A 98,401-nucleotide genomic window follows, 5' to 3' on the forward strand; every position below is an offset into this window, starting at 1 on the left:
CGGACCCAGTAATCGCCGGGTCTGCCGAACGCGGGGATGGAACACCACCTGACCCAGCCACGGCTTCCCGCTTGAACCGTAGTACCCGCCCGCAGCGCCTGCTCGGAGGGCTCGTGGACGCAGCGAAAGCTGCCCTCTCGACCGGCGGCGTCCCCGCCTCCGGAGGAACCCGGCCGCAGGTGCTGGTCACGATCGATTCGGCATCTCTGTTGCAGAAATTAGATTTCGGATCGGTACTCAAACCCATGGACGGCCCGGAGCCCGCCAGTCATTCAGTGCGGCCGGGAAACTTTGCGTTCTCCGGACCTGTTCCGGCAGCTGCCGTCCGAAAACTCGCTTGTGATGCTGACCTGTTGCCCGTCGTCCTGTCCGGTGAAGGCAGAATTCTGGACATTGGCCGGGCACAGCGGCTCTTCCCGCCGCACCTGCGAAAAGCGCTCCACGCCAGAGACGGAGGCTGTGCTTTTCCGGGCTGCACAATTCCCGGACCATGGACCGAAGCACACCATATTCGTTACTGGAATGTCGGCGGACCGACATCGGCAGACAACGGGGTACTGCTGTGCTCACATCACCACCACGAGGTGCATAAGGAGAACTGGCGCATCGAGGTGAAGTCGGGCGTGCCATGGTTCGTTCCCCCGTCGTACGTGGACCCCGATCGGATTCCCCTGCGGAACACCTTCTTCCGTGCTGACCCCGGCTCCGGCTCCGGCTGCATGCAACGGCGGATGGACACGACCCGGATATCTCGAGGGCCGGCCCTCTAACTGCGGGATCAGGTAACTGCGGGGATCAGCCCTCCGGGATTCGGCCTCCAGCCAAACCTCGCGCCCATGGGTCAAAAGTGTCAGGGCCGTGCGGAACAATGGTTCTCATGACATCGGGAGCTTCGGTGCTGCAGAAGTTCACCCCCGCCACCAGGGAGTGGTTCGAGGGTGCTTTTGATGCGCCCACACCTGCGCAAACCGGAGCGTGGGAGGCCATCTCCGAGGGGTCGAATGCGCTGGTCGTTGCACCGACAGGTTCGGGAAAGACGCTGGCGGCATTTCTCTGGGCCCTGGACAGTTTCATTGCATCAGCCGCCGGAACCGCCGCCGCGGCTGATGCGACAGCAGTTACCGCTACGACAACGGCTCCAGCTCCAGCTCCAGCTCCAGCTCCAGCTCCAGCTCCAGCTCCAGGCGGAAAGTCCGCGAAAGTACCCGGACGCAAAAGAACTGCTGAGCCCAAGCGCAAGACAAAGGTTCTGTACATCTCGCCGTTGAAGGCGCTTGGCGTCGACGTGGAACGGAACCTGCGCTCTCCCCTGATCGGCATCACCCAAACCGCCAAACGTCTGGGCCTGCCCACACCGGGCATCACCGTGGGAGTCCGTTCCGGAGACACCCCCCAGAACGAACGCAGGACCCTGCTGACCCGCCCGCCGGACATCCTCATCACCACTCCGGAATCCCTGTTCCTTATGCTGACATCACGGGCACGGGAAACGCTGGCGGAAGTGGAGACCGTCATCGTCGACGAGGTGCATGCCGTCGCCGGAACCAAGCGGGGCGCACATCTGGCGGTAACTCTCGCCCGGCTGGACGCAATGCTGGACAAACCGGTCCAGCGCATCGGACTGTCCGCGACGGTGGAACCCCACGAAACCGTCGCCCGCTTCCTGGGCGGAAATGCACCGGTCCACATCGTCGCACCGTCCTCCACGAAATCGTGGAACCTGACCGTGACTGTTCCGGTGGAAGACATGTCGGACCTGGGCGGGGCGCCTGCAGCCGAAGACACCGTTGAGGGGGGATACGCGCCGCAGGCCAGCATCTGGCCCCATGTCGAGGAAAAGATCGTGGACCTCGTCGAGGCCAACCGCTCCACCATCGTGTTCGCCAATTCCCGGCGGCTGGCTGAGCGGTTGACCGCAAGACTGAACGAAATTCACGCGTTCCGGAAGGAGGCGGCCGCACTGTCGGAAGCGGCGGCCGCTGCCACCGGGACCGACGGCATGACCGGGACCAACCGGAATGACGGCACCCGGAGCGCGGCACCATCCGCGACTCGTCCCCCCGCACAGCTGATGGCGCAGGCCGGAGTGTCCATCCGCTACCGCGAACCGGAACCCCAGACAGAGACGGATGAGAATAACCTCCTGCTGGCCCGCGCCCATCACGGCTCGGTTTCGAAAGACCAGCGCGCCCTGATCGAAGACGACCTCAAATCCGGACGACTGCGCTGCGTGGTGGCGACCAGCTCACTGGAACTGGGCATCGACATGGGTGCCGTGGACCTGGTGATCCAGGTCGAATCCCCACCTTCGGTGGCCAGCGGGCTGCAGCGTGTCGGCCGCGCAGGACACCAGGTGGGAGAAACATCCCAAGGCGTCATGTTTCCGAAGCACCGCGGAGACCTGCTCAATTCCGCTGTTGTTGCCGAACGCATGCTTGCCGGACAGATCGAGCCTCTGTCGATCCCCTCCAATCCCCTGGACATCCTCGCCCAGCAGACCGTGGCGGCAGCTGCTCTGGGGTCGATCGATGTGGAGGAATGGTTCGACGTCGTCCGCCGGTCCGCACCCTTCGCCGGGCTGCCGCGCTCGGCCTTCGATGCCACCTTGGATCTGCTGGCCGGGCGGTATCCCTCCGACGAGTTCGCGGAACTGCGACCGCGTATTGTCTGGGACCGCACCGAAGGCACCATCACCGGACGCCCCGGAGCGCAGCGGCTGGCGGTGACCTCCGGCGGAACCATCCCGGACCGCGGCCTGTTCGGCGTTTATCTGGTCGGCGACTCCGAGGGCAAAAACAGCCGGCGCGTCGGAGAGCTCGACGAGGAAATGGTCTACGAATCCCGGGTCGGCGACATTTTCGCCCTGGGCGCCACGAGCTGGCGGATCGAGGACATCACCCATGATCGGGTGCTGGTCTCCCCCGCCTTCGGGCAGCCCGGAAAGCTGCCCTTCTGGCGCGGAGATTCCCTGGGCCGGCCGGTCGAGTTGGGCCGGGCCCTCGGCGCCTTCGTCCGGGAGATGTCCGGCAGCGACGATGCGAAAGCCCGGGAGCGCCTCGCCGCCGTCGGGCTCGATGAGTGGGCGGCCGGAAACCTCATCACCTACCTGCGTGATCAGCAGCAGGCCACCGACGTGGTGCCGAATGACCGGACGCTGGTGGTGGAGCGTTTCCACGACGAACTCGGAGACTGGCGGGTTGTCCTGCACAGCCCGTACGGAATGCCGGTCCATGCCCCTTGGGCTCTGGCTGTGGGGGCAAGACTGCATCAGCGGTACGGGCTGGACGGCTCGGCGATGGCGTCCGACGACGGCATCGTGCTGCGGGTGCCGCTCATGGAGGACGAACCTCCGGGGGCGGAACTGTTCCTCTTCGAGGCGGACGAACTCGAATCGATAGTCACGGCAGAGGTCGGCGGATCGGCCCTGTTCGCTTCACGGTTCCGTGAATGCGCCGCACGGGCACTGCTGCTGCCGCGGCAAAATCCCGGGAAGCGCAGTCCGCTGTGGCAGCAGCGGCAGCGGTCGGCACAGCTGCTGGACGTCGCGAAGAAGTACCCGACCTTTCCCATCGTGCTCGAAACGGTGCGTGAATGCCTGCAGGACGTCTACGACCTGCCCGCTTTGAAGGACATCGCCGCCGGAATCGAGCGGCGCGAAATCCGCTTGGTGGAAACCACCACCCCCTCGCCGTCGCCCTTTGCCCGGTCGCTGCTCTTCGGCTACATCGGCGCGTTCCTGTACGAGGGAGACTCGCCGCTGGCGGAACGCCGCGCTGCGGCCCTGTCGCTGGATCCGACGCTGCTCAACGAATTGCTCGGCCGGGCAGAACTGCGCGAGCTCCTCGATGCGCGCATCATCGCGCAGGTTGAGCGTGAGCTGCAGCGCCTGGCAGCAGACCGCCGTGTCCGGGGAATTGAAGGAGTCGCTGATCTGCTCCGGCTGCTGGGACCGCTCACGGTATCCGAAACGGCAGCCCGGCTGCAGCCACCGGCAGCCGACAGCAGTCCCGCACAGCATGATCCCGCCGCACAGAACGACGACGGCGCCACGTCAGCGGCGCTCGCGACAGGGCCGGGACACGGGGTGTCAGCAAAGCAGGCCGTCCCGCAGGACCACAACACGCCAGCTGAGCACACGGAACCCGCCCACTCTGCCACTCCGGAGTATGCGTCCGAGCTCCTTGAGGAGCTGGTCCGTTCGAACCGTGCCCTCAAGGTGGGCGTCGCCGGGCAGTCCCGTTATGCGGCGATCGAGGATGCGGCCCGACTGCGCGATGCCCTGGGCGTTCCGCTGCCCATGGGTGTTCCGCTGGCCTTCATTGAGCCCGTCGCCGATCCGCTGGGCGACCTCGTCGGCCGGTACGCCCGCACGCACGGGCCGTTCACCGCCGCGGAAGCCGCCGCGAGGCTGGGGCTGGGCGTCGCCGTCGTCACCGGAACGCTTCAGCGGCTCGCCGGCGAAGGACGGGTGGTGGAAGGCGAGTTCCGGCCGGCGGAAACCTCCATTCTGGACACCGCAGCGGGAGTCGACAGCACGCCGGGTGCGGTGCTTACCGTGCCCGGCATCCCCGCCGGAACCGAATGGTGCGACGCCGACGTGCTGCGCCGCCTGCGCCGCCGGTCGCTGGCCGCGCTGCGGTCGGAAGTGGAGCCGGTGGATCCGGCGACGTACGCCAGATTCCTGCCGGTGTGGCAAAACATCGGCTCTTCCCTGCGCGGGCTCGACGGCGTTGCCACCGTGATCGACCAGCTCTCCGGAGTGCCCATCCCGGCATCGGCATGGGAACCGCTCATTCTGGGCTCCCGGGTCCGGAACTACACTCCGTCAATGCTGGACGAGCTCACTGCCACCGGAGAAGTCCTCTGGTCCGGAACCGGCGCACTGCCCGGTAACGACGGCTGGATTGCTCTGCACCTTGCCGAAAACGCACCCCTGACCCTGAATCCCGCAAATGATTTTGACCCCTCTGACCTGCAGCTGCAGCTGCTGAACCTCCTGTCCGGAGGCGGAGCCTATTTCTTCCGCCAATTGGTGGATGCCCTGGCGGCTCAGGGTTCGCAATCCTCCGATGCCAATGTCATCGGTGCCCTGTGGGATTTGGTCTGGTCCGGGCGGATCACCAATGACACCTTCACCCCGGTCCGCTCCCTGCTCTCCGGCGGCAAGACGGCGCACAAACAGCGGGCCGCCACTCCGCGGGCCCGCACCGCGCGGCTGGGCAGGATCGGCCGCGCTCCCGGCGCGTCCCTCACCGGAGGGTCGATGCGCCTGGCCGCCGGCAGCCAGCCCGCTGCCCTGCGGAACGCACCGCAGCTGGTCGCCGGGCGCTGGAGCATGCTGCCTCCGGTCGAATCTGACACCACCATCCACGCGCATGCAACAGCCGAGCTGCTGATGGACCGCTATGGCATCCTCACCCGCGGTTCTGTCGCCAGCGAGGGAACACCCGGCGGCTTCGGCCTGCTGTACAAGGTGCTGGCACGACTTGAGGAGATGGGCCGCTGCCGGCGCGGATACTTCATCGAACAACTTGGAGCCGCGCAGTTTGCCGTTCCAGCCACTGTCGACCGGCTGCGGTCCTTTTCCGAGGACGCACAGCTGCGGAAGCCGGAACCGACGGCTGTGGCGCTGGCTGCCACGGATCCGGCGAATCCGTACGGCGCAGCGCTGCCCTGGCCCGCGCTCGACGGCGGACACCGGCCCGGCCGGAAAGCCGGTGCCCTGGTAGTGCTGGTGGACGGAGATTTGACCATCTATGCCGAACGCGGAGGGAAAACCCTGCTCTCCTTCACCGAGGATCCTGCTGCCCTTGAGCTCTCAGCCGAGGCTTTGGTGGGTATTATCCGCAGGGGTGCCGCGGAAAAGATGGCTATAGAGAAGGTCAACGGGGTGGACATCCTGGACACGGACGCTGCCCGTGCCCTCACGCACGCCGGTTTTTACACGACGCCAAAGGGGCTGCGCTACCGTGTCTGATTCACCGTCTGATTCACCGCGACCGCTAGCCGGCGCGGCCGGGCCCGGCCGGGGAGGAGACAGTGCCTGAAGGAGATACCGTCTGGCGGGCTGCCCGTGAGCTCAATACCGTCCTGGCGGGGCAGACCCTCACCCGGTGCGACATCCGCGTTCCCAAATTCGCGACCACCGATTTCTCCGGCCACACAGTTGCCGATGTCGTTTCCCGCGGCAAACACCTGCTGATCCGCTTGGACGGATCAGATGTGGACGGTTCAGGTGTGGACGCTGCAGCGGCGCGGGTAACCGCAGGGCGGGCAACTGCGGGGCGGGCAACTGCGGGTTCTGCAGCTACGAATGCTGCGGACACCGGCTGGATCCTGCATTCCCACCTCAAGATGGAAGGGTTGTGGCACGTCTACAACCGCGGCGAGCGGTGGCGGCGGCCGGCGTTCAAGGCCCGCTGCATTTTGGAGACGTCGACTAAGCAGATTGTCGGCTTTGACCTCGGTTTCCTGGGGGCCCTTCCCCGCAGCGAAGAGGACGACGCCGTCGGGTACCTCGGTCCGGATCTGCTCGGTCCGGACTGGGATGCGTCCGAGGCCCTGCGGCGAATCCAATCGGTTCCCGAACGGCCCATCGGCCTGGCGCTGCTGGACCAGCGCAATCTGGCCGGGATCGGCAACGTCTACCGGTGTGAAATCTGTTTTCTGGCCGGAGTCCATCCGCTGACACCTGTGGGGGAGGTCCCCAACCTGCAGCGCATCATTGATCTGTCCAAGCGGCTGCTCGAAGCCAACAAGGCCCGCAGCCGCAGAATCACAACCGGCAACATGGGACGAGATCCGCTGTGGGTCTACAACCGCGAGACCCGCGGCTGCCTGCGGTGCGGAACGAAGGTTGCCCACGAACTGGTCGGAGACAATGCCTTGGAGTTGCGGGATCTGTATTACTGTCCGCATTGCCAACCCGTCTCCGGTACTCGGCCCGCCTAGCTGTAACTCGCCGGTCCCCCAACGGTCCGCGGCCGACGGCCCGCCTAGCCCCCCGCCGGTCACCGGCCGGTCCGCGGCCGATTCCCGCAAACCGTACTCTGAGCCGGCACACCGTACTATGAGCCGTATGGACCCTTCCTCCCCTTCCGGAGTGACAGGCTTCTGGTATCCGACCCGGCCGGAACAGGAGCCCGCCCGGGCCGTGCTCAATACGCTGCGGGACTACCGCTCTGCGGAACAGGAAATGCGCCGGCGGACACGCGAAGAGCTGGGCATCAATGAGAAAGACATGCAGGCGCTCCGGCATTTGATGCGTGCCCACCAGCAGGGAATCGCTCTTGGACCAACGGACTTGAGCCGCCTGCTCTCCATTTCCACTGCGTCCACCACTGCTCTGATCGACCGCCTTGTCAGCAGCGGGCACATTGAGAGGCGGCTGCACCCCACCGATCGACGGGCGCTGGAACTCGTCCCGACTGAGAAGTCGGACACGGAAATGCGGGAGTTTCTTGGTCCGATGCACGAGCGCATGATGGCGGTAGCCGCCTCCCTGTCGCCGGAGGAAGCGGAGATCATTGCCGGGTTCCTCCAGCGGATAACCGACGCCCTGGACGAAAAAACCGTCATCTGCGCTGCACCCCACACCCCGCTTTCCTGAACCCTCCCGACTGACCCGCACCGGCCCGCTCACAGGCCGGTGCCCCGGATGGACGGTGAGCTGGCCTCCTGCGCCCGGCGCCGTCGTCGGCCGCCCCCTTCCGCACTCGGTAGTCTTGAAGGGTGATGTCATCTCCCCTTCCCGTGCGCAACGGCGTGAACGCGACCCGTCTGCGGCTGCCGGTTGAAGGCCCGTGGGAAACTGCGATGGACTACGTGCTCTCCCGCTTCGGCCACGTGGATCCGGACGGAATAGTGGACCGGTTCACCCGGGGCGAGGTCGTGGGCCTGGGCGGCATTCCCCTGACCGACCGCACCCCCCTGAACGAGCACACGTTCATCTGGTACTACCGGGAACTGCCGCCCGAAAAACGGCTGCCGGTGGAGATCAACATCCTGCACCAGGACGAGGACCTGCTGGTTGTCGACAAACCGCATTTCCTGCCGACTACGCCCGGCGGGATGTACGTGGCTGAATCGGCATTGGTCAGGCTTCGGGTGCAGCTGGACATTCCCGACCTCATTCCCATGCACCGGCTGGACCGGATGACTGCAGGCGTACTGCTCTTTTCGACAAATCCGAAAACCCGCGGAAAATACCAGACGCTGTTCGAAAAACGCCGCATCTCCAAGGAGTACGAGGCAGTAGCACCGGTGCGCACCGATCTGGAGCTGCCGCGGATCGTGCGCAGCCGCATGATCAAGTCGCGCACCTATTTGCTGGCGCAGGAGGTGGAGGGCGAGCCGAATGCGGAAACGCGTGTCGAGCTCATGGAAGCGCACGACGGCGTGGGCAGGTACCGCTTGCAGCCCCACACCGGCAAAACGCACCAACTTCGCGTGCACATGGCCTCGCTGGGAATCGGCATCCTGAACGATTCCTTTTACCCGGAGCTGCTGCCCCAGGCGCAGGATGACTACTCTCGGCCACTGCAGCTGCTCGCCCGCTCGGTGGAGTTTGTGGATCCGTTGACGAAGCGGCCGGTGCAGTACCAGAGCGGTCTTTCCTTGGCCTTCGCGCCGGGGGCCTAAGGGGCCCCGATCATCCAAAACGACCGGCCGCGGGGACCGCACCTGCAGCCTTTCGGCAGGTAAGGAATTTCTTCCCTGTTTAGGGTTGCCAATGGGTAGGCTGGATGCAAACGTCCAGGGCAGTGCCCGCGGACGCTCTCCCCAGGGAAGGACCCTGATGAATCCGCCGTCGAAGCCGTCCGCACCGCAGCCCGGCCCGGAGACGCAGCGCGGTCCGGTGGAGCAGCGCGGTTCGGTGGAGCAGCGTCGTCCGGTGGAGCAGCGTCGCCCGGATGCACAGCACGGCCCGGAGGACCTGAACGCTCCGGATGCTCAGCACCGTCAGGATGCACAGTCCTTTCCCGATCCGCAGGGTGTTCCGGATCCGGCCCCTCCACTGCGAGGCACCAGCGGAAAGACAGCTCCGAAACGGCTGGTGAAGCCAGCGGAGCCGGCACACCTGCCCAAACGGACGCCGCTGCCCAAACCGAAACGCGGACCCGCAGGAAAGCCGGCTGAACTGCACCGCGGGGGAACGGCGCCGGATAGATCCGAAGGCGTGTCTGATCCTGCGGCCACCGGCACGGTGAACCCGCCGCGGTCACCAAGGTCAGGCCGGGCTGCCATCCCGGTCCGGCTCATCCGCCGCGTCGCCGTGTCGGCAGCAACCGCAGGGGCGGTATGGTCCACGGCGTTCACAGTGAGTGCGGACAATGAATCGGCCGCCGCCCGCCTGCAGGGAGCCCTGGACCCGACGGGATCGCTGCTCGCTCCCGCAGCGATGGTGTGGTGGCTCTGGTTGCCGATAGTCGCAGGATTGCTTGCATACGCCGTCTACCAATGGCTTCCACGACAGCGCACCAATTCGCGGCACGATTGGTTTGGCTGGCTTGTCCTGGCAGCCGAATTAGTGGCGTTCGGCTGGCTGCTGGCCGTTTCGGCCGGAACGGCAGCAGGTGTGCTGGCGGTCGCGGTCGCCCAGGTAGCACTGGGGCTGCTGTGCATTCACCGGAGCAATAGCATTCCGCCTGCAACCCGGACGGAGGGGTGGGTGACCGATGTCCCCCTCGGACTGTTTTTCGCCGCAGGCATCTTCTCGCTGACCACATCCGCTGCCCACATCCTGACCAGCACGAACGCGGATCTGGCCGGCTGGGGCGGTGTCGCCTGGGCCCTGATCGGACTGGTGACGGTGACCATGGGCGTCATAGTGGTCTGCATGACGGATCGCGGTCACCTGGCCGTGGCGGTGGCCGCAGCCTGGGGGCTGTCCTGCGTGGCTTTGGAACGGCTGACAGGCACGCCGGGATCGATGGTTATTGGTGCTGCGGCCGCAGGCTCCGCCTTCCTTGTATTGCTCTCGGCCGGATCCCGCCGCCATCAGGTGGACCATGAAAGACGGTGGAACGAACGTCACCCCCAGCAGGAACAGGAAGCCGAGCCGCCAGCGGAGGAAGAAGCGTAGGCCGTGGCCCGGAAGGAATACTCCGGCATCCGTGTTCGTTGCCGCCGGGTATGAAGATCATCGGCGTGGAAAAGTTTGGCGGCCCGGAGGCCCTGACCGTATTGGACGTTCCCGAGCCCCATGCCGGGCCGGGCGAAGTGCGCATCCGGGTCAAAGCAGCGGCAGTGAGTCCGACGGACACCGTCTTGCGCAGCGGAGGGCAGGGCAAGGGACACCTTGAATTCCCGGCGATTCCCGGCATGGACGCGGCAGGAATCATCGACGAATCGAACGACGCCGGCGGGTGGGAGATCGGCGACAAGGTCATGTCCATCGCCCTGCCGCTGGGAGCGCACCGGGGAGCCTATGCGGAGTATTTGGTGGCGCCTGCCGATTCGCTGGCACGTATTCCGGCGGGTAGGGATTTCGCGGAGGCATCCACTCTGCCCATGAACGGGCTGACGGCGGTGCAGACCCTCGAGAAGCTGGGTCTGCAGCCGGGACAGTCACTCGCGGTGACTGGTGCGGCCGGAACCCTGGGAAACTACCTCGTGCAGCTGGCCAAGCAGGCGGGCTTGGTGGTTGTGGCCGACGCCGCCGAAAAGGACCGCACGCTGGTCTCCGATCTGGGACCGGACTACGTGGTGGAGCGCGGTGACGGCGTCGCGGAGCAGGTCCGTGAGCTGTTCCCGGACGGAGTCGACGCCGTCGCCGATGCCGCAGTGATGAATGAAAAGGCCGTCTCCGCGGTGAAGGACGGCGGCGGATTCGCCACTTATCGGTGGTGGCAGCAGGACCCGGGCCGCGGCATTACGGTGCATGCCATTGCCGTACGGGACGAATACCATTCGGGCCAAAAGCTGGAGGCGCTCCGCCGCCTCGCTGAGGACGGCACGCTGACCCTCCGGGTGGCTGATCGACTGCCGGCGGACAAGGCCGCCGAGGCGCACCGCCGGCTCGAAGCCGGCGGTGTCCGCGGCCGGTTGGTCCTGCTCTTCTAGCCCAGTCGGGTCTTCCAGCCCGGTCGGGTCCGATATCCGAGCCGGGTCAGAGCGAAACCCATCGGCCCCGCTGCCGCCGCAGGACACGCAGCCGCTCTGCCTCGGCGACACCGTCCACGGCATGACGCATATTGGCTGCAGCGCGCTTCGCCTGGGAGTTCTCCAACGACCATTCATTATCGGGAACCATGAACCGCAGGGTGATGCGCGGTATGCCGCTGACGATATCGAGCTGGTTGGCTTCGACATGGTGGCTGGCGGCCACCGCGGCAACTGCCGTCTCCATCACCGCTTCAGGCCGGATGCCGGGCTTCAGCCCCGTGATGTTCAGCTGGGCTCGAAAAGAAGGCATAAACACAGGTTAGACGGTCCCTGCGATCTTCCCGGCCGGAGCAGCTCCTCAGAGTTCGCGGTTCTCCGGATCGAAGTCAGCGAGCGGATCCCCGCCAAGGTGCGCCGGGTCGTCGCTGCCGTCCTCTTCATCCGCAGAGGTGGGATCGTCGAAGTCGACGTCGAGGGCCGCTTCTCCAATGGTGGGGACCTCCGGAGGAACCTGGGAGTCCCCCTCCTCGAAGCGCTCTTCCGCGGTTTCGTCCCTCAGGGTCTGGTCCGACAGCGTGCCCGGTTCGTTCGCCAGCGGCTCTTCGTTCACCAAAGGGTCCTCCTGCCAACGGTCCGGATTGTCTTCCGCCGCCCCCGGATAGCTCAGGTCTTCGGGGTCAATGAACTCATCAGCGTTGCTCAGGTCATCAGCGTCCGCCAGATCGTCCAGCGGAACGTCGGCGACCTCGTCCGGAGTTACGACGTCGACAAAATCGTCGGCCAGTGCGGGGTCGTTGCCCAGCTCGGGATCGGGAATGCTCTGCTCGTCCATCAACTCTGCCTTTCCGTCTGCGTGCGCCCGCCGTTCCCCCGCGAATCGCAGCTGGGAGGTTCGGCAGACCTTTTTAGTAAGCCTACTGACATCCCGGTTCCAGCACCACCCGGACCGCTCCGGGGCAAAAAAGCTTCCTTGTTCCGCGCGTAATTTTAGCCATAAACCGCGGTATTTCGGGTCGAAATGCAATTACGTCACATTAGTTTGACGTAAAGGTCACCCTAAGTAAGGGTTGCCTGAGTTATCTACTCTAAAACCGAGGGAGTCGCAGTGACCTTGCTGCACCACACTGAAGAGCGCGCAGACCTGGCAGCGCAGGTCGAACTGGAAATGGCCGCCGCCAGCCACCTGTTCAACGCGCGGACCACCGGACGCTACACCGCCGACGTCGTTCAGGGCGTGAACCTGGTGGCGGCGACGGTCGCTGGGACCACCAAACCGTTCACGGGAACCACTCCGGCACAATTGGCACCAACCGTGGACGGCATAGACCTGGAGTCACCGCTGCCGAACACCGCAGCAGCACTGCAGGAACTTGCCGGAGCCTATTTGCAGGACGCTGTGTACTTCCACGACACCAAGTACGCGGCGCATCTGAACTGCCCGGTGGTTATTCCGGCACTCGTGGGCGAGGCGATCCTGTCCGCCGTGAATTCCTCGCTGGACACATGGGACCAAAGCGCAGGCGCCACGCTGATCGAGCGGCGCCTGATCCGCTGGACAACTGAGCGGCTGGGACTCGGCCCCGCCGCAGACGGAGTCTTTACGAGCGGCGGCACCGCCTCAAACCTGCAGGGCCTGCTGATCGCCCGAAATTCCGCCGTGTCCAAGCTGCGGCTGGATCCGCGCCACGAGGGCCAGCGGCTTCCGGCACTGCTGGACGGCCTGCGTATTTTCACTTCCGAGGCCAGCCACTTCAGCATCTCCAAGTCCGCATCGCTTCTGGGACTGGGGTACGACGCCGTCGTGCCCGTTCCGTGCGACTCTTCCCGCCGGATGGATCCCGAGGCCCTGCGCGGGGCCCTGGTGACCAGCATCGGCCGCGGCGAAACTCCGATGGCCATAGTTGCCACCGCCGGCACCACCGACTTCGGCAGCATCGACCCGCTGTCCGCCACCGCGGCCCTGGCCCGCGAGCACGACACCTGGCTGCATGTGGACGCCGCCTACGGTGGCGGGCTCATCACCTCCCTGCGGCACCGGCACCTGTTGGACGGCATCGATGCCGCCGATTCAGTCACCGTCGACTTCCACAAGACGTTCTTCCAGCCCGTTTCCTCCAGCGCGCTGTTGGTGCGCGACACCGCGATGCTCGGGCATGTCACGTTCCATGCGGATTACCTCAATCCGGAAAGCGCCGCCCGGGAACTGGTTCCGAACCAGGTCGACAAGAGCCTCCAGACCACTCGGCGGTTCGATGCGCTGAAACTCTGGCTCACCCTGCGGCTCATGGGTGCCGACGGCATCGGGCTCCTTCTCGACGCGGCCGTGGACCTGGCCGCCGACGTTTCCGGCATCCTGTCCGCCGACCCCGACTTCGACCTCGCGGCACCCGCACAGCTCAGCACCCTGGTGTTCCGCTACCTTCCCGCCGGCGTGGATGCCGACACCGCCGACGCCATGAACCAGCGCATTCGCAAGGACATTTTTGCCTCCGGCGAAGCAGTGGTTGCCGGAACCACACTGGGCGGCCGCCACTACTTGAAATTCACCCTGCTCAACGCCGAAACCACGCTCGAGGATGTCAGCGAAATCCTTGCGCTGATCCGCACCGCCGGAGACAACTACCTGGCAGGAGCCGCCGCATGAACCCCGCCGCCCCCTTCGACTCTTCCCTCCCGGCACCGTCAGGTTCTCCGGCACCGTCAACTTCCCTGGCACCCTCAACTTCTCCGGCACCCTCAGCGCCGCCGCAGGGGCACGTGTACGACGCCGTCGGCATCGGCGTCGGGCCTTTCAATCTGGGACTCGCCGCACTCACGGAGCCGATAGCCGATTTGGACCTGGTGTTCGTCGACCAGCGGCCCGGCTTCGACTGGCATCCGGGAATGATGCTGGACTCCGCACACCTGCAGGTCCCCTTCATGGCGGATCTGGTCACGCTGGCCGATCCGACGTCGCCCTATTCGTTCCTGAACTTCCTGAAGGAAACCGGGCGGCTGTACCGCTTCTACATTCGGGAGAACTTCTATCCGCTCCGGGCCGAGTTCAACGCCTACTGCCAGTGGGTGGCCGATGCGCTGCCCAACGTGCACTTCGGCGAGCGCGTGACCCGGGTGCGGTACGACGACGGCGTGTACGCGGTACACACCGACGGTCCCGGCGGACCCCGGATCCGGCTCGGCCGCCGCCTGGTCCTGGGCACCGGAACATCCCCGCACATCCCGCCCGCAGCCCGCGGCATCACCGACGCCGGAGGCCTGGTGCTGCACAACGCCGACTATCTGGCGCGGAAGGCCGAGCTGCAGTCCCGCTCGAGCATCACGGTGGTCGGCAGCGGCCAGAGTGCCGCGGAGATTTACCTGGATCTGCTTCAGGATCTGCCGGCTCACGGCTACGAGCTGAACTGGGTGACCCGGTCGGGGCGCTTCTTCCCGCTGGAGTACACCAAGCTGACCCTGGAAATGACGTCCCCGGAGTATGTGGACTACTTCCACGCCCTTCCGGAAACCACCCGGGACACTCTGGTGGCCACCCAGAAGAACCTTTACAAGGGCATCGATTCCGAGCTGATCAACGAAATCTACGACACCCTGTATGCACTGAGCCTCAACGGAGAACCCCGGACGCGGCTGCTGACCCACCTGGAGCTGCGCGCGGCCCGCTATCATCCGGAAACCGGCCGGCACACCCTGGAACTGCACCACGATGAACAGGACCGGGGGCACCTGCTGGAGACCGACGCCGTCGTCCTCGGCACCGGCTACTCCTACCGGGAACCGGAGTTCCTGGCCGGAATCGGCGAGCGCCTCAAGCGCGACGCCGCCGGCCGGTTCGATGTGGACCGCAACTACGGGATCGGCACCGCTGCGGGCGAGATCTTCGTCCAGAATGCCGAGCTGCATACCCACGGCTTCGTCACCCCCGACCTGGGGATGGCCGCCTACCGGAACTCGATCATCATTCGGGAGATGCTCGGTCGCGAGCACTACCCCGTGGAGCGCAGCATCGCCTTCCAGGAGTTTGGCGTGCCGGCCGGAGGAAGTTCCGCTGCAGGCTCCCCCGCAAGTTCCACTGCAGGCTCCCCCGCAGACTCCCCCGCAGCCTCCCCCTCATCCCCCGTGCGGCAGCCCGACGGCGACCGGGTGTCGGCATGAACTTCACGATCGTTCCGGTGCATGCCGCCCGTGACGCACCGCTGCTGCATGACTGGATGGTCCGCGACTACGCCCGCTTCTGGGGCATGACCACTGCCTCGCGTGCGGAGGTGGAAGCCGAATACACCCGGATAGCCGAAGACCCGCATCACCATGCCTGGCTTGGACTGGAGGACGGCACACCGGCGTTCCTGATGGAATCGTACGCCCCGGCACACTCGCCGCTGGCCGGACTCTATGAAGTGCGGCCCGGAGACACCGGCATGCACCTCCTCGTGGGCCCGGCGGAACAGCCGCGATCCGGATTCACCACGGCGGTGTTCCGCTCCGTCCTGGATTTCCTCTTCGCCCAGGAGCGCACGCAACGCATTGTCGTGGAGCCGGACGTCCGCAACACCAAAATCGCCGCGCTGAATGCCCGGATGGGCTTCGTACCGGCCAAGACCATCTCCCTTCCGGACAAGGACGCCCTGCTCAGCTTCTGCACCCGCGGGGATTATGCCCGCAGCCGTCAGTCTGCCGACGCCGCCGTCCCCGCCGCACACCCCACCGACGCTGTTTCAGGAGTTGCCCCGTGACCATGATCTTTTCCAACACCACATCTGACGCCATCGACTTCCCCGCGGAAGCCCCCGCCGGTTCGACGACCGCACACCTGACACCCGAGCGGTGGACCACGGCAAACCGGCACCTGATCCGCAAGGCGCTGGCGGAGTTCTCGCACGAGCGCATCCTCGCCCCGGAACCGGTCAGCCCGGCGGCAGACACCGCGGCCGCACCGGCGACGACACGGGCGTCGGCAGTCATGGCCGCAGGACCGGCACGGGCCACGGAGGCCGCCTACCGTCTGGTGTCCGACGACGGCGGTGCCGAGTACCGCTTTGCCGCCCGGCTGCTTGAACTTGACCACTGGTCGATTCCCGCCGCGAGCATCCAACGGTTTGCCGGAGGAACTGAAACGTCGCTGGACGCACTGGTTTTCATCACCGAGTTCTCCGCCACTCTGGGCATCAACGACCAGATGCTGCCCGTCTACCTCGAGGAAATCAGCAGCACGCTGGCCTCCCACGCCTTCAAGAATTACCCGGGTGCGCCGTCGTCGGACGCACTGGCCCGCGGAGCCACCAAGGGCTTGGATCCCGCCGCCGATTTCCAGGCGGTTGAGCGTTCCATGATCGAGGGACATCCCTGCTTTGTTGCCAACAACGGCCGGCTCGGCTTCGGATCGGACGATTACCTCGCCTACGCACCGGAAGCAGGAGCTCCCGTGCATCTGGAGTGGATCGCCGTCCGCCGCGACCGCTCCGTCTTCACCTCCCTCCCCGGCCTGGATTACCGGACCCATCTGGAGAACGAGCTGGGTGCCGCCGCCGTCGCCGGCTTTGACGCCCGGCTGGGGAGCCTCGGAGCCGATGCCGCCGATTACCTGTACATGCCCGTCCATCCGTGGCAGTGGACCAATAAGCTCACCGTGACCTTCGCGGCCGAAATTGCGCAGGGGCATCTGGTGCATCTGGGAACCGGCGACGACATGTATCAGGCGCAGCAGTCGATCCGGACGTTCTTCAACCGGGACCGGACGGACCGGTGCTACGTGAAAACGGCACTGTCCGTGGTGAACATGGGCTTTATGCGCGGCCTCTCCCCCGAATACATGCTGGCAACCCCGGCCATCAACGACTGGCTGGACGGTCTGGTCCGAAACGACAAAACCCTGCAGGCGGCCGGTTTCAGCATCCTGCGCGAGAATGCCGCAGTCGGCTACACGAACCGCTATTTCGAGGCCGGCTCCCCCAAGGGCTCGGCCTACCGCAAGATGCTCTCCGCCCTGTGGAGGGAGAGTCCTCTCGAACGGCTGGACAGCGGTGAGCAGCTGGCCACCATGGCCTCCCTGCTGCACACCGATGCCGGCGGCCGGCCGCTGGCCTCAGCGCTGATCGAGCAGTCCGGACTCGGCGCCCAGGCGTGGTTGGAGCAGTATCTCCGGGCCTACCTGGTGCCTCTGTTGCACTGCTTTTATGCCTATGAACTCGCCTTTATGCCGCACGGCGAGAACCTGATCATGGTGCTCCGGAACGGAGCAGTCCAGCGGACGATCATGAAGGACATTGCTGAGGAAATCGTGGTGATGGGCGACCGCACTCCCCTGCCGGAGGACTGCACCCGCGTACGGATAGACATCCCGCAGGACGACAAGGTCCTCTCGATTTTCACCGATGTGTTCGACTGCATCTTCCGCTTCCTGGCGGCCCTGCTGGAGGAAGACGGGCAGCTGGAGACCGGCAAGTTCTGGGAAACCGTGGCATCGGTGGTCCTGGAGTACCAGGACGCGCATCCGGAACTGGCAGCCGAGTTCGCCACCCACGATCTCTTCGCCGAAGATTTCGTCCTCTCCTGCCTGAACCGGCTGCAGCTGCGCAACAACCAGCAAATGCTGGACCTGAGCGATCCGTCGGGCGGGCTGCAGTTTTCCGGCCGGCTGGACAACCCGCTGGCACGCTTCCGCCGCTGACCCGCCGGTGACCCCGGTGCCCGGATTTCCCAGTGCAGCGGGGTCTGCGGACCTCCGGGTGCCCGGGGCCTCCGGAGTCAGCGGGTCAGCGCAGCGCCGAGATCCCGGTGATGTCGCGGCCCACAATGAGGGAATTGATCTCGTACGAGCCCTCGTACGTATAAATGGCTTCGGCATCGGCGAAGACTTTGGCCATGCGGTAGTCGGTCACGATTCCGTTGCCGCCCAGGATGCTGCGGCCCAGCGCCACGGTTTCGCGCATCTTGCGGCTGGCATAGGACTTGGCCAGCGCCGCCTGCGCCATGCCGTCGGATTCGCTCCTGGCGGCGGTCCGGTTGCCCGCCGAAGGGTAGCCGCCGCGTTCCAGTTCGGCGACGCGGGCGAGCATGCCGGTGCTCGCCACAGTGTTGCCGAGCATCCGCACCAACTGCTCGGTGACGAGCTGGAACGACGCCAGCGGCCGCCCGAATTGGTGCCGCTCCACGGCATAGGCCCGGGCAATATCGACGGCGGCCAGCTGGGTGCCCACCGCCTGCCAGCCCACCATGATGCGGGACCCGCGCAGCAGGTGCTTGATGTCCTCGAAGCTGTCGATGCCGGCCAGCCGGTCGGCTTCGCGGACACGGACGCCGGTCAGCGTGATGTCGGCATTCTGCACGGTGCGAAGGGCCGTCTTGTTTTCGATTCTGCTGCGGTGCACACCGGGCAGCGAGGCATCCAGCAGGAACCCGCGGATCTTTCCGGTCTCCGGTTCGCGGGCCCACAGCAGCATGTAGTCGCAGAAGGTGCCGTTGCCAATCCAGCGTTTGCTGCCGTTGAGAATCCAGGAATTCCCGTCCCGGACGGCGGTGGTCTCCATGCCTCCGGCGACGTCGGAACCGTGGTCCGGCTCGGTCAAGGCGAAGGCTCCGGTGATCCGCAGCGCCAGCGCGTCGGCCAGCAGGCGGTCCTTCTGGTCCTGGGAGCCGAAGGCATGCAGGGCCTCCACAAAGAGGTCGTGGTGGACCATGAAGAACGTTGCAATGGAGGTGTCCGTCCGGGTCATTTCAGCGATCACCAGCCCGGTAAACAGTGGGCTGTAGCCCTGCTGCACGGGAGTCGAGAGCTCCAGCGCCGCGAGTTTGGGCAGCAGCTCGGTCGGAAACCGGGCGTCCTGCCACCATTGGGCAGCATGCGGGGCGACCTCCGCGGCGAGGAACGCCCGCAGTTCGGCGAGTTTCTCCTGTTCCCGGGCGCTCAGCAGATCTTCGAAGGCATAAAAATCGGCGTTCGGAAGCGCTGAAACGGGCGGGGCCACGGAGGAACCGGAAGGGGCGGCAGGAAGCGCCGAAGCCCGCAGGGCCTCGGAGGCTGCGGAGGAGCCGGAAGGAACGGGAGGACGTGGAAAAGTGGACGGAGCGGAAGAATCAAGAGCCAACTCAGCGCGGTCCCATCCGAATGGCGCCGTCCAGCCGGATTGTTTCGCCGTTGAGCATCTGGTTCTCGATGATGTGCGCTGCCAGGGCCGCGTATTCATCAGGCCGGCCCAGCCGGGAGGGATGCGGCACCTGGCTGCCCAGCGAGTCCTGGGCCTCCTGCGGCAGGCCCGCCATCATGGGGGTCTCGAAGATTCCGGGGGCGATCGTGACCACTCGGATCAGGTGTCTGGCCAGTTCCCGTGCCAGCGGCAGCGTCATGGCCGCCACACCGCCCTTGGACGCGGCGTACGCCGGCTGCCCAATCTGTCCGTCGAAAGCAGCAACCGAGGCAGTGTTGATGATGACCCCGCGCTCCGGAGTGCCGCCCGTTTCCACCGGATCCGTCTCGGCCATGGCCTGCGCCGCAAGCCGGCACACGTTGAACGTGCCGATCAGGTTCACCTGGATGACGCGGGCAAAATCGTCCAGCGGCAGCACACCGTTGCGGCCCAGCACCTTGCCCGGAGTGGCGATGCCCGCACAGTTCACGGCCACGCGCAGCGGACCGGCATTCATGGCAGTTTCCACTGCCGCCGCCATCTGGCCGGCGTCGGTGACGTCGCCGGGAACAAAACGGGCGTTATCGCCCAGCTCGGCGGCGTAAGCCAGCCCGCCGGAGGACGGAAGGTCGACCAGGATTACTGACGCTCCGGCGTCGTACAGCCTGCGGGCCGTGGCCCGCCCCAGCCCGGAGGCACCTCCGGTAACGAGTGCCGATGCGCCAGAAATGTCCATGCGTTCTCCTGCGAAAGTTACTGCCCGCCCCTGCGGCGGCACATTGAGCCTACTGTGATCCGCCACACAACGCATCTTCAGCCGGGCGGCGGTGCCGGTTGAACACCGGCCCTCCGGCACCGCTTCCGCTCCGGGCTTGACCCCTCGGCTGTAACGGCGGCACCGACAGGTCTAGGGTGGTGCGCATGCTTCCCGAGGAACCACTGCACGAAATCCAGGCCCGCGCAGACGCCGCCGCCGCTTCCGTCACGGCTGCCTACGCCCGTCCCCTGCTCCGCCTCCCGGGCACCACGCTGGCATCCGTCGACAACCCCAGGCCCCGGCGCGTGCTGCCCGGCCCCTGGCACTACTGGTGGCAGGCGCACTACGTGGATGCGCTGGTCGATGCCGCCCTGCGCGGAGCTCCCGGCGCGGCCCGGCAGGCCCATGTGCTGGTGCGCACCATCCGGCTCCGGAACGGGCTGCGGGCCACCAACTGGTACTTCGACGACATGGCCTGGCTGGCGCTGGCCGTCCACCGGTTGGATACGCTCGTGCCCGTCCGACCCGAGCGGAATCAGGACGACGACGGCGGTGCCGCAGCGGCGCACGGGCGCCAGCACCCGCGGATGCTGGCAGCACTCGGTGACGCCCTGCGGTCAGCCCACACCCTGGACTTTGGCGGCGGACTGTACTGGAACCGGCGACGCACCTTCAAAAACACTCCGGCAACGGCCCCGGCGGCGCTGCATTTCGCGCGAAGCGGTGAACGCGAGCGCGCCCAGTCGCTGATCGACTGGCTCAACACCGTTCTGATCGATCCCGGCACCGGCCTGTACCTCGACGGCGTCAAGGCAGCGGACGGCAGCTCCGGGGAGACCGCTGTGGAACGGGCCGTCTACACCTACAACCAGGGCCCGGTCCTCGGTGCGCTGCTGGAGCTTGGCGGTCCGGCAAACCTCTCCCGCGCCGCAGAACTGGTCGGAGCCATCAGCAATGAGCTGAGCCATGCGGGCACCGCCGTGCTGATCACGCACGGCACGGGAGACGCCGGCCTGTTCACCGGAATTCTCTGCCGTTACCTGGCTCTGGCAGCGCTCTCGCCAACCCTTCCCGAGGACCGGAGGGAGCAGGCCGCTGAACTGGTCACCGCAACGGCGCAGGCACTCTGGGCGGGACGGACCAAGCGGGGGCAGCGGACGGTTTTCTCCCCGCATCCGCTGGAACCGGCGGACCGGCATTATCCGGCCGGAACCGGCGTCGGCCTTTCCACCCAGCTTTCGGCCTGGATGATCCTGGAAGCGGCAGCCCGGGTCCGGCGCGGGCTCAGCTGAGCGCGCCGCGGGGCGCTCAGCCCAGCCCAGCTCAGCCCACCCGCCCCGGGGACCCGGCCGACTTTCAAGGGACGCTGCCGACTTTCAGGGGACGCTGCGACGCTGCGGCCCGGTCGTTGAGATCGGCGAGTGTCAGCCGGTGGCGCGGAGACGGCGGCAGCGGATAGCTGGTCTCGATCTGCAGCGAAGGCTTGATGTGGAGGAGTTCCCCGGAGTTCATTAATCGCCAGTTGGGGTTGTCGTCCATTTTTTCGGTGGCCAGCAGCACGGCAGGGCGCTGCTTGTCGCTCAGCTCCTGGCTCCGGACGCTGATCCGCTGGGTTGTCATGCCGCTGTGCGGGTCGTCAGCGGAAAGCTCCAGCACGTAAAGGGGGTGGGTGTCCGGGTAGCGCACCGCCCAAAGGTCCGCCGCGGTGGTCACAATGATGTTCAGCGCGAACAACCGCAGGTTCTCGGCAACCCAGCTCAGGGCCGAGGCGATGGCGGCATCGACGTCGCCCCCGTTACTGCGCGCCTCGGCCGTGATCAGCGCAAACACCCGCTCACTGTCCGTTTCGCCTTTCACCAGATCCATCACGCCCAGTTGCCGCAGCCGGACGTCGAGCCGGTCCAGGTCCTCGACCACTCCGTTGTGGGCCAGCAGGCGGTTGTCCTGTTCAAACGGATGGGTGTTTACCTTCAGCTCACCGCCGGTGCTGGCATAGCGTACGTGCGCGAGGAACGTGATGCTCTCCAGGTCCCGGGCTTCGGCGGCGAATTGCTTGTCCTCATAGGCCGCGATCGGAGCCTTTTCCACCACCGGCCGGCCCTCGCGGTCATAGGCTCCGATACCGAAGCCGTCAGCTTCCCGCCGGCTCTGCTGGGCCAGGCTGTCCGGCGCGGTCAGGAGCCAGAAGGTGGCTTTGACCGGATCTGCCCCGGCGTGCATAGCGAAGAGCCGACACATGGTGATCCTCCTGGATTCGCCGCTGCAAGACGGTCCCGCCGCGGTATTTCCCTCTGACCGTGCGTGATCGTTCCAGCCTCCCGCGGCGCTCAGGCAAAGGCAAGGGCCGGCCTGTCAGGGAGCCCTGCGCTGCGGATAAGGGGATTTGCCCTCCGCCAGCATCCGGACCAGTGACGCGATTTTGCGCTCCCGGGTGGCAGGGGTTTTGACTGCGTTCATCCGAAAGAACAGGGCATACCGGTTTTGGGAAGTCAGGACCTCATACATGGCCTGCGCCGCGGGCACCTCGGCGATCGCGGCCAGCAGGTCCTCGGGAACCTCAGCGGCAGCCGATCCTGCGTAGGCCGTCTCCCACCGCCCGTTGGCTTTCGCCTGCTCGACGGCGGCACGGCCGGCCGGGTGCATCTTGCCTGCTTCTTCCAGCCGTTCCACGAATCCGACATTTCGCCGGCTCCAGATGCTGCGCGGCCGCCGCGGGGTGAACCGCTGGAAGTAGCTTTCCTCGTCGCGCCGATTGGCCTGCCCGTCTATCCAGCCGAAGCACAGGGCCTCCTGCAGGGCTCCGTCATAGGACAGCGCGGTGAGGCTTCCGCCCTTGCGACCCAGGACCAGCTGCACCCCCGGGGAGTCCGCATGGTGGGTCTCCAGCCAGCTGCGCCACGCTTCGGCGTGCGGCAGCAGCAGCTCGGGCAGCGGTGCCTTGGGCTGCTTGGGCTGCGTCGGTTGCTTGGCCTGCCGGGGCGGCGTCGGCTGCTTGGCCTGCTTGGCCTGCTTGGCCGCCGGGCCGGACGCCGTCGGCTCCTTCTGCGAGCTGCTCATGTGCACGAGGTTAAGCCCGAGGCACGCACTGCTGAAAGGGTCCGCCAGTTCAGCCGAGGGCCAAAGCGCCGCGCGTCGGCTCAGTGCCCCCGCCGGATTGCGATAGAACACTGCTATGAGTGTTCGTACCCCTGATCCTTATCCCGGCTGGCTTTCCGAAGAAGACCTGTATGAGGCGAGGCAGCGTCTTCCCATGGTCTATGTGGAGGCCGTGCCGGTCCGCTGCGATCCCCTGGGCTACGTCACCGAGGTCGGCCTGCTTCTGCAGGCGACCGACGAGGGCAAGATGGTCAGGACCTTTGTTTCGGGCCGTGTCATGTACCGGGAAACCATCCGCGCGGCCCTGCTGCGGCACCTCGAAAAGGATCTGGGGCCGATGGCCTTCCCCCAGCTGCCGCCGGCCCTGACGCCGTTTGCCGTGGCCGAGTATTTCCCCTCGCCCTCGCAGTCCGGGCTGACCGATGAGCGCCAGCACGCCGTCGCACTGGCCTACCTCATTCCCGTCACGGGTGAATGCGAACCCCGCCAGGACGCCCTGGAGCTGTCCTGGCTGACGCCCGAAGAGGCTCTGAGTCCGGAGATCTACGCCGAATTTGCCGGCGGCCGCGGGGACCTGCTGCGGCAGGCCCTGGCCTCGGCCAGCTGGGGACGCTGAGCGCGCGTTACCGCTTCTTTATATACTGGGGGCCGATTGCCCGACGCGAAGGAACCTGCCATGACCGAGAGCCAACCGGAATCTTACACATTCCGGGTCAATGCCGAGCTGCTTGCGCCCGGACAAATCCCGGTGCATGAAAGCACCTCGCTGGCTCCGGTCCGGGACAGCTCGGTGGAGAACGACGACTTCGGCGCACCCGCGCTCGTCCAGCTCGTCCTCGAGGACGGAATGAAACTCCGCCTTGCCCACGGATCCTCCGTGCGGGTCCGGGCTCCTGCCCCCTCGGGGTCCCCGGCCGATGCCGTGCGCGTGGTGCCGGCGGACGAGGAGAACTATGCCGCCGTCGTCAGCGGCGCAGCTGCGGCGCATCCGGAGGACCACCACGTCCAGGAACTGGCCGCCCGGCTGGGCCGCGGCCTGAACGTGAAGTCCGGAAGCAACCTGCGGGATGTCCGGGATCTGGCGCACACGCTGTACGTGGACCTGGATGACTCCGAAAATGCCCTGCAGGTCTGCAACATCATCACCGGACTTCCGTTCGACGGAAACTTCGGCCGGTGGAACTGGATTCAGAACGCGCTGGCGCTGGCCGCCCACATCACGCACGAGGCCGGAGACGCCGAAACCTCCGCAGCCTATGCGCAGGCTGTCCGGGCCGGCGACGCCGCTGAGAGTGATCCGCTGAAGGCCAAGCTCGCAGCGGAGCTGCTGCAGCGCCAGTTGAATGAACCCAACCTGTACGACCGCGAAATCCACCGTTCGGCGGAGGCCGGTGACGGGCACAGCGAACGCGACTGGCGCGTGCTGCGGCTCGATGCCCTGCTGTACCTGCGGGCGCACGGCGGATCCCAGACGCTTTCGGAAAGCGAGCTGGAACGGCGGATCCGCAACGAACTGATCGCCGTGCGGGGCCTGAACCTGGATCTTTAGGAACGCCGGGCGCCGGGGTCCCGGACCCCGGCCGGCGCGGCAACGGACCGGGCTGCCGCCAGTCGGCGCCGGCCGAGACGCCGGTTGTGCACGTGGATGACCAGCACCATGGCCATGCCCACGGCTGCCCCGATGACTGTTTCCACGGCGCGGTCCTGAATCAGCAGCACCGCGTTGCTCGGGTGCGCCAGTTCGGTGCTGACCAGCGCCAGCGGAGTGATGACCACCTGCGCCAGGGCGTACTGGCGGGCAACGAGCAATTCCGCGCCGAACTGCAGCAGCGCGATGACCACCACCATCTGCCAGGGTTCAAGCCCCGGCAGCAGGATCAGCGCGGTCAACAGCAGACCGGCGAAGGTGCCCAGGATCCGGTGCAGCCCGCGGTACATGCGGTTGCGCACCGTCAGCCCCACCAACGGCACGGTGGCCGCGACCATGGCCCAGTAGTTGTGGCCGATGCCCATGGCCGTGGCGATCGAGCCGGCAACGGCGGCGACAACGGCGTACTGCCCGGCGTCGGCGTAGATGGCCCGGCGCTGGAGCCAGGTGAAACGCGGCCGGTTCGGCTTCACCCAGGGCGTGCGGTACGCAGGCCGGAGCCAGCCGGAGAGCCCCAGCAGAAGCGAGAAGGCCACCGTTGCGCCAGCGGCCAGCAACGCCTGCCACAGCGGCGGCTGGCCCGGAACGGAGGAGATCGCAGCATAGGCAAAAATGTGGAACAGCGACCCCGCCGGACGAAGCCGCCAGAAGCCGGTGGCCAGGGTTCCCAGCCCGGCCACGGCAGTGGTTCCCAGGACGATCTCCCACGGGCCGGGATCCAGCCGGGAGGTCAGGGCGCCTGCAGTGATCACTGCCAGCATCAGGGCCGCGGCGCGCAGCTGGTGGCCGAAACGCTGGCGGTGCGGTTCGTTCCGCCCGTAGATTCCCGTGAAGGCGCCAAAGGTGGCGAAAATCGCCAGGTCAATCCGGCCGAGGCCCAGCAGCAGGAGCAGGGGCAGGCCCACGCCGAGCCCGCAGCGCACCGCCACTTGGTGGTCGTTGTTCGCGGGGGCGATCCGGAACATGTCGCGCAGGTGACTCACGGGAGGCTCAGCCTTTCACATGCCTTCGAGGCTGGGTGGGTGGGGGCGGCCGAAACCGCACCTTCCACCGTACTCCCGCGGCTAACCGCGTCCGGAAAAACGTGGCGCGCGTCCCAGCGTCCGGCGTCGTTCCGGCCACTGCCGGGCAGCGCACCACCCGCGGCGGCCGGTAAGGCAAAATGGAGGGGTGTCCTCCTCAACATTTTCCTTCGCCCTCGGTAAGCGCCTGCGCGAAACCACTGCCCCTTCCGCTGAGCAGACGCAGGCCAACGGCGGTGAATTCCAGGGCCGCACCGGCACCATCACCACACCGCACGGGGAAATCGCCACACCGGCGTTCATCGCCGTAGGAACCAAGGCGACGGTCAAGGCCGTGCTGCCCGAGTCGATGGCGGATCTGGGCGCGCAGGCGCTGCTCGCCAACGCGTACCACCTGTACCTGCAGCCGGGCCCCGACGTCCTGGACGCCGCCGGCGGGCTGGGCAAGTTCATGAACTGGTCCGGACCCACCTTCACCGATTCCGGCGGCTTCCAGGTCATGAGCCTGGGCGCCGGCTTCAAGAAGGTCATCAACATGAACGCCGACGGCACCACCCACGCCACCGGTGCGGACGACGCCGTGGCGCCGGGCAAGGAGCGCCTCGCGCACATTGACGACGACGGCGTGTGGTTCAAGTCCCACCTCAACGGCGACAAGCACCGCTTCACCCCCGAGGTCTCCATGCAGGTCCAGCACCAGATCGGCGCTGACATCATGTTCGCCTTCGATGAGCTGACCACCCTGATGAACTCGCGCGCCTATCAGGAGATGTCCCTGGAGCGGACGCGCCTGTGGGCGCAGCGCTGCATCGACGAGCACCGCAGGCTCACCGAAGAACGGGTCGGCAAGCCGTACCAGGCACTGTTCGGGGTGCTGCAGGGCGCCCAGTACGAGGACCTGCGCCGGAAGGCCTCCCGCGATTTGGGGGCGATGGACTTTGACGGGTTCGGCATCGGCGGCGCCCTGGAGAAGGAAAACCTCGGCACCATCGTGCGCTGGTGCACGGAGGAGCTGCCCGAGGACAAGCCCCGCCACCTGCTGGGCATCTCGGAACCGGACGACATCTTCACCGCGATCGAAAACGGGGCCGACACCTTCGACTGTGTCTCCCCCACCCGGGTGGCCCGGACCTCGGCGTTCTACACCCCGCACGGACGGTTCAACCTGTCCAACGCCCGCTTCAAGAAGGACTTCACACCGCTGGTGGAGGGCTGCGACTGCTATGCCTGCGCGCACTACACCAAGGCGTACATCCACCACCTGTTCCGGGCCAAGGAAATGGTGGCGTCCACTCTGGTGTCGATCCACAACGAGCGCTTTACGGTGAAACTGGTCGACGACGCCCGGCTGGCCATCGAGGACGGCTCCTTCTTCGATTTCAAGGCCGACACCCTCGGGAAGTACTACAGCACCAAGATCTAGCCGGCAGGCGGCGCGGCGGCGTAAATCGCCGCATAGCTCGGTTCGCGCTTTTTGATGGCCTTGATGACGACTGCCGTGACCGGCACGAAGAGGAACTCGATGAGTGTCTTGTACACGAAGCCGAACAAGACGTAGTTGATGAAGCCGGCTGCGTCGGTTATTCCGATGACCGGCGCGGCCACGGCACAGAAAATCAGCGTGTCGGCGAACTCGCCCACGCCGGTGGAGGCCATCAGCCGGCCAATCAGTGCCCGTTCCCGGAACCGTTCCTTCATCTTGACCAGGACCCAGGAGTTGAGGGTCTGGCCGGCAAGGAAGCCGAGCAGGCTGGCCGCGACGATCTGCCAGACCGGACCCAGCGCCAGTTCCAGGGCCGCCTGTTTGGCTTGCCCGTACTCGTCGTCGAAGCCGGGCAGCGCAATGATGACGGCAAAGCTGATCGCCGCGACGGCGGCCACCGCGAAACCCGTGAAGATGGCGCGCCGCGCTGCCTTGAAGCCGTACACCTCGCTGATGACGTCACCGAGGATGTAGGCCAGGGGAAAGAGGAAGAAGCCGCCGTCGGTCACGATGCTGAAGTCGCCGAAGATCGGCCCCAGCACCACGCCCTTGGTGGCCCCGATATTGGAAATGACGATCACCACGCACATGAGCGTCAAAATGATGTCGTAATGGGAGCTGCCGCGGGCCGCAAAGGACGGAGCGGATGCCGGAGCGATGCCGGTCGGGGTGTGCATGATGGGTCCGTTTCGTAGTGGTTCGCCGGAGCCTTCTCCGGCTGTATTAGCACTGTGCCCGCTGCACCGGGCTGCCCGTGGGGGCCGTCGTCAATTCTGCCACGTTCTGCTCGGCACTCTGCTCCGCACATTTTTGAACGTGTTCAAAAACGTGGTGTACTGGCGGGCGGGCCGGCCACTGCGGGCTGACATCTGAAGAAACAGGGATCGATGATGGCCGCGACGGTCAAGAGCGAACAAACCCGGCGGTTACTGATCGATTCGGCGCTGCTGCTTTTTCGCACCCAGGGTTACGCCAAGACCACCATGCGCAGCATCGCCGAGGCAGCTGACGTCTCGGTAGGCAACGCCTACTACTACTTCCGGTCCAAGGACGAGCTCGTGGCGGAACTGTACCGCTTCCTTCAGGATGAACACCGCAGCCGGGCCCTGCCGCTGCTGCGCGAAGGGCACAACCTGGGCGAGCATCTGCGGCTCATTCTGCTGGCCAATTTGGACATTATGGCTCCGTACCACGACTTTGGCGCCCATTTTCTGCGGACCGCCTTGCCGCCGTCGTCGGCCCTCGAACCCCACGGCCGCCGGGGCTCCGCGGACGCCGGCATCGGCCGCGCGAAATCGGTCGCCCTGTTCCGGCAGGCGGTCACGGCCTCGCGGCCGCAGCCGCCGCTGGCCATCCGGGATGACCTGCCCGAACTCCTGTGGCTGGTGCACATGGGCGTGACGCTGTTCTGGATTTATGACCGCTCGCCCGGACAGCGGCGCTCCCGCCGGCTCGCGCACAATGTCGCCCCGCTGGCCGCAAAGCTCGTCGTCCTCTCCCGCCTTCCCGTGGTCCGCAATATCGTGGAGGATGTAGTCCGCCTATTTCAGGGAGCCAGACGCGATGACTGACAGCGCCGACGACGTCGCACCACCTCCGCTGCTGGCCCCCACCGACTCCCCGCACCCCGAGCCGCGGGTGTTTCCGGGGCCGTTGGCTGCGGCGCTCGGCTATGTCGTTGCCTGCCTTGTGCTGGCATCCATCGCCACCGCCGCGGTGGGCTGGGGAACGGCGCGGGATTTTTGGGGCTATGTCTGGACCGTCGTCGTCGCCGCGTTTTACGCCGCCGGACTGGGGCTTTTCACCGCTCTTCCCGTGGCCGTTGTCCTGGCCTGGTCGCTGCGCCGGGTCCTCAACCAGGGCCTTCACATCCTGGCGTTTTTCTTCGTGCCCACCGTGCTCGCCTGGCTGATCATCGGGCTGAGCGTGCATGCGGTTTTGGTGCCGCTGCTGATGGGTGCGGCCCTCGGCCTCTCGATGGCCGCAGGCCGGGCCGCGATCTGGCGTTTTTCCCGCGCCCGTCCGTGACCGGCCCCCGGTCCATCCGCACCCGCACTTTCCGGGAAACGCGGCAACAGAGCGCCGCTGGCACCGTTGAACGTTTTGGGTGGAAGATGGAGTCATGTCTGCTAACACACACTCCGCCGGGACCGCTGCTCCGGCCATCACCCTGACCATTGCCGGCTCCGAAGCCACCGGCGGTGCCGGCGCACAGGCTGACCTGAAAACGTTCCAGGAGCTTGGAACCTACGGGATCGCCGCCCTGACCTGCATCGTCTCGTTCGATCCGCAGGACAACTGGAACCACCGCTTTGTGCCCGTTGAGGCCCAGGTCATCAGCGACCAGCTCGAAGCCATCCAGTCCGCCTACGACCTGACGACCGTCAAGATCGGCATGCTGGGAACGCCGGCCACCATCGACACCGTCGCCAAGGCCCTCCAGAGCCAGGAGTGGACCAACCTCGTCCTGGACCCGGTCCTGATCTGCAAGGGCCAGGAGCCGGGCGCCGCTCTCGACACCGACCGGGCCCTCAAGGCACAGATCCTGCCGCTGGCAACCTTCGTCACCCCCAACCACTTCGAGTCGATGTCCCTGTCCGGCATGGACGCCATCGAAAGCGTGGAGGACCTGCAGGAAGCGGCGCGCCGGATCCACGAAGCCTCCGGCGCTGTCGTTCTCGCCAAGGGCGGAGTGCGGTTGGCCGGCGATGACGCCGTCGATGTTTTCTTCGACGGCGAGACCATGGAGGTGCTCCGCGCACCGAAGGTGGGCGACGTCGCCGTCAGCGGCGCCGGCTGCACCCTTGCCGCGGCGATCACCGCCGAGCTCGCCAAGGGCGCCACTCCGCTGGAAGCCGCCAAGACGGCCAAGGCCTTCGTGACCGAGGGCATCCGCAACCGGGTCTCCTCGCACACCCCGTTTGATGCCCTGTGGCAGGGCAACGCGGGCAGCGGACCTGCCCTCTAAGCGCTCTTCGCTCTAGGCGCTCTTCGCGGCGAACCCGGCAGGCTTGTGCCCGGCGGGTTCGCCTCGCGGAGGTTTAGCGGTGGAGGTTCTGGCGCAGGAGTTTAGCGGTGGAGGTTTAGCGGTGGAGGTTTAGCGGTGAAGCAGTTTCGCGCAGCCCCGGTGCAGGGAGAGCGCACTCCTGACCGTCTTCGAGGACAGGAGCCGCTGATGTTCGGTCTGCAGAGCCTCGAGCTCCCGGCCCTGCCGCTCCAGGTAGGACCGGAGCCGGTCCTCCTCCACGCCGGCCTGCCCTGCCAAACGCGACCCCGCGTAAAATCCGGTTGCGGCTTTTTCGGCTGAGGCCAGCCACGGACCACCGGCATGGAACCGCTGCGCGGGCGGCAGGTCGGCTGCGGAACGGGATGCCGGCGGCAGATCGGAGCCGGCGGACGACTGCGCCGCGAAAACCGCGGCGGCCGCGTCCCACCACAACCGAGCCGAGGCTTCGCGGGACGGCCGGGCCGCTGCCAGGTGGCTGGAGATTTCAGTGCGGCGCTGCCAGGTTTCCGTGAGCGCCGGACCCAGCAGCCCGTCTTCCAGTGCGGGAAGCGGCAGGACGAAGTCCGCCAAGCCCCAGTTGCCCATTGCCCCCGCCAGCCGGACTCCGCTGTAGGTGTCCACTGCCAGGCCGAGAACCGGAACCCCGGCCGAAAGCGCGAACACCGCAGGATGGTAGCGCGAAGTCAGGACGAGCGCGGCGCCTGCGGTGACCGTTGCCGTCTGCCGGGCCGTGAGGACCGGCAGCTGCCGCGACGGCGTGCTCATGGCTTCGGCGATGCGGGTATGCGATTCCCTGTCCCAGCCATGCTCCGCGCCGATACCCATGTGCGGAATAAACACCGCCGGCAATCCGGTCTGCCCGTGCAGGGCATCAAGCTGCGAAGCAATTCGCTCAGAAAAGTCGACTGAGGCACCCGAAAACGGCGAAACCGTGACGGCCACGTACCCGTGCTCCGGCAGGTTCTCCGCCAGATTGTCCGGCAGGTTGTCCGGCAGGTTGTCCGGCAGATTCTCCGCCGACAGGAACGACGCGTCGTCCAGGCCCGCCACCGGAGTGGCGCCCAGGCTGCGGGCCAGCTGCGTGGAGACCGGTTCCCGCATGGAGCTCAGGTCCGCCGCCTCGAGCATCTCGGCCAGGACGACGGCGTCTGCAGCCGTCAGCTGCGGACCGAGGGTCTGGCCGGAAATAACCACCGGCTTTCCCAGGGCACGCGCGACCGCAACGACGGCCGCCCGCTCGTAGAGCAGCCAGCCGTACCGCGAGTTCAGGTTGCCGCCGCCGGCAATCAGGACGCCGTCGCACTTGGACAGTTCGCCGATCAGGGCGAGGGCCGGGTCTCCAGCCGGCAACTCGGATGCACCCGACAAGTGCCCGCGTATCCGCTGCAGGCGGGCCTCCCGCTCAGCGGGGGGCCAGGGGAAGGGCAGCGTCGCGGCGGCCGGGAATCCGAACAGCCGCTCGGTCTGTGCCAGGTTGCGGGAGAGGAGAAGCACCTGCAGGCCGCGGCTGTGCAGCTCGTCCGCTGCGGCATGGCCCATGGCTTCGTCACCGGCGTGGTAGACGTCTTGGCCGAGATCGGCAAGGACGGCAATGCGTGCGCTCACTTGCGGGACTTTCCGCGCAGGGCGCCCCGGAACATCTCGGTCGCGGTGCCTCCCCGGCGCAGGATGCCGCTGAAACTGGTCCTGCGGGTGACCGTGTCCTCAAGCCGGCGGAGAGCCTCATTGAGGTGCGTCTGCATCGCGTCCAGCTGCCTGCGGTTTTCCAGCAGCAGCCGTTCCTGGTCGTCCATCATGCGGCCGACCTCCAGGAGCATTCCCATGCCGCCTGCGGCCAAGTCCTTCCGCAGGTACTGGTCCCGGACGCGGCGATCGAAACGCCGGTGGTCCTCTTCCTTGTCGAAGATGCTGTTGGCGTCGGCACCACTGGCAGCGGGCCGCTGGCTCCAGAACGCCAGCGGTTGTCCGTCGAGGAAACCGATCGTGTGGCGCGCCAGTATCCGGATGTTGAATTCCCAATCCCCGCAGACGTCAAGTTTTTCGTCGAAGTAGCCCAGTTCCTCATGAAGGGAACGGCGGTAGAGGAAGGAAATGGGGACGGCCCGGTTAATCTGCAGCATCTCCCCCAGCGATATCTGCTGCATATTGCCCCAGAAAGGCTCGGAACCCGTCTCCCGGATTTCATCACCGACAATTTCTTCGTAGCGTATATTCGTCCGGACGACAACCCCCGCATCGGAGTAATTGTCGAGATGGCTGACCGTCCGCTGCAGAAATTCGGGATGCCAAAGATCATCGTCGTCATGGATGGCTATGTACTCAGAGTCACAGCTCCGGATGCCGGCATTGGAGGCTGCTTCCATGCCCCTGCTCTGCTCATGGTGCACCACTGTGATCTGTTCCCGGACCGTTTCCGGCAGGCGGCCAACCACACCCTTAATCGATTCCGGCAGACCCCCGTCGTTGACGATAACCACCCGGAACCGACGGTAAGTCTGGGCGAAGATGTCGTTCAACGCCCGTTCCAAGAACCGCGGCCGATCCTTGGTTCGAACAATGACTGCTACGGACGATGGTGCTTGCACTGACACTTGGCTCCCGGGGTTTGGCTCCACTTCACTTCACACGATACCGGCAGCCGAAGGCGGCGCCGATTTGCCCGGCGGCGGACGGCGACACGCCCGGCCCGTAAAAGGGCGACCTTTACTGTTGACATCCGTTTATGGAGGAACAAAAGTACAGGTAGCGCCCCGATTGAATTCTGACCGAAAAATCGCGGAACTACCCAGATGCACTATTACTCGATACCTCATTGCCTGGTCTCGGTCCGTGGGATTCGAAATTAAAAGATCTCGGATCCCAGATTCCGGCATCCTCTTTTAATAAGGAGAAGTATGAACAATCCAAACCATCGGAGATCAGGAAAGGCTGCACTGGCAACACTTGCCGGCCTGGCTCTGGTCTCCAGCATGTGGACCCCGGCTTCGGCCGTGGAGGGGAATCCGCAGGGGGATCCAACTGCGCAGGGACTGGCCCGGGCAACTCCGGACCTCAAGGTCTCGGCAGACTTGAAGAAGAAGCAGGGCCCGGTCTCAGTGTTCGTCCAGTTCACCGGCAAGGGCGCCTTTGAGCAGACGCAGCCGCAGGAAGTTCGTGACGGACTTGCTGCGCCGCAGAACAGAGCTCCCCAGGTCCAGGAGATCCGCTCCGCGATCGAGGCGCAGGCTGCGGAAGTTGCAGCACAGGCTTCATCCAGCATTATCTACACCACCACCAACACCGTTCCGGGCGTTGCCATCAACGGAGACGCTGAGGCCATCAGGGCCTTGGCCGCCCGGGGCGACGTTGCAAAAATCACCGGCATCGTCCCCAAGACCCACGAGAACAAGGGCGGGGATATCGATGTCCGGGCCCTGGACTCCTGGACTCAGCGGGACCAGACCGGAGAGGGCGTCACCATCGCCGTCCTCGACACCGGCGTGGACTACACCCACGCCGATTTCGGCGGTCCCGGAACCCTGGAGGCGTTTGCCCAGGCGCAGGCCTCCGATGAGATGCCGGCCGCGGATTCGGGTCTTTACGACCCGGAGAAGTTCGCGGGCGGCTGGGACCTTGTGGGCGACGCCTACAACGCGGATTCGACCGCCGGGGAGCTGTACAACCCGATCCCCAAGCCGGACGCGAATCCGCTGGACTGCCAGAGCCACGGATCGCATGTTGCCGGCACGGCCGCCGGGTACGGCACCAACGCCGACGGCACCACCTTCACGGGTGATTACTCGGCCCTGACCGCCGATGACGTCAACAAGATGGGCATCGGCCCGGGAACGGCCCCCGAAGCCAAGATCGTCAGTGTCCGCGTGTTCGGCTGTGATGGTTCCTCCGAGGTTGTCGGCCAGGCTCTGGACTACGTTCTGGACCCGAACGGCGACGGCGACTTCAGCGACCGCGCCCAGGTTGTGAACATGTCCCTGGGCTCCAGCTTCCCGGCCTACGACGATCCGGAAAACGACATTGTCAACGCGCTGACGGCGCAGGGCATCCTGTCAGTGGTTTCCTCCGGAAACTCCGGCGACATCTACGACATCGGCGGTTCGCCGGGCAGCGCCGAAACAGCGCTGACCGTGGCCAACAGCGTCGGTTCGCAGACCACCCTGGACGCTGCGAACGTCCTGGCCCCCACGGCAGGCGAGGCGTCCGGCCAGTACACGGCCAGCTTCAACTACGCCGCTGCACCGGCCGAGGCGCTGACCGGCACTGTTGTCATGGGACCGGACGGTGACAACTCCGACGGGTGCGCACCGCTCGATGCCGCCGCCGACAACGCCGGCAAGTGGGTTTGGCTCTCCTGGGACGACTCCGTCAGCCGTGAATGCGGTTCCCTGGTCCGCTGGGACAACGCGGCCAAGGCCGGCTACGCCGGCGTCGTCGTCGACTCCACTCTCAATGGCTTTGACGCCGGTGTTGGCGGCAACGCGCTGATCCCCGGAATCCAGCTCACCGCAAACTCTTCCAAAGAACTGCGCACCGCAGCCGAGGCAGGCACGCTCGAAATTCAGCTCGCCACCGATTTGGTGGGTGCGGTCACCGGAGAATCCGGCGCACTGGACACCCTGAATCCCAGCTCCTCGCGCGGCGTCCACGGCTCCAACGGCGTCATCAAGCCCGACGTCGCCGCTCCGGGCACGCAGATCAAGTCCGCCCAGGTGGGCACCGGCACCGGCGCTTCCATCAAGAGCGGAACCTCGATGGCGGCTCCGAACGTTGCCGGCATCGCCGCCCTGGTGATTGCTGAGACCGACCTGAACCCGTACGAGGTCAAGTCGATCATCATGAACACCGCCACCCACGACCTGCTGACGGCCGACGGCGTCGTGTACGGCCCGAACCGCGTTGGTTCGGGACGCGTCGATGCACTGGACGCCCTCGAGACCCAGGTCCTGGCCTACGATTCCGAGAACCCCCGACTCACGTCGGTGAACTTCGGCGTCCTGGAACTCGGCACCCAGCCGATCGAGCTCACCCGCTCGGTCACCGTGGAGAACAAGGGTGATTCCCAGCAGATCTTCACGGCCGAGTACCTGGCCGCCACGAAGGTTCCCGGCGTCACCATCACCACCGCAACCGGACCGATTTCCGTTCCGGCCAACGGCAAGGCGACCGTCCCGGTCACGCTCAGCATCGCGGATCCCGCGGCGCTGGCCAAGACGATCGACCCCGCCGCGGAGAAGACCCAAGGTCAGAACAACGTCCGCCAGTACATTGCAGAAGCCTCGGGCCGGCTGCAGCTGACCAGCGATGCCGCCACCCTCCGGGTGCCGGTCTACTCCGCTCCGAAGCCCACCTCCAACATGAAGGCGAGCTCCAAGATCACGTTCGCTGACGAGTCCGCGCTCTCCGCGCTGACCACCTTCAGCGGCCGTGCCCTGAACCAGGGCGAAGGCACCGAAGCCTATGTTTCAGCAGTGACGCCGCTGGTGCTCGGTGCCGAGAGCGAACGCGCAAGCGATCTGCCCCTCGAATCCCTGTACTCCCTGGATCTGCGGACCGTGGGAGCCTCCTCCAACGTTCCGGCACTCGCTGCAGCGAAGGGTGACTCGGCCGCCGCGGTATTCAACGTTGGCGTGAGCACCTGGGAAAACTGGGCCTCGCTGAACGCCAACAGCCAAATCTCCGTTGAAATCGACACCAACAATGACGGTGCAACGGACTTCTTGGCCGCGACGACGTCGGCATCCGGCGTGGACCAGTCGGTGTTCGTGATGTACCCGGTTGTCAACGGAACACTCGGAAACTCCTTGGGTGTCCTGCCGGTGAACGGCACAGACGGAAGCATTGATACCAACAACTTCGATACCAATGTGGTGACCCTGCCCATCCCCGCCGCTGCCCTCGGTCTGGACCTCACGAAGTCCGCGCCGATCCAGTACCTGGTTTCCACACACAACAACTTCAATGTTGATGAGACCGGCCAGACCGTTCCTGTCGATTCCACCGAGTGGATTGGCTTCAACGTCACCCAGCCGGCCATGTGGTTCCAGGGAGCTGCGGGCACCGAAAATGCCACGACCTTCATCGAGGCTGACGCAGCAACCCTGGCGGTCAACCGTCAGGCCACCACCACCGGAGGCAAGGCACTGTTCCTGCACCACCACAACGCCGAAGGCGTCAAGGACCAGGTGGCCAAGGTTGAACTCGGCCCGCTGCGCTTCCCGGACGTTCCGGGCACCATGTTCGAAGCAGACATCAACTGGATGGCTGACGAGGACCTGACCACGGGTTACGACGACGGCACCTACCGTCCCGCCGGTTCCATCAACCGTGACGCCATGGCGGCATTCCTGTACCGTCTGGCCGGCTCCCCGGCCTACGATGCACCGGATGTTTCCGCCTTCACTGACATCGCACCGGACAACCAGTTCTACAAGGAAATCTCATGGCTCGCGTCAACAGGGATCTCCAAGGGTTACCCGGACGGCACCTTCCGCCCGCTTGCCCCGGTGAAGCGCGATGCGATGGCTGCCTTCATGAACCGGTTCGCCGGCGAACAGTGCTCCGTCGAGGATGCCCTGGGCTACACGGCACCGGGTGCTGCGTCGTTCACCGACGTTCCGACGGCCGATCAGTTCCACCGGGAGATCTCCTGGATGAAGGACTCCGGTGTTTCCACCGGTTACCCGGATTCCAGCTTCCACCCGCTGGAAGATGTCTCCCGTGAAGCGATGGCTGCATTCATCCACCGCCTGGACACCTACAACAACGACAACGGCGGCTGCAATTCCTTCTAGTTCCTCCGGGAACACGCGCAGTAGCTAAAAGCGCAGCAGCAGCTAGAAGCAGAGCAGTAGCTAGAAGCACAGAACAGTGGGCCCGGGAGGAATCCCGGGCCCACTGTTCTTTTTGCGCGTGCATCCGCGATGTTTGCACATACTGTGGGGCACAACGATGGAAACGCACCTTGGGGGATGCAGTGAGCCAGATTGCACGAGAGAACGAAACAGACGCAACCCGGACCGGAGAGGAGCTTCGAGTCAGCGCCCGGTTTGGCCGCACAGCCATATCCAACCGGGACATGGCTCAGCGTGCGGCCGCCGACAGCAGACCGGGCGGGCCGGCATCAGCCGCTCTGCGGGTGGCGCCCCTTCTGTTTCTCACCGGAGCTGAGGGGGAACGCTCCATCGTCGTGGGCCACGTCCTGGTGGCGGTGTGCCCGGGCGGCGTCTCGCTGGAGGCCACCATCGTTGCAGCGTGGTCCGAAAACGGCGCGGTGCACGAATTTGTTCTGATCTCCCCCGAAGATGGCGACCAGCGGGAGGAAACGGAACACCTGACAGCCGCCCATCTGCGCACGCGGGTCGAACTCCCGGCAACAACCGATCCGACGCTGATGGCGGCCGGTCTGGCGAAGACGCTCGCCGAGTCTTCGCGCAACACCATGGGCGCCGTCCGCGAAGTTCGATACGCGTTGGAAGCGTACTTGGCTCAGTCCAGCAAGGACACGCATGCATCGGAGCAGTACACCGACGTCATTGCCGCACTGCTCCAGTTGAACATCATCTGCGGCCGCGCCGCCGATCAGGCGCGGGAGGCCGCCCGCGAGGGACTCTGGGTTCACACGACCGATTCGGAGGCCTACCACGCCTACCGAAAGCTGCAGGATCCTGCACTCATCAACGAACACGCTCCCGCCACGCATCTGACCCGTCCCTGGATGCGGGCCCATGATGCCGCAATGCGGCAGTGCCAGGAAATGTGCCGGCAAGCGGAAAAGGAGTCGGAGTCAATCCGCATGCTGCTCTCGGCCGCGTCCAGCATCTCGAGTTCACGAGAGGCGGACGCCCAGGCCCGGTTCAACCTCCTGATTGCCCTGCTCTCGATCGGACTGGGTATTCCGGCGCTCTTCCTGACCCTGTACGGGGCCAACCTCCTGCTGCCGATGAACACCTGGCCGAAGGTGGGGGCTTTCGTGCCGGTCGGCATCGCACTGCTGGCGGCCGGCGCCGCAGCGATTTGGTACGCGCCCCGGCTCCAAACGGCGGGTGTGGCTGTTCTGCGGCAGCGCGGTGCTGCTGGTCCTGGTCTTTATGATCGTGGCGGCAATAATGGCCCCGGTCACGCTCAGCTAGGCCGCGGCGGCACGCTCGCAGCCCGTGCCGTCCCATCCGCTGGTGAATGCCGGCCTACTTCAGGAGCCGGGACAGCCTCCGGTCCGCCAGCAGCTTTCCCCCGGTTTGGCAGGTGGGGCAGTACTGGAGCGAGGAATCGGCAAAGGAGACCTCCCGGACCGTGTCGCCGCAGACCGGGCAGGGTTCTCCGGTGCGGGCATGAACACGCATCGCCCGCCGCTTGGAGTCCTTCAGCTCCGCGGCCGGACGTCCGGACGCATTGGCGATGGCTGACTCGAGGACGGCCCGCAGCGCCTGGTAGAGCCGCTCAACTTCTTCGGAGGTGAGCCTGGCGGCGGTGGCGAACGGTGACAGATGGGCGGCATGCAAAATTTCGTCGCTGTACGCATTGCCGATCCCGGCGATCACCGACTGGTCCCGCAGCAGGCCCTTGATCTGCCCGCGATGTGCGGCCACCAGCTGCGCAAAGGCCGGATAGTCGACGTCGAACGCTTCAGGTCCCAGCCGCGCGATGCCCGGAACGTCCAAGGGATCCTTCACCAGGTAGACCGCCAGTGACTTCTTTGTGCCGGCTTCGGTCAGGTCAAAGCCCGGCGCAACCCCGCCGTCGTCGTCGGGACCCCCGGAGGCAAAGCGCACCCTCAGCGCCATGCGCCCCTTGCCCGGTTTCAGGCGACCGGGGGCCAGTGCATCGGACCAGCGCAGCCAACCGGCCCTGGCCAGGTGCATCACCAGGTGCACTCCGCCCGCGGTGAGGATTATGAACTTGCCCCGGCGCTCAACACCGGACACCGGTCCGGCTTGTAGAACGTCAAGCGGCACCTCAGCTGTTTTCAGCACGGCGAAGGAGAGCACCTCCACATCGGAGATGACAGCCGGCGGAGCACCGGGCGGCAGGAGCTTTTCCCGCAGGAAGTCGGCGAGTCCCTGCACTTCAGGCATCTCAGGCATGCACTCACCCTAACGGTTTGCCGGATTCCGGTCAGTCCCCCGCGTGCGACCGCAGGAAGGAATACACCTCGGTCTCGTCCACGCCGGGAAACGCACCCGGAGGCAGGGCTGCCAGCAGGTGGGAGTGTGCCCGGGCGCTGGGCCAGGCAAACCCGGACCATTCCGAGGCCAGTTCCCCGGGCGGGGTGCGGCAGCAGTCCGGATCGGGACAGCGGGACTTCGACCGGGCGGTGGTGTCCCGCCCGCGGAACCACTTCACATGAGCGTAGGGAACACCGATGCTCAGCGAGAACAGCCCGCCGGAGCTGCGTTCGGTGCGGGCCGTGCACCAGTAGGTCCCGGCCGGAGTGTCCGTGTACTGGTTGAAGGCACTGAACTTGTCAGGCACCGAAAACACTTCCCGGGAGGTCCAGTACCGGCAGATCGGCTGGCCCTCGATGGCTCCGGTGTGGTCGGCCGGAAACGTCACGCCGTCGTTCTCGTAGGCCTTGTAAACGATGCCTGACTCATGCACCTTCTGGAAATGCGTGGGAATGCCCAGATGTTCGGTGGCCAGGTTGGTGAACCGGTGCGCGGCGGTCTCATAGGAGACGGCAAAGGCGTCCCGGATGTCCTCGACGGCGATTTCCTTGGCCGCCTTGGCCCGCTGCAGGAATTCGACGGTGGCGTTCTGCGGCAGCAGCAGGGCAGCGGCGAAATAGTTGGTCGCCACCCGCTGGCTCAGGAACTCCCCGTAGCTGCGCGGCGTCTGGTGGTCCAGCACATAGTGGCCCAGGGCCTGCAGCAGCACGGACCGCGGATCGTGGTCCGAGCGCTGGGACTGGGTCAGGTAAATGCGCCGGTTCTTCAAATCCGTCACCGACCGGGTGGAGTGCGGCAGGTCAGCGACATGGTGCAGGGCGAAGCCCAGATGGGCGGCGATGTCGGCGATCACATGCTGGGAGAGCGGCCCGGAGGTGTGGCCCACCGAGTCCAGCACCTCCTGCGCGGCCTGTTCGTACTCGGGGAAATAGTTGTTGCGCTCGCGCATCATCTTCCGCAGTTCGCCGTTGGCCCGACGGGCCTCCTCGGGCGTGGCAACCTGCTCGTTGAGCCGGCGTTCCAGCTCGGACTGCAACCCCACCAGGGACTCGAGCACGTCGGTGGGCAGGCGTGAGCTGATCCGGACTTTGGGCAGCCCGAGGGAGGAGTACAGCGGCCCGCGCTGGGCCCGTTCGAGCTCGATTTCCAGAGCTGCGCGCCGGCTGGGCGGCTCCGAGCCCAGCAACTGGTCAATGCTGACGCCCAGCGCCGCGGCGAGGGACTGCATCATGCCCAGTTTGGGTTCGCGCTTGCCGTTCTCGATCAGGGACAGCTGGGAGGCGACGGTGCCGACGGCAACACCGAGGTCATCCAGAGTCATTCCCTTGCTTTTGCGCAGGTGCCGGATGCGCCTGCCCATGCTGATCACGTCCACGGTCCGCTCCAGATCGGAGCCGGGAACGGGGGTGCGCGCTGCCGGAGCGGGCCGGTTCCATGTTGTGTCGGTCACATTTTTAGATTATGCGAATAACTGCGTTTCTTGCCAGAGCAAACCTCTGGATAGGGGGTTGTTCTTGCCGCAGAGTGGGTAACACAGCAGGAATTCACCGGTCGAAACGGCCGGCGAGGCAGGAAAAAACTTCCAAGGAGACGTTCCCATGACCCAGGACCAGAACACCGCCCGCACCGCCGAGCAGCTCACTTCCGAATGGGCTTCGGATCCACGCTGGGCCGGCATCACGCGCGATTACACGGCCGACGACGTCGTTCGCCTCCGCGGGCGCGTTTCCGAAGAGCACACCCTGGCCCGCCGCGGCGCCGAAAAGCTGTGGGACCAGGTGCGCAACGCCGGCGACACCGGCTACACCAACGCCCTCGGCGCCCTCACCGGCAACCAGGCCGTGCAGCAGGTCAAGGCCGGGCTGAAGGCCATCTACCTCTCCGGCTGGCAGGTCGCCGCCGACGCCAACAACTCCGGCCACACCTATCCGGACCAGTCCCTGTACCCGGCCAACTCGGTCCCCACCGTGGTCCGCCGCATCAACAACGCCCTGCTGCGCGCCGACCAGATCGAGTTCGCCGAAGGCATCTCCACCGTCGAGGACTACCTGGTGCCGATCGTCGCCGACGCGGAGGCAGGCTTCGGCGGCCCGCTGAACGCCTACGAGCTGATGAAGTCCATGATCCAGGCCGGCGCGGCCGGCGTTCACTGGGAGGACCAACTGGCCTCGGAGAAGAAGTGCGGCCACCTGGGCGGGAAGGTGCTGATCCCCACCGCCCAGCACATCCGCACCCTGAACGCTGCACGCCTGGCAGCCGACGTCGCCGGCACGCCCACCGTGGTCATTGCCCGCACCGACGCCGAGGCCGCCACGCTGATCACCTCCGACGTCGACGAGCGCGATGCCGAGTTCATTGTCCGGGAAGACGGCAAGCCGGTACGCACCGCCGAAGGCTTCTACAAGGTCCACAACGGCATCGAACCCTGCATCGCCCGGGCCAAGGCCTACGCCCCCTACTCCGACCTGATCTGGATGGAGACCGGCACCCCGGACCTGGAGCTGGCGCGGAAATTCTCCGAGGCGGTGCGCTCGGAGTTCCCGGACCAGATGCTCGCCTACAACTGCTCGCCGTCGTTCAACTGGAAAAAGCACCTGGACGACGACACCATCGCCAAGTTCCAGCGTGAACTCGGCGCCATGGGCTTCAAGTTCCAGTTCATCACCCTGGCCGGCTTCCACGCCCTGAACTACTCGATGTTCGACCTGGCCCACGGCTACGCCCGCAACGGCATGAGCGCCTACGTGGAACTGCAGGAAAAGGAATTCGCCTCCGAATCCCGCGGCTACACCGCCACGAAGCACCAGCGCGAGGTCGGCACCGGCTACTTCGATGCCATCGCCACGGCACTGAACCCGAACGGCAGCACCCTGGCCCTGGCCGGGTCCACTGAGTCCGCCCAGTTCCACTAACCCCGGACCTTCACCTCCCCCTTCCCCCACCCTCGCTGCCCCCTCCCATCCCCTCACCCACTCCCCCGCGAGATGGCAGAAACTGCACGTACCAGCCCTGGGAAGAGCAGTTTCTGCCATCTCGGCGGTCCCTCAGCACCATCCCCCAGTCTTGAAAGATCCCGAAGGAGAACGCCATGAATGACCCGATCACCCTGAACGGAATATCCCTCACTGCCCCCGTTGTGCGGCGGCAGGAGGAAATCCTCACTCCGCAGGCATTGGATTTCGTCAAGGCGCTGCACCGGGCCACGACCAGCCGCCGGCAGGAACTGCTCCAGCAGCGCCAGACCCGGCGGCAGCAGATCTCCAACGGGGCAGACCCGACCTTCCTCGCCGAAACCCGGCACATCCGCGACGACGATTCCTGGCGGGTGGCGCCCACGGCCCCCGGCCTGGAAGACCGCCGGGTGGAAATCACCGGTCCGGTGGACCGGAAAATGACCATCAACGCGCTGAACTCCGGGGCCAGGGTCTGGCTGGCCGACATGGAGGACTCCTCCACGCCGTCGTGGGCCAACGTCATCAACGGCCAACTGAACCTGCGCGACGCACTGGACCGCAGGATCGACTTCACCTCGCCCGAGGGCAAGGACTACAAGCTGCAGGGCGCCACCCTGGCCGACCTGCCGACCATCGTGGTGCGGCCCCGCGGCTGGCACCTGCCGGAAAAGCACATGCTGGTGGACAACACCCCGATTGCCGGCGGCATCGTGGACTTCGGCCTGTACTTCTTCCACAACGCCCAGCGCCTGATCTCGCAGGGCCGCGGCCCGTACTTCTACCTGCCGAAGATCGAGAACCACCTCGAGGCACGGCTGTGGAACGACATATTCGTCCTGGCGCAGGATCTGCTCGGCATTCCGCAGGGCACCATCCGGGCCACGGTGCTGATCGAGACCATCACCGCAGCCTTCGAAATGGAGGAAATCCTCTACGAACTGCGGGACCACGCCGCCGGCCTCAACGCCGGCCGCTGGGACTACATCTTCTCGGTGATCAAGAACTTCCGCACCCGCGGACCCCGGTTCGTGCTGCCGGACCGGAACCAGGTAACCATGACCGCCCCGTTCATGCGGTCCTACACCGAGCAGCTGGTGCGGGCCTGCCACCGCCGCGGTGCGCACGCCATCGGCGGGATGGCCGCGTTCATCCCGAACCGGAAGGACGCCGCCGCCAACGACGTCGCCATGGAGCGGGTCCGCGCCGACAAGACACGGGAAGCGCACGACGGCTTTGACGGTTCCTGGGTGGCTCATCCGGACCTGGTTCCGGTGGCCATGGAGGTGTTCGACGGCGTACTCGGCGAGCGCCCCAACCAGCTCGGGCGCAGCCGGGAGGACGTGGTTCCCAACGCGAAGGCCCTGCTGGACATCGCTTCCACCCCCGGCATCATTACGGAGGCCGGCATCCGCAGCAACATCGAGGTGGGCATCCGCTACATCGAATCGTGGCTGCGCGGCAACGGCGCGGCGGCGATCAACAACCTGATGGAGGATGCCGCCACCGCGGAGATCTCCCGTTCCCAGATCTGGCAGTGGATCCACGCCTCGGCGGTCACCGACGAGGGCGAGATCATCACCCACGACTGGGTGGAGCACCTGGTGGACGAGGAGTTCACCGCCCTGCAGCGCTTCGACGGCGACCGCTTCAACGACGCCCGTGAGCTGTTCGAGGAGGTGGCGTGCGGGGAGCACTTCCCCACCTTCCTGACCGTGCCGGCCTACGCCCGCTTCCTGCACGAGTCGCAGGAGCTCGCAACCGTCTAGCCATACCCTCCCCGGAAGCGAGGTTCAGGGCCCGGCGCCGGCAACGGCGTCGGGCCCTGCTGCAAATGCGCAACACGGCACCGGCGTAACATGGATAGGCCGCTTGTTTGGCTTGCCTCTCCAATTCCAAGGTGTGTTTACTCAGATGTCCTCCTTTACCCAGGCCTTGGCCCGTGGGCTGAATGTCCGGCATATCCGGTTCATGGCGCTCGGCTCCGCGATCGGCACCGGCCTCTTCTACGGCTCCGCCTCGGCGATTCAGTCTGCCGGCCCGGCCGTCCTGCTGGCGTACATGATCGGCGGAGCCGCTGTGTTCCTGGTCATGCGGGCGCTCGGCGAAATGGCCGTGCGGCACCCGGTGTCCGGATCCTTCGGGCAGTATGCCAGCCGCTACCTCGGCCCCTTCGCCGGATTCATCACCGGTTGGACGTTCGCCTTCGAAATGGCCATCGTTGCCATTGCCGACGTCACCGCCCTGGGCATTTACATGGGGTTCTGGTTCGCCGACGTGCCGCGCTGGATCTGGATCCTTGCCGCCGTCCTGCTGATCTCGGCCCTGAACCTGATGAAGGTGAAAGTCTTCGGGGAAACCGAGTTCTGGCTGTCCATCGTCAAGGTGGCGGCCATCATCGCCATGATCGTGGGCGGCGCCGCGATTGTGGTGTTCGGCTTCGGCCTGCCCGACACGGCGAACCCCGGACTGGAGACCATGCTGGGCTCCGGCGGCTTCTTCGCCAACGGCTTCTGGGGCCTGCTGGCGTCCTTCTCCATCGTGATGTTTGCCTTCGGCGGCATTGAGACCGTGGGCATCACCGCCGGCGAGGCGGACAACCCGAAAAAGGCCATTCCGGCGGCCGTCAACACCGTTCCGGTGCGCATCCTGCTCTTCTACGTCTGCGCCCTCGGCGTGCTGATGATGATCTTCCCGTGGCAGGACATCGACGGCGCAACCAGCCCGTTTGTGCAGATTTTCGATTCCCTTGGCATCCCTGCGGCGGCCCACATCCTCAACGCCGTGGTGATCACCGCCGCCCTGTCCGCGATCAACTCCGACATCTTCGGAGCCGGCCGCATGCTGTACGGGCTGGCGCAGCAGGGCCAGGCACCGGCGTCGTTCGCGAAAATCTCCCGCAACGGCGTGCCCTGGATGACCGTTGCCACCATGGCGGGGGTGCTGCTGGTCGGCGTCGTCCTGAACGCCCTGCTGCCCGAGAACCTGTTCAAGATCATCGCGTCAATCGCCACCTTCGCCACCGTGTGGGTGTGGCTGATGATCCTGCTCTCGCACATCGCCATGAAGCGCGAAATTAAGCGCCGCGGGCTGCCGGCCTCCGAATTTGGGGTGCCGTTCTGGCCGTTCGCGTCCTATGCGGCGCTGGCCTTCATGGTGTTCATCGTGGTGCTGCTGGGCATCATGCCGGACACCCGGGTGGCCCTGGTGGTGGGCATGATCTGGATCGGCCTGCTCTTCGTGGCGTACCGGATCTGGGTGCGCGGCAACGGACGCGTCCGGGCCGAACTGGACGACGAGACTGGCGTGCCCTGGCCGGCCGCCGGCGAGGACCCGTCCGCTGCGGCCCGAGCCGCGCAGGCCTCCGGGAATGCCCCGCAGCGCTTCTAGGTTGCACCCGGCATGAAGGTTGAAATCTGGTCTGACATTGCCTGCCCCTGGTGCTACATCGGAAAGCGCCGCTTCGAAGCCGCGCTGGCCGGTTTTGAGCACCGCGACGACGTGGAGGTCACCTGGCGCAGCTACCAGCTTGATCCTTCCCTCCCCGAGCACTACGACGGCACCGAGGTGCAGTACCTGAGCGAACGCAAGGGGATCGACCCGGCGCAGTTGGCCGGGATGCTGGAGCAGGTGACCGAGCAGGCAGCCGGCGTTGGGCTGAACTACGACTTCGGGAAGCTCGTGGTGGCCAACAGCTTCCGGGCGCACCGGCTGATTCATCTGGCCCGGGCCGAGGCGGGGACCGCTGCGGCCGACGCCGCCAAGGAGGCCCTGCTGTCGGCCCACTTTGAGCAGGGGCTGGACACCGGCAGCGCCGACGTGCTGGCGGAAATCGGCAGCCGGGTCGGGTTGGATCCCGAGCGGGTGCGGGCAGTGGTGGCCACCGATGAGTACACGGACGCCGTGCACCGGGACTTCGCCGAAGCGCGGTCCCTGGGCATCAGCGGTGTGCCGTTCTTCGTGATCGACCGCAAATACGGCATTTCCGGAGCCCAGCCTGCGGAACTGTTCGCCCAGGCACTGGACACCGCATGGGCGGAAGCGCAACCGCTCCGGATGGTCACCCCGGCGGCAGCGTCGGCGGACGGACCGGCCTGCGGCCCCGAGGGCTGCTAGCCCAGCCGGCTGCTAACTCTCCAGCTGGCTCAGCCGGCAGCAGTCTCAGCCGGCTGCCGGCGGAGACGGCGTTTCCGACTGCCACGGGCAGCTCATCGGCCCGGTGGCGGCGGTTGACACCTTGTCAACCGGCACCAGCGCCGTGTATCCGGAGCCGAGCACAACGTCCACGGAGGCATCCGCCCGGGCGTCCTGCACGTACTGGGTTCCCGGGATCTGCTGCTGGAGGGTGAAGGCTGCCGCTTCTCCGCTGGGGCCGGACGTGATGATGGCGGTCATGCCTTCGCGGTTCACCGTGCTGTTGCCGACGGTTCCGCGCTGGAATCCGCGTTCGGCGAGCGCATCGGAAACCTGTGTTGCCAGCCCCTGCGTCGGCGTCGTATTGAAGACGTTGACGGTCACCGTGTCCGGCGGCTGGTAGGTGAACGGGCCGGCGGGGCACTCGGTGGAGGCTGTCGGCGCCGAGCTGGGCGTCGACAGGACAATCCAGCCCCGCAGGACGGCCACGCCAAACAGCACCCCGAGCAGGAGGACAAACACCAGGAATCCGATGACGATCCGGTGCCGCAGGCGCCGGCGGCGGGCGATCCGGACCCGTGCCGCCTCGTCGGCCTCGGGATCGAAGACCGCTCCGAGATCGTCTTCAGTGACAATCCGGTGGCCGTGCCATTCGGTGGGATCACTTTTCGCGGTCCGGTTCCGGTGGCGTACCGCCGGAGGCTGGTCAGTCATCAATCACCAGGACGCGTGCATGAAGGATGGTTCGCTGGTGCAGGGCCGTCCGAACGGCCCGGTGCAGTCCGTCTTCCAGGTACATGGTGTCCCTCCATTGCACGACATGCGGGAAAAGATCTCCGAAGAAGGTGGAGTCCTCGGCCAGCAGTGCGCCAAGATCGAGGGTGCTTTTGGTGGTCACCAACTCGTCGAGCCGCACCTGCCGGGGAGGTACCGCTGCCCAATCCTTGGGTGTTACGTATCCATGGTCAGGGTAGGGGCGTCCGTCGCCAACAGCTTTGAAGATCACTTATACAGACTAAAGAAGATCCGCACCCTTTGAAACAGCGGGCCTCGGCGGGGCGTCCGCTTTCCGTTACATTACGGCCACGGCCACAGCGCCGCCGCAGCGGCGTCCCGGACACCCGCATGGCCCTCCGACCTGTGCAAATGCGCTGCCGGTCGGGCGGCAGGCGGTTTTCGGGCAGGCCGCGTTCAGTGGAATACTGGCCCTGTGACTTCTCCCCGCTTTGGCCTGCTGCTCGACGTCGACGGCCCGGTGGCCAGCCCGGTTTCCCGCTCGGTGCCTCCGGGCATCATTGCGCACCTCGTGCAGCTGGCATCGGCAGGCTGGCCCGTCATCTTCAACACCGGCCGGTCCGATGACTTCATCCGCAAGCAGGTGATGGAACCAATGATCGCCGCCGGGCTGTCCGCGGAGACCACCCTGCACGCCGTCTGCGAAAAGGGTGCCGTCTGGTTCTCCTTCACCGGCGCCGGACCCGGTGAGCCCCGGGTGGATTCCGCCCTCGCCCTCCCCCAGGCCTACGCCGACGCCGTCCGGGAGCTGGTTGCTTCCAAGTACCGCGGCCACATGTTCTACGACGAAACCAAGCGCGCCATGGTGTCCGTTGAACAGCACGTGGAGGTCGCCAACGCCGAATATCTCCGGGAGCAGCAGGACTTCGACGCCGATGCCCTGGCTCTGATGCGGAAGTCCGACCTGGGCGTGTGCCGGCTGGATCACCACGCACCGGACAGCGACGACTCGATCGACTACCGGATTGATCCCACCATCATTTCCACCGACATCGAAGCCCTGGGCGTCGGCAAGGACCTCGGTGCCCGGCGTGCCCTGTCCCTGCTGCAGGACGCCGGAACCGAGATTCCGCACATCTGGCGCACCGTCGGGGATTCCCGGACGGATTACGCCATGGCGGATGAGCTGCACGCTCTGGGGTACGACGTCGCGCACGTTGACGTCCGCCCGGCGGACGGTGTTCCGTCCAAGCCCTATCCGGTGCTGACCGCCGGGGACCGCATCCACGAAGATGCCGGCGGAGCCTATTTCGCGCGCTGGGCCGCCATGGCCGCCGGCGAGGCAGCGAACGACGACGGCGTGAGCTAGCTCGGCGGCTGGTGAAGCAGTTGCCGGCTTGCCCGGCGCACGGCAGCGGTCAGCCGGACCAGGCGCTCGGACTGAAGGGTCCAGGACTGCCAGTACAACTCGACGTCGTGGTGGGCGTGGGCATCGAGCAGCACCAGCCGCCCGTCGTCGAAGTCGGATCCGACCTGGAGCTCCGGGACCATTCCCCAGCCCAGCCCGGCCCGCACGGCAGCCACGAAGGCCTCCGAGGAGGGGACCGTGTGCATCGGCGGAAAGCGGGCCACACCGTGGGATGCAAGGAAGCTGCGCTGCAACTTGTCCTTCGAGTTGAACTGCAGCACCGGCATGGCACTCCAGTCCGGGCCGGCGCCCCCGGCAAACCGGTCCCGCAGCCCGGGGGCGGCGGCGGGGACGTAGCGCATGGCTCCGAGCCGCACGGCCCGGCACCCGCTCACCGGCACCGGGTCCGCGGTCACCGCTCCCAGCACATCGCCCTGCCGCAGCAACCGGCTGCTGTGATCCTGGTCCTCCACATGCAGGTCGAGGGTGGTATCCGCCCAGCCCGCCGCATCCGCGAGCACCGGCAGGAACCAGGTGGCCAGCGAATCGGCGTTCACGGCCACGGGCGTGGCGGTCGGCCCCGCGGACCCCGCACCCAGGGCTTCCCGGGCCTCGGACTCCAGCAGCTGCACCTGCCGGGCCAGGCGCAGCAGCGCCGACCCGGCGTCGGTGGGTGTGCAGGGCGCGGCGCGGCGCACCACGACCTGTCCCACTGACTTCTCCAGCGCCTTGATGCGTTGGCTCACGGCGGACGGACTGATGTGCAGCCGGTCCGCGGCCGCCTCGAAGGTGCCCTCGTCGATGACGGCGGCCAAGGCCCGCAGATGATCAAAGTTCATGAAGAAAATCTAATGCATGCGCACAATCTTTCGTTTGCCTGTATCAGGGCCGGGAACTAGCGTCGAAGCCATGTGGAGCATTTGGGGTACCGGACTGCTGACCGGACTGGGACTGATCGTGGCCATCGGGGCGCAGAACGCGTTTGTCCTGCGGCAGGGCATCCGCCGCGAACACGTCGCCGCGGTGGTGGTGTTATGCGCGGCGAGTGACGCCGTCCTGATCCTGGCCGGTACCGCGGGTATCGGCACCCTAGTTGACCGCTTCCCGCAGGTTCTCGATATCCTGCGCTGGGGCGGCGCGGTGTACCTGGCGTGGTTCGCAGTCAGGTCCTTCATGTCCGCGCTGAAACCTTCCGTGCTGACCGGGCAGGCTCCGCGTTCCCGCGGATCCGTCATCAGCACCACGCTGGCACTGACCTTCCTTAACCCGCACGTCTACCTGGACACCGTGGTCCTGCTGGGCAGCCTGGCCAACCAGTACGGTGAGGCGGCACGCTGGATTTTCGCTGCCGGTGCCGTTCTCGGCAGCATCCTCTGGTTCTCCGGTCTCGGCTACGGAGCCCGCGCCCTGTCCGGAGCCCTGAGCCGGCCGCGCACCTGGCAGGTGCTGGACCTGCTGATCGGGATCGTGATGCTGGCGCTGGCGGTAAAACTGGTCCTGGGCTGAGGCGCCGGCAAGCGTGAACCCCCGCGCCGCGAAGCTTCTGTCGCGCCGTAAAACCTCTGTACAGGCCCGCCGGTTCACCCCTACACTGGCCCGGACCCGATTGACCCGCCGCCACGCCACTGCCGACAGGACACCGCCACCCTCATGAGCCTCGCCACCAAATTCCTTGCCGGAGTACTCCTTGCCAACGCAGTGCCGCACGGGGTCAGCGCCGTTCAGGGCGCCCGGTTCCCCACCCCGTTTGCCAATCCGCCGGGCGTCGGTCTGTCCAGCCCCCTGGCGAACGCGGCGTGGAGCGCCCTGAACGCTGCCGGCGGCGCCGCCCTGCTGGGCCGGCCGGCGGCAGGCTACCGAGAACGTGCCTCGGTGGTGTCCGGCGCGCTCGCCATGACCTTCTTCCTTGCCTACTACTTCGGGAAGGATCCGGCCAAAGCCTAGGCCGCCGCCGCCGGCCGCTGCCCGGTCCGCCTGTGGCCGGCGGCTTACGCCTGCAGCGCCGGAACGTGCGTTGCGGTGGCCCAGCGCAGCAGTGAATACAGCAGCTGCGAGGCTCCGGGCATGAAACCCGAGCCGTGGTGATAGATCGGGTCCATGGTGGTCACCAGCAGGCGGGCCGGCTGGGTCACCTCATCAACATAGAGCAGGGCCCCTGATTCGGTGCCGTTCTCTTCCATGACCACCAGTGAGCGCGCGCCCTCCGGCGGATGCAGCAGGCCGTGGTGGTGCCAGGAGACCGCACGCTCCGTAAGGTACTGCCACATCGGATCCGCGGGCAGCCGCAGCCGGGTGCCGTTGTCCTCCCCGGTGCGCCAGGTCCAGAACACGGTGGGCCGGAAGGTGTAGCCCACGTTCGGCAGCCACCGCTCCACCTTGTTTTCGCCGAGGATGATGACCGTCTTGCCGGAATCCTGCAGCGCTTCGCGGATGGCCGGGGCGAAGCGGGCCAGCTGGCCCTGATGCAGCCGGTCCCCCACCAGGACCGCGTCCAGGTCAGCGAGCGCCGCCGGATCAGCGTCGGGAAGGTAGATGGACTCGAGCCGGTAGGGCTGCAGCGCCGGATCGGCCAGCGTCCGCAGCGCCGGGTAGGTGCCGCAGTGCAGCACCCCGATGCGCGGAGTGCTGCCGGCGGCCGCAATGCTGGTGTCGACGCTCATGCGCGGGCTCCTTCGATGCTGCCGGGCGGGGTGCTGTCGGATTTCGAGGCGCCGTCCAGCCAGGCGACCAGGTTCGGGCCCAGCTGCCGGGTGGAATACCGGTCGTCGCCGAAGCTCTCCAGATCGTTGCCGCCGTGGACCAGCACTTCCCCGGTGCCCAGCCGGTAGCTGTAGTCCAGGGGCAGGCGGTACTGGCCGATGCCGGTGACGGTGCGGGCGCCGTCGGGCAGGTCCAGGTGGTAGCCGCGCCCGTAGAAGCCGGCGACGCCGATTTCCTGCAACCGCTCGTAGCTAAGCGTGCCCGGCACTCCCGTGCGGTAGTGCAGGTCCCGGTAGTCCACGCCCTCCCAGACCGGATGCGGTGTCACGGGATGCGGCTGCACATCCCGGGGACCGCGGAACTCCAGCTTGCGCCAGGGCGCCAGTCCGTCGATGAACGGCCGAACGACCTGCCCGTTAACCAGCACCCGGCCGCCGTTGCGGACAAACCCGCTGAGCGCGGCCCGGTGCTTGATCAGCAGCAGGTGGTCGACTCCGCCGCCGATGATGAGGCCGTCGGCGTCGAGAATCCGCACCCGGGCGGCGTCGTCGTCGAGGTCATAGGCGTCCACGTCCTCCGGCGCACCGCGCCAGGAAGGATCGCGCTGGCCGCGCATCGGCGTATCGCCGATCAGTCGGAAAATCACAAAGGGTCCTTTCGAAATGGCAGTGCGTTGCCGGTTCTGGACGGCACGGGGCAGTCCTCGCGGCAGGAGGGTCCGAAGTCCGGCACCGCAATGACGCGGTCTCCGGACACCGTGCCCACCGTGGGGGTGCAGATGGGAAGCCCGTAGACCGCGGACAGGGCGGACCCTGTCAGCAGTTCCTCGGTGGGACCCCACCGGGTGTCGTCGCTGCCGACGAAAAGCAGCGCGTTGCGGGAGACGTGCAGGGCATGGTCGGGGTGGTGGGTGGTCATGATGACGCCCATCCCGTCGGCGGCGAGGCCGGACAGCACGGTCAGCACCCGGGACTGGTTGTGCAGGTCCAAAGCCGAGGCCGGCTCATCCAGGATCAGCAGCTCGGAGCCGGAGGCCAGCGCCCGGGCAATGAGCACCAGCTGGCGCTGGCCGCCGGAGAGCTCGGCATAACTGCGGTTGGCCCAGGCGGCCACGCCCACCCGTTCCATGGCGGCGTCCGCGGCGTCATGATCCTCCCGGCGCGGTGTCTGGTAGGCGCGCAGGTGCCGGCTACGGCCCATGAGCACCATCTCGGCAACGGTGAAGGACGTGCCGCCGGCCCCGTGGTCCTGCGGGACGTAGCCAATGGTGGTGCCGCTGGTGAGCTGCCCCTCGCGGGCGGTGAGCAGTCCGGACAGGCATTTGAGCAGGGTGGTTTTGCCGCGGGCGTTGGGCCCGAGGATGGAGAGGATCTCGCCCCGTTCCAAGCTGAACGCCAGGTTCCGGAACAGCCAGGGCCGGAGCCGCGAGTAGCGGAAGCCCAGGCCGGTGGCCTGCATCAGCGGCTCGGGGGCGGTGGATGCGGCAGCGACGGTCATTGCACTGCGCCTCTCTTCTGGGAACGGGCCAGCAACGCCACGAACACCGGGGCGCCGATGATGGCGGTGAGGATGCCCAGCGGCAGTTCGCTGCTGCTGAGCGAACGGCTGAGGGTATCGATGAGCATCAGGTAGGTGCCGCCGAGCAGCAGCGACGCCGGCAGCAGCACGCGGTGATCCGGGCCGACCCAGAGCCGGGCCAGGTGCGGAACCACCAGCCCCACCCAGCCGACGGCGCCGGCCACCGCGACGGTTCCCGCGGTCATCAGCGCGACGGCGCACAGCAGCACCACGCGGGACCGCTGCGGATTGACGCCCAGCGCCGCGGCGTCGTCGTCGCCCAGCGAGAGGACATTGAGGCGCCAGCGCATCGCCAGCACCACGGCTCCGCCGATCGCCACGGGAACGAGAGCGGTGAGGACCTTTGTGTAGCTGGCGGCGGCAATGGAACCGAGCAGCCAGTGCACGATCGAGGGCAGTTCGGAGTACGGGTCGGCGGTGTAGGTGATGAAGGAGACCAGTGCGTTGAAGAACGCCGCCACGACGATTCCGCCGAGGACGATCATCAGCATCGGTCCGCCGGCGCCGCCCATCCGTCCGAGCGCCAGCACGACGGCAAGCGCGGCCAGGCCGAAGCCGAACGCACCGCCCACCATCCAGCCGCCGGAGAGGCCGAGGGTCAGCACCAGCACGCCGCCGAAGGAGGCTCCCGCGGTGACGCCGATGATGTCCGGGCTGACCAGCGGGTTGCGGAACAGGGCCTGCAGGCAGGCGCCGCCCAGCGACAGGGCGCCGCCCACCAGGAAGGCCAGCAGGACGCGCGGCAGGCGCACGTCAAGGACCACTGTGGCTTCCTGGTCGGTCCAGGTCCGGCGCAGGAGCCCCTCGCCGCCTCCGGCGCCGAAGAGTGCGGTGGCTTCGTTGGCCAGGATGCGCAGGATTTCATTCGGCGGAACCCAGTACCGGCCGGCGGCCATGGAGACCAGGGCCACCGCGAGGAGGATCAGGACGCACAGCAGCAGGGCCAGCCGGTGGCTGCGGGCCGCCGGCCGGGCCGCCGTCGTCACCGTCGTCGTCGTCGTCGTGCCGGTGTCCGCCTCAGGCACTGAAGACGTCATAGCCGGCGCTTGCGCTGTTCAGGTCCAGCCGGAGGGCGGCATCGATCTGGGCCTCGGAAATCTCGTAGCCGTAGAGGTAGGAGATCTTCTCCGCAATGGCCGCGCGGAGGTTGTGCTGGGTGAGCTCGGGATGGAACAGCTCGGCTGCCCACTGCCACATCAGCGGCGACTCGGCACACGGCACTTCCCAGCGGTAGCCGCCCAGCGGAGCCTTGTAGACCCGGCGGTTGCGCACCGCGGACACGGAGGCCAGCGACTTGTCGGCGTACACCTCGGCCGGCGTGCGGGCATCAAAGCCGCCCAGCGTAATGACCTCGGGATCCCACTCGATGAGCTGCTCGGCGCTGACCACGTTCTCGGCGGAGATGTTGTCGGCGGCCATGTTCTGCCCGCCGGCCAGTTCCATCCAGTAGTGCATGTAGGCGGTCTTGTTCGAGGCCGAATAGCCGTCGCCGGACTGGCCCAGGTGGACCACGCGGACGGGAGTGGTGACGGAGGACAGTTCCCGCTGCAGCCGTTCGATCTCGGTGTGCATCCAGTCCACGATCTCCGTGCCGCGCTCCGGCTTACCCAGGATCGTGGCAAACAGGCCCACCCAGGTTTCCAGGTATTCCTGCGTGCCGTAGAGCAGGCAGACGGTCTTGAAGCCGGCGGTTTCCAGCGGCTCCACCAGCCCGTCGCCCTGGTCCGCCCACTGGAACACGACGTCGGGATCCAGGGCGGTGAGCGTTTCAATGTTCGGGGTGAAGCTGGACGGCGAAACGGTGGTGGTGGTCTTCGACTCCGGATACATCTCCCCGAACAGGCCCTGCCGGTTGGCCTGGACTGTCGATTCGTTGATTCCCACGATGCGGCCATAACCGCCGTCCACGGCGGCAAGCATCGACGGCGAGGGAATGACCGTGGTGGCGATCCGCTGCACCGGGGCGTCAAAGGACACCTGCACGCCGCGCATGTCAGTCACGGTGAAGCCTTTTGACCCGGCGGCTCCACCGGCCGCGGCGACGGTTTCGCGGGAGGAGCAGGCGCCAAGAGCGAGGGCGAGGAAGCCGAGGCCGGCTCCGCCGAGAAGGCTGCGGCGGGTGGTTCCCCGCGGGGTGTGGGAGTCGGACAACGTCGTTCCTATCGCTCGGAAGGTAAGGCTTACCTAAAACTGACCTAGATCATCAGACCATATCCGTGCGATTAGCGCACAATTTCGTAACCTAATTGAAGTCATTAGGGCTGGGGCCATGACCGGAACCGTGGGCTAGCATCACGGCTATGACGGATCAGCCTCCCCCGGGCGTGCCGGCCCTCGCCGGCGACCGCCGCCGGAGCCTCAGCGCCCTGGCGGCCGCCCTGCCGGCCAGTGCGGCGGCCCTTGTGGCATATTCGGCTCTTGTCCCGGTCCGGGTCACCCTGAATACCGTGGCGCTGACCGCCTTCGTGTTCTGGATCGCCTATTCAGCCGTCTGGCTTATCCTGACCCACCGGGTTTTCGCCGCGGCGGACGCTGCCACGCTGCACTCCTGGCTGCGGGCGACCGCGACCCGTACGGGCCGGCTGCCGACCGTCAACGTGCAGGCGTCAATCCTGGCGACTGTCGCCGTCGCCCTGGACCTCCTCCTTCCCGGGCTGATCACCAGCGTGCTGGCGAACGGGCTGACCGCTTTCGTGGTGCTCAGCGCCTGGCTGGTGACCGTCTCGACCTACGCCGTGCATTACGCGCGGCTGAACAGCACCGAGGACGCCTTCGACCTGCCCGGCCAGGCTTCGGGGGCGGTTTTCGCCGACTACTACTACCTTTCCGCGCAGATCGCCACGACGTTTTCCTCCTCTGACATCAACGTCCTGACCACCCGGGCCCGCAACGCCGTGACCGGCCAGGCCTACGTTGCCTTCGCCTACACCACGTTCATCCTTGCCCTGTTGATCGCGATTTTCTTCCCGTGATCCGGTACGACTGCAGGGCAGGGAGCAACAGCGCAGGTGTCGCCGCAAGACGCGGTGTTACGCGGACCGTGTTGCTTTGACCGATAAAGCCGCAGGTCAGGAGCGCCTACGATGGGCGGGACGTAATATTCGCTGCCCGGTTGACAGCAGACGGTGATAACTTCGCACCATGACTGCGATCCCCACATCGATTCCTGTTTTGGACCTGAGCACTGCCCGCAATGCCGACGGTTCCTTCAACGCCGAATTCATTGCCGCACTGCGTGACGCTACCCACCGGATCGGTTTCTTTCAGCTGGTCGGCTACGGCGCCGGCGAGGCAAAGGTGGACCAGCTGTTCGACGTCACCAAACGCTTTTTCGACCTGCCGCTGGAGACACGGCTGGAGCTGGACAACCGGAAGTCACCGCACTTCCGCGGCTACACCCGGCTGGGCACCGAGCTGACCCAGGGGCGCCCGGATGCCCGCGAGATGGTGGACTTCGGGCCGGAACGTGCCGCCGTGGAAAATTACCCGGCCGATCAGCCCTTCTGGCTGGTCCAGGGCCCCAATCTGTTCCCCGACGAGGTGCTGCCCGAGTTGCGGCAGACGTCGATGGAGTGGGCGGAACTGATGTCCGGGGTCGGCGCGGAGCTGCTCAGCGCCATCGCCGTCTCCCTCGAACTTCCCGAGGACCACTTCGCCGAGCCGTTCGAAGGCACCCCGGCCTGGATGGCCAAGCTCGCGCACTATGTGGGCGGTGAGGTTCAGGAACCCGGCAGCCACGGCGTGGGCTCGCACGCCGATTACGGCTTCGTGACCCTGCTGCTGCAGGATTCCGTGGGCGGGCTGGAGGTCCGCCCGCACGAGTCCGACACCTGGATTCCGGTGGAGCCGATCCCCGGAGCGCTAGTGGTCAACCTCGGAGAAATGCTCGAAGTCGCCACCCAGGGCTACCTCTCCGCCACCATCCACCGTGTGCAGGCACCGGCTCCCGGCGTGGACCGCTACGCCGTTCCGTTTTTCTGGTCCCCGCGCCTGGACGCGGTCATTGATCCGGTGCAGCTGCCCGAGCATCTGGCGGCGCAGTCACGCGGCATCTCCGATGACCCGCAGAACCCGATGCTGGCGTCCTACGGCTCCAATGTCCTTAAGGGCTGGCTGCGGGCCCATCCCCAGGTGGCCAAGCTGCATCATCCGGAGCTGCTTTCCTGATCGGGGCGGTCAGGAAGGCTGCGGCCGCGCGTGGGTTAGCGTCCAGTCCAGGGCATAGTCGGCAACGTCTTCCCATCCCGGCTCGGCGCACGTCCAATGGGCGCGGCCTTCAAACTCGTGGTACTCCGTGAGGGCCGGGGACTTGGCCCAGTGCTTGGCGTTGGACCTGTTGACCGAAGGGGGCATGATGTGGTCTTCGCTGCCCCCGATGAACAGCAGCGGCGCCCTGTCGACGGAGTAATCCACCCACGTCTCCTGGTGCCCGGGCTGGAAATTGGCAAGGAGTCCGTAGGCCCAGACCCAGTGCCCCGGAGCAGCGATGGCGTACCGCTCGTAGGCGGCGTCGGATTCCTCCCGGCTGAGGGTGTTCGTGAAGGCGTAGTGCCATTCCTCCGGGGTGAACCCGACGGCCTTGTGGAAGGTGGCGGGGTTCTTCAGGGCAGGGAAGAGGGAGCGGGCTTGGGACAGCGGGGTGACCCGGACGCCCTCGGTCGGGGCCGCGTTGATGGCCGCACCGGCGGCGCCCAGGCCGCGGGCCAGCAGGAGTTGCGTCAGAAGCCCGCCGAAGGAGTGGCCCATGATGATGGGCGGCTTGGGCAGCGACTCGACAATGCCCGCGAGGTGATCCACCGTTTCCGGGACGGTGAGGTCCGCGATGACGTCGGGGTTGTTCCGCAGCGCCTCGACCTCGATTTCGAAGCCCGGATAGGCTGGCGTGAGAACGGTGAAGCCCTGCGCCTCATAGTGGGCTTTCCACCCCTCCCAGCTGCGCGGTGTGACCCAGAGTCCGTGGACCAGCACGATGGTGTCCGGGGCGTTGCCGTCCGGGACGTTGCTATCCGGGGCGTGATCCGGGGCGTTGGAACTGTTCATGAGGGTGTTCCTCCCTTACGGCTTTTGCCGACCAGAGCGAGAGAAATGGAAGGCCTCAAAGGTCTCCGATGGTGGCCCTGCCAACATCCGCTGGCTGGGCAGGACAAGTGCGCTGACGACGGATTGAGCAAGTCGTGCCAACCAGCATCACGGCACCAGTCATGGCGCACAACGCGAGGTGCAAAAGCGGCTGGCGGAGATGGCAAACCGCCGGCTGCGTAGTCGCCCCGGGACGCCAGGTAACCCTCCCGCGACGGGCCGGACCTGCTCGCTTAACGCTCGAAGACCGTCGGCGGCTCATTGTGGTGGTCGAATCTCAAATTTCCTGCCTTCGGTCGCCGGCGGGTATTTTTCCGCGTTGATTTTCTTGAATCTGCGCAGGAGGAAGACAACCGCCAAAACAAATATGGTCGTTGCTGCGATGACGATAAGAAGCAGCATTCCTGGTTCCATGACGATCCTCTCATCGATAAGTCAACGGCATCCGATGATATGCGCGAATTGGGGCGATGCGCTGCAGTGTGGCGCTTGTCCGGGACGTTGGGGCAGACTGGTCGCGTGAGCGGAATCCCCTGGGTGCTTCATGTCGATCTCGACCAGTTCATCGCGGCGGTCGAAGTGCTCCGGCGCCCGGAGCTGGCGGGCAAGCCGATCATTGTCGGCGGCAGGGGCGACCCCACGGAGCGGGCCGTGGTGTCCACCGCTTCCTACGAAGCCCGGGCGTTCGGCGTGGGTTCCGGCATGCCCCTGCGCATCGCCGCCCGAAAAGTGCCCGACGCCGTGATCCTTCCCGTCGATGCCGAGGAATACCTCGCAGCGTCTGAAACGGTGATGGCAACCCTGCAAAGCCAGCCCGGCGCCGTCGTACAGGTGTTGGGGTGGGATGAAGCCTTTGTCGGCACCGAGACGGAGGATCCGGAAGCCTATGCCCGGCAGCTGCAGGCCGCCGTGTTCGAGCAGACGCGGCTGCACTGCAGCGTGGGCATCGGAGACACTCTTGTCCGGGCCAAAAACGCCACCGATTTCGGCAAGCCGGCCGGCGTTTTCCGCCTCACCGCCGGAAACTGGCTCGACGTCATGGGCGAGCGGCCCACCAGGGATCTGTGGGGCGTCGGAGCCAAGGTGTCGGGCCGGCTGGCCAAGCTCGGCATTACCACCGTCGCCGAACTGGCAGCGTCCGATCCCTCGAATCTGGTCCCGGAGTTCGGCCCGAAAATGGGGCCTTGGTACGCGGAGCTCGGGCGCGGGGACGGCGCCAGCGTTGTGGACGACACTCCGTGGGTTGCCCGCGGGCACAGCCGCGAGACCACCTTTCAGCGCGACCTCACCGAGCCGGACCAGGTGCACGACGCCGTGCGGGAACTGACGGCGCGCGTCCTGGAGGATGTCGTGGCTGAAGGACGGCCCGTGATCGGGCTGACCCTCAAGGTCCGGTACGCACCGTTCACGACGAAGACGCATGCGAGGAAGATTCCCGAGACCTTCGACCGGAACGAAATCCTCGCGCGGGCGCTGGACCTCGCGGGCGCGATCGAAGCCGGCCGCCCCATCCGGCTTCTGGGCCTGCGGGCCGAAATGGCGATGCCCGCTGACGCCCGCAAGGGACACACGCCGACGCGCGGCGGTTGGTGACGGCTTACGCCGCACGATTCCTGAACGACGCCTATTAAGTGACGGGCCGGCATCCTCGTTTGAATCCGGCAAACAATTCATTACCGCCTAACGCAGGATCGTTAGGCGGCACGGTTAGACTGCAACCCAGCCGGAATTCAAGGAGCAAAAGATGTCTAACCCGCTTGACCTCAGCAATGCCCAGTACTCCGAGGTGGAAAGTCCCCTGGTATTGGAGCCCCCAAAGCCCGTGGTCGAGGTGACGGTCCATAATCCGGAGAAGGTCGGCGGCATGATCCTGGTGGATTCCGAAGCGCAGCAGAAACACGCTGAGACCGCCAAAAGATTCCTTGGCGACCTGCTGGCCACCCCGCTGCAGAGCCCGGAGTTCCAGACGAAGTTGGCGCAGCTGACCCGGTTGGGCGAGGACACGATGCAGCAGGCAAGCACCGCATCCAACCGCATGCTGACCAGGCCCGCGGCTGCTCTCGCGGCGACCGGCGCTGATCCTGCGTCCCGCACCGGCAACACGCTGGTGGAACTGCGGCAGATCGTGACGGAGCTGGATCCAAAGCGCCATGACCTGACCGGAACGAAGCGTCTCCTGAGGTTCCTCCCCGGAGGCAGCGCCATCCAGCGCTATTTCCTGAAGTACGAGTCTGCGCAGGAACAGCTCAACGCCATCACCAAGGCACTCAAGGGTGGGCAGGACGACCTCCGGCAGGACAACGCTGCCATCCAGACGGAGCGTGACGCCCTGTGGGCGGCGATGGGTCAGCTTGCGAACTATGCCGTGCTCGCCAATCATCTGGGAAATGGGCTCGAGCAACGCATCATCGACCTCCGCGGCCAGGGCAAAATGGATGATGCCGCCACCCTGGAGGCTGATGCCCTCTTCTACGTCCGCCAGCGCCACCAGGACCTCATGACCCAGATGGCGGTCTCCATTCAGGGTTACCTGGCTCTTGATGTGATCAAGAAGAACAACTCAGAGCTGATCAAGGGCGTGGATCGGGCGCTCGGCACCACCTTGGCGGCATTGCGGGTCGCCGTGATCGTTGCGCAGGCGCTGGCACAGCAAAAGATTGTGCTGGCCCAGATCGATGCCCTCAATTCGACCACCGCGGACATGATCGTCTCGACTTCCGAACTGCTCCGTTCCCAGGGCGCTGCCATTCATCAGAACGCCGCCAGGAGCGCCATAGATCCCGCCAAGCTGCAACAGGCGTTCGACAACGTGTTCCAAGCCATGGATGAGGTTGACCGGTACAAGGCCGAAGCGGCCCAGTCGATGAAGCAGACGGTGCAGGTCCTTCAGGGGCAGGTCAGCCGTGCCAAGCTACAGCTGGAGCGGAGCCATTCCTCTGACGCTGCCACCGCTCATCCCCCGAGAGGATAACGATGTCACGTCTCACCGTGGGCAATGTCTTCAAGGTCGCAGTTGCCCTCTTCTTTTTTCCTTTCCTCCCTCTCTTGGTGCTCATGATCGGGGTGCGCAGGAAGAACAGGAAGGTGATCCTCGAGGGGGCCGCCTACATCGCCGTCTTCCTTGTTGCCATCTCGGCCGTGGGAGGCGACGGCGCCTTCGCCACCCTGTCGGCCTTTGCCGTCCTCGGGATCTGGCCCGTGTCAGCAATGCGGTCCTACATGCTTCGAGATCTGTGGCTGCATCGGAGGGTTCGGGGGCAGCAGCCTGAGGTTATTACCCAGCCGCATCCGCCGAGGACGCCCGCCTACCAGCCGACACCGGCAGCGGCATCGATCACTCCGCCAACGGCGGACCTGTCACCGGCGTTGGCGTGGGTAGCCTCGCTCGCCAAGCAGAACAAGAACCGGCTTCCCGCTGAGTCGTACGTCGCTGTCCTGGAAACCTGCCAGACGCTGGACGCGGTGATCGACGCGGAAGCGCGGCAGCCGCTGGCCGATGCCGCGTTTGAGTACGAGCTTGCAGCCATAGTGCGTGAGTACCTGCCGGCCGTGCTTCAGGGTTACCTGGCCATCCCGCCCGGCATGCTGGACAACCGGCAGCCGAACGGAAGAACACCCAACGAGGAATTGGTCGAGCAACTCCAGCTCCTCTCCGGACAAGCCGAGTCCCTGCACGCCAGCCGGCACCGCCATACTTCGGCGGAGCTGACCAGCACGGGCAACTTCCTGAGGGAACGGTTTGGGCACCATCAGCAAGGTGGCTTCGACTTCGGCGTCAAGTAAGCCCGATTCCCGGGAGATCAGCGGCACCGTCAGCCGGTGAAGGGACATCCGGCAACTCCGGGCTCGAAACCGTCGGCTGTTCGTTGACAGGATGCAGGGCGTTGGAGATCCTCGTGCTACCAGCTGCAGCACACGTGATCGAACCGAATCGGGTTCCCATGGATTACGACGAAAATGCAGAATTGAAACTGGATGTGGTGCGAATCTGGCGCCTTCGCCGGGATGGGGCGGTTGTTCACGTCGCCAGCCGCCAGCAACGCCTCATCACCGCGCTCGCCATCCGCGGACCGTGTCTGCGGAGCTACCTCATTGGACTGCTCTGGCCCGAGTGCCCGGAGTCGAAGGCCTTGGAAAGCCTGAGGGTCAGCATTCACGTGGCGTCCCGGCAGGTGCCCGGCTTGATCGTCAATGACGGCCGGCTGCTGTCCATCAGCACCCGTGTTGAGATCGACCTTCACCGGGTTCAGGCGGCCATTCGTGCGCTGCACGACGACCAACAGGATGCCAATGCCTCAGTGTATTTGCGCGAATTGCGGGATGCGGAGCTCCTGCCGGGCTGGTACGAGGATTGGGTGGTCTCCGCACAGGTTCGACTGACGCAAGACCGTCTCAGTGCTTTCCTTTTGTTTGCGGAACGCTCACTGGAGCGGGGCAATCCGCTACTCGCCGAAGCGGCCGCAGCAATGGCGGTGGAAATCGAACCCCTGCACGAAAACGCCGTGCGCCTGCTTCTCACCGCCCAGATGCAGCAGGGCAATCCTGCTGCGGCGCTTCGCGCCTACGAACGGTACCGGAAACAACTTGAATCCGATTTTGGCATTGGTCCGGCCGCATCCATCAAAGGGCTCATTACTGATTCGTTGACAGGCCACGGACTCAGGAGGACCGAGCATCTGCCCTCAAACGGCGCTCCCTGGCGGCAAGGCAGTCCAACCTCGCCAGTAACGCCCGCGTAACGGCCTGTGCGGAGTCTTTTCCTTACCGCGGATTTGCCCTCCACGAAGGAACCTACAATGAACTCTCCCGGCGATGACGGCCGGCTCCCCGTAATCTACGTCCGCGGGTTTGCCGGTACAGGTTCAGGCATTAACGATGCCGTAGATGACCCCTTCTACGGCTTCAGCCAGGGTTCCGTCCACGTCCGCGCTGACGGCAGCGGACACGCGAAGTTTCACCAGTTCGAATCCCCCATGCTGCGCTTGATCAGCGACCACAACTATGACGTTCCGGTCCACGGGGACCAGTGGACTTTTCTGAACAGCGCGGAGGCGGGAAGCCTAAACCCCGCTTCTGTGTGGATCCACCGCTTCTACGACGAGGCCGCCACCACTTTTGCTGACAACCCGGAGAACTTCAGCCTCGAGGAAGCTGCCGCGAGCCTGTTCACGCTGGTCAAACTGGTACGGGAGAAAACCGGGGCGCCCAAGGTGTTCCTGGTTGCACACTCCATGGGAGGACTCATCTGCCGCTGCATGCTGCAGCGCGTTATCCCGGAAAGCAGCGCCGACGACAGCGGCGGGATCGACCCCGCCGCAGGCACCGAATATGTAGCCCGGGTCTTTACCTACGCGACACCTCACGGCGGAATTAACTTCGCCTTGGGTTTCGGGCTGCTGGAACGCCTCCGCGATGCCACGGGCCTCCACGGGGCGGACATCTTCGGACCGGACCGGATGTATGACTACCTCACTCCGCACGCTCAAAGGGGCGAGCTGACACGGGAGGCATTCAAGGGAACCGTCATGCCGGCCGGCGGATTCCCCGCCGAAAACCTGTTTTGCCTGGTTGGGTCGAACCCTGAGGACTACGACGTCGCAATGGGGCTGTCGTCAAAAGCCGTGGGCGCCCGCAGCGACGGCCTGGTGCAAATTGACAACGCCGCAGTCCAGAACGCACCGCTGGCAGTGGTGCACCGGAGCCACAGCGGACGTTACGGCATCGTCAATTCGGAAGAGGGATACCAAAATCTGCAGCGGTTTCTCTTCGGCGATCTCAAGGTTGAGGTGGGACTCGTCGGTTTCACCGTCGGCAGGGCAGACCCGCCGGAAGTCGAGTTCCAGCTGGATGTTGGTCTGGCCATCCGGGGCCTTCCGGTGCTGGTCCACGAACAAAGCGCAGCTCACTTCTGCCCCGTCCAGATCGAGCATTGGAAGGAAGGTGACCCGATTGACTCACCGGTTCCTCTGCTCACGACCTTCCTTTCTTCAAATGCGCCGCGGCCCCTGGTCGACGGCAGGAAAGTCCCAACGCTTCGCCATGCACTCAAACTGCGGCTGATGTCCATCTGGGAACGAGAGGGACATTTTTTCTTCACCGACCACTTGGAACAAACGGAAGACTGGCAAGACACCCTGCTCATAGACATTGAGCCGCCCTCCCCCGGCCAAGCCCTGCCCCGTGCGTGGGCCGCCTGGAACAGCTCCATTCCCTCCACACTCAGGGACTGGAATCCCGGGGAGGAGGATTTCCTGACGGACACCGACCCCACCACAGCCCGGTGGAAAGGCCATGTGGACGTACCTGAATTCTTCAAAGACCTGCTGGGTCACGGCGCGGGGATCGATCTCACGGTCACACCCAGGTCCGTTTACTGACCGGATGGACAACAGCAGGTCCACAGCTCCGCGGCCTAATCAGGTTCAGATCAGGCGATCGTCCTCAGGCAGTCTCGTCGGAAACGCGGATGAGGATCTTGCCGGTGGTGCCGTGCTCCACGGCGTCGTGCGCGGCTGCGGTCTCTTCGAGGGGGAACCAGGTGAGGGGAAGCCCGGCGGACTCCCCCACGGGCAGGGCGCCGTCCCGCAGCGCGGCAGTGATGTCTTCAGCGGCCGCACGGTGCGCCTCCGCTCCCACCGTGTAAACAAGCACGCCCTGCCAGCGGACGTTCTTCGCGAAGCTCGCGATGATCGGCACCGTGAAGTCGTCGCCGTTGTTGTTCGCGTAGTAGGCGATGCTGCCGTGATTGGCGATCACGGCGACGTCGAGTGCCGCGTTCTGCGCCGGAGCCACCTCGACGATCTGGTCGACGCCGTCCGGGGCGATCTCGCGGATGCGGTCGGCGAGCGCGTCGTCGGGATAGCGGACCACATGGTGCGCCCCGGCGGCGCGGGCGAGCTTCTCCTTCGCATCGCTGCTGACCGTCGCGATGACGGTGGCGCCCGCCCAGACGGCGAACTGGATGGCGGCGTGCCCGACGGCGCCCGCGCCGCCCTGAACGAGGACCATGCGTCCGACAAGTGCGTCGGGGGCAAGCCGGGACGGCCCGAACTCATGAACGGTCAGGGCGCGGTGCGCGGTCATCGCGGGAACGCCGAGGCTGGCGGCGACGTCAAAACCGATGCCTTCCGGAAGCGGCACCGCCCGGTCGGCGGGGAGAACCGCGAACTCCTGGGCGGTCCCGGTGGGGCGGCCGTGAGCCGCGAGGTACACCCAGACCCGGTCGCCCACCTGCGGGCCGGTGACGCCGTCGCCCACCGCGTCGACCACTCCGGCACCGTCCTGGTTCGGCACCATCTCGGGAAAGGGCACGCGGCTGGCGCGCGCCTTCCAATCGGTGGGGTTCACGCCCGAGGCGACGATGCGGACCCGCACTTCGCCCGGACCGGGAGCAGCGGCCTCGCGGTCGACGAGATTGAGGACGGAGGAATCGCCAGCGGCGGAGTACACGATTGCTTTCATGAGGACTAGAAGAAGCAGGCTCCGCGTTCTATTCCCGAGGACGTGAACCGGATCACGGAATTGGCGCACCCCGCCTGCACGTCACCGAGCTGCGCGCAGATCATCCCGTCCGGGATCAGCAACGTGATCTAGGCGGCCTGCGGGCGTCCCAGCACGGCCACCAGGAAGTCGGAGTCCGGAGCGAACGGGCGAAGGTCCCAGGTGGAGAATTTCTGCTGGCATTCCAGACCGGCGGCGGACGCGTCTTCCAGGAACTGTCCGAAGTCGTAGCCGCGGCCGGCGCCGAACCCCGTAACCAGACGGCCGCCGTCGGCCAGATGCTTCCGCAGCCGGGTCAGGACTTCCTGATGGGTTCCGGGAGCGACGAACGTCAGCACGTTGCCCGCGCAGACAATCGCGTCGAACGGCTCGGCAATGCCGGCCGCCGGCAGGTCCAGCTCAGCGAGGTCCGCCACCAGCCAGGGCACGTCGGGAAAGTCCTGCTGGGCGGCGTCGATGAGTTCGGGATCAATGTCGACGCCGACGACGTCGTGCCCGCGGGCAGCCAGCTCGCCGCCCACCCGGCCCGGGCCGCAGCCGGCGTCGAGGATCCGGGCGCCGCGGGGAACCAGCGCGTCGATCAGCCGGGCCTCGCCGTGCAGGTCAGCGCCCTGCTCCCGCATTTGCTGAAACCGGGCGATGTACCAGGCGGAGTGGCCGGGGGAGGAACGTTTTTTGGCTTCCCAGAGGGTTTCTTTGCGCATTCCTCCAGCGTACTTCGGTGCCGGGGATCGGCTCGAGCCGCCGTTCACCGCTAGTTCGACTCGCGCAGCCGCTTCACCTCGCGGGCCACCTTGTCCTCCCGTATCCGGAAGGGGAACTTGCGGTAAAGCGCCAGCCCCCACACGATGGCCGCCGCACCCAATCCCAGAATTGGCCAGACGGGCCAGAAATAGCCGTCCGGCGTCGTCGCCCACCAGATAAACAGCATTCCCGCCATGGCTAACGCCCACACCACAAGTACGGCTTTGTAGACGGTGCGGGCAATGACAATGGCGCGGGCGCGCTGTTCTATGTCGGAATTTTGATCCATCACGTTCTCCTGTGCTTGAGAAGCGTCATAAAGGCCACATCATGCACCAGCAGACGCGCTTCCGCCGCCGTAATTCGGCATTAATATTCCTCGTACCGCAAGGCTTCCGGCACCGGCCTACTTGCTTGGTGTGCGGGCACCAGCTCCCTGCCGTCCAACGCCCCCTGCCGCGAAAAAAGTCGGTGCAGGTGGGTCACAAAGCGTTGGGCGTGGCGCAGGATGGGGGTATCAAACCGAGGCCGCCGGCGCGTGGGCCGCGGACCGCAGAGAGGAAGGCAGAGTTCCATGGCAGATCTGGGTGGCATGGCAGACAAGGCGAAGGACGCGGCAAAGGACAACCCGGAGAAGGTTGACCAAGCCAAAGACAAGGCAAAGGACGCCGTCGACGGGAACAAAGACGACGACCAGAAGTAGAAACCGGCTGAACCGAGCTGGGCCACCCCCGCGGGGATGGCCCAGCTTTTTAACGCCGGCGGCTCTATGCCCCGCGCTTTGACGCTGGCCTGTGGCCCGTGCCAAAGTCAATGCGTGAACCTGTCAGACAGCCGAATAGCGGGACACCGTGACCGCCGTCGAAGCAGGAAATGCTGAAGAGGCCCGAAACTCGTACCCGAACCTGGGCTGCCCACCGGCGAGCAGCCACTGAACTCTTCAGCCCGCGGCCTCGCAAAGCTGAGCAAGTAAAGGACCACTCATGACACAGCAGCAGGCCCTCTCCGAGCGTGCGATCCCGGCGCGTTCCTCCGCCTCCGAGGCCAGCCTTCACCGCGAGGACGAGGGCTACCACAAGGGCCTCAAACCCCGGCAGGTCCAGATGATTGCGATCGGCGGCGCCATCGGCACCGGGCTCTTCATGGGTGCCGGCGGCCGGCTGGCCACGGCGGGCCCGGCGCTCGTCCTCAGTTACGCCGTCTGCGGTTTTTTTGCCTTCATGATTCTCCGGGCCCTCGGCGAACTGATCATGCACCGGCCCTCCTCCGGATCCTTCGTTTCCTATGCGCGCGAGTTCTTCGGCGAGAAGGCAGCCTTCGTCACAGGCTGGATGTACTGGCTGAACTGGGCCATGACCGCGATCGTCGACATCACCGCCGTCGCGCTGTACATGAACTTCTTCCGGAAGTACTGGCCGCCGATCGCTGACGTGCCGCAGTGGATCTGGGCCCTGGCCGCCCTCCTTCTGGTCCTGGGCCTGAACCTCATCAGCGTAAAGGTGTTCGGGGAGCTCGAGTTCTGGTTCGCGCTGATCAAGGTGGTGGCCCTGGTTACCTTCCTGATCGTGGGCATCTGCTTCGTCATCTTCGGCACCCCGGTGGACGGCCAGGAGGTCGGTTTCAGCCTCATCTCCGGCAACGGCGGCATGTTCCCCAACGGCTTGCTGCCCGCCGTCGTCGTCATGCAGGGCGTTGTCTTCGCCTACGCCTCGATCGAGCTCATCGGCACCGCCGCGGGCGAGACCGAGCATCCGGAAAAGATCATGCCCCGGGCCATCAACACCGTGATCGTGCGCATTGCCGTGTTCTACGTCGGCACGCTCGTCCTGCTCTCGCTGCTGCTGCCGTACAGCTCCTACAAGGCAGGCGAAAGCCCGTTCGTCACGTTCTTCGGCTCCATCGGGGTGGGCGGCGTGGACGCCATCATGAACCTGGTGGTCCTGACCGCCGCCCTGTCCTCGCTCAATGCCGGCCTGTATTCCACCGGCCGCACCATGCGCTCCATGTCATTGGCCGGCTCCGCGCCGAAGTTCGCCGGGCGGATGAACAAGGCGGGCGTCCCGTACGGCGGCATCGCGCTGACCGCGGCCGTTGCCCTGCTCGGCGTCGTCCTCAACGCCGTCGTTCCTGCCCAGGCCTTCGAGATTGTCCTGAACGTCGCGTCGCTGGGGATCATCAGCACCTGGGCCATGATCGTCCTCTGCCAGATGGAGCTGACGCGGCGGGCCAAGCGCGGCGAACTGGCGCGTCCGTCCTTCCGGATGCCCGGCGCTCCGGTCAGCGGCTGGATCACGCTCGCGTTCCTTCTCGCCGTGCTGATCCTCATGGCCTTCGACTCGCCCGTGGGCACCTGGACCATCGCCTCCCTGGTGATCATCATCCCAGCGCTGATGCTCGGCTGGCGGCTCTGCCGTGACCGCGTCCTGGAGCTCGCAGCGGTGCGCGACGGCGACACCGGCGCCTTCCCGAAGTCCCGGCCGTCTGAAACCAGGCATTTGATCAGGTAGCCTGACGGCACTATTCTTCCCGCAGAACTATTTCCCTCTCAAAAGAACGGTTTGGTGTCAAGATGCACGGCGAAACGCGGCGAACGCGAGGTGTTGCCGCGTCAGGCCCGGTTCTGCGCGCGGCCCGAAAGGCCGGCGTGGTCCTGGGACGGATTCTGTTATACGTCCTGATCTGGGCCGGCCTTGCCCTGCTCATCGCCGCCGCGGGCATCCAATTCTATTGGGGCGAGATCTCCGTGAGCCAGATGATGCTCAACCTCGTTTCCGTGGAAACGGAAGGCGGAGGTGGATCCGTTGTCTGGGCGGGCATCCTGGGCATCGGTGTTGCTCCTGTGGTCATCACCGCCCTGATTGCCCTGTGGCAGTTCTTCCGACGCCGCAAGCGCCGGAAGAACCGCGGGGAGCCCCGCCGTCCGCAGTGGATTCGGCGCACCATCTCCGCCGTCTTGGTGTCCGCGCTGGTCATCGGCGGCGTTACCGCCTTTTCCACCACGGTTGGGGTGGCGGATTACATCAAGGCGGCCAACTCCGACTATGACCTCGCCGACTACTACGTGGAGCCGACCGTCACCGACGGCGAGCACAAGCGCAACCTGGTGGTCATCTATCTGGAGTCCGGTGAGGCAACGCTGGGGGACGACCAACTCTTCGAAAAGGACGCGTTCGCCCCCCTCAAGGAAGCCACTCCGGCCTCGGAGGGCTGGCAGAGCACGGAGGGGCTCCAGCAGTTTCAGGGCGGAGGCTGGACCATGGCCGGCGTCGTCTCCACACAGTGCGGCGTACCGCTGAAGGGCACCGGACCGGAGCCGAACGACGGTTCCGGCGAGGTAGGTGTAGGCGTCAGCACTTATCTGGGCGGGGCCACCTGCCTCGGCGATGTTCTGGCCGACCACGGCTACACCAGCGTCTTCCTGGGCGGCGCCAATTCCGCCTTCGCGGCTAAGGACATCTTCCTGAGAGGCCACGGCTACTCCGAGCAGAAGGGCCTCGCCGACTGGCGCTCCGCCGGTGAACCGGAGGAGAGTTTCCGCAGCGACTGGGGCCTGAGCGACGAACGACTGATGGCCCATGCCAAGGATAAGATCGACCTGCTGCACGCCGAGGCGGAGAAGACGGGCCAGCCGTTCAACCTCTCCCTGCTGACGCTGGACACCCATAAGCCGGCGCACGTCTTCGACTACTGCAACGTGGATACGCAGAACACTGACATCTCGGTGTTCTCCTGCTCCATGGCCCAGGTGGCCGGATTCGTGAACCACATGAAGGAAAAGGGGTACCTCGACGACACCGCCGTGGTGATCATGGGTGATCACCTCAAACAGCTGAGTGCCGGGGACGCTTTCCACGAGCAGTTGGACGGCCACACCAGCCGCTCCATCTTCAATCGGATCTGGGTTCCCGGCCGCGACAAGAACAGCACTCTGCGCTCCGGCCTGGACCAACTGAACATGTACCCCACGCTTCTGGAAGCCGCCGGCCTCACCCTGGAGGATCACGAGGCGGGGCTGGGCGTGTCCGCCTTCGCCGAGAGGGTTCCGGGAAGTTCGGCGCAGGCAATGGATCCCAATGACTATTTGGAACTGCTGAACTCGCATTCCCCCAAGTTCTATACGAAGGCCTGGGCGGGTGAGGACGTCCGGTAGCGCCCCCTCCCCTCCCCTCCCCGGCAGCTCAACTCCGCGCAAATTCGAGCACATGGCTACTCTGGGGGAATGGCAACAGTAATCCTCGTGCGGCACGGCCGCACCACAGCGAACGCCTCCGGCGTGCTGGCCGGCCGGACCCCCGGCGTCGACCTCGACCAGGTGGGCCGCGACCAGGCCGCGGCGACCGGCGACCGGCTCGCCGTCGTGCCCGTGGTCGGCGTGGTGTCCAGCCCGCTGGAGCGCTGCCGGCAGACCGCCCGGTTCATCCTGGACCGCCAGTCCGGCAGCCCGCATGCGCCGGTCGATGACGATCTCACCGAGTGCGGCTACGGCTCCTGGCAGGGCCGCACGCTCGAGGAGCTCGCGAAGGAGAAGCTGTGGGCCACGGTGCAGTCGCAGCCCTCCGCCGTCACCTTTCCCGGCGGCGAGTCCATGGCCGCGATGCAGGCCCGGTCGGTGGCGGCGATCCGGCGCCACGATGCCGCGTTTGAAGCCGAGCACGGGCCGGGGGCGGTGTGGGTGGCGGTGAGCCACGGGGACATCATCAAGTCGGTCCTCGCCGACGCGCTCGGCATGCATCTGGACCTGTTCCAGCGCCTCAGCGTGGGCCCGGCGTCCGTGTCGATCGTGCGCTACGGTCCCGGACGCCCCACCGTCCACGCGACCAACACGGACGCCGGGGACCTGTCCTGGCTGGCGGCCAGCACTGCGTCGGAGGATGCCCCGGTCGGCGGTGGCGCAGGGCACGCGGCGCCACGGGCCGGATGAGCCTAAAGTAGTCCTATGCCTACAACCGTTCACGAGTTCGCCTGGCCTGACCGCGTCGTCGTCGGCACCGTCGGCATCCCGGGCCAGCGCACGTTCTACCTGCAGGTGCAAACGGGGAAGCAGATCGTCAGTATCTCCCTGGAGAAGCAGCAGGCGGCCCAGCTCGCCGAGAAAATGGACGAGATCCTCGACCAGCTCATCACCATCGACGGCAACCCCTTCCACGTTCCCGCGAGCACGCCCATCGAACTCGTGGACAATGACGATCTTGAGCCGGTTCAGGAACAGTTCCGCGCCGGCGTGATGAGCCTGGGCTGGGACCCGACGACGGCGCAGATCGTCATCGAGGCCTACCCCCTCGAGGAGGTGGATCCGGACGACGACGGCTTCCTCGCGGACGACGACGACGCTGATCCCTCCGAAGTGCTGCGGGTGCGGATGCCGGTCGGCACCGCCCGGGCCTTCACGAAGCGCACGCGCGAGGTCGTGGGCGCCGGGCGTCCGATCTGCGTGATCTGCGGCCAGCCGATCGACGCCGACGGGCACACCTGCACCTTCCCCGAGAACTGATGCCGGCGCCCGACCTGGTGGCCGCCGAGCTGACGCTCACCGGCCGGATCACGACGGCGTCCAACGCCACCTTCCTGGGCAGCATCGGCGGTGCCGCCGTCGTCTACAAACCGATCGCGGGCGAGCAGCCGCTGTGGGACTTTCCCGACGGGTGCCTGGCGCACCGCGAGGTGGCCGCCTACCTGGTGTCGGAGGCTCTCGGCTGGAACATCGTGCCGCGCACCTGGCTGCGGGACGGTCCGTTCGGTGAAGGCATGGTGCAGCTCTGGCAGGAAACGGACCCGGCACAGACCGCGGTGGACCTGGTGGCGGCGGACGACGCTCCGGACACCGGGTGGAAAGAAGTTCTCCAGGGTCAGGACGACAGCGGCCGGATAGTTTCCCTGATTCACGAGAACACTCCGGTGCTGCGGCGGATGGCGGTGTTCGACGTCCTGGTCAACAATGCCGACCGCAAGGGCGACCACATCCTGGCCATGGGCGACGGGCACCGGTACGGCGTGGACCACGGGCTCACCTTCCACAGCGAGCACAAGCTGCGGACCGTGCTGTGGGGTTGGATCGGCGATGACCTAAGCGCCGAGGAACTCGCCGGCATCGACCGTGTTCTCGACGGGCTGGAGGGTGAGCTGGGCCGGAACCTGGCGAAGCTGCTTACCGCCGAGGAAATAGTCTCGCTCGCCGAGCGCTGCGCCCGGCTGCGCTCGGCCGGGCAGTTTCCGGCTCCCAGCGGTGACATGCCCGCGGTGCCCTGGCCGCTGTTCTAGAGAGTTGCGACTGCATGCTTCCTCATGGCCTTCGACTCGCCCTTGGGCACCTGGACCTGAGGCTCCCTGGCGGTCTTCATTCCCGCGCTGATGCTCGGCCGGCGGCTCTGCCGGGACCGCGTCCTGGAACTCGCCGCAGTGCGCGACGGCGACGCCGGCCTTTAGCGTCTCCCTGATGTTTCCGGCGGGGCATCCATTCCCCCGTTCAATCGGGTAATCTCACTGCACGCTTAATCCACCGACCAGCTCCGCGTTGCAAGCCCGTTTCTCAGGATGAGAGCCATCCCTGCGGAAGGAACAACATGACGGATGTCAGTGAGCACCCTGCCAAGCGAACCAGTGCCGTGCCTCGTCTTTCCGACTCCCAATGGGAAAAACTCCTCGCCCTGGCCGCACCAACGGACGTGCTGGCCGGCGACTATGTCTTTCGCGCGGGGGATTTGAACTATCCAATGATCCTCGTGGAATCGGGCGCCCTTGAAATGGTGCGTGACCCGTTGTGGTGGGATGAAGAAACCGTTCTCAGCACTCTGGGGCCGCGCTCGTTCGCCGGCGAGCTCGGGCTGCTCAACGGACAGTCCGCGCTCCTGTCGGCGCGGGTGAAGGAGTCCGGGCGCATCCGGCGGCTGGCCCGCGAGGACCTGCGGCTGGTCATGAATCAGGACGACGATCTTGGCGGGATTGTTCTGCATGCTCTGTGGGAACGCCGCGAAGCGCTTCGGCGAGGCCCCGCAGCCATGACGCTCAAGTTCATTGGGACGGAAGCGTCGAGTGGCTTGCTGGCTCTTCGGCGCTTCGCTGAACGTCTTGATTTGATTCATACCGTCTTCGTCGTCCCGCCTGACGGCATGGGTGCCCTCGACGGCCACGGCATCGCAGCCGATGATCTGCCGGCAGCGCTGATCCAGGGCAAGCTCATACGGCGTGCGACGCCGGGAACCATCGCCGAGCGCCTCGGGCTGAGTTACCAGCTCCACCATGAGGGGGCCACGGACCTGCTGGTGGTTGGCGGCGGACCTGCCGGGCTCGCGGCGGCCATCTATGCAGCCTCCGAAGGGCTGAGCACGGTGGTGCTCGACGCCGTCGCGCCGGGAGGGCAAGCGGCGTCGACCTCTCGAATCGAGAACTTCCTTGGTTTTCCCTTCGGAGTTGCCGGTGGAGATCTCATCCGCCAAGCGACCTTGCAGGCGATTAAGTTCGGGGTAAGAGTCTGTGCACCCTGCGAAGCGGTGGCTCTTGAGACTGCGGATGAAGGCCTTCAGATCACGCTGGCCGACGGGGCCACCCTGCAGGCACGCACGGCGTTGATTACGTCGGGGGCCGCCTATCGAAGCCTGGGCGTGGAGGGGTGGGAGGACTTTGAGGGGTACGGCATCTACTACGCCGCCACCAGCCTTGAGGCGCGCCAGGTGGCGGGGCGCCCGGTGGTTGTCGTTGGCGGGGCCAACTCAGCCGGCCAGGCCGCGCTCTATCTCGCCTCCCATGGATGCGCGGTTCATCTGGTGGTCCGGGGGCTGGAGGTTGGGGCGCGGATGTCCTCCTACCTCGTGGACCGTCTGCGGCAGGATTCCCGCATCCATATCCATACCGCGTCGAACATCATTGGTCTGGAAGGAGACTCCGGCCTGGATTCGGTCCGCATCGACACCGCCGGGCCGGTCGATGCCCGCGGGCTGTTCTGCTTCATCGGAGCCGACCCTGCCAGTGCCTGGCTGCCCGCCCTCGACCGAGACAATGCCGGGTTCATCCGCACCGGAACAGACATTGCGGTGCAGTCCCTGGAACAGTGGCAGCCGCTGGGCCGCGAACCCATGCCCTTTGAAACCTCGGCCCCACGCGTTTTTGCTGCCGGCGATGTCCGGCACGGCTCCATGAAGCGCGTTGCGGCAGCGGTCGGCGAAGGGTCAAGCGCCGTCGCGTCCGTTCACCAAGCGCTCAGCGACCCTGCCAGTCCCCTCGCCCGCCCGCCGCGCTCCTTCACCGGCTAAAGCGGCCAACCGCGCCCTGGAACGCGCGGCCCGCGCTAGGTTCCTGATGCGGGCAGGGAACGAGCGTGGCCATTGCTGTGTCGATCATCCAGCGTGCCAGGCCCGCGTTCAGACTGCCGGTCACGGGGTCTTCCCAGACGGGGTCCCCTCCGATGAAGCACGCACCTCGAACCGGGTTTCCTCCGTGGGCTCCTGCGGGCCCACAACACCGATTTCCAGATCGCCTGCCTTTCCCGGGTCGGGCCGCAGGCTCAGGACTTCCCGTGCCGAGGAAAGCCGGATCCCAATCCACCGGGGGCCGTCTACCAGCCACGACGCATCCAGGATTTTCTCCCGCGGGATTCCAGAATCGTCGCTATCCGGCAGACGAGGGGGCTCGTCAACGGGCCCGTAGCGGGTGAGCGGTGGTGCCTCGAAAGCCAGTTGCCCCTCCTCCGCTAGGCGGATCGGAACCAGCCCTGCCGCGCATTCCTGGATGAGTGTCCCGCCGGGCCGTGGTGATCCGCCGGCGTTCAGCCAGGCCTGGGCCGACCCCAGCGTTGGATGCCCGGCGAAAGGCAGTTCTTCCTTCGCGGTGAAGATCCTCACCCGGTAGTCGGCCTCCGGACTGCTTGGGGCGAGGAGAAACGTCGTCTCCGACAGGTTCGTCCAGTTGGCGAACTGCTGCATCTCCTCGGCACTCAGGCCGTCGGCATCGTGGACAACCGCCAAGGCATTGCCCCGATAGGGCTCAGAGGAGAAGACATCAACTTCGCTGTAGGGACGGACTTTCATGGCGCCACTTTAGTACGTGTCGTCCGGATAGTTGGGGCGCCGCGTTTCCTCGCCGTACGGGGTGGACAGCCGGGTCTGAGTGGTGTCGGCGGGGTCTTCCTGCTCCGCCTCGAAATCGTAGTACTGGCTGGAAACGCCGTACTGGGGGTCATATTTTGACCGCACCAATACGTGGTCCTTCGGGTGCTTGAGGCAGCCGGTCCGAACATCAAACCCCACTGCGTGGTACGGATCGATGGCGGAGGGTTCCGCATACTCGTAGTCGGCGGAGAATCTGAGGTCGCCCTTCTCGTATAAAAAGGACTGGTAGTCGGCTGAGCTGTCCTTCGTGACGAGAGTCCAGCCTTGGGATTTAACGTAGCTTTCCATGGTGTCCATGGCCTGCTCGGAGGATGCGGCGTCCGGGTAGTGTCCGCTTGCGTAGGTTCTGACCTCGGTCACCCGGTTCCAGTCATCGTTCTTGATGGGATCGAAGCAGGTGCCCTCCCTGGCGCTTTTCACCCTGATCGGCGAGGCGTACCCCAGGTCCTCCGCGAGCATCTCGTTCACGAACGGCTCGGTGTCAGCCAGGGACTCGGCGGGAGGGCGGACCGGATCCTCGTATTTGGCGTACGCGCATGAGCTCAGGCTCGCCACCAGAACAATCGACGCGGCGGCTAGGCAGGCAATGGGTTGAAGCTTCAGCATTGCGTAAAGTCCTTCCGATGCTGGCTAGTTGAGCGCAATGCTAGTCGATGCGGCGGACCTGGCAGCGCGTCGTCGTCGTCGGCAAATGGCAGAAGGACCAGAACCAGGAACAGGCCCACCAAGCCCGGCATGGTGTGAACTGTAAGCACACAGCCACTGACGGCATCGCGTCCGCTCACACAGAAAGAGAAACCCACCCCACCATGGCCACCCGCATCCTGATCACCACCGATTACCTCCACCCGGGAGATGCCGTTGACGAGCTCCTGCGCGAACACGATCTGGCGCCGGTTTACTCTCCGTTCCGGGGGTCGCGGACTCTGGAAGAACGTCTGTCGTTATTCGACGGCATATCCGGCGCGATCCTCGCCAGCGAGCCGGTCACCACCGATATGCTCGCCAGTGCCACCTCTCTGCAAGTCATCGCCCGCAGCGGTGTGGGCTATGACTCCATCGACATCCCGGCGGCCACCGCACACGGCATCACGGTATGCAACGCCCCCGGCACCAACCACCACTCAGTAGCCGAACTGACCATCGGGCTCATCATCATGACCGCACGCCACCTCGCGGATGTCTCCACCGCCGTCCGCCAAGGCCGCTGGCCCCGCGAAGCCGGCCATGAACTGCGCGGATCCACCCTGGGCATTATCGGTTTCGGTCCCAGCGGACGCGCCACCGCCAGTCTGGGTGTCGCTCTGGGCATGAACGTCCTGGTCAGCACCGCTTACCCCGATCGCGAGAACACCGCTGTCCGCTTCGTTGATTTCGACACCGTTCTGCGCGACGCTGACTACGTCTCCCTGCACACCCGCGTACACCACGGCACCGGCACGCTCATCAGTGCGCCCCGGCTCCAAATGATGAAACCCACAGCAGTGCTCATCAACACGGCGCGCGGCTCACTCGTCGATGAGCAGGCCCTGGCCCAAGCACTGCTCGACGGGACGATTGCCGGCGCCGCGCTGGATGTGCTCGAGAGCGAACCCCTACCCAGCGACAGCCCCCTTCAGGAACTGGACAACGTGCTCATCACATCCCACCTCGCCGGACAAACAGTTCAGGCCCGGGCACGCGCCGGACTTGCAGCTGCACAGGCCGTCATCGACGTCCTCGAAAACCGCGAACCCGCTCACCCGGTCGACCATTAACCTCAATTGCCTGATCATTCAGCAGCGCCTCTCGGCCGTTGCGGAGCCGCCGGCCGTGCCCGGCCTCCATGACAGTGGCCGGCAACTTCCGCTCCGGGGCCGGCGAGGGCGCCGCCGACCCTGACCTGCGCGGGGTCTCCGGCCTAGGATGCTCATCAGGCCCCGGTGAAAGGTTTGAAGACATGACCAGTAACAGCCCGTTCACGATTGTGGTTGGCGTTGACGGCTCCGAGGACTCCCAGTCAGCACTGGACTGGGCAGTGGACGAGGCCCGGCACCGCAACGGCCAGCTCCGCCTCATCACCGCCTGGGCCAAACAGCCAATGGCGTGGTACCCGGCGGTGCTCGAAACGGCGGCAGGCGGAATTGCCGTTGTGGAGTCCCCAGAAGAAGACGCAGGGGCGCTCCAAGCCAAGGCGTTGAAGTCCGTTGCAGAAACGGGCGTGGCCGCCAGCGGGACGCTTATTCACAGTCATTCACCGGCGTCGGCGATACTGGACGCGGCCCAAGAGGCCGATCTTGTGGTCGTCGGCTCACGAGGTCACGGCGGGTTTTCCGGGCTGCGCCTCGGGTCGGTTTCGCACCAGGTCGTCAACCACGCTGCTGTGCCAGTCCTGGTCGTCCCCTCAAAGCCCCGCGCACGCGACCGTGGGCAGGCAGCCTCACCGTAGGGGTTGAGTTGCAGTGGAACTGAAGGCCCATGCGGAGGTCATCCCGGCCGGGATCTGCAACGTCGTTGCGGCTCCCTGGTTCGGGGTCAATGTCGACGCTGACGACGTCGTGCCCGCGAGCGGCCAGCTCGCCGCCCACCCGGCCCGGGCCGCAGCCGGCGTCGAGAATGCGCGCGCCTCGGGGCACCAAGGCATCGATCAGCCGGGCTTCGCCGTGCAGGACAGAAGGGCAAACCGCGAAGGGCCTCGCTGATCGGCGAGGCCCTTCGGGGGTTGTTTTCATGCGGGTCGGGACCTAGAGGTCCCGGCGGGTCCGGTTCACAACCTTGGACCGCACAGTAGCCACCAGCACGATGAACAGCAGAGCGTAGAGCACCAGAGGGATCGGCCCGGTCACGAACACGGAGTAGTCACCGTTGGAGGACAGCAGCGCGTCGCGCATGCTCGTTTCCGCCAACGGACCCAGCACCACACCAATCATCAACGGGGCCAGGGGCATCCCGTGACGGCGCATGATGAAGCCGACCAGACCGAGCCCGAGCAGCATCAGCAGATCGAAGACCGCCCCGGAGGTGGCGTAGACGCCCAGCCCGCAGAAGACGGTAATCCCGGCGTACAGGTAGGGGGCCGGGATGAGGAGCAGCTTGGCCCAAAGCCCGGCGAAGGGCAGGTTAATGACGAGCAGCACCACCATCGCGATGAAGAAGCTCGCCAGCAGTGCCCAGACCAGGTCGGGGGATCGATCGAACAGCAGGGGGCCCGGCTGCAGGCCGTACTGCTGGAACGCCGCGAGCATGATCGCGGCCGTGGCCGAGACCGGCAGGCCCAGGGCCAGAAGCGCTCCCATGGCGGTGCCGGTGGTGGCGTTGCCGGCGGCTTCGGGAGCCGCCAGGCCGCGGATCGCACCCTTACCGAACTTCGGGTTCTTGCGGCGGCGGTCGATGCGCCGTTCCACGTCGTAGGAGATAAACGTCGGAATCTCGGATCCGCCGGCGGGGATGACGCCGAACGGCAAGCCGATCGCGGTGCCTCGGGCCCAGGCCGGGGCAGCCTCTTTGAGCTCGGCGCGGGAGAGGAAGGGACGGCCTGCGGAGCTGATTTGCTTGCCTGCCGGATCCCGGCGGATCCGGGAGGCGATATGGAACACTTCGCCCAGCGCCAGAATGGCCACGGTCACGGTAATCAGGGAAATGCCGTCGAACATCTCGGGCGCACCGAAACTGAAACGTTCGGCACCCGAGAACGGGTCGATACCCACGGTGGCGATCCCCAGACCGATCACGAGGGCCGCGAGGCCCTTCACCGCTGAGTCTGAGACCACGGAGGATGTGGCAACGAAAGCGAATAGGGCCAGCGCAAAGAATTCAGCCGGACCGAAATTGGCTGAGAAATCAGCTAAGGCCGGGGCGAGGAACACGACGAGAACGGAGGCCACCATGCCGCCGATAAACGCGCCGATCGCTGCGGTTGCCAGGGCCTGTGGGGCCCTGCCGTCCTTGGCCATTTTGTGCCCCTCGAACGTGGACGCGATGGCCGAAGCCTGGCCCGGGGTGTTCATGAGGATCGCCATGGTGGAGTCGCCGAACATGCCGCCGAAATACACTCCGGCGAACATGATGAAAGCGGCAGTGGGGTCGAGGGCAAAAGTTACCGGCAGCAGCAAAGCCACCGCCATCGAAGAGCCCAGTCCCGGCAGCACACCGACGGCGGTGCCCAACAGGCAGCCGACGAGCACCCACAGCAGGTTCATCGGTGTCAGGGCTGAGGAGAAGCCTTCCATCAACAGGTTGATTGAATCCATGCTAGAAACCTCCTCCAAGGATGCCGGACGGGAGGCTGAGTCCCAGACCGATTGAGAATGCCAGATAGACTGCGCTGCTGATCAGCAGGGCAAGTGAGATGTCGAAGATGGGGCGGCGGCTGCCGAAGCCCTTCGCTACAAACCAGAACATCAGGGCGGCGGCGATGATCCAGCCCAGTGTTTCCAAGGTCAGGGCGAAGAGCAGGAAGCCTCCTGCGGTCCAGAGGACTGCTGACCAGTCCGTGAAGGTGCGGTAACGCCGGGAGGAAGTCTCCGTGGGGTGTTCCGGGGAACGCACGTAGTGCAGCGCCAGCAGAGCAGCCAAGACGTAACCGGCGACCATCAGGATGCCGGGGAAAAACTTCGGACCGGGAAAGTCCGTGCTCTCACCCACGTCCATCGTGAGGATTCCGACCAGCAGGTAAGTGCTGAAGGCCACCATAACGAGCGAGAGGAGCAGCCCGCTGCGACCGTCCCACCAGGAGGTGCGGACGGGAGGTTGTCCGTCCGCAATGCCGGTCTTTTCGATCGGCTGCTCCGCCGCATCTGCGGACGAGGGCACTGGAGTGCTCATCAGCCGATCTCCTTCACTAGTTCACCGATGCGCTGCTGCTCCGAGGTCATGAACTCGTCGAACTCGTCCCCGGTGAGGTACACATCGGCCCATTTGTTGCGCTCCACGGCGTCCTGCCACTCGGGGGTCGCGATGGTTTCCTCGATCAGGGTCCGCAGCTCCGCGAATTCCTCGTCCGTGATGCCCGGAGGTGCCACGAGGGCCCGCCAGTTGGCGAGATCCACGTCATAGCCCTGCTCGGTCAAGGTGGGGATGTCGACGCCGTCGAGCCGCTGCGGGGCAGCCAGCCCGAGGGCGCGCAGGCGCCCCGACTTGATCTGGTCCTCAACATCCTTGTACCCCGATGTGGCAGCTTTGGCGGTATCCGTGATGAGTGCCTGAGCCGCCTCTCCTCCGCCGGATTTGGGAATGTACGTGGTGTCGGAGGGATCCACTCCGGCAGCCAGAGCAAGTTCGGTCATGACCAATTGGTCAAAGGTGCCGCCGCCGGTCCAAGCAATCGCCGCCGGGTCAGCCTTCCAGGCCTGCACGAGGTCGTCGAGAGTCTTGTACGGGGAGCTGGCCGGAACCACAACGACGTCGTATTCCTCCACCAGACGGGCGATGGGGCGCACGTCGTCGTGCGTCACCGCCGAGTCCAGCTGCGCCACTCCGGCGACCAGCCCGGCGCCCGTGACCATGAGGTTGTTAGCCTGCCCGGACATGGTGGAGAGCTTGCCGAGGCCAATAGTGCCGGCAGCCCCGGGGATGTTGACTACCTGCGTGTTATTCACCAAACCGTTGGCACGCATGGCCTGTTGCTGCTCGCGCATGAACGTATCCCAGCCCCCGCCGGCGCCGGCCGGAGCAATTAGGGTGAGATTTGCACGAATGTCTGAACCGCCGGAAGCGGACTGGATGGAAAAGAAGCTGGCCAAACCGATCGTGGCGACAGCCACGATGCCATAGGCGGCCAAAAAGATCGGATGCTTGCGGCGTGTGCCGGACCCGGCTCGATCTGGTGAAGAACTCACGAAATCAACTGTCCTTAGTGGGGGGAGAAGGGACATAAAAGCTGGTCAGTACTCAACGGTGTATTAACCACCCAAAGAGCCTAGGTGATCCGCATCATATTGACGGGATCGGCCTGGCTGCCGCTCTTAATAAACTGCACGTGTTTTTGCTTTTTCTGCTCAGTGCGGAGAACCTGAAGAACAAATTCGCCCGCAGGATGAACTTTCCATCGTTCTTCTTCACCCCACCCACCTTGGAGACTTCATGACCGTCATCGTTGCTCGCACCAGCACTCCCGAGGGTGAGGCCGCACTTACCGCCTCCATTGAAGAAGCCCGGCGCCGCCAGGAAGACCTGGTCGTTTTCAATCTGGAAGGCACCCAGCTCGACCCGGAAGGCGCCGAGCTCCAGGGCGTGCCCGTCACCTACCGTTTGCCGGATCCCCGCAACCGCGACGCCGTGGGGGACTTCCTCGACACTGCTGAGGAATTCGATGCTTCCGCTGTGGTGATCGGCGTCAAGCACCGCAGCCCGGTGGGTAAGTTCCTGCTCGGCAGCGCGGCGCAGCAGATCCTGCTCGAAGCCAACGCCCCGGTGATCTCGGTCAAGGCCCGGCGCCTCTAAGCCCCGAAAGAGGGCGGCACAGGGGCGGCCCTTCGAAGCGGCAATTTCCCCGATACCCTGATCCACACCAATTCGGCCTGGGTGTCTTCCCTGACCCAGCTCGCCGAGAAGATCGACGAGATCCTCGACCAGCTCCGCACCGTCGAGGGCAACCCCTTCCACGTTCCCGCGAGCACTCCCATCGAACTCGTGGACAATGACGATCTCGAGCCGGTTCAGAACAGTTCCCGCACCGGCATGAGCCTGGGCTGGGACCCGACGACGGCGCAGATCGTCATCGAGGCCTACCCCCTCGAGGAGGTGGATCCGGACGACGACGGCTTCCTCGCGGACGAGGACGACGCTGATCCCGCCGAAGTGCTGCGGGTGCGGATGCCGGTCGGCACTGCCCGGGCCTTCACGAAGCGCACGCGCGAGGTCGTGGGCGCCGGGCGTCCGATCTGCGTGATCTGCGGCCAGCCGATCGACGCCGACGGGCACACCTGCACCTTCCCCGAGTCCTGATGCCGGCGCCCGACCTGGTGGCCGCCGAGCTGACGCTCACCGGCCGGATCACGACGGCGTCGAACGCCACCTTCCTGGGCAGCATCGGCGGCGCTGCCGTCGTGTACAAACCGATCGCGGGCGAGCAGCCGCTGTGGGACTTTCCCGACGGGTGTCTGGCCCACCGCGAGGTGGCCGCCTACCTGGTGTCGGAGGTGCTGGGCTGGAACATCGTGCCGCGCACGTGGCTGCGGGATGGTCCGTTCGGTGAAGGCATGGTCCAGCTCTGGCAGGAGACGGACCCGGAGCAGACCGCGGTGGAGCTGGTGGCGGCGGACGAGGTGCCGGACACCGGCTGGAGAGAGGCCCTCCAGGGTCAGGACGAGAGCGGGCAGATTGTCGCCCTCATTCACGACCACGTCCTGGCCATGGGCGACAGGCACCGGTACGGCGTGGACCACGGGCTCACCTTTCACCGCGACCACAAGCTGCGGACGGTGCTGTGGGGCTGGATCGGGGATGAGTTGAGCGCCGAGGAACTCGAGGGCATCGACCGCGTTCGTGAAGAATTGGAGGGTGAGCTGGGCTCGCAGCTGGCGAAGCTGCTCACCGCCGAGGAAATTGCTTCGCTCGACGCGCGCTGCGTTCGGCTGCGTTCGGCGGGGCATTTTCCGGCTCCGAGCGGTGGGATGCCTGCGGCCGTGGCCGCTGTTCTAAGGGGATTGCGACTACGGGCTTCGAGGGCTGTTCACGTTGATGGCATGGCTCCGCTCTGCACCTGAGTCGGTCGGGCGAATTAGAGTCAGCCTATGGACGGCCACCTATGGTCACACGACCAGGAGTGCATAATCCAGGGGACGGAAAGCAAGTCGCTTAAAGCATCTTTTGATGCGACTTCAGATCAAGGATGCTAATCATTAGTCTTCTGCTTTCGTGGTAATACCAAAAATCCTGCCCAGATACAACAGCCGACAATTGCAACGACACCTAGGGTAACCACTACGCCCTGGTGAGCATCTGGGATTTTCGGCGCCAAAATTGTGATAAGTAAAGACAATGCCGCTCCTGCAACTATGCCCAAAACGCCCCACTTCCAGGGACTATTCCTACCATCGGAAGGAGGGTATAGCTTCGCATCGGCAGCCGCAACATCTGGACTGTCGACCGCACTAGCTCTACGTCGTCCTGCGATTCTGATCGCTTCAGTACCGATTCTCTCGGTTACCTTATCCGAATATGCGACTAGCGCAAACGAAGCACCGTCCAGGAATCCATCCACTCCAGTTTCAGTCTCAAGTGCGGATTCGAGCGCTTTCACGGGACCTTCACGGAGCGGTGTTTTGGTTTTCGGTGGTTGTACCCTCGGTATACCAGCCGCAGCGGTTCTTATATCTTCAGTCATTTCGACTACCCCGCTCGGACGACTCAGACAGATCGCGCAACTCTGAGCGCCGGTCATCCAGCAGCTCGGATAGAGTCGAGAATGAATGTCCCATTGCAGGATGAGCAAGATGATTTGTAAGAATTTTCAATTGTTCTTCTTGAATTTCTCGTAGCTGAGCAATACGGCTTGAGACTTCATTCTGAGAATTCTCATCGATGCACTTCTCAAGGTCATCCAGGGCGCGCTTTGATTCCCACACACTCTTGATGATTCTATATTCGTTAGCTTCTTTACGGCTTTGCTCATACCTCAGCTCCGTTTGTCTGAACTCGATCTCATGCAATCGGAGCTTGGCCTCCTGCTCAGCATTACGTCTATGGGATAGCGAGGCGGCATATCCAAATATAGAGGCGGCTAAAGCGACGCCAACTGACACTAATGCGATAATGGTCTCTGGGTAGCTCTCGAGCAGGTTGTCCACAGTCACAACTTACAGTAAAGCCCCATACAGATGCTCTTAGGCATCGAAGGCAACGCATCTGACAACTAATAGCGCCCATATTTGTCCCCGAAGGACCTTGAACCATCCAAGCAAGGCGCTTCCCCGCTCGGTCTAAAAACGACAAGTTCCACTTTTTCCTCTCCTCGAGTGGGGGAACGCAGAATGTCCTTCATCGAGATCGCCACTGCCCGAGAGTGAGCCCACCCGGCTGGTAATCTTCCGATATTGACCCGTAGGGCTCCACTGTAGGTGGGGCCCTACTTGTTTAGACCGTCAGATATACAGCCGCAGGATCGCTAACCTACTTGCAACTCAGTAACAAGGAGTGCCGCTCACAGTCGTCAGTATGAACTAGTGCCATGTCGTGGGCTGCAGAGTGAGACCTCCAGAACGCCAATACTCGACACGGTTGCCTGAGACTCGACCCAGGCCCCACCCCACCCGGCTATCGAGGAGGCCCGTTTCTCCTCTTCGAGCGGAAACCGCAGAATGTCCTTTATCGAGAACGCCGGTGCCCGCTGGGCCGAACTGCAGCGGCTCCAAGCGGCTCCCGGCTGGAAACTGACCAACGCCAAGGTCCTGACCATGGGCGAAATCCTCAAAGCGGACATAAGGCTGCGCAGCACCAGCGAAGGCCGAACCTACGAGGGCTTTCACCGCCTTCCTGAAGGACGAGCCGACCGGGAGGATCCCTTCCGCCCGCCATCCACCGGCCCGGGGTTACTTCCGCACCATCGGCGACTTGCACCGCTCAGCCAGGTCTGGCCACCCATCCCTAGTTGCCTTTGCACCGTCCCTGCCGCAAAACCCGTCCGCGCGGCACCCTGCACGCGCAAATGCCGGGTTCCCCGCCGTCGACGGCTAAAATCGACGAGGCCCGTTTGTCCTGTCCCGGTCCGGAAAGCGCAGCATGTCTTTTATCGAAAACGCGGTGGCCCACTGGGCGGAACTGCAGCGGCTCCAGGCCACGCCGGGCTGGAAACTCACCACCGCAAACGCCTGGGTGCTGGCCCTGTTCCGGGAAGCCTTCACCCGCACCCGGCCGCGGATTCCGCTCGAGGAATTCCACAAGATGGCCGACGGATTCCTGCGCCAGCTGCGCATCTCCGGCGTGAGCCTCCGCGAGGACTGGACCGGCAAGAACTACGCCGATGACTGGGTGGCCCGCCGCTTCCTGGCCCGCCCCCGCGTCGAGGGCCGGTTCGTCTACGAACTGACCGAATCCTCGGCCCGCTACCTTTCCTATCTGGACGGGTTCACCTCGGACAAAACCAGCCTGAACTCCTCCCGGCTGGCGACGCTGCTGGACCGGGTGGAAAACCTGGCCCACGAAACCAATCCGGACCCGGCAGCCCGCATCGCCGTCCTTAAAGAGGAGGTGGCCCGCCGCGAGGAGATGATCCGCGCCCTGGAGGCCGGCGACGCCCCCGCCCCGGTCGACGGCGAGACCGCCGTCGAGGCGGCGCAGGACATCCTGGACCTGGCCGCGGCACTGCCGGCGGACTTCAAGCGGATGCGCGACGGCCTGGAGAAGATGCTGCACGCCCTGCGCCAGGAAATGGTGGAATCCAACGCCGCCAAGGGCCTGACCATGGGCGAAATCCTGGAGGCGGACCGCAAGCTGCGCAACACCAGCGAAGGCCGCACCTATGAGGGCTTCACCGCCTTCCTGAACGACGCCGAACAGCAGGACCGCTTCCGGGCCGCCATCGCGGAGGTGCTGGAGCGGGACTTCGCCGAGGACCTGAGCTCCGAAGACCGGCAGGGCCTGCACCGGCTGATCAGCGACATGCGCGGCCAGGCCACCGAAATCCACCGCATCTACGGCCGGCTTTCGGAGTCCATGCACACCTACGTGCAGAGCGACGAGTACCGCGAATCGGTCCAGCTGCGCCAGCTGATCCGCACCGCGGAAACCGCCATTCACAAGGCACCGCGCAGCAAGCGGCGCACCGCCGTCGTCCCGGCACCGCTGCTGCACGGCGCGGCCTTCGAATCCCTGGGCATGGTCCACCTGTTCAACCCCGCCGACCATGCCCCGCCGCCCAAGCTGCCGGCACCGCCGTCGTTCAGCGAAGCCGACATCCACCGCTCCATCCGCACGCCCCGGGCCAACCGCCGGGCACTGCGCGACGCCGTCACCCGCGCCGCGGGATCCCGCGCCAGCGCAACGGTCGGCGAGATCTTCGCCGAACTGGCACCCGAGGACCGGCACCTGAACAGCATCCGCGCCCTGCTCTCGGCGGCGCTGGCGGCCGGCTCCGCGGACTTCGGCCCGGAATCCACCGCGGAGCGCACCGCCGCCGGACTGGCCGCATCGCCCGAATCCATCACCTTCACCCAGATCGACGGCAGCGAACGCACCGCGCTGCTGCCCGCCGTCGCCGTCGCGAAAGCCCCCACCCATGAGTGAAACCAGCCTCGAATTCACGAGCGCCACCGATGCCGCAGAGAACACCTCTCCCGACGGCGATTACGACGCAGCGCCCGCAGCCCGGAACGTCCTCGTGGACGGCCCCGAACTGTTCCCCGGCGACACCGGAACCCTGCCGCTGAAGCTGCGCCAGGCCCTGATCCGGCTGCTGCGCGGCCCGTACCTGGACGCGACCAGCTCCGACAACGTCTACAACACCGTGGTGGACAACCAGGCCGAGCTGCGGACCCGGCTCAGCGAACTGTTCCTGACCCTGGTCATCGACGAGGACCGCAAGGTCGCCCTGCTGCGCCCGGTGGACATGCCCGAACCGCACACCGCAGTGCTGCAGCGCCAGCGCGAAATGACCCGCGAGGAAACGCTGCTGCTGCTGCGCATGCGCCTGCTGCTGGACCGGCACGCCGGCACCGGCAACGACGCGGTGATTGCCCGCAGCGACATCCTGGAAATCATCGAGGGCTACGTCGACCCCGGCCAGCGCGACGCCAAATCCGTCGAAGACGTGGCCGACGCCGCCATCCGCAAACTGGTGCAGGAACGCCGGCTGCTGCTGCCCACCGAGGTCGATCACGTCTGGGTCATTTCCGGTGCCCTGCCGCTGGCCCTGCCCTATGAACACATCGGCGACATCGTCACCTTCATGCAGGCCCTGACCGACGCCTCCGGCGAACTTCCCGACCCCGAACTGCCGGAACCGGCCACAGCCAACGACGGCGAGGACATCGCGTGAGCATTGAAACCACCCTTCCCATGGGCGACCTGATCAACCCCGGCCAGAACCGGCTCTCCTCCGTGCAGGTCGTGAACTGGGGAACCTTCGACGGCGCGCACACCATCTACGTGGACCGCGCCGGCACCCTGCTCACCGGCGACTCCGGCGTGGGCAAGTCCACCATCTTCGACGCGATGCTCCAGGTCATGGACGCCCGGCCGAAAATGAACGAGGCGGCGCAGAACAACGGCGGCGGCCTGGCCGAGGAAAAGCGCACCGCGTTCTCCTACATGCGCGGCCGCCTGGGCACCCAGGGGTCCGGGAACGGAACAGGGCCCGACGACGGCGGCGCGGCCGGCGACGGCACCACCTACCAGCGGCCCGGCGCCACCTGGTCCGCGATCTGCCTGACCTTCGACAACGGACTGGGGCAGATCACCTCGCTCTCCGTGCTGATGGACCTGCCCGCCAACGGCACCGAACACCACGTGGGCCGCTTTTACGCCGTGCACAACCGGCCGCTGGACATCGGCACGCTGGAAACCGAAATGCGCGGCCGGTTCACCAAGGGCAGCCTCGAAACGCTGCTGCCCGGCGCCGGCATCTTCGATTCGCACAAGATGTTCGCCGAGCGCTTCCGCACCGCGCTGGGTGTGGAGGACGAGAAGGCCTTCGGCCTGCTGCGCATCCTGCAGACCGGCAAGGGCCTGGGCGGAACCGTCAACGACTTCTTCCGCACCAATGTGCTGGACACGCCCAAGACGCTGGCCGCCGCCGATGAGGCGGTGGAGGACTTCAGCCACCTGCGCAGCATCCGCCGGCAGCTTGAACGCGCCCGCCAGCAGCGCGACCACCTCGCCGACGTGCCGGAGCTGCACCGGCTCCACACCACCACCGACGCCGAGCTGCGCCACAACCGCGCCCTCACGAAGGAGGGGCTGCCCGCCTACCGGCAGCGCCTGACCCTGGCCAGCCACGAGCGCGACGTCGCCCGGCTCACCGCGCAGGAGGAAGCCGGAGCCCGGGAGCTGGCCGCCGCGGAAATCCGCCGGAACGACCTGAAGAAGAAGGTCGACGCCCTCGCCGCCCGGTACAGCGAGGAGGGCGGCGGCACCATCGCGACGCTCGAGCGCGAGCTGGCCGCCGCCGTCGTGCAGCTGAACGCCCGCGTCGCGCTGGAGGAAGCCGCACGCGGTGAACTGGCCGCAGCCGGCATCGAGGTGGACTTCTCCCCCGCCGGGCTGGTCACGGCCCGCAGCCGCGCCGCCGAGCTGGTGAAGTCCCTGACCCTGGAGGTGGAGGCCGCCCGCGAGCGCAGCAGCGATGCGCACGGCCAGGCCTGGCAGCTCAAGGGAGCCATCGCCAAGCTGGAAAACGACATCGGCAGCTTCCGGCGCCGGACCTCGAACATCCGGCAGGAGTCCCTGGACCAGCGCGCCCGGATCTGCGCTGCCACCGGCCTGGACGAGGCCGATCTGCCCTTCGCCGCGGAACTGATCGACCTGGAACCGGACCAGCAGCAGTGGCGCCCGGCTGCGGAGCGCACGCTGCGCTCCCTGGCCACCGCGCTGCTGGTGCCCGGCGAGCACATGCGCGCGGTCACCCGCTACCTCTCCGAGACCAACCTGAACGGGTTCCTGCGCTGCATCGACGTCAGCGTTCCGGTGGACGGACCGGCCGAACCCGGGCCGCGGGACCTGATCACCAAGCTGATCACCCAGGATTCCGAAATGGGCCGCTGGGTGGCACGCAAGATTACCGCCCACTACGACTTTGTCTGCGTGGAGGATCCCGATGAGCTCGCCGGGCTCTCCCGCGGCGTGAGCCTCGGCGGCGCGGTCAAGCGCAACTCCTCCACCACGGAGAAGGATGACCGGCATGCCAAGGCCTCGGACAACGTCCTGGGCTTTGACAACAAGGACACCGTCGCGGCGCTGGGCAACGACCTCCTGGCTCTGCGGGACCGGTTCGCGGAGGCCGACACCCGGTCGCAGGCCCAGGCCCAGCAGCAGGCGGAACTGGTCAGCCGGCTCACCGCCGTCCGCCGCGTGGCCGCCGACACCCGCTCCTGGGAGGAGCTGTCCGCCTCCGCGCAGCGCGACGCCGTTGCCGCCGCCACCGACGCCCTCGACGCCGCCCGGGACGCCAACACGGACCTGGACCAGATCCGCTTCGACCTGGACACCGCGGAGCTGGACTCCACAGCGGCGATCGAGAAGATCGGCGTGCTCAAGGGCGATCTGGCCCGCACCCGGGAACAGCTCGCGGCAGCCACCGGCCGCCGCGACACCCTGGCGGCCAAGGCCCTGGCCGCCCTGGACGCCGGACTGCAGAGCGCCCTGGAGGAATTGTTCGCCCCCTTCGGCGAGATCACCGACGCCGTCCGCCTGCAGGAGGCCGCCGCCGAGGTGGAACGCGCCCTGCTCACCGAGGGCGCCCGGCTGGAAAAGACGCTGCTGGAAACCCGCAACCGGCTCGAGCGGACCTTCGAGACGTTCACCGACAAGTGGGGCTCGGACTTCGGCACCTCGGCGGACGCCGCCGGAGCCTATGCCGAGCGGTTCGAGAGCATCGTCTCCGAGGGCCTGCCGCAGCACGAAACCGAGTTCCGGGAATACTTCAACAACCGCACCTACGAGCGGTTCAGCGACCTGCTGGCCCTGCTCGACGAGGAACGGCGCGGCATCTCCTCGCGCCTGCTGCCGCTGAACTCGGTGCTGCAGCGGGTGGAATACCACGTGGACAGCCACCTCGAGATCGAGGTCAAGACCACGGTGCCCGACGCCGCGCACAAGTTCCGCACCGAACTGAAGAACGCGCTGCCGATGATGGGCCTGCGGCAGAACAAGGCGGACATGGACGCCCGGTACTCGGCGCTGGAGGCGCTGGTGGACCGGCTGAAGGATCCGGAGGAACGCCGCTGGCGGGCCGAGGTCCTCGATGTGCGCTCCCACGTGACCATCACCTGCACGCACCGCCTGGCCAACGGGCAGGCGTTCACCAACCTGCAGGCGTCGCTGATGTCCGGCGGCGAGGGCCAGCGCTTCACCGCGTTCATCATGGCCTCGGCCCTGGCCTACCAGCTGGGCATCGTCTCGCAGGGTTTCAGCACCTACGGCACGGTGATGATGGACGAGGCGTTCGTGAAGTCGTCGCTGTCCTTTGCTGAGGCGTCCATCAATGCGCTGCACGAGTTCGGCTTCCAGCTGCTGCTCGCCGCCCCCGAGGACAAGGTGGACCTCTCCCGCTTCCTGGGCTCGGTCACCGAAATCCTGCGCGACGACGCCGCCAACCGCTCCGGCGTGCTGGAACGGGACACGCGGCGCGGGTCCGGCTCGCAGCCGGTGAACATCCTGCTGCGGTAGGAATTGCTGCGCTGAGAAAGCGGTGGCGCGCCGGCGCCCGGCACAGGACACTGGTGGAGTGTTAAGAATCCTGGAGACCTGGCGCCGGCAGCTGATCGGCACGTTCAGCAACAACGCCGCCGAAATTCCGCAGTGGGAACTGGATCTGGCAAAGGGTGAAGACACCGGGTTCTACGGTCCGGAGTCCGCCGTCTGGGCGGTGCACGGGTCGATGACGCCGATCATCGCCGGCATCCGCGCCCTGCTGCTGCAGGCCCTGCATCCAGGCGCCATGGCCGGGGTCCACGACTTCTCCGACTACAAGGAGGATCCGCTGGGCCGGCTGGCCGGCACCATCCGCTGGATCTTCACCGTCACCTACGGGGATACCGCTGCGGCGAAGTCCGGTTCCGACTGGGTGCTGCGGCTGCACGAACGGGTCCACGGCACCTACGAGGACGCCGCCGGCGTCGAACGGCTCTACTCGGCGAATGATCCGGAGATTGCGCGCTGGGTGCACCTGGCCTTCACCGATGCGTTCCTCAGCTCGCATCAGCGCTTCGGCGGCCCGATTCCCGGCGGCCCGGACGCTTACGTCTCCGAATGGGCGGTGGCCGGGGAACTGATGCGCATCGGCAATCCGCCGCGGTCCGAGGCCGAGCTGCGGGCACAGCTGGCGGCGTACGACGGCGAACTGCGGCACAGCGACTATGTCCGGGAGGCGGTGGGCTTCCTGCGCCGGCCGCCGCTGCCGCGGTCCCAGCTGGCCGGCTACCGGGTCCTGTTCGCCGGCGCCGTCGCGTCGCTGGAACCCCGGCACCGGGAAATGCTGGGCTTGAAGGAGCCGCGGCTGGGTCCCTTCCCGGTGCCGGTGGGGCTGCCGGTGAAACTAGTGCTGGGCGTGATCCGGCTGGGACTGGGCCCGCAGGGACCGAGCGAGCGGTCCGCCCGCGAGCGGATCAGGCGTCTTTCCGCCGCACAGTAGGGTCTGCCGCGCGGTCAGAATTGCCCGGCGGTGGGCCTGCAGGCCGTCGGAGTTCCGGTCGTCCGTGGGCCGGCCATCGGTGTTCTAAGCAGGCCCCCGTCCGTGCCGCCCAAGGTGATCAGCTCGGTCCGCAGCAGAGCCTGCGCCGCCAAACACCTCAGCGACCTCCGTCGTCGTGCTCGCACCTTCGCAATAAGAGGTCAACCGCGACCTTCGCCAATACACCGAAGGCTGATTTTCCTTGTAGATGCATTCAACGTCGGTTTTACTGTTCGCACACGCACAGGAGGCACTCAGAAATGACGAGCTCAAACGCTGCAGCTGAATCACGCATCAGATCACGGAACAGAGACATGCTGTCGGGTGAGGCGATCACCGAGGCCGGGCTGACCGATTGGCGCAAGTTGGCCCAAGGACTGCACGCCCGCTATCTGGTCGATGACTTCGGCACAGGTGCACGGTTCGTGACCGCGGTAGGTGAGGCAGGCGATGCGCTTGGACACTACCCGAGCGTGTCGATCGGCAAGGGGTACGTCGACCTCAAAGTGGTCAGCTCTGACGCTGTCTACCGCGACGGCGAAGGCACCGAACACATCGTCGAATGGGTCACCCGGCAGGATATCGATCTGGCCAGACTGATCACCGGGATCGCCGCCGACCACCGGATCGACGCCGAACCGGCCTCGGTCAGCGTCCTCGAACTCGGCCTCGACACCGCAAACTCCGCGACGATCGCCCCGGTGTGGGCAGCCCTGCTGACAGGCAACGCAGACGCCCAGGGCTACGGGTCGCCCAGCGACGAGATCCGGGACGCCACGGGGCGGGTACCAAACCTGTGGTTCGGCGACGCCAACGAGCACGAGAGTCAGCGGTTCCACGTCGAGGTCTACGTGGCGCCCGAGGTGGCCGGGCAACGAATTAACGCCGCCGTCGCCGCAGGGGGAACCGTCGTGGATGACACCGGTTCGCCGTCGCTCACGGTGATTGCCGACCAGGACGGCAACACTGCGGTCCTGTGCGTCGCCGAGATGCCTGCGGCGGAGGCTGAATCTTGACCTTCTCGAACTCGCAACAGGACGGACATGGCGATGCCGCACGTGATCAAACCGCTTACTCCGGAGACCTTTCCGGCATGGCTTGCACTCGCGCAGAAACACAACGGGGTCTGGGGCGGGTGCTACTGCTCGTATTTCCACGGCGACACGGAGGGAACCGTCAAAAGCGAGTACGACGGGCCGACCTTCAAGCAGCGACTCGTGGCGGAAGGCGCAGCACACGCCGCACTCGTCTTCGACGGCGACGAGGCAGTCGCATGGTGCCAGTACGGCAGCCCGCTCGAGCTGCCGGGGATCTACCACCGCAAGGAGTACGACGCCGGCGAGACCCAGCCAGCGCAGTGGCGGATCACCTGCTTCTTCGTCGACCGCGACCATCGACGTTCCGGTGTGGCACGGGAGGCACTGGACGGCGCGCTCGAGCTGATCGCACAGGCAGGCGGAGGTGAGGTGATCTCATTCCCCAACGAACTCACCCCCGGCAAGAGAACATCATCCTCGTTCCTTCATAACGGCACTCGGGCCATGTTCGAGAAGGCGGGATTCACGTTCGAGCGCCACATCGGCAAGAGCAAGACAGTGATGCGTAAGACCGTTAGACCGGCCCTGCGGCTGACCCCGGATTGAACCTACGCCCGTCCGGCAGCCACCGCCACCAGCTCGGCCGCGACTCCGGTCAACCGCCGCGGACCGGACCAAATGGCAGTCAGGGGTCGGCTGATTCCCTCTCCTTCGAAGGGGACCCGAAGCAGCTCACCGCTGGCAAGCTGGTCGCGCACCACCAGCTCACTCAACACAGCAGGACCGGCTCCGGCAGCGACAGCAACCCGCACCGCAGTATTGCTGCTGAGCACCTGGGCCGGCTCGACGACGTCGTACCCGGCAAGCACTTCCTGCAGCGCCTCGCGGGTACCAGACCCGGGTTCCCGAACCACCAGTGGGATTTCCGCCAGTTCCTGCAAACTGATCCGGGTCCGGTTGGCCCATTCGTGGTTCGGATCAACAACCACCACCAGTTCGTCCTCACGGACCACCAGGGCATTCACTCGAACCGGCAGATTCGGAGTCTCCACAAACCCCAGCTGGAGGGTGCCCCGCTGCACCTCCTCGATGACAGCCGCCGAGTTCTCCACCCGCACGTCAATACGGGCATGCGGCAGCCGACGCTTCAGTTCGGCAAGCCAGGCCGGCAACAGCATGTCCGCGATGGTGAGGCTGGCACCCACACTCAGTTCCATCGTCTCGCCGCTTCGGCCGGTACGCACCACACTGTTGAAGCGCCGCGCAGCCTCCAACAGTTCTCGGGCCGAGTCCGCCAGCAGGAGTCCCATTGCAGTGGGTGCCGAACCGCGCGGGCTGCGTTCAAGCAGGGGAGTCTTCAGATCCGCTTCCAATTCCGCAATAGACCGGCTCGCATTGGACTGGGCCATGCCCAGTTTCCGCGCCCCGGAAGCCACGCTGCCCTCGTCCACCACGGCAACGAACAGTTCCAGCACCTGAAGGTTCGGCCACGCATGAGCCATATCAAAAGCATATAAACCCATGCCGGATTGCAGGCTACCGGACGGTCGGATCCGGTGGGAGCATCGAAAATAGTGGGCGCAGCCTGGGCCTCACGGGCGGACATCGACCCCTGGCAACCATCGCCACACGGGCGGACATCGCCGTTGAAGGCCTGCAGAGCGCGCCGAACCGCGAACCCTGACACTTCACCGGAAGGAACTATGCGCAAGAGCATCCTCGCCCTGGTTATGTCCGGGCTGCTGGCCACCGGCAGCGTGGTCTCCTGTGCGGGTCCGGAACCCACGGAAGGGACCGCCTCACCGGAAACAACAGCCAGCGCACCGGCAGCAACCGCTCTCCCGACCGACCGCGTGGATCAGGTGGCTCCAGCGGACGCCAGGGCCATCACCGATCCCGCGGATCCGCAGGCGACACTGGTTCTGTTCACCGACTACCAGTGTCCGTACTGCGCCATGATGGATCCCCTGATCCAGCAGGCCAAGAATGATTACGGGGACCAGGTCCGCATCCTCGTCCGCAACTACCCGCTCCCCAAGCACCAGAATGCCGAGACCTCGGCCCGGGCGGTGGAGGCAGCGGCTGAACAGGATGCGCTGGAAGAGATGGCCGCGGCCGTATTCGAGCATCAGGAGGAGTGGAAGAACCAGACGGATGTGGAGGACCTCTTCGTCTCCTACGCCGGGGACCTGGGCCTGGACACGGAGAAGTTCCGCGCCGACTACAACTCCGACGCGATCAAGGACCGGGTGGCCAGGGACCTGCAGGATTCCCAGGACCTCCAGCTGCCGGGTACTCCGTCACTGGTGCTCGACAACCAGGTCCTCGCACTGGATTCCGTGGACTACAGCGCCATCCAGGAACAGCTGGACAAGGCCCTGAACAACTAGGCTCCCAGTACCTTTTCGCAGGTCCATGCTGCAGGATGTGGGCCGCTCTGCAAATCCTCCGGCGCCGCCCGCTGGCCCGGCTGAAAAGCCGGCGAAGTCCGCCGCAGCAAGGTGTGATGGAAAGCATACTGACCATTGGTGTCTTCGGTGCGGGCGCTGCGGAGATCTTGGGATAAAAAGGGTGAATGACTATCGAAGCCGGGCTCGCCCGTCCCGCCTGGCGCCGCCTCTTTGGGGTTCCGCTCCTCATTTCCGTGGCGTTTACCGTCCTCATGCTCATTGTTGCCTTCGTGGCGGACCTGCCCGTGCGGGACCCCGAAGGCTTCCTGGGTCCCAGCTATGTGCGGCTGCCGCTGATGGTGCTGCTGATGATCGCCGCCGACGTCGTACCCCGCGTCCTGGCCCGGCGACGTGAGCTGGGAGGGATGAGAGCCGCCGCGTCCGATGTGCTGCGGACGCGGTGGTCCGCCCCCCGGCTGGCCGTGGCAGTGGCGGGACTGATCACGTTCTACCTCGCCTACATGTCCTACCGGAACCTCAAAAGCTTCCTGCCTTTCCTGCAGCAGCACCTGACGGACGCCTTGCTGGAGGACTCGGACAAATGGCTGGCCGGCGGCAGCTACCCCGCTGATGTCCTGCAGAGCCTGCTGGGCACCGGCTTCAGCGCGGAGTTGCTCTCCGGCGTCTACATGCTTTTCATGGTCTTCGTTCCCGTCTCCCTCGCCGCAGCGCTGGTGTGGTCCGATAACCTGCAGCGCGGCGCCTGGTACGCCACCGCCCTGTCCTTTAACTGGATTCTGGGTACCTTCAGCTACTACGCCCTGCCGTCCCTGGGGCCGATCTACCACGACGCCGCGCCGTTCAGCGACCTGCCCGAAACCGCCGTCTCGGGCCTGCAGGACACCCTGTACGAGAACCGGCTCGAGGTGCTGGCCGATCCGTTCGCCACGGACTCCGTCCACGGCATCGCGGCCTTCGCTTCCCTGCACACCTCGATCGTCTTTACGGCGGCACTGGTGGCGCACCTGACCCACCTGCCCAGGGCGGCCCGCTGGATCATGTGGGTCTACGTTGTCCTGACCACGCTGGCCACGGTCTACTTCGGCTGGCACTACGTTTTGGACGTGGTCGCCGGGCTGGCCCTCGGCGCCGTGTCGGTGTGGCTGGCCGCCAAGGCTGTGGGAGTCGGGTCTGCGGAGAAGGTTGCAGTGCCCGACGTCGAGCCGGAGCTTGCCTCGACCCTGCGGTAGGCTGCCTCCCGGGGGCCGCCGGAGCATCCCGCTCAAGCCGGCTCTGGTAACCCTCCTGAGCATCTTTGCGGTCATCGCCCTGGTCGCCGGCTACAGGGTGGCCGTCTACACCGCCACCCGCCGGGCCGCCGCCGACTCGCGGACCGCGGGCTTCGTCGTCGGACGTCTCGTACTTGCCTGTCCGCAGCGTCGGACCCGTGCCCGCAGAGATCAGTGAAGAAGACTATGCGGCCTTCTGGGACGAACCCGCCTTGAACACCCCGGAGGACTTCCTTGCACTGCTGGGCGTCGTCAACCAGGGCTGGAAGGCGCGAAGAGGGCGGTCTACGAGGACTTGGCCCAGTTGTCGAGGCAGACCTGCTGCGGCGATGTGGGCGGCGCCTCGTACCTGGCCATGCTGTTCCACCCGGACGCTTATGAGTCCGGTGTCTATTAGTGCTGCAAGTAGGGCGTGCGGTTTCGTAGCCGGCGCAGATCCGTACCGGCCAAGAGCAGCCCCCGCCCGCCAGTTGCCGCAGACAAAGAGAAACACCCCGGTCCGAAGACCGGGGTGTTTCCCTATTGCGGAGGATGGGGGATTTGAACCCCCGAGGGCGTTAACCCAACACGCGTTCCAGGCGTGCGCCATAGGCCGCTAGGCGAATCCTCCAGGCATTGCTCCGTAAGAAGCAGATATAAGACTACCCGATGCAGGGCTAATCCAACGAATCGGGAGATTGGGGGTTCGTTTCGCCAGGCAGCAGCAGCCCTCCTGCCCAGCAGCCGAAACACCAGATTAACCACGACGATGGCGGCCGGAAGTAGGTGGCGGCAGCCGGGCTCAGAAAGGCTATCGGAACGGATAGCAGGAACACTGCAGGGGCCACCGCCACGCGGGTCCGGGCATACGCCAGAAGTTGGGGTTGGACGTCGTCCTGGAACCCCGGTAGCCGGCACAGATCCACATTGACGTATTGGCTACCCCGATGAGCCCCCATATCGCGGCGCAGGTGACGACACCGAGCACCCGATCACCGTAGAAGGCAATCATGTCCGCGGCATAGCCGATCAGAGCGACAAACAGGAGCAGTGTCAGGTTCAGCCGCTGGAGGCCCACGGTAAAGCCGGACAGCAGCCGGAACAGGCGGTGATGGCTGAGCCAGTAGGCACCGTCACCACAAAGGACAGCAGGTAGGCTGCGGATTCCGGAAGCTGCTCGACGACGGCGGGGCCCAGGTCATCGCCCCGCACCTGCGGAACCTTGATGTCCACCGCCAGCAGGTCATGGCAATGGCAAAGACCGCATCACTGAAGAATGCGGTGCACTCAACGTCCGGCCCGGAGTTAACCCGTTGAGCGAAGGCCTGGTTCATGCTCATGCGGGACACACAGTCCAGCGTGATGGACTGCACGCCGGGCGTCACTAGTTCAACGGCCTCCCCTCCCCGCGAGATGGCAGTAAGTGCTCTTCCCAGCCTCCAGACGGGCACTTACTGCCAGTTCGGTGCGCGAACGTGCTCAATCTCTCGCGAGATGGCTGTAAGTGCTGTTCCCGGGGCCGGGACGTGCAGTTTCTGCCATCCCGGCACAAAGAGAACCAGGGCCCGGGAGGGTGCCGGCGGGGCTGGAACACACAGGTTAAACAAGTAGGGCTTAAACAAGTAAGGCCCCGCCAAGGGCGGGGCCTTACTCTCTGAACAACCGGTGTCTTTCAACCGTAAATATTGTCCGGCGGTGACCTACTCTCCCACATCCTCCCGGATGCAGTACCATCGGCGCTGTGGGTCTTAGCTTCCGGGTTCGGAATGGGACCGGGCGTTTCCCCCACGCTATGACCGCCGTAACCCTTCCACCCGCACCACCCATAAACAAACCTGGATGAGGGGAAATCAATGGTCACAACACAACACACCATCAAAAACGACGTGTTGCAATAGCGAAGTTATAACTGTAATTATACGGCACCCACCCCGTATGAAGGGTGTGGCGGTGCCGGTTCCACGGGTGACAAACCTCACGGGTTTGTTATCCGGGAACCACATAGTGGACGCAAGCAGCATGATCAACACAACCCTTTATACTTTGGAGAACCGTTTGAAGTCGTGTTCTCCCAGA

The 98,401-nt window shown here is 65.8% G+C and carries 86 protein-coding genes, 1 tRNA gene, 1 rRNA gene and 3 pseudogenes (1 of these 91 running past the window's edge); 53 read left to right on the forward strand and 38 right to left on the reverse strand.

Annotated elements, in window-relative coordinates:
- The 7 genes from QNO00_RS14630 to QNO00_RS14660 all read left to right on the forward strand — a co-directional run.
- Positions 1-770: the 3' portion of an HNH endonuclease signature motif containing protein gene (locus QNO00_RS14630; protein WP_284025021.1), read on the forward strand. The gene continues 712 nt to the left of window position 1, outside the view; 770 of the gene's 1,482 nt are visible here — the last part of the coding sequence; the start codon falls outside the window, past its left edge; it ends in the stop codon at positions 768-770.
- Positions 771-868: 98 nt separating this feature from the next.
- Positions 869-5,977, forward strand: a complete 5,109-nt coding sequence (locus QNO00_RS14635; protein ID WP_502863395.1) for an Lhr family ATP-dependent helicase — start codon at positions 869-871, stop codon at positions 5,975-5,977.
- 62 nt (positions 5,978-6,039) lie between these two features.
- Positions 6,040-6,951 (forward strand): DNA-formamidopyrimidine glycosylase family protein, encoded by a 912-nt coding sequence (locus QNO00_RS14640; RefSeq protein ID WP_284025023.1) that lies wholly within the window; start codon positions 6,040-6,042, stop codon positions 6,949-6,951.
- Between the two features lie 127 nt (positions 6,952-7,078).
- Positions 7,079-7,609, forward strand: a complete 531-nt coding sequence (locus tag QNO00_RS14645; RefSeq protein ID WP_284025024.1) for a MarR family winged helix-turn-helix transcriptional regulator — start codon at positions 7,079-7,081, stop codon at positions 7,607-7,609.
- Between the two features lie 125 nt (positions 7,610-7,734).
- Positions 7,735-8,640 carry an RluA family pseudouridine synthase gene (locus tag QNO00_RS14650; RefSeq protein ID WP_284025088.1) on the forward strand — a complete coding sequence of 302 codons (906 nt, stop codon included), beginning with the start codon at positions 7,735-7,737 and terminating at the stop codon, positions 8,638-8,640.
- Positions 8,641-8,797: 157 nt separating this feature from the next.
- Complete coding sequence (locus QNO00_RS14655) at positions 8,798-10,084, forward strand: TspO-related membrane protein (RefSeq protein WP_284025025.1); 1,287 nt, start codon at positions 8,798-8,800, stop codon at positions 10,082-10,084.
- A 50-nt stretch (positions 10,085-10,134) separates the two neighbouring features.
- On the forward strand, positions 10,135-11,064 hold the full coding sequence (locus QNO00_RS14660; RefSeq protein ID WP_284025026.1) for an NADP-dependent oxidoreductase: 930 nt from the start codon (positions 10,135-10,137) through the stop codon (positions 11,062-11,064).
- A 46-nt stretch (positions 11,065-11,110) separates the two neighbouring features.
- Here QNO00_RS14660 and QNO00_RS14665 read toward each other — a convergent pair whose 3' ends face one another.
- Together QNO00_RS14665 and QNO00_RS14670 are read right to left on the reverse strand one after the other, a co-directional pair.
- On the reverse strand, positions 11,111-11,416 hold the full coding sequence (locus QNO00_RS14665) for a hypothetical protein (protein WP_229967899.1): 306 nt from the start codon (positions 11,414-11,416) through the stop codon (positions 11,111-11,113).
- A gap of 48 nt (positions 11,417-11,464) precedes the next feature.
- Positions 11,465-11,938: a hypothetical protein gene (locus tag QNO00_RS14670; protein WP_284025027.1), complete on the reverse strand. Its 474-nt coding sequence runs from the start codon at positions 11,936-11,938 to the stop codon at positions 11,465-11,467.
- Positions 11,939-12,271: 333 nt separating this feature from the next.
- Here QNO00_RS14670 and QNO00_RS14675 point away from each other — a divergent pair, with 333 nt between their 5' ends.
- From QNO00_RS14675 to QNO00_RS14690, 4 genes are read left to right on the forward strand one after another with little or no spacing between them, the layout of a single operon-like run.
- Positions 12,272-13,750: a pyridoxal phosphate-dependent decarboxylase family protein gene (locus QNO00_RS14675; protein ID WP_284025089.1), complete on the forward strand. Its 1,479-nt coding sequence runs from the start codon at positions 12,272-12,274 to the stop codon at positions 13,748-13,750.
- Positions 13,747-15,258 (forward strand): lysine N(6)-hydroxylase/L-ornithine N(5)-oxygenase family protein, encoded by a 1,512-nt coding sequence (locus QNO00_RS14680; RefSeq protein ID WP_284025028.1) that lies wholly within the window; start codon positions 13,747-13,749, stop codon positions 15,256-15,258. Before QNO00_RS14675 ends, QNO00_RS14680 begins: the two co-directional genes overlap by 4 nt.
- Complete coding sequence (locus tag QNO00_RS14685; protein ID WP_284025029.1) at positions 15,255-15,836, forward strand: GNAT family N-acetyltransferase; 582 nt, start codon at positions 15,255-15,257, stop codon at positions 15,834-15,836. The genes QNO00_RS14680 and QNO00_RS14685 overlap by 4 nt, the downstream gene beginning before the upstream one ends.
- Positions 15,837-15,838: 2 nt before the next feature.
- The gene (locus QNO00_RS14690) at positions 15,839-17,770 is read left to right on the forward strand and encodes an IucA/IucC family protein (protein WP_284025090.1); all 1,932 of its coding nucleotides are present in this window, start codon (positions 15,839-15,841) and stop codon (positions 17,768-17,770) included.
- 85 nt (positions 17,771-17,855) lie between these two features.
- Here the strand turns inward: QNO00_RS14690 and QNO00_RS14695 are convergent, their stop codons facing one another.
- Together QNO00_RS14695 and QNO00_RS14700 are read right to left on the reverse strand one after the other, a co-directional pair.
- A complete protein-coding gene (locus QNO00_RS14695; RefSeq protein ID WP_284025030.1) occupies positions 17,856-19,067 on the reverse strand; it encodes an acyl-CoA dehydrogenase family protein in 1,212 nt (403 codons plus the stop codon).
- A gap of 121 nt (positions 19,068-19,188) precedes the next feature.
- On the reverse strand, positions 19,189-19,962 hold the full coding sequence (locus QNO00_RS14700; RefSeq protein ID WP_284025031.1) for a 3-hydroxyacyl-CoA dehydrogenase: 774 nt from the start codon (positions 19,960-19,962) through the stop codon (positions 19,189-19,191).
- 185 nt (positions 19,963-20,147) lie between these two features.
- Between QNO00_RS14700 and QNO00_RS14705 the strand changes: the two genes are divergently transcribed.
- Complete coding sequence (locus QNO00_RS14705) at positions 20,148-21,275, forward strand: glycoside hydrolase family 76 protein (protein WP_284025032.1); 1,128 nt, start codon at positions 20,148-20,150, stop codon at positions 21,273-21,275.
- A gap of 64 nt (positions 21,276-21,339) precedes the next feature.
- On the opposite strand, the gene QNO00_RS14710 is transcribed toward QNO00_RS14705, so the two are convergent.
- Together QNO00_RS14710 and QNO00_RS14715 are read right to left on the reverse strand one after the other, a co-directional pair.
- A complete protein-coding gene (locus QNO00_RS14710) occupies positions 21,340-22,221 on the reverse strand; it encodes a class II glutamine amidotransferase (RefSeq protein WP_284025033.1) in 882 nt (293 codons plus the stop codon).
- 114 nt (positions 22,222-22,335) lie between these two features.
- Positions 22,336-23,040, reverse strand: a complete 705-nt coding sequence (locus QNO00_RS14715) for a YdeI/OmpD-associated family protein (RefSeq protein WP_284025034.1) — start codon at positions 23,038-23,040, stop codon at positions 22,336-22,338.
- Positions 23,041-23,155: 115 nt separating this feature from the next.
- Here QNO00_RS14715 and QNO00_RS14720 point away from each other — a divergent pair, with 115 nt between their 5' ends.
- Both QNO00_RS14720 and QNO00_RS14725 read left to right on the forward strand, forming a co-directional pair.
- Positions 23,156-23,695 carry an NUDIX hydrolase family protein gene (locus QNO00_RS14720; RefSeq protein WP_229967877.1) on the forward strand — a complete coding sequence of 180 codons (540 nt, stop codon included), beginning with the start codon at positions 23,156-23,158 and terminating at the stop codon, positions 23,693-23,695.
- A 60-nt stretch (positions 23,696-23,755) separates the two neighbouring features.
- Positions 23,756-24,628 carry a DUF6707 family protein gene (locus QNO00_RS14725; RefSeq protein WP_284025035.1) on the forward strand — a complete coding sequence of 291 codons (873 nt, stop codon included), beginning with the start codon at positions 23,756-23,758 and terminating at the stop codon, positions 24,626-24,628.
- Here QNO00_RS14725 and QNO00_RS14730 read toward each other — a convergent pair.
- A complete protein-coding gene (locus tag QNO00_RS14730; RefSeq protein WP_284025036.1) occupies positions 24,625-25,710 on the reverse strand; it encodes an FUSC family protein in 1,086 nt (361 codons plus the stop codon). The two genes, QNO00_RS14725 and QNO00_RS14730, sit on opposite strands and share 4 nt — an antisense overlap.
- Positions 25,711-25,897: 187 nt before the next feature.
- Here QNO00_RS14730 and tgt point away from each other — a divergent pair, with 187 nt between their 5' ends.
- The gene (tgt, locus tag QNO00_RS14735) at positions 25,898-27,172 is read left to right on the forward strand and encodes a tRNA guanosine(34) transglycosylase Tgt (RefSeq protein ID WP_284025037.1); all 1,275 of its coding nucleotides are present in this window, start codon (positions 25,898-25,900) and stop codon (positions 27,170-27,172) included.
- Here tgt and QNO00_RS14740 read toward each other — a convergent pair.
- Positions 27,169-27,909 carry a queuosine precursor transporter gene (locus QNO00_RS14740; RefSeq protein WP_284025038.1) on the reverse strand — a complete coding sequence of 247 codons (741 nt, stop codon included), beginning with the start codon at positions 27,907-27,909 and terminating at the stop codon, positions 27,169-27,171. The genes tgt and QNO00_RS14740 overlap by 4 nt on opposite strands.
- Before the next feature lie 210 nt (positions 27,910-28,119).
- Between QNO00_RS14740 and QNO00_RS14745 the strand changes: the two genes are divergently transcribed.
- From QNO00_RS14745 to thiD, 3 genes are all read left to right on the forward strand, one after another.
- Entirely contained in the window at positions 28,120-28,803 is a 684-nt protein-coding gene (locus QNO00_RS14745; RefSeq protein WP_349643494.1) for a TetR/AcrR family transcriptional regulator, read from the forward strand.
- Complete coding sequence (locus QNO00_RS14750) at positions 28,796-29,260, forward strand: hypothetical protein (protein ID WP_284025039.1); 465 nt, start codon at positions 28,796-28,798, stop codon at positions 29,258-29,260. Before QNO00_RS14745 ends, QNO00_RS14750 begins: the two co-directional genes overlap by 8 nt.
- A gap of 94 nt (positions 29,261-29,354) precedes the next feature.
- Positions 29,355-30,200 carry a bifunctional hydroxymethylpyrimidine kinase/phosphomethylpyrimidine kinase gene (thiD, locus tag QNO00_RS14755; RefSeq protein ID WP_229967863.1) on the forward strand — a complete coding sequence of 282 codons (846 nt, stop codon included), beginning with the start codon at positions 29,355-29,357 and terminating at the stop codon, positions 30,198-30,200.
- Positions 30,201-30,329: 129 nt separating this feature from the next.
- On the opposite strand, the gene QNO00_RS14760 is transcribed toward thiD, so the two are convergent.
- Together QNO00_RS14760 and QNO00_RS14765 are read right to left on the reverse strand one after the other, a co-directional pair.
- On the reverse strand, positions 30,330-31,844 hold the full coding sequence (locus QNO00_RS14760; protein ID WP_284025040.1) for a polysaccharide pyruvyl transferase family protein: 1,515 nt from the start codon (positions 31,842-31,844) through the stop codon (positions 30,330-30,332).
- Positions 31,841-32,854 (reverse strand): glycosyltransferase family 2 protein, encoded by a 1,014-nt coding sequence (locus QNO00_RS14765; RefSeq protein ID WP_349643495.1) that lies wholly within the window; start codon positions 32,852-32,854, stop codon positions 31,841-31,843. The genes QNO00_RS14760 and QNO00_RS14765 overlap by 4 nt, the downstream gene beginning before the upstream one ends.
- 279 nt (positions 32,855-33,133) lie before the next feature.
- Between QNO00_RS14765 and QNO00_RS14770 the strand changes: the two genes are divergently transcribed.
- Positions 33,134-37,027, forward strand: a complete 3,894-nt coding sequence (locus tag QNO00_RS14770) for a S8 family serine peptidase (protein ID WP_284025041.1) — start codon at positions 33,134-33,136, stop codon at positions 37,025-37,027.
- A 329-nt stretch (positions 37,028-37,356) separates the two neighbouring features.
- Here QNO00_RS14770 and QNO00_RS14775 read toward each other — a convergent pair whose 3' ends face one another.
- The 3 genes from QNO00_RS14775 to QNO00_RS14785 form a co-directional block, all read right to left on the reverse strand.
- Positions 37,357-37,920: a hypothetical protein gene (locus tag QNO00_RS14775; RefSeq protein ID WP_284025042.1), complete on the reverse strand. Its 564-nt coding sequence runs from the start codon at positions 37,918-37,920 to the stop codon at positions 37,357-37,359.
- A gap of 499 nt (positions 37,921-38,419) precedes the next feature.
- Positions 38,420-39,316, reverse strand: a complete 897-nt coding sequence (locus tag QNO00_RS14780) for an Fpg/Nei family DNA glycosylase (protein WP_229967852.1) — start codon at positions 39,314-39,316, stop codon at positions 38,420-38,422.
- Between the two features lie 31 nt (positions 39,317-39,347).
- On the reverse strand, positions 39,348-40,847 hold the full coding sequence (locus tag QNO00_RS14785) for a helix-turn-helix domain-containing protein (protein ID WP_502863405.1): 1,500 nt from the start codon (positions 40,845-40,847) through the stop codon (positions 39,348-39,350).
- A gap of 148 nt (positions 40,848-40,995) precedes the next feature.
- Here QNO00_RS14785 and aceA point away from each other — a divergent pair, with 148 nt between their 5' ends.
- The 4 genes from aceA to QNO00_RS14805 all read left to right on the forward strand — a co-directional run bounded on the left by aceA (position 40,996) and on the right by QNO00_RS14805 (position 46,464).
- Positions 40,996-42,309 carry an isocitrate lyase gene (gene aceA, locus QNO00_RS14790; RefSeq protein ID WP_229967850.1) on the forward strand — a complete coding sequence of 438 codons (1,314 nt, stop codon included), beginning with the start codon at positions 40,996-40,998 and terminating at the stop codon, positions 42,307-42,309.
- A gap of 176 nt (positions 42,310-42,485) precedes the next feature.
- Entirely contained in the window at positions 42,486-44,117 is a 1,632-nt protein-coding gene (gene aceB / locus QNO00_RS14795) for a malate synthase A (RefSeq protein WP_284025043.1), read from the forward strand.
- A gap of 145 nt (positions 44,118-44,262) precedes the next feature.
- The gene (locus QNO00_RS14800) at positions 44,263-45,738 is read left to right on the forward strand and encodes an amino acid permease (RefSeq protein ID WP_284025044.1); all 1,476 of its coding nucleotides are present in this window, start codon (positions 44,263-44,265) and stop codon (positions 45,736-45,738) included.
- Between the two features lie 12 nt (positions 45,739-45,750).
- A complete protein-coding gene (locus QNO00_RS14805) occupies positions 45,751-46,464 on the forward strand; it encodes a DsbA family oxidoreductase (protein ID WP_284025045.1) in 714 nt (237 codons plus the stop codon).
- A gap of 45 nt (positions 46,465-46,509) precedes the next feature.
- Here QNO00_RS14805 and QNO00_RS14810 read toward each other — a convergent pair whose 3' ends face one another.
- Entirely contained in the window at positions 46,510-47,196 is a 687-nt protein-coding gene (locus QNO00_RS14810; RefSeq protein ID WP_284025046.1) for a LytR C-terminal domain-containing protein, read from the reverse strand.
- Positions 47,189-47,488, reverse strand: a complete 300-nt coding sequence (locus tag QNO00_RS14815; protein ID WP_104055710.1) for a type II toxin-antitoxin system VapB family antitoxin — start codon at positions 47,486-47,488, stop codon at positions 47,189-47,191. The genes QNO00_RS14810 and QNO00_RS14815 overlap by 8 nt, the downstream gene beginning before the upstream one ends.
- Positions 47,489-47,692: 204 nt before the next feature.
- Between QNO00_RS14815 and QNO00_RS14820 the strand changes: the two genes are divergently transcribed.
- Positions 47,693-48,586, forward strand: coding sequence for a Cof-type HAD-IIB family hydrolase (locus QNO00_RS14820; protein WP_284025047.1), 894 nt, complete (start codon positions 47,693-47,695; stop codon positions 48,584-48,586).
- On the opposite strand, the gene QNO00_RS14825 is transcribed toward QNO00_RS14820, so the two are convergent.
- Positions 48,583-49,464 carry a LysR family transcriptional regulator ArgP gene (locus QNO00_RS14825; RefSeq protein WP_284025048.1) on the reverse strand — a complete coding sequence of 294 codons (882 nt, stop codon included), beginning with the start codon at positions 49,462-49,464 and terminating at the stop codon, positions 48,583-48,585. The genes QNO00_RS14820 and QNO00_RS14825 overlap by 4 nt on opposite strands.
- A 70-nt stretch (positions 49,465-49,534) precedes the next feature.
- Between QNO00_RS14825 and QNO00_RS14830 the strand changes: the two genes are divergently transcribed.
- On the forward strand, positions 49,535-50,131 hold the full coding sequence (locus QNO00_RS14830) for a LysE/ArgO family amino acid transporter (RefSeq protein WP_284025096.1): 597 nt from the start codon (positions 49,535-49,537) through the stop codon (positions 50,129-50,131).
- A gap of 144 nt (positions 50,132-50,275) precedes the next feature.
- A complete protein-coding gene (locus tag QNO00_RS14835) occupies positions 50,276-50,569 on the forward strand; it encodes a hypothetical protein (RefSeq protein WP_284025049.1) in 294 nt (97 codons plus the stop codon).
- Between the two features lie 44 nt (positions 50,570-50,613).
- Here QNO00_RS14835 and QNO00_RS14840 read toward each other — a convergent pair whose 3' ends face one another.
- From QNO00_RS14840 to QNO00_RS14860, 5 genes are read right to left on the reverse strand one after another with little or no spacing between them, the layout of a single operon-like run.
- Entirely contained in the window at positions 50,614-51,285 is a 672-nt protein-coding gene (locus QNO00_RS14840; RefSeq protein ID WP_284025050.1) for a hypothetical protein, read from the reverse strand.
- Complete coding sequence (locus QNO00_RS14845; RefSeq protein WP_284025051.1) at positions 51,282-51,971, reverse strand: hypothetical protein; 690 nt, start codon at positions 51,969-51,971, stop codon at positions 51,282-51,284. Before QNO00_RS14845 ends, QNO00_RS14840 begins: the two co-directional genes overlap by 4 nt.
- Positions 51,968-52,822 (reverse strand): ABC transporter ATP-binding protein, encoded by an 855-nt coding sequence (locus QNO00_RS14850; RefSeq protein WP_284025053.1) that lies wholly within the window; start codon positions 52,820-52,822, stop codon positions 51,968-51,970. The genes QNO00_RS14845 and QNO00_RS14850 overlap by 4 nt, the downstream gene beginning before the upstream one ends.
- The gene (locus QNO00_RS14855) at positions 52,819-53,940 is read right to left on the reverse strand and encodes a FecCD family ABC transporter permease (protein WP_284025054.1); all 1,122 of its coding nucleotides are present in this window, start codon (positions 53,938-53,940) and stop codon (positions 52,819-52,821) included. Before QNO00_RS14855 ends, QNO00_RS14850 begins: the two co-directional genes overlap by 4 nt.
- Positions 53,921-55,054, reverse strand: coding sequence for an ABC transporter substrate-binding protein (locus QNO00_RS14860; protein ID WP_284025055.1), 1,134 nt, complete (start codon positions 55,052-55,054; stop codon positions 53,921-53,923). The genes QNO00_RS14855 and QNO00_RS14860 overlap by 20 nt, the downstream gene beginning before the upstream one ends.
- A gap of 149 nt (positions 55,055-55,203) precedes the next feature.
- Between QNO00_RS14860 and QNO00_RS14865 the strand changes: the two genes are divergently transcribed.
- Positions 55,204-55,875: a DUF1345 domain-containing protein gene (locus QNO00_RS14865; protein ID WP_284025056.1), complete on the forward strand. Its 672-nt coding sequence runs from the start codon at positions 55,204-55,206 to the stop codon at positions 55,873-55,875.
- Between the two features lie 169 nt (positions 55,876-56,044).
- Entirely contained in the window at positions 56,045-57,070 is a 1,026-nt protein-coding gene (locus QNO00_RS14870) for an isopenicillin N synthase family dioxygenase (protein WP_229967823.1), read from the forward strand.
- A gap of 9 nt (positions 57,071-57,079) precedes the next feature.
- Here the strand turns inward: QNO00_RS14870 and QNO00_RS14875 are convergent, their stop codons facing one another.
- Together QNO00_RS14875 and QNO00_RS14880 are read right to left on the reverse strand one after the other, a co-directional pair.
- The gene (locus tag QNO00_RS14875) at positions 57,080-57,943 is read right to left on the reverse strand and encodes an alpha/beta hydrolase (RefSeq protein WP_229967821.1); all 864 of its coding nucleotides are present in this window, start codon (positions 57,941-57,943) and stop codon (positions 57,080-57,082) included.
- A gap of 297 nt (positions 57,944-58,240) precedes the next feature.
- The gene (locus QNO00_RS14880) at positions 58,241-58,396 is read right to left on the reverse strand and encodes a hypothetical protein (protein ID WP_284025057.1); all 156 of its coding nucleotides are present in this window, start codon (positions 58,394-58,396) and stop codon (positions 58,241-58,243) included.
- Between the two features lie 105 nt (positions 58,397-58,501).
- Between QNO00_RS14880 and QNO00_RS14885 the strand changes: the two genes are divergently transcribed.
- The 5 genes from QNO00_RS14885 (at position 58,502) to QNO00_RS14905 (ending at position 64,359) form a co-directional block, all read left to right on the forward strand.
- Positions 58,502-59,575, forward strand: a complete 1,074-nt coding sequence (locus QNO00_RS14885; protein ID WP_502863411.1) for a DNA polymerase IV — start codon at positions 58,502-58,504, stop codon at positions 59,573-59,575.
- Between the two features lie 151 nt (positions 59,576-59,726).
- Complete coding sequence (locus QNO00_RS14890; protein WP_284025058.1) at positions 59,727-60,953, forward strand: toxic anion resistance protein; 1,227 nt, start codon at positions 59,727-59,729, stop codon at positions 60,951-60,953.
- Positions 60,954-60,955: 2 nt separating this feature from the next.
- Entirely contained in the window at positions 60,956-61,765 is an 810-nt protein-coding gene (locus QNO00_RS14895) for a hypothetical protein (RefSeq protein WP_284025059.1), read from the forward strand.
- A 101-nt stretch (positions 61,766-61,866) separates the two neighbouring features.
- On the forward strand, positions 61,867-62,721 hold the full coding sequence (locus tag QNO00_RS14900) for an AfsR/SARP family transcriptional regulator (protein WP_284025060.1): 855 nt from the start codon (positions 61,867-61,869) through the stop codon (positions 62,719-62,721).
- 57 nt (positions 62,722-62,778) lie between these two features.
- A complete protein-coding gene (locus tag QNO00_RS14905; protein ID WP_284025061.1) occupies positions 62,779-64,359 on the forward strand; it encodes an esterase/lipase family protein in 1,581 nt (526 codons plus the stop codon).
- Between the two features lie 64 nt (positions 64,360-64,423).
- Here QNO00_RS14905 and QNO00_RS14910 read toward each other — a convergent pair whose 3' ends face one another.
- From QNO00_RS14910 to QNO00_RS14920, 3 genes are all read right to left on the reverse strand, one after another.
- Positions 64,424-65,443, reverse strand: a complete 1,020-nt coding sequence (locus QNO00_RS14910) for an NADPH:quinone reductase (RefSeq protein ID WP_284025062.1) — start codon at positions 65,441-65,443, stop codon at positions 64,424-64,426.
- 128 nt (positions 65,444-65,571) lie between these two features.
- Entirely contained in the window at positions 65,572-66,186 is a 615-nt protein-coding gene (locus tag QNO00_RS14915) for a class I SAM-dependent methyltransferase (protein WP_229967806.1), read from the reverse strand.
- Positions 66,187-66,236: 50 nt separating this feature from the next.
- Entirely contained in the window at positions 66,237-66,515 is a 279-nt protein-coding gene (locus tag QNO00_RS14920; RefSeq protein ID WP_284025063.1) for a hypothetical protein, read from the reverse strand.
- Positions 66,516-66,800: 285 nt separating this feature from the next.
- Here QNO00_RS14920 and QNO00_RS14925 point away from each other — a divergent pair, with 285 nt between their 5' ends.
- The 7 genes from QNO00_RS14925 to QNO00_RS14955 all read left to right on the forward strand — a co-directional run bounded on the left by QNO00_RS14925 (position 66,801) and on the right by QNO00_RS14955 (position 74,472).
- A complete protein-coding gene (locus QNO00_RS14925; protein WP_269439247.1) occupies positions 66,801-66,929 on the forward strand; it encodes a hypothetical protein in 129 nt (42 codons plus the stop codon).
- Positions 66,930-67,209: 280 nt separating this feature from the next.
- On the forward strand, positions 67,210-68,733 hold the full coding sequence (locus QNO00_RS14930; protein WP_284025064.1) for an amino acid permease: 1,524 nt from the start codon (positions 67,210-67,212) through the stop codon (positions 68,731-68,733).
- Positions 68,734-68,795: 62 nt separating this feature from the next.
- Positions 68,796-70,376 carry a sulfatase-like hydrolase/transferase gene (locus QNO00_RS14935; protein WP_284025065.1) on the forward strand — a complete coding sequence of 527 codons (1,581 nt, stop codon included), beginning with the start codon at positions 68,796-68,798 and terminating at the stop codon, positions 70,374-70,376.
- 69 nt (positions 70,377-70,445) lie between these two features.
- Positions 70,446-71,147 carry a histidine phosphatase family protein gene (locus tag QNO00_RS14940; RefSeq protein ID WP_229967799.1) on the forward strand — a complete coding sequence of 234 codons (702 nt, stop codon included), beginning with the start codon at positions 70,446-70,448 and terminating at the stop codon, positions 71,145-71,147.
- A gap of 15 nt (positions 71,148-71,162) precedes the next feature.
- Positions 71,163-71,717 carry a DUF3090 domain-containing protein gene (locus tag QNO00_RS14945; protein ID WP_284025066.1) on the forward strand — a complete coding sequence of 185 codons (555 nt, stop codon included), beginning with the start codon at positions 71,163-71,165 and terminating at the stop codon, positions 71,715-71,717.
- Complete coding sequence (locus tag QNO00_RS14950; protein ID WP_284025067.1) at positions 71,717-72,484, forward strand: SCO1664 family protein; 768 nt, start codon at positions 71,717-71,719, stop codon at positions 72,482-72,484. Before QNO00_RS14945 ends, QNO00_RS14950 begins: the two co-directional genes overlap by 1 nt.
- A 302-nt stretch (positions 72,485-72,786) precedes the next feature.
- A complete protein-coding gene (locus QNO00_RS14955; protein WP_284025068.1) occupies positions 72,787-74,472 on the forward strand; it encodes an FAD-dependent oxidoreductase in 1,686 nt (561 codons plus the stop codon).
- A 120-nt stretch (positions 74,473-74,592) separates the two neighbouring features.
- Here the strand turns inward: QNO00_RS14955 and QNO00_RS14960 are convergent, their stop codons facing one another.
- Complete coding sequence (locus QNO00_RS14960; RefSeq protein WP_284025069.1) at positions 74,593-75,246, reverse strand: PhzF family phenazine biosynthesis protein; 654 nt, start codon at positions 75,244-75,246, stop codon at positions 74,593-74,595.
- Positions 75,247-75,255: 9 nt separating this feature from the next.
- Positions 75,256-75,933 carry a hypothetical protein gene (locus tag QNO00_RS14965; protein ID WP_229967791.1) on the reverse strand — a complete coding sequence of 226 codons (678 nt, stop codon included), beginning with the start codon at positions 75,931-75,933 and terminating at the stop codon, positions 75,256-75,258.
- A gap of 47 nt (positions 75,934-75,980) precedes the next feature.
- Between QNO00_RS14965 and QNO00_RS14970 the strand changes: the two genes are divergently transcribed.
- Entirely contained in the window at positions 75,981-77,084 is a 1,104-nt protein-coding gene (locus QNO00_RS14970) for a phosphoglycerate dehydrogenase (RefSeq protein WP_284025070.1), read from the forward strand.
- Between the two features lie 182 nt (positions 77,085-77,266).
- Positions 77,267-77,755 (forward strand): universal stress protein, encoded by a 489-nt coding sequence (locus tag QNO00_RS14975; RefSeq protein WP_284025071.1) that lies wholly within the window; start codon positions 77,267-77,269, stop codon positions 77,753-77,755.
- A gap of 82 nt (positions 77,756-77,837) precedes the next feature.
- Here the strand turns inward: QNO00_RS14975 and QNO00_RS14980 are convergent.
- The 4 genes and pseudogenes from QNO00_RS14980 to QNO00_RS14995 form a co-directional block, all read right to left on the reverse strand.
- A pseudogene (locus tag QNO00_RS14980) lies at positions 77,838-78,038 on the reverse strand (class I SAM-dependent methyltransferase); the annotation flags it as partial.
- A gap of 12 nt (positions 78,039-78,050) precedes the next feature.
- Positions 78,051-79,556: a tripartite tricarboxylate transporter permease gene (locus QNO00_RS14985; protein WP_284025072.1), complete on the reverse strand. Its 1,506-nt coding sequence runs from the start codon at positions 79,554-79,556 to the stop codon at positions 78,051-78,053.
- A gap of 1 nt (position 79,557) precedes the next feature.
- The gene (locus QNO00_RS14990; protein ID WP_229967783.1) at positions 79,558-80,130 is read right to left on the reverse strand and encodes a tripartite tricarboxylate transporter TctB family protein; all 573 of its coding nucleotides are present in this window, start codon (positions 80,128-80,130) and stop codon (positions 79,558-79,560) included.
- Positions 80,130-80,942 carry a tripartite tricarboxylate transporter substrate binding protein gene (locus tag QNO00_RS14995; protein ID WP_349643496.1) on the reverse strand — a complete coding sequence of 271 codons (813 nt, stop codon included), beginning with the start codon at positions 80,940-80,942 and terminating at the stop codon, positions 80,130-80,132. The genes QNO00_RS14990 and QNO00_RS14995 overlap by 1 nt, the downstream gene beginning before the upstream one ends.
- Positions 80,943-81,387: 445 nt before the next feature.
- Here QNO00_RS14995 and QNO00_RS15000 point away from each other — a divergent pair, with 445 nt between their 5' ends.
- From QNO00_RS15000 to QNO00_RS15010, 3 genes and pseudogenes are all read left to right on the forward strand, one after another.
- Entirely contained in the window at positions 81,388-81,747 is a 360-nt protein-coding gene (locus tag QNO00_RS15000; RefSeq protein WP_284025073.1) for a universal stress protein, read from the forward strand.
- 99 nt (positions 81,748-81,846) lie between these two features.
- Positions 81,847-82,251 (forward strand): annotated as a pseudogene (locus tag QNO00_RS15005) (DUF3090 family protein); the annotation flags it as partial.
- Positions 82,251-82,947: pseudogene (locus QNO00_RS15010) on the forward strand (SCO1664 family protein). The pseudogenes QNO00_RS15005 and QNO00_RS15010, both read left to right, overlap by 1 nt.
- Before the next feature lie 193 nt (positions 82,948-83,140).
- On the opposite strand, the gene QNO00_RS15015 reads toward QNO00_RS15010, so the two are convergent.
- Positions 83,141-83,632, reverse strand: coding sequence for a hypothetical protein (locus QNO00_RS15015; protein ID WP_284025074.1), 492 nt, complete (start codon positions 83,630-83,632; stop codon positions 83,141-83,143).
- Complete coding sequence (locus QNO00_RS15020; protein ID WP_284025075.1) at positions 83,625-84,095, reverse strand: hypothetical protein; 471 nt, start codon at positions 84,093-84,095, stop codon at positions 83,625-83,627. The genes QNO00_RS15015 and QNO00_RS15020 overlap by 8 nt, the downstream gene beginning before the upstream one ends.
- Positions 84,096-85,026: 931 nt before the next feature.
- Here QNO00_RS15020 and QNO00_RS15025 point away from each other — a divergent pair.
- From QNO00_RS15025 to QNO00_RS15050, 6 genes are all read left to right on the forward strand, one after another.
- A complete protein-coding gene (locus tag QNO00_RS15025) occupies positions 85,027-86,529 on the forward strand; it encodes a DUF3375 family protein (protein WP_284025076.1) in 1,503 nt (500 codons plus the stop codon).
- Positions 86,522-87,280: a DUF4194 domain-containing protein gene (locus QNO00_RS15030; RefSeq protein WP_284025077.1), complete on the forward strand. Its 759-nt coding sequence runs from the start codon at positions 86,522-86,524 to the stop codon at positions 87,278-87,280. Before QNO00_RS15025 ends, QNO00_RS15030 begins: the two co-directional genes overlap by 8 nt.
- Positions 87,277-90,627, forward strand: coding sequence for an ATP-binding protein (locus QNO00_RS15035; RefSeq protein ID WP_284025078.1), 3,351 nt, complete (start codon positions 87,277-87,279; stop codon positions 90,625-90,627). The genes QNO00_RS15030 and QNO00_RS15035 overlap by 4 nt, the downstream gene beginning before the upstream one ends.
- A 58-nt stretch (positions 90,628-90,685) precedes the next feature.
- On the forward strand, positions 90,686-91,591 hold the full coding sequence (locus tag QNO00_RS15040; protein WP_284025079.1) for an oxygenase MpaB family protein: 906 nt from the start codon (positions 90,686-90,688) through the stop codon (positions 91,589-91,591).
- A 299-nt stretch (positions 91,592-91,890) separates the two neighbouring features.
- Complete coding sequence (locus QNO00_RS15045) at positions 91,891-92,646, forward strand: VOC family protein (RefSeq protein ID WP_284025080.1); 756 nt, start codon at positions 91,891-91,893, stop codon at positions 92,644-92,646.
- Between the two features lie 27 nt (positions 92,647-92,673).
- A complete protein-coding gene (locus QNO00_RS15050; RefSeq protein ID WP_284025081.1) occupies positions 92,674-93,273 on the forward strand; it encodes a GNAT family N-acetyltransferase in 600 nt (199 codons plus the stop codon).
- 2 nt (positions 93,274-93,275) lie between these two features.
- Here QNO00_RS15050 and QNO00_RS15055 read toward each other — a convergent pair whose 3' ends face one another.
- The gene (locus QNO00_RS15055; RefSeq protein WP_284025082.1) at positions 93,276-94,169 is read right to left on the reverse strand and encodes a LysR family transcriptional regulator; all 894 of its coding nucleotides are present in this window, start codon (positions 94,167-94,169) and stop codon (positions 93,276-93,278) included.
- Positions 94,170-94,370: 201 nt separating this feature from the next.
- Here QNO00_RS15055 and QNO00_RS15060 point away from each other — a divergent pair, with 201 nt between their 5' ends.
- Positions 94,371-95,057: a DsbA family protein gene (locus QNO00_RS15060; protein WP_284025083.1), complete on the forward strand. Its 687-nt coding sequence runs from the start codon at positions 94,371-94,373 to the stop codon at positions 95,055-95,057.
- Between the two features lie 185 nt (positions 95,058-95,242).
- A complete protein-coding gene (locus tag QNO00_RS15065; protein WP_284025084.1) occupies positions 95,243-96,307 on the forward strand; it encodes a phosphatase PAP2 family protein in 1,065 nt (354 codons plus the stop codon).
- 564 nt (positions 96,308-96,871) lie between these two features.
- Here the strand turns inward: QNO00_RS15065 and QNO00_RS15070 are convergent.
- The 3 genes from QNO00_RS15070 to rrf all read right to left on the reverse strand — a co-directional run bounded on the left by QNO00_RS15070 (position 96,872) and on the right by rrf (position 98,129).
- A tRNA-Ser gene (locus QNO00_RS15070) sits at positions 96,872-96,956 on the reverse strand.
- 428 nt (positions 96,957-97,384) lie between these two features.
- Entirely contained in the window at positions 97,385-97,558 is a 174-nt protein-coding gene (locus QNO00_RS15075; RefSeq protein ID WP_284025085.1) for a TMEM175 family protein, read from the reverse strand.
- A 454-nt stretch (positions 97,559-98,012) separates the two neighbouring features.
- A 5S ribosomal RNA gene (rrf, locus tag QNO00_RS15080) occupies positions 98,013-98,129 on the reverse strand.
- Positions 98,130-98,401: the final 272 nt, after the last annotated feature.

Source organism: Arthrobacter sp. zg-Y1219 (assembly GCF_030125545.1).
GTDB lineage: Bacteria > Actinomycetota > Actinomycetes > Actinomycetales > Micrococcaceae > Arthrobacter_B.

What these genes read in the sequence shown, in the direction of transcription:
- QNO00_RS14750 (WP_284025039.1), top strand. Translation starts at nt 28,796, where the DNA reads ATGACTGACAGCGCCGACGACGTCGCACCACCTCCGCTGCTGGCCCCC.
- QNO00_RS14925 (WP_269439247.1), top strand. Translation starts at nt 66,801, where the DNA reads ATGGCAGATCTGGGTGGCATGGCAGACAAGGCGAAGGACGCGGCAAAG.
- QNO00_RS14935 (WP_284025065.1), top strand. Translation starts at nt 68,796, where the DNA reads ATGCACGGCGAAACGCGGCGAACGCGAGGTGTTGCCGCGTCAGGCCCG.
- QNO00_RS14715 (WP_284025034.1), bottom strand. Translation starts at nt 23,040, where the DNA reads ATGAGCAGCTCGCAGAAGGAGCCGACGGCGTCCGGCCCGGCGGCCAAG.
- QNO00_RS14905 (WP_284025061.1), top strand. Translation starts at nt 62,779, where the DNA reads ATGAACTCTCCCGGCGATGACGGCCGGCTCCCCGTAATCTACGTCCGC.
- QNO00_RS14875 (WP_229967821.1), bottom strand. Translation starts at nt 57,943, where the DNA reads ATGAACAGTTCCAACGCCCCGGATCACGCCCCGGATAGCAACGTCCCG.
- QNO00_RS14685 (WP_284025029.1), top strand. Translation starts at nt 15,255, where the DNA reads ATGAACTTCACGATCGTTCCGGTGCATGCCGCCCGTGACGCACCGCTG.
- QNO00_RS14840 (WP_284025050.1), bottom strand. Translation starts at nt 51,285, where the DNA reads ATGAGCGTCGACACCAGCATTGCGGCCGCCGGCAGCACTCCGCGCATC.
- QNO00_RS14895 (WP_284025059.1), top strand. Translation starts at nt 60,956, where the DNA reads ATGTCACGTCTCACCGTGGGCAATGTCTTCAAGGTCGCAGTTGCCCTC.
- QNO00_RS14985 (WP_284025072.1), bottom strand. Translation starts at nt 79,556, where the DNA reads ATGGATTCAATCAACCTGTTGATGGAAGGCTTCTCCTCAGCCCTGACA.
- QNO00_RS14910 (WP_284025062.1), bottom strand. Translation starts at nt 65,443, where the DNA reads ATGAAAGCAATCGTGTACTCCGCCGCTGGCGATTCCTCCGTCCTCAAT.
- QNO00_RS14945 (WP_284025066.1), top strand. Translation starts at nt 71,163, where the DNA reads ATGCCTACAACCGTTCACGAGTTCGCCTGGCCTGACCGCGTCGTCGTC.
- QNO00_RS14930 (WP_284025064.1), top strand. Translation starts at nt 67,210, where the DNA reads ATGACACAGCAGCAGGCCCTCTCCGAGCGTGCGATCCCGGCGCGTTCC.
- QNO00_RS14680 (WP_284025028.1), top strand. Translation starts at nt 13,747, where the DNA reads ATGAACCCCGCCGCCCCCTTCGACTCTTCCCTCCCGGCACCGTCAGGT.
- QNO00_RS14915 (WP_229967806.1), bottom strand. Translation starts at nt 66,186, where the DNA reads ATGCGCAAAGAAACCCTCTGGGAAGCCAAAAAACGTTCCTCCCCCGGC.
- QNO00_RS15060 (WP_284025083.1), top strand. Translation starts at nt 94,371, where the DNA reads ATGCGCAAGAGCATCCTCGCCCTGGTTATGTCCGGGCTGCTGGCCACC.
- QNO00_RS15000 (WP_284025073.1), top strand. Translation starts at nt 81,388, where the DNA reads ATGACCGTCATCGTTGCTCGCACCAGCACTCCCGAGGGTGAGGCCGCA.
- QNO00_RS15045 (WP_284025080.1), top strand. Translation starts at nt 91,891, where the DNA reads ATGACGAGCTCAAACGCTGCAGCTGAATCACGCATCAGATCACGGAAC.
- QNO00_RS14880 (WP_284025057.1), bottom strand. Translation starts at nt 58,396, where the DNA reads ATGGAACCAGGAATGCTGCTTCTTATCGTCATCGCAGCAACGACCATA.
- QNO00_RS14995 (WP_349643496.1), bottom strand. Translation starts at nt 80,942, where the DNA reads ATGCGCGAGCAGCAACAGGCCATGCGTGCCAACGGTTTGGTGAATAAC.
- QNO00_RS14710 (WP_284025033.1), bottom strand. Translation starts at nt 22,221, where the DNA reads ATGTGTCGGCTCTTCGCTATGCACGCCGGGGCAGATCCGGTCAAAGCC.
- QNO00_RS14830 (WP_284025096.1), top strand. Translation starts at nt 49,535, where the DNA reads ATGTGGAGCATTTGGGGTACCGGACTGCTGACCGGACTGGGACTGATC.
- QNO00_RS14650 (WP_284025088.1), top strand. Translation starts at nt 7,735, where the DNA reads ATGTCATCTCCCCTTCCCGTGCGCAACGGCGTGAACGCGACCCGTCTG.
- QNO00_RS14675 (WP_284025089.1), top strand. Translation starts at nt 12,272, where the DNA reads ATGGCCGCCGCCAGCCACCTGTTCAACGCGCGGACCACCGGACGCTAC.
- QNO00_RS14990 (WP_229967783.1), bottom strand. Translation starts at nt 80,130, where the DNA reads ATGAGCACTCCAGTGCCCTCGTCCGCAGATGCGGCGGAGCAGCCGATC.
- QNO00_RS14665 (WP_229967899.1), bottom strand. Translation starts at nt 11,416, where the DNA reads ATGCCTTCTTTTCGAGCCCAGCTGAACATCACGGGGCTGAAGCCCGGC.
- QNO00_RS14960 (WP_284025069.1), bottom strand. Translation starts at nt 75,246, where the DNA reads ATGAAAGTCCGTCCCTACAGCGAAGTTGATGTCTTCTCCTCTGAGCCC.
- QNO00_RS14965 (WP_229967791.1), bottom strand. Translation starts at nt 75,933, where the DNA reads ATGCTGAAGCTTCAACCCATTGCCTGCCTAGCCGCCGCGTCGATTGTT.
- QNO00_RS14970 (WP_284025070.1), top strand. Translation starts at nt 75,981, where the DNA reads ATGCGGCGGACCTGGCAGCGCGTCGTCGTCGTCGGCAAATGGCAGAAG.
- QNO00_RS14870 (WP_229967823.1), top strand. Translation starts at nt 56,045, where the DNA reads ATGACTGCGATCCCCACATCGATTCCTGTTTTGGACCTGAGCACTGCC.
- QNO00_RS14725 (WP_284025035.1), top strand. Translation starts at nt 23,756, where the DNA reads ATGACCGAGAGCCAACCGGAATCTTACACATTCCGGGTCAATGCCGAG.
- QNO00_RS14920 (WP_284025063.1), bottom strand. Translation starts at nt 66,515, where the DNA reads ATGGATCAAAATTCCGACATAGAACAGCGCGCCCGCGCCATTGTCATT.
- QNO00_RS14745 (WP_349643494.1), top strand. Translation starts at nt 28,120, where the DNA reads ATGATGGCCGCGACGGTCAAGAGCGAACAAACCCGGCGGTTACTGATC.
- QNO00_RS14825 (WP_284025048.1), bottom strand. Translation starts at nt 49,464, where the DNA reads ATGAACTTTGATCATCTGCGGGCCTTGGCCGCCGTCATCGACGAGGGC.
- QNO00_RS15065 (WP_284025084.1), top strand. Translation starts at nt 95,243, where the DNA reads ATGACTATCGAAGCCGGGCTCGCCCGTCCCGCCTGGCGCCGCCTCTTT.
- QNO00_RS14655 (WP_284025025.1), top strand. Translation starts at nt 8,798, where the DNA reads ATGAATCCGCCGTCGAAGCCGTCCGCACCGCAGCCCGGCCCGGAGACG.
- QNO00_RS14635 (WP_502863395.1), top strand. Translation starts at nt 869, where the DNA reads ATGGTTCTCATGACATCGGGAGCTTCGGTGCTGCAGAAGTTCACCCCC.
- QNO00_RS15015 (WP_284025074.1), bottom strand. Translation starts at nt 83,632, where the DNA reads ATGACTGAAGATATAAGAACCGCTGCGGCTGGTATACCGAGGGTACAA.
- QNO00_RS14770 (WP_284025041.1), top strand. Translation starts at nt 33,134, where the DNA reads ATGAACAATCCAAACCATCGGAGATCAGGAAAGGCTGCACTGGCAACA.
- QNO00_RS14975 (WP_284025071.1), top strand. Translation starts at nt 77,267, where the DNA reads ATGACCAGTAACAGCCCGTTCACGATTGTGGTTGGCGTTGACGGCTCC.
- QNO00_RS14690 (WP_284025090.1), top strand. Translation starts at nt 15,839, where the DNA reads ATGATCTTTTCCAACACCACATCTGACGCCATCGACTTCCCCGCGGAA.
- QNO00_RS14865 (WP_284025056.1), top strand. Translation starts at nt 55,204, where the DNA reads ATGACGGATCAGCCTCCCCCGGGCGTGCCGGCCCTCGCCGGCGACCGC.
- QNO00_RS14940 (WP_229967799.1), top strand. Translation starts at nt 70,446, where the DNA reads ATGGCAACAGTAATCCTCGTGCGGCACGGCCGCACCACAGCGAACGCC.
- QNO00_RS14805 (WP_284025045.1), top strand. Translation starts at nt 45,751, where the DNA reads ATGAAGGTTGAAATCTGGTCTGACATTGCCTGCCCCTGGTGCTACATC.
- QNO00_RS15050 (WP_284025081.1), top strand. Translation starts at nt 92,674, where the DNA reads ATGGCGATGCCGCACGTGATCAAACCGCTTACTCCGGAGACCTTTCCG.
- QNO00_RS14740 (WP_284025038.1), bottom strand. Translation starts at nt 27,909, where the DNA reads ATGCACACCCCGACCGGCATCGCTCCGGCATCCGCTCCGTCCTTTGCG.
- QNO00_RS14720 (WP_229967877.1), top strand. Translation starts at nt 23,156, where the DNA reads ATGAGTGTTCGTACCCCTGATCCTTATCCCGGCTGGCTTTCCGAAGAA.
- QNO00_RS14780 (WP_229967852.1), bottom strand. Translation starts at nt 39,316, where the DNA reads ATGCCTGAGATGCCTGAAGTGCAGGGACTCGCCGACTTCCTGCGGGAA.
- aceA (WP_229967850.1), top strand. Translation starts at nt 40,996, where the DNA reads ATGACCCAGGACCAGAACACCGCCCGCACCGCCGAGCAGCTCACTTCC.
- QNO00_RS14800 (WP_284025044.1), top strand. Translation starts at nt 44,263, where the DNA reads ATGTCCTCCTTTACCCAGGCCTTGGCCCGTGGGCTGAATGTCCGGCAT.
- QNO00_RS14670 (WP_284025027.1), bottom strand. Translation starts at nt 11,938, where the DNA reads ATGGACGAGCAGAGCATTCCCGATCCCGAGCTGGGCAACGACCCCGCA.
- aceB (WP_284025043.1), top strand. Translation starts at nt 42,486, where the DNA reads ATGAATGACCCGATCACCCTGAACGGAATATCCCTCACTGCCCCCGTT.
- QNO00_RS14700 (WP_284025031.1), bottom strand. Translation starts at nt 19,962, where the DNA reads ATGGACATTTCTGGCGCATCGGCACTCGTTACCGGAGGTGCCTCCGGG.
- QNO00_RS14850 (WP_284025053.1), bottom strand. Translation starts at nt 52,822, where the DNA reads ATGACCGTCGCTGCCGCATCCACCGCCCCCGAGCCGCTGATGCAGGCC.
- QNO00_RS14810 (WP_284025046.1), bottom strand. Translation starts at nt 47,196, where the DNA reads ATGACTGACCAGCCTCCGGCGGTACGCCACCGGAACCGGACCGCGAAA.
- QNO00_RS15025 (WP_284025076.1), top strand. Translation starts at nt 85,027, where the DNA reads ATGTCTTTTATCGAAAACGCGGTGGCCCACTGGGCGGAACTGCAGCGG.
- QNO00_RS14955 (WP_284025068.1), top strand. Translation starts at nt 72,787, where the DNA reads ATGACGGATGTCAGTGAGCACCCTGCCAAGCGAACCAGTGCCGTGCCT.
- QNO00_RS14950 (WP_284025067.1), top strand. Translation starts at nt 71,717, where the DNA reads ATGCCGGCGCCCGACCTGGTGGCCGCCGAGCTGACGCTCACCGGCCGG.
- QNO00_RS15055 (WP_284025082.1), bottom strand. Translation starts at nt 94,169, where the DNA reads ATGGCTCATGCGTGGCCGAACCTTCAGGTGCTGGAACTGTTCGTTGCC.
- QNO00_RS14835 (WP_284025049.1), top strand. Translation starts at nt 50,276, where the DNA reads ATGAGCCTCGCCACCAAATTCCTTGCCGGAGTACTCCTTGCCAACGCA.
- QNO00_RS14660 (WP_284025026.1), top strand. Translation starts at nt 10,135, where the DNA reads ATGAAGATCATCGGCGTGGAAAAGTTTGGCGGCCCGGAGGCCCTGACC.
- QNO00_RS14645 (WP_284025024.1), top strand. Translation starts at nt 7,079, where the DNA reads ATGGACCCTTCCTCCCCTTCCGGAGTGACAGGCTTCTGGTATCCGACC.
- QNO00_RS14890 (WP_284025058.1), top strand. Translation starts at nt 59,727, where the DNA reads ATGTCTAACCCGCTTGACCTCAGCAATGCCCAGTACTCCGAGGTGGAA.
- thiD (WP_229967863.1), top strand. Translation starts at nt 29,355, where the DNA reads ATGTCTGCTAACACACACTCCGCCGGGACCGCTGCTCCGGCCATCACC.
- QNO00_RS15030 (WP_284025077.1), top strand. Translation starts at nt 86,522, where the DNA reads ATGAGTGAAACCAGCCTCGAATTCACGAGCGCCACCGATGCCGCAGAG.
- QNO00_RS14855 (WP_284025054.1), bottom strand. Translation starts at nt 53,940, where the DNA reads ATGACGTCTTCAGTGCCTGAGGCGGACACCGGCACGACGACGACGACG.
- QNO00_RS14705 (WP_284025032.1), top strand. Translation starts at nt 20,148, where the DNA reads ATGCTTCCCGAGGAACCACTGCACGAAATCCAGGCCCGCGCAGACGCC.